General features: G+C 56.2%; 113 protein-coding genes, 1 tRNA gene and 7 pseudogenes (1 of these 121 running past the window's edge). 68 read left to right on the top strand and 53 right to left on the bottom strand.

Annotated elements, in window-relative coordinates; genetic code table 11:
• The 7 genes from CBE74_RS23125 to CBE74_RS23095 form a co-directional block, all read left to right on the top strand.
• On the top strand, window positions 1–191 hold the 3' portion of the coding sequence (locus tag CBE74_RS23125; RefSeq protein WP_225870150.1) for an LPXTG cell wall anchor domain-containing protein. The gene continues 64 nt to the left of window position 1, outside the view; 191 of the gene's 255 nt are visible here — the last part of the coding sequence; the start codon falls outside the window, past its left edge; it ends in the stop codon at window positions 189–191.
• A 115-nt stretch (window positions 192–306) separates the two neighbouring features.
• Entirely contained in the window at window positions 307–621 is a 315-nt protein-coding gene (locus CBE74_RS23120; protein WP_087454605.1) for a PadR family transcriptional regulator, read from the top strand.
• Entirely contained in the window at window positions 618–1184 is a 567-nt protein-coding gene (locus CBE74_RS23115; protein ID WP_087454604.1) for a DUF5808 domain-containing protein, read from the top strand. The genes CBE74_RS23120 and CBE74_RS23115 overlap by 4 nt, the downstream gene beginning before the upstream one ends.
• Entirely contained in the window at window positions 1177–1449 is a 273-nt protein-coding gene (locus CBE74_RS23110) for a PLDc N-terminal domain-containing protein (protein ID WP_087454603.1), read from the top strand. The genes CBE74_RS23115 and CBE74_RS23110 overlap by 8 nt, the downstream gene beginning before the upstream one ends.
• On the top strand, window positions 1446–2261 hold the full coding sequence (locus CBE74_RS23105) for an ABC transporter ATP-binding protein (protein ID WP_087454602.1): 816 nt from the start codon (window positions 1446–1448) through the stop codon (window positions 2259–2261). Before CBE74_RS23110 ends, CBE74_RS23105 begins: the two co-directional genes overlap by 4 nt.
• A gap of 55 nt (window positions 2262–2316) precedes the next feature.
• A complete protein-coding gene (locus CBE74_RS23100; RefSeq protein ID WP_087454947.1) occupies window positions 2317–2916 on the top strand; it encodes an ABC transporter permease in 600 nt (199 codons plus the stop codon).
• Window positions 2917–2981: 65 nt separating this feature from the next.
• The gene (locus tag CBE74_RS23095) at window positions 2982–4106 is read left to right on the top strand and encodes an FUSC family protein (protein WP_166741044.1); all 1125 of its coding nucleotides are present in this window, start codon (window positions 2982–2984) and stop codon (window positions 4104–4106) included.
• Window positions 4107–4119: 13 nt separating this feature from the next.
• On the opposite strand, the gene CBE74_RS23090 is transcribed toward CBE74_RS23095, so the two are convergent.
• Window positions 4120–5217: a chymotrypsin family serine protease gene (locus CBE74_RS23090; protein ID WP_087454600.1), complete on the bottom strand. Its 1098-nt coding sequence runs from the start codon at window positions 5215–5217 to the stop codon at window positions 4120–4122.
• 133 nt (window positions 5218–5350) lie between these two features.
• On the opposite strand from CBE74_RS23090, the gene CBE74_RS23085 reads away from it, so the two are divergent.
• A complete protein-coding gene (locus CBE74_RS23085) occupies window positions 5351–6451 on the top strand; it encodes an FUSC family protein (protein ID WP_087454599.1) in 1101 nt (366 codons plus the stop codon).
• Here the strand turns inward: CBE74_RS23085 and CBE74_RS23080 are convergent, their stop codons facing one another.
• Window positions 6452–7306 carry a hypothetical protein gene (locus CBE74_RS23080; protein WP_087454598.1) on the bottom strand — a complete coding sequence of 285 codons (855 nt, stop codon included), beginning with the start codon at window positions 7304–7306 and terminating at the stop codon, window positions 6452–6454.
• An 80-nt stretch (window positions 7307–7386) separates the two neighbouring features.
• On the opposite strand from CBE74_RS23080, the gene CBE74_RS23075 reads away from it, so the two are divergent.
• Window positions 7387–8673 (top strand): adenylosuccinate synthase, encoded by a 1287-nt coding sequence (locus CBE74_RS23075; RefSeq protein WP_087454597.1) that lies wholly within the window; start codon window positions 7387–7389, stop codon window positions 8671–8673.
• A 42-nt stretch (window positions 8674–8715) separates the two neighbouring features.
• On the opposite strand, the gene CBE74_RS23070 is transcribed toward CBE74_RS23075, so the two are convergent.
• The 6 genes from CBE74_RS23070 to CBE74_RS23045 form a co-directional block, all read right to left on the bottom strand.
• Entirely contained in the window at window positions 8716–8964 is a 249-nt protein-coding gene (locus tag CBE74_RS23070; protein ID WP_087454596.1) for a hypothetical protein, read from the bottom strand.
• A gap of 13 nt (window positions 8965–8977) precedes the next feature.
• Window positions 8978–9226: a hypothetical protein gene (locus CBE74_RS23065; protein ID WP_087454595.1), complete on the bottom strand. Its 249-nt coding sequence runs from the start codon at window positions 9224–9226 to the stop codon at window positions 8978–8980.
• A gap of 2 nt (window positions 9227–9228) precedes the next feature.
• A complete protein-coding gene (locus tag CBE74_RS23060; RefSeq protein WP_087454594.1) occupies window positions 9229–9495 on the bottom strand; it encodes a hypothetical protein in 267 nt (88 codons plus the stop codon).
• 181 nt (window positions 9496–9676) lie between these two features.
• On the bottom strand, window positions 9677–9931 hold the full coding sequence (locus tag CBE74_RS23055) for a hypothetical protein (RefSeq protein WP_087454593.1): 255 nt from the start codon (window positions 9929–9931) through the stop codon (window positions 9677–9679).
• 21 nt (window positions 9932–9952) lie between these two features.
• Complete coding sequence (locus tag CBE74_RS23050; RefSeq protein ID WP_087454592.1) at window positions 9953–10210, bottom strand: hypothetical protein; 258 nt, start codon at window positions 10208–10210, stop codon at window positions 9953–9955.
• A complete protein-coding gene (locus CBE74_RS23045) occupies window positions 10210–10521 on the bottom strand; it encodes a hypothetical protein (protein WP_087454946.1) in 312 nt (103 codons plus the stop codon). Before CBE74_RS23045 ends, CBE74_RS23050 begins: the two co-directional genes overlap by 1 nt.
• A gap of 297 nt (window positions 10522–10818) precedes the next feature.
• Between CBE74_RS23045 and CBE74_RS23040 the strand changes: the two genes are divergently transcribed.
• The 5 genes from CBE74_RS23040 to CBE74_RS23020 all read left to right on the top strand — a co-directional run bounded on the left by CBE74_RS23040 (window position 10819) and on the right by CBE74_RS23020 (window position 14050).
• The gene (locus CBE74_RS23040) at window positions 10819–11235 is read left to right on the top strand and encodes a hypothetical protein (protein WP_225870146.1); all 417 of its coding nucleotides are present in this window, start codon (window positions 10819–10821) and stop codon (window positions 11233–11235) included.
• A 278-nt stretch (window positions 11236–11513) separates the two neighbouring features.
• Window positions 11514–11900, top strand: coding sequence for a PrsW family glutamic-type intramembrane protease (locus tag CBE74_RS23035; RefSeq protein ID WP_225870145.1), 387 nt, complete (start codon window positions 11514–11516; stop codon window positions 11898–11900).
• Window positions 11851–12288 (top strand): PrsW family glutamic-type intramembrane protease, encoded by a 438-nt coding sequence (locus CBE74_RS23030; RefSeq protein WP_225870144.1) that lies wholly within the window; start codon window positions 11851–11853, stop codon window positions 12286–12288. Before CBE74_RS23035 ends, CBE74_RS23030 begins: the two co-directional genes overlap by 50 nt.
• A gap of 103 nt (window positions 12289–12391) precedes the next feature.
• On the top strand, window positions 12392–12559 hold the full coding sequence (locus tag CBE74_RS23025) for a hypothetical protein (RefSeq protein ID WP_013912414.1): 168 nt from the start codon (window positions 12392–12394) through the stop codon (window positions 12557–12559).
• Window positions 12560–14050 carry a disulfide bond formation protein B gene (locus CBE74_RS23020; protein WP_134316204.1) on the top strand — a complete coding sequence of 497 codons (1491 nt, stop codon included), beginning with the start codon at window positions 12560–12562 and terminating at the stop codon, window positions 14048–14050.
• A 37-nt stretch (window positions 14051–14087) separates the two neighbouring features.
• Here the strand turns inward: CBE74_RS23020 and CBE74_RS23015 are convergent, their stop codons facing one another.
• Complete coding sequence (locus CBE74_RS23015; RefSeq protein WP_087454591.1) at window positions 14088–14591, bottom strand: phosphoribosyltransferase; 504 nt, start codon at window positions 14589–14591, stop codon at window positions 14088–14090.
• Between the two features lie 58 nt (window positions 14592–14649).
• Between CBE74_RS23015 and CBE74_RS23010 the strand changes: the two genes are divergently transcribed.
• Window positions 14650–15705 (top strand): ATP-grasp domain-containing protein, encoded by a 1056-nt coding sequence (locus tag CBE74_RS23010; protein WP_087454590.1) that lies wholly within the window; start codon window positions 14650–14652, stop codon window positions 15703–15705.
• Here the strand turns inward: CBE74_RS23010 and CBE74_RS23005 are convergent.
• From CBE74_RS23005 to CBE74_RS22995, 3 genes are all read right to left on the bottom strand, one after another.
• Window positions 15650–16810, bottom strand: a complete 1161-nt coding sequence (locus CBE74_RS23005) for an HNH endonuclease signature motif containing protein (RefSeq protein WP_087454589.1) — start codon at window positions 16808–16810, stop codon at window positions 15650–15652. The two genes, CBE74_RS23010 and CBE74_RS23005, sit on opposite strands and share 56 nt — an antisense overlap.
• Before the next feature lie 121 nt (window positions 16811–16931).
• Window positions 16932–17402, bottom strand: coding sequence for a GNAT family N-acetyltransferase (locus CBE74_RS23000; protein WP_087454588.1), 471 nt, complete (start codon window positions 17400–17402; stop codon window positions 16932–16934).
• Window position 17403: 1 nt separating this feature from the next.
• Window positions 17404–18756, bottom strand: coding sequence for an FAD-dependent oxidoreductase (locus CBE74_RS22995; RefSeq protein WP_087454587.1), 1353 nt, complete (start codon window positions 18754–18756; stop codon window positions 17404–17406).
• A 248-nt stretch (window positions 18757–19004) separates the two neighbouring features.
• Here CBE74_RS22995 and pta point away from each other — a divergent pair, with 248 nt between their 5' ends.
• Together pta and CBE74_RS22985 are read left to right on the top strand one after the other, a co-directional pair.
• Window positions 19005–20393, top strand: a complete 1389-nt coding sequence (gene pta, locus CBE74_RS22990) for a phosphate acetyltransferase (RefSeq protein WP_087454585.1) — start codon at window positions 19005–19007, stop codon at window positions 20391–20393.
• Between the two features lie 3 nt (window positions 20394–20396).
• On the top strand, window positions 20397–21599 hold the full coding sequence (locus tag CBE74_RS22985) for an acetate kinase (RefSeq protein WP_087454584.1): 1203 nt from the start codon (window positions 20397–20399) through the stop codon (window positions 21597–21599).
• Here the strand turns inward: CBE74_RS22985 and CBE74_RS22980 are convergent.
• The 3 genes from CBE74_RS22980 to CBE74_RS22970 are packed head-to-tail and all read right to left on the bottom strand — an operon-like array spanning window position 21596 to window position 26225.
• On the bottom strand, window positions 21596–23842 hold the full coding sequence (locus CBE74_RS22980) for a serine/threonine protein kinase (RefSeq protein ID WP_087454583.1): 2247 nt from the start codon (window positions 23840–23842) through the stop codon (window positions 21596–21598). The two genes, CBE74_RS22985 and CBE74_RS22980, sit on opposite strands and share 4 nt — an antisense overlap.
• Window positions 23839–24798 (bottom strand): glutamate ABC transporter substrate-binding protein, encoded by a 960-nt coding sequence (locus CBE74_RS22975; protein WP_087454582.1) that lies wholly within the window; start codon window positions 24796–24798, stop codon window positions 23839–23841. Before CBE74_RS22975 ends, CBE74_RS22980 begins: the two co-directional genes overlap by 4 nt.
• Window positions 24798–26225 carry an MCP four helix bundle domain-containing protein gene (locus CBE74_RS22970; protein ID WP_166741043.1) on the bottom strand — a complete coding sequence of 476 codons (1428 nt, stop codon included), beginning with the start codon at window positions 26223–26225 and terminating at the stop codon, window positions 24798–24800. The genes CBE74_RS22975 and CBE74_RS22970 overlap by 1 nt, the downstream gene beginning before the upstream one ends.
• On the opposite strand from CBE74_RS22970, the pseudogene CBE74_RS22965 reads away from it, so the two are divergent.
• The 3 genes and pseudogenes from CBE74_RS22965 (at window position 26203) to CBE74_RS22955 (ending at window position 28487) form a co-directional block, all read left to right on the top strand.
• Window positions 26203–26782: pseudogene (locus CBE74_RS22965) on the top strand (NUDIX domain-containing protein). The gene CBE74_RS22970 and the pseudogene CBE74_RS22965 overlap by 23 nt on opposite strands.
• 13 nt (window positions 26783–26795) lie before the next feature.
• On the top strand, window positions 26796–27725 hold the full coding sequence (locus CBE74_RS22960; RefSeq protein WP_087454580.1) for an ABC transporter ATP-binding protein: 930 nt from the start codon (window positions 26796–26798) through the stop codon (window positions 27723–27725).
• On the top strand, window positions 27726–28487 hold the full coding sequence (locus CBE74_RS22955; protein WP_087454579.1) for a multidrug ABC transporter permease: 762 nt from the start codon (window positions 27726–27728) through the stop codon (window positions 28485–28487).
• A gap of 7 nt (window positions 28488–28494) precedes the next feature.
• Here the strand turns inward: CBE74_RS22955 and cls are convergent, their stop codons facing one another.
• The 4 genes from cls to CBE74_RS22935 are packed head-to-tail and all read right to left on the bottom strand — an operon-like array spanning window position 28495 to window position 32318.
• Window positions 28495–29988, bottom strand: a complete 1494-nt coding sequence (gene cls, locus CBE74_RS22950) for a cardiolipin synthase (protein WP_087454578.1) — start codon at window positions 29986–29988, stop codon at window positions 28495–28497.
• On the bottom strand, window positions 29985–30752 hold the full coding sequence (locus CBE74_RS22945) for an exodeoxyribonuclease III (RefSeq protein ID WP_087454577.1): 768 nt from the start codon (window positions 30750–30752) through the stop codon (window positions 29985–29987). Before CBE74_RS22945 ends, cls begins: the two co-directional genes overlap by 4 nt.
• A 3-nt stretch (window positions 30753–30755) precedes the next feature.
• Window positions 30756–31718 carry an N-acetylglutamate synthase, CG3035 family gene (locus tag CBE74_RS22940; RefSeq protein ID WP_087454576.1) on the bottom strand — a complete coding sequence of 321 codons (963 nt, stop codon included), beginning with the start codon at window positions 31716–31718 and terminating at the stop codon, window positions 30756–30758.
• A gap of 6 nt (window positions 31719–31724) precedes the next feature.
• A complete protein-coding gene (locus CBE74_RS22935) occupies window positions 31725–32318 on the bottom strand; it encodes a peptide deformylase (RefSeq protein WP_087454575.1) in 594 nt (197 codons plus the stop codon).
• Here CBE74_RS22935 and CBE74_RS22930 point away from each other — a divergent pair.
• From CBE74_RS22930 to CBE74_RS22920, 3 genes are read left to right on the top strand one after another with little or no spacing between them, the layout of a single operon-like run.
• A complete protein-coding gene (locus tag CBE74_RS22930; RefSeq protein WP_087454574.1) occupies window positions 32317–32595 on the top strand; it encodes a DUF3263 domain-containing protein in 279 nt (92 codons plus the stop codon). The genes CBE74_RS22935 and CBE74_RS22930 overlap by 2 nt on opposite strands.
• A 10-nt stretch (window positions 32596–32605) precedes the next feature.
• The gene (locus tag CBE74_RS22925; protein WP_087454573.1) at window positions 32606–33154 is read left to right on the top strand and encodes a LytR C-terminal domain-containing protein; all 549 of its coding nucleotides are present in this window, start codon (window positions 32606–32608) and stop codon (window positions 33152–33154) included.
• 19 nt (window positions 33155–33173) lie between these two features.
• Window positions 33174–34298, top strand: coding sequence for a glutamate--cysteine ligase (locus tag CBE74_RS22920; RefSeq protein WP_087454572.1), 1125 nt, complete (start codon window positions 33174–33176; stop codon window positions 34296–34298).
• Here the strand turns inward: CBE74_RS22920 and CBE74_RS22915 are convergent.
• From CBE74_RS22915 to CBE74_RS22880, 8 genes are all read right to left on the bottom strand, one after another.
• Window positions 34226–35488 carry a glycosyltransferase 87 family protein gene (locus CBE74_RS22915; protein ID WP_087454571.1) on the bottom strand — a complete coding sequence of 421 codons (1263 nt, stop codon included), beginning with the start codon at window positions 35486–35488 and terminating at the stop codon, window positions 34226–34228. The genes CBE74_RS22920 and CBE74_RS22915 overlap by 73 nt on opposite strands.
• A 20-nt stretch (window positions 35489–35508) precedes the next feature.
• Window positions 35509–35862 (bottom strand): monovalent cation/H(+) antiporter subunit G, encoded by a 354-nt coding sequence (locus tag CBE74_RS22910; RefSeq protein ID WP_087454570.1) that lies wholly within the window; start codon window positions 35860–35862, stop codon window positions 35509–35511.
• Window positions 35862–36134 carry a monovalent cation/H+ antiporter complex subunit F gene (locus CBE74_RS22905; protein ID WP_023636346.1) on the bottom strand — a complete coding sequence of 91 codons (273 nt, stop codon included), beginning with the start codon at window positions 36132–36134 and terminating at the stop codon, window positions 35862–35864. The genes CBE74_RS22910 and CBE74_RS22905 overlap by 1 nt, the downstream gene beginning before the upstream one ends.
• Window positions 36131–36646 (bottom strand): Na+/H+ antiporter subunit E, encoded by a 516-nt coding sequence (locus CBE74_RS22900; protein ID WP_087454569.1) that lies wholly within the window; start codon window positions 36644–36646, stop codon window positions 36131–36133. The genes CBE74_RS22905 and CBE74_RS22900 overlap by 4 nt, the downstream gene beginning before the upstream one ends.
• A complete protein-coding gene (locus tag CBE74_RS22895; protein WP_166741041.1) occupies window positions 36643–38313 on the bottom strand; it encodes a Na+/H+ antiporter subunit D in 1671 nt (556 codons plus the stop codon). Before CBE74_RS22895 ends, CBE74_RS22900 begins: the two co-directional genes overlap by 4 nt.
• Window positions 38310–38804: a Na(+)/H(+) antiporter subunit C gene (locus tag CBE74_RS22890; protein ID WP_087454568.1), complete on the bottom strand. Its 495-nt coding sequence runs from the start codon at window positions 38802–38804 to the stop codon at window positions 38310–38312. The genes CBE74_RS22895 and CBE74_RS22890 overlap by 4 nt, the downstream gene beginning before the upstream one ends.
• A complete protein-coding gene (locus tag CBE74_RS22885) occupies window positions 38805–41663 on the bottom strand; it encodes a Na+/H+ antiporter subunit A (protein WP_087454567.1) in 2859 nt (952 codons plus the stop codon). It lies immediately after the preceding gene.
• A 133-nt stretch (window positions 41664–41796) separates the two neighbouring features.
• Window positions 41797–42354: an acetyl-CoA acetyltransferase gene (locus tag CBE74_RS22880; RefSeq protein WP_087454566.1), complete on the bottom strand. Its 558-nt coding sequence runs from the start codon at window positions 42352–42354 to the stop codon at window positions 41797–41799.
• Window positions 42355–42738: 384 nt separating this feature from the next.
• Here CBE74_RS22880 and CBE74_RS22875 point away from each other — a divergent pair.
• Window positions 42739–43716, top strand: a pseudogene (locus tag CBE74_RS22875) (Abi family protein).
• Window positions 43717–43902: 186 nt separating this feature from the next.
• Here the strand turns inward: CBE74_RS22875 and CBE74_RS22870 are convergent.
• Window positions 43903–45264 (bottom strand): dipeptidase, encoded by a 1362-nt coding sequence (locus CBE74_RS22870; protein ID WP_087454944.1) that lies wholly within the window; start codon window positions 45262–45264, stop codon window positions 43903–43905.
• Between the two features lie 211 nt (window positions 45265–45475).
• Between CBE74_RS22870 and groL the strand changes: the two genes are divergently transcribed.
• The 5 genes from groL to ppk2 all read left to right on the top strand — a co-directional run bounded on the left by groL (window position 45476) and on the right by ppk2 (window position 50113).
• Window positions 45476–47116 (top strand): chaperonin GroEL, encoded by a 1641-nt coding sequence (gene groL, locus CBE74_RS22865; protein ID WP_087454563.1) that lies wholly within the window; start codon window positions 45476–45478, stop codon window positions 47114–47116.
• Between the two features lie 405 nt (window positions 47117–47521).
• The gene (locus CBE74_RS22860) at window positions 47522–47713 is read left to right on the top strand and encodes a hypothetical protein (RefSeq protein ID WP_087454562.1); all 192 of its coding nucleotides are present in this window, start codon (window positions 47522–47524) and stop codon (window positions 47711–47713) included.
• Between the two features lie 917 nt (window positions 47714–48630).
• Complete coding sequence (locus CBE74_RS22855) at window positions 48631–48780, top strand: hypothetical protein (protein ID WP_013912377.1); 150 nt, start codon at window positions 48631–48633, stop codon at window positions 48778–48780.
• A gap of 51 nt (window positions 48781–48831) precedes the next feature.
• Entirely contained in the window at window positions 48832–49014 is a 183-nt protein-coding gene (locus tag CBE74_RS22850; RefSeq protein WP_013912376.1) for a hypothetical protein, read from the top strand.
• 193 nt (window positions 49015–49207) lie between these two features.
• Complete coding sequence (ppk2, locus tag CBE74_RS22845; RefSeq protein ID WP_087454561.1) at window positions 49208–50113, top strand: polyphosphate kinase 2; 906 nt, start codon at window positions 49208–49210, stop codon at window positions 50111–50113.
• A 511-nt stretch (window positions 50114–50624) separates the two neighbouring features.
• Here ppk2 and CBE74_RS22840 read toward each other — a convergent pair.
• From CBE74_RS22840 to CBE74_RS22820, 5 genes and pseudogenes are all read right to left on the bottom strand, one after another.
• Complete coding sequence (locus CBE74_RS22840) at window positions 50625–50765, bottom strand: hypothetical protein (protein ID WP_166741050.1); 141 nt, start codon at window positions 50763–50765, stop codon at window positions 50625–50627.
• A gap of 187 nt (window positions 50766–50952) precedes the next feature.
• A complete protein-coding gene (locus CBE74_RS22835; protein ID WP_166741051.1) occupies window positions 50953–51117 on the bottom strand; it encodes a hypothetical protein in 165 nt (54 codons plus the stop codon).
• Window positions 51118–51551: 434 nt separating this feature from the next.
• Window positions 51552–55388 (bottom strand): annotated as a pseudogene (locus CBE74_RS22830) (Pls/PosA family non-ribosomal peptide synthetase).
• The gene (locus CBE74_RS22825) at window positions 55389–55829 is read right to left on the bottom strand and encodes a MarR family winged helix-turn-helix transcriptional regulator (protein WP_087454560.1); all 441 of its coding nucleotides are present in this window, start codon (window positions 55827–55829) and stop codon (window positions 55389–55391) included. It lies immediately after the preceding pseudogene.
• A 21-nt stretch (window positions 55830–55850) separates the two neighbouring features.
• Entirely contained in the window at window positions 55851–57098 is a 1248-nt protein-coding gene (locus CBE74_RS22820) for a lipase family protein (protein ID WP_087454943.1), read from the bottom strand.
• A gap of 268 nt (window positions 57099–57366) precedes the next feature.
• On the opposite strand from CBE74_RS22820, the gene CBE74_RS22815 reads away from it, so the two are divergent.
• Window positions 57367–58809, top strand: a complete 1443-nt coding sequence (locus CBE74_RS22815) for a cation:dicarboxylate symporter family transporter (protein ID WP_087454558.1) — start codon at window positions 57367–57369, stop codon at window positions 58807–58809.
• Window positions 58810–58843: 34 nt separating this feature from the next.
• Here the strand turns inward: CBE74_RS22815 and CBE74_RS22810 are convergent, their stop codons facing one another.
• Together CBE74_RS22810 and CBE74_RS22805 are read right to left on the bottom strand one after the other, a co-directional pair.
• Window positions 58844–59128 carry a rhodanese-like domain-containing protein gene (locus tag CBE74_RS22810; RefSeq protein ID WP_087454557.1) on the bottom strand — a complete coding sequence of 95 codons (285 nt, stop codon included), beginning with the start codon at window positions 59126–59128 and terminating at the stop codon, window positions 58844–58846.
• A gap of 1 nt (window position 59129) precedes the next feature.
• Window positions 59130–59606 (bottom strand): inorganic diphosphatase, encoded by a 477-nt coding sequence (locus tag CBE74_RS22805; RefSeq protein WP_013242650.1) that lies wholly within the window; start codon window positions 59604–59606, stop codon window positions 59130–59132.
• 49 nt (window positions 59607–59655) lie between these two features.
• On the opposite strand from CBE74_RS22805, the gene dacB reads away from it, so the two are divergent.
• From dacB to CBE74_RS22745, 12 genes and pseudogenes are all read left to right on the top strand, one after another.
• On the top strand, window positions 59656–60840 hold the full coding sequence (gene dacB, locus CBE74_RS22800) for a D-alanyl-D-alanine carboxypeptidase/D-alanyl-D-alanine endopeptidase (protein ID WP_087454556.1): 1185 nt from the start codon (window positions 59656–59658) through the stop codon (window positions 60838–60840).
• 30 nt (window positions 60841–60870) lie between these two features.
• Window positions 60871–61713 (top strand): tRNA lysidine(34) synthetase TilS, encoded by an 843-nt coding sequence (gene tilS, locus CBE74_RS22795; RefSeq protein ID WP_087454942.1) that lies wholly within the window; start codon window positions 60871–60873, stop codon window positions 61711–61713.
• A gap of 3 nt (window positions 61714–61716) precedes the next feature.
• Entirely contained in the window at window positions 61717–62298 is a 582-nt protein-coding gene (gene hpt, locus CBE74_RS22790; RefSeq protein ID WP_087454555.1) for a hypoxanthine phosphoribosyltransferase, read from the top strand.
• Entirely contained in the window at window positions 62295–64301 is a 2007-nt protein-coding gene (ftsH, locus tag CBE74_RS22785; RefSeq protein ID WP_180709360.1) for an ATP-dependent zinc metalloprotease FtsH, read from the top strand. Before hpt ends, ftsH begins: the two co-directional genes overlap by 4 nt.
• Window positions 64294–64857 (top strand): GTP cyclohydrolase I FolE, encoded by a 564-nt coding sequence (gene folE, locus CBE74_RS22780; protein ID WP_087454940.1) that lies wholly within the window; start codon window positions 64294–64296, stop codon window positions 64855–64857. The genes ftsH and folE overlap by 8 nt, the downstream gene beginning before the upstream one ends.
• A gap of 1 nt (window position 64858) precedes the next feature.
• Window positions 64859–65641, top strand: a complete 783-nt coding sequence (folP, locus tag CBE74_RS22775) for a dihydropteroate synthase (protein WP_087454554.1) — start codon at window positions 64859–64861, stop codon at window positions 65639–65641.
• Complete coding sequence (folB, locus tag CBE74_RS22770; protein WP_087454553.1) at window positions 65628–65969, top strand: dihydroneopterin aldolase; 342 nt, start codon at window positions 65628–65630, stop codon at window positions 65967–65969. The genes folP and folB overlap by 14 nt, the downstream gene beginning before the upstream one ends.
• Before the next feature lies 1 nt (window position 65970).
• Window positions 65971–66426, top strand: coding sequence for a 2-amino-4-hydroxy-6-hydroxymethyldihydropteridine diphosphokinase (folK, locus tag CBE74_RS22765; protein WP_087454552.1), 456 nt, complete (start codon window positions 65971–65973; stop codon window positions 66424–66426).
• Window positions 66423–66869, top strand: a complete 447-nt coding sequence (locus CBE74_RS22760; protein ID WP_087454551.1) for a DUF3180 domain-containing protein — start codon at window positions 66423–66425, stop codon at window positions 66867–66869. The genes folK and CBE74_RS22760 overlap by 4 nt, the downstream gene beginning before the upstream one ends.
• A 10-nt stretch (window positions 66870–66879) precedes the next feature.
• On the top strand, window positions 66880–67395 hold the full coding sequence (locus CBE74_RS22755; RefSeq protein ID WP_087454939.1) for a DUF6779 domain-containing protein: 516 nt from the start codon (window positions 66880–66882) through the stop codon (window positions 67393–67395).
• Window positions 67392–67780: pseudogene (locus CBE74_RS22750) on the top strand (hypothetical protein). Before CBE74_RS22755 ends, CBE74_RS22750 begins: the two are co-directional and overlap by 4 nt.
• A gap of 7 nt (window positions 67781–67787) precedes the next feature.
• On the top strand, window positions 67788–68456 hold the full coding sequence (locus tag CBE74_RS22745) for a pantoate--beta-alanine ligase (RefSeq protein WP_087454550.1): 669 nt from the start codon (window positions 67788–67790) through the stop codon (window positions 68454–68456).
• On the opposite strand, the pseudogene betA reads toward CBE74_RS22745, so the two are convergent.
• Window positions 68434–70190, bottom strand: a pseudogene (betA, locus tag CBE74_RS22740) (choline dehydrogenase). The gene CBE74_RS22745 and the pseudogene betA sit on opposite strands and share 23 nt — an antisense overlap.
• A gap of 205 nt (window positions 70191–70395) precedes the next feature.
• On the opposite strand from betA, the gene betT reads away from it, so the two are divergent.
• Complete coding sequence (gene betT / locus CBE74_RS22735; protein ID WP_087454549.1) at window positions 70396–72543, top strand: choline BCCT transporter BetT; 2148 nt, start codon at window positions 70396–70398, stop codon at window positions 72541–72543.
• Window positions 72544–72552: 9 nt separating this feature from the next.
• Window positions 72553–74058 (top strand): aldehyde dehydrogenase family protein, encoded by a 1506-nt coding sequence (locus CBE74_RS22730; protein ID WP_087454548.1) that lies wholly within the window; start codon window positions 72553–72555, stop codon window positions 74056–74058.
• Here the strand turns inward: CBE74_RS22730 and CBE74_RS22725 are convergent.
• From CBE74_RS22725 to CBE74_RS22715, 3 genes are all read right to left on the bottom strand, one after another.
• On the bottom strand, window positions 74055–75344 hold the full coding sequence (locus tag CBE74_RS22725) for a dicarboxylate/amino acid:cation symporter (protein WP_087454547.1): 1290 nt from the start codon (window positions 75342–75344) through the stop codon (window positions 74055–74057). The genes CBE74_RS22730 and CBE74_RS22725 overlap by 4 nt on opposite strands.
• A 144-nt stretch (window positions 75345–75488) precedes the next feature.
• The gene (locus CBE74_RS22720; protein ID WP_087454546.1) at window positions 75489–75701 is read right to left on the bottom strand and encodes a type II toxin-antitoxin system antitoxin; all 213 of its coding nucleotides are present in this window, start codon (window positions 75699–75701) and stop codon (window positions 75489–75491) included.
• Entirely contained in the window at window positions 75702–76646 is a 945-nt protein-coding gene (locus CBE74_RS22715; protein WP_087454545.1) for an SPFH domain-containing protein, read from the bottom strand. It abuts the gene before it with no gap.
• 114 nt (window positions 76647–76760) lie between these two features.
• Here CBE74_RS22715 and lysS point away from each other — a divergent pair, with 114 nt between their 5' ends.
• Window positions 76761–78317, top strand: coding sequence for a lysine--tRNA ligase (lysS, locus tag CBE74_RS22710; RefSeq protein ID WP_087454544.1), 1557 nt, complete (start codon window positions 76761–76763; stop codon window positions 78315–78317).
• A 110-nt stretch (window positions 78318–78427) separates the two neighbouring features.
• Here lysS and CBE74_RS22705 read toward each other — a convergent pair whose 3' ends face one another.
• A complete protein-coding gene (locus CBE74_RS22705; RefSeq protein WP_087454938.1) occupies window positions 78428–79228 on the bottom strand; it encodes an alpha/beta fold hydrolase in 801 nt (266 codons plus the stop codon).
• A gap of 196 nt (window positions 79229–79424) precedes the next feature.
• Here CBE74_RS22705 and CBE74_RS22700 point away from each other — a divergent pair, with 196 nt between their 5' ends.
• Window positions 79425–80417, top strand: coding sequence for a nucleoside hydrolase (locus tag CBE74_RS22700; protein ID WP_087454543.1), 993 nt, complete (start codon window positions 79425–79427; stop codon window positions 80415–80417).
• Window positions 80418–80453: 36 nt separating this feature from the next.
• A pseudogene (locus CBE74_RS22695) lies at window positions 80454–81857 on the top strand (MFS transporter).
• Between the two features lie 73 nt (window positions 81858–81930).
• On the opposite strand, the gene CBE74_RS22690 reads toward CBE74_RS22695, so the two are convergent.
• Window positions 81931–82572, bottom strand: coding sequence for a Pr6Pr family membrane protein (locus tag CBE74_RS22690; RefSeq protein ID WP_087454542.1), 642 nt, complete (start codon window positions 82570–82572; stop codon window positions 81931–81933).
• A 232-nt stretch (window positions 82573–82804) separates the two neighbouring features.
• On the opposite strand from CBE74_RS22690, the gene CBE74_RS22685 reads away from it, so the two are divergent.
• The 3 genes from CBE74_RS22685 (at window position 82805) to CBE74_RS22675 (ending at window position 86963) form a co-directional block, all read left to right on the top strand.
• Window positions 82805–85462 (top strand): ATP-dependent Clp protease ATP-binding subunit, encoded by a 2658-nt coding sequence (locus tag CBE74_RS22685; protein ID WP_087454541.1) that lies wholly within the window; start codon window positions 82805–82807, stop codon window positions 85460–85462.
• Between the two features lie 2 nt (window positions 85463–85464).
• Entirely contained in the window at window positions 85465–85635 is a 171-nt protein-coding gene (locus CBE74_RS22680) for a DUF4236 domain-containing protein (RefSeq protein WP_087454540.1), read from the top strand.
• Window positions 85636–85706: 71 nt separating this feature from the next.
• Window positions 85707–86963, top strand: coding sequence for a threonine/serine exporter family protein (locus CBE74_RS22675; RefSeq protein WP_087454539.1), 1257 nt, complete (start codon window positions 85707–85709; stop codon window positions 86961–86963).
• A 3-nt stretch (window positions 86964–86966) separates the two neighbouring features.
• On the opposite strand, the gene CBE74_RS22670 is transcribed toward CBE74_RS22675, so the two are convergent.
• Window positions 86967–87854 carry an HhH-GPD family protein gene (locus tag CBE74_RS22670; RefSeq protein ID WP_087454538.1) on the bottom strand — a complete coding sequence of 296 codons (888 nt, stop codon included), beginning with the start codon at window positions 87852–87854 and terminating at the stop codon, window positions 86967–86969.
• 78 nt (window positions 87855–87932) lie between these two features.
• Here CBE74_RS22670 and CBE74_RS22665 point away from each other — a divergent pair, with 78 nt between their 5' ends.
• On the top strand, window positions 87933–88562 hold the full coding sequence (locus CBE74_RS22665; RefSeq protein ID WP_087454537.1) for a carbonic anhydrase: 630 nt from the start codon (window positions 87933–87935) through the stop codon (window positions 88560–88562).
• Window positions 88563–88629: 67 nt separating this feature from the next.
• Entirely contained in the window at window positions 88630–89340 is a 711-nt protein-coding gene (locus CBE74_RS22660; protein ID WP_087454536.1) for a hypothetical protein, read from the top strand.
• 9 nt (window positions 89341–89349) lie between these two features.
• On the opposite strand, the gene radA is transcribed toward CBE74_RS22660, so the two are convergent.
• On the bottom strand, window positions 89350–90729 hold the full coding sequence (radA, locus tag CBE74_RS22655; protein WP_087454535.1) for a DNA repair protein RadA: 1380 nt from the start codon (window positions 90727–90729) through the stop codon (window positions 89350–89352).
• A 461-nt stretch (window positions 90730–91190) separates the two neighbouring features.
• Here radA and CBE74_RS22650 point away from each other — a divergent pair, with 461 nt between their 5' ends.
• Window positions 91191–92582 (top strand): Ig-like domain-containing protein, encoded by a 1392-nt coding sequence (locus CBE74_RS22650; RefSeq protein ID WP_225870142.1) that lies wholly within the window; start codon window positions 91191–91193, stop codon window positions 92580–92582.
• Between the two features lie 62 nt (window positions 92583–92644).
• Here the strand turns inward: CBE74_RS22650 and CBE74_RS22645 are convergent, their stop codons facing one another.
• Window positions 92645–93217 carry a hypothetical protein gene (locus tag CBE74_RS22645; RefSeq protein WP_087454534.1) on the bottom strand — a complete coding sequence of 191 codons (573 nt, stop codon included), beginning with the start codon at window positions 93215–93217 and terminating at the stop codon, window positions 92645–92647.
• Window positions 93218–93547: 330 nt separating this feature from the next.
• On the opposite strand from CBE74_RS22645, the gene CBE74_RS22640 reads away from it, so the two are divergent.
• From CBE74_RS22640 to rlmB, 5 genes are read left to right on the top strand one after another with little or no spacing between them, the layout of a single operon-like run.
• Complete coding sequence (locus tag CBE74_RS22640; RefSeq protein ID WP_087454533.1) at window positions 93548–94129, top strand: CarD family transcriptional regulator; 582 nt, start codon at window positions 93548–93550, stop codon at window positions 94127–94129.
• Between the two features lie 7 nt (window positions 94130–94136).
• Complete coding sequence (ispD, locus tag CBE74_RS22635) at window positions 94137–94874, top strand: 2-C-methyl-D-erythritol 4-phosphate cytidylyltransferase (RefSeq protein WP_087454532.1); 738 nt, start codon at window positions 94137–94139, stop codon at window positions 94872–94874.
• A complete protein-coding gene (ispF, locus tag CBE74_RS22630) occupies window positions 94867–95346 on the top strand; it encodes a 2-C-methyl-D-erythritol 2,4-cyclodiphosphate synthase (RefSeq protein WP_087454531.1) in 480 nt (159 codons plus the stop codon). Before ispD ends, ispF begins: the two co-directional genes overlap by 8 nt.
• A gap of 60 nt (window positions 95347–95406) precedes the next feature.
• Entirely contained in the window at window positions 95407–96804 is a 1398-nt protein-coding gene (gene cysS, locus CBE74_RS22625; protein WP_087454530.1) for a cysteine--tRNA ligase, read from the top strand.
• A 21-nt stretch (window positions 96805–96825) separates the two neighbouring features.
• On the top strand, window positions 96826–97767 hold the full coding sequence (gene rlmB, locus CBE74_RS22620) for a 23S rRNA (guanosine(2251)-2'-O)-methyltransferase RlmB (protein WP_087454529.1): 942 nt from the start codon (window positions 96826–96828) through the stop codon (window positions 97765–97767).
• Here rlmB and CBE74_RS24780 read toward each other — a convergent pair.
• Window positions 97703–98535, bottom strand: a pseudogene (locus tag CBE74_RS24780) (CE1 family esterase). The gene rlmB and the pseudogene CBE74_RS24780 overlap by 65 nt on opposite strands.
• 41 nt (window positions 98536–98576) lie before the next feature.
• Here CBE74_RS24780 and CBE74_RS22610 point away from each other — a divergent pair.
• Window positions 98577–99668, top strand: coding sequence for a LacI family DNA-binding transcriptional regulator (locus tag CBE74_RS22610; protein WP_087454528.1), 1092 nt, complete (start codon window positions 98577–98579; stop codon window positions 99666–99668).
• On the opposite strand, the gene otsB is transcribed toward CBE74_RS22610, so the two are convergent.
• The 5 genes from otsB to thrE all read right to left on the bottom strand — a co-directional run bounded on the left by otsB (window position 99665) and on the right by thrE (window position 104309).
• Entirely contained in the window at window positions 99665–100390 is a 726-nt protein-coding gene (otsB, locus tag CBE74_RS22605) for a trehalose-phosphatase (protein WP_087454527.1), read from the bottom strand. The two genes, CBE74_RS22610 and otsB, sit on opposite strands and share 4 nt — an antisense overlap.
• 9 nt (window positions 100391–100399) lie before the next feature.
• Window positions 100400–100879: a hypothetical protein gene (locus tag CBE74_RS22600; protein ID WP_087454526.1), complete on the bottom strand. Its 480-nt coding sequence runs from the start codon at window positions 100877–100879 to the stop codon at window positions 100400–100402.
• The gene (locus CBE74_RS22595; protein ID WP_087454525.1) at window positions 100876–102351 is read right to left on the bottom strand and encodes an alpha,alpha-trehalose-phosphate synthase (UDP-forming); all 1476 of its coding nucleotides are present in this window, start codon (window positions 102349–102351) and stop codon (window positions 100876–100878) included. The genes CBE74_RS22600 and CBE74_RS22595 overlap by 4 nt, the downstream gene beginning before the upstream one ends.
• Before the next feature lie 8 nt (window positions 102352–102359).
• Entirely contained in the window at window positions 102360–102692 is a 333-nt protein-coding gene (locus tag CBE74_RS22590; protein WP_087454524.1) for a hypothetical protein, read from the bottom strand.
• A gap of 72 nt (window positions 102693–102764) precedes the next feature.
• Window positions 102765–104309: a threonine/serine exporter ThrE gene (gene thrE / locus CBE74_RS22585; protein WP_087454936.1), complete on the bottom strand. Its 1545-nt coding sequence runs from the start codon at window positions 104307–104309 to the stop codon at window positions 102765–102767.
• Between the two features lie 192 nt (window positions 104310–104501).
• Here thrE and CBE74_RS22580 point away from each other — a divergent pair.
• Window positions 104502–104574, top strand: a tRNA-Thr gene (locus CBE74_RS22580).
• A 46-nt stretch (window positions 104575–104620) separates the two neighbouring features.
• Here the strand turns inward: CBE74_RS22580 and CBE74_RS22575 are convergent.
• The 3 genes from CBE74_RS22575 to CBE74_RS22565 all read right to left on the bottom strand — a co-directional run bounded on the left by CBE74_RS22575 (window position 104621) and on the right by CBE74_RS22565 (window position 106759).
• The gene (locus tag CBE74_RS22575; RefSeq protein WP_171483268.1) at window positions 104621–105019 is read right to left on the bottom strand and encodes a site-specific integrase; all 399 of its coding nucleotides are present in this window, start codon (window positions 105017–105019) and stop codon (window positions 104621–104623) included.
• Between the two features lie 16 nt (window positions 105020–105035).
• Window positions 105036–105404, bottom strand: coding sequence for a tyrosine-type recombinase/integrase (locus tag CBE74_RS22570; RefSeq protein WP_167552603.1), 369 nt, complete (start codon window positions 105402–105404; stop codon window positions 105036–105038).
• A 437-nt stretch (window positions 105405–105841) separates the two neighbouring features.
• Entirely contained in the window at window positions 105842–106759 is a 918-nt protein-coding gene (locus tag CBE74_RS22565; protein WP_087454523.1) for a hypothetical protein, read from the bottom strand.
• A 44-nt stretch (window positions 106760–106803) separates the two neighbouring features.
• Between CBE74_RS22565 and CBE74_RS22560 the strand changes: the two genes are divergently transcribed.
• From CBE74_RS22560 to CBE74_RS22525, 8 genes are all read left to right on the top strand, one after another.
• Window positions 106804–107355, top strand: coding sequence for a hypothetical protein (locus CBE74_RS22560; protein ID WP_134316183.1), 552 nt, complete (start codon window positions 106804–106806; stop codon window positions 107353–107355).
• A 192-nt stretch (window positions 107356–107547) separates the two neighbouring features.
• Window positions 107548–108876 (top strand): phage portal protein family protein, encoded by a 1329-nt coding sequence (locus CBE74_RS22555; RefSeq protein WP_259493871.1) that lies wholly within the window; start codon window positions 107548–107550, stop codon window positions 108874–108876.
• On the top strand, window positions 108876–109043 hold the full coding sequence (locus CBE74_RS22550; RefSeq protein ID WP_166741453.1) for a hypothetical protein: 168 nt from the start codon (window positions 108876–108878) through the stop codon (window positions 109041–109043). Before CBE74_RS22555 ends, CBE74_RS22550 begins: the two co-directional genes overlap by 1 nt.
• Window positions 109040–110356 (top strand): head maturation protease, ClpP-related, encoded by a 1317-nt coding sequence (locus CBE74_RS22545; RefSeq protein ID WP_134316180.1) that lies wholly within the window; start codon window positions 109040–109042, stop codon window positions 110354–110356. Before CBE74_RS22550 ends, CBE74_RS22545 begins: the two co-directional genes overlap by 4 nt.
• A gap of 15 nt (window positions 110357–110371) precedes the next feature.
• Window positions 110372–110770, top strand: a complete 399-nt coding sequence (locus CBE74_RS22540; RefSeq protein WP_087454519.1) for a hypothetical protein — start codon at window positions 110372–110374, stop codon at window positions 110768–110770.
• 30 nt (window positions 110771–110800) lie between these two features.
• A complete protein-coding gene (locus CBE74_RS22535; protein WP_087454518.1) occupies window positions 110801–111721 on the top strand; it encodes a phage major capsid protein in 921 nt (306 codons plus the stop codon).
• A 12-nt stretch (window positions 111722–111733) separates the two neighbouring features.
• Window positions 111734–112042: a hypothetical protein gene (locus tag CBE74_RS22530; protein WP_087454517.1), complete on the top strand. Its 309-nt coding sequence runs from the start codon at window positions 111734–111736 to the stop codon at window positions 112040–112042.
• 59 nt (window positions 112043–112101) lie between these two features.
• Window positions 112102–112230, top strand: a complete 129-nt coding sequence (locus CBE74_RS22525) for a hypothetical protein (RefSeq protein ID WP_259484264.1) — start codon at window positions 112102–112104, stop codon at window positions 112228–112230.
• Window positions 112231–112342: the final 112 nt, after the last annotated feature.

Genomic DNA, 112342 nt, shown 5'->3' with positions numbered 1-112342 from the left:
CCACCGCACCTAAACCAGCTGAGCCGAAGGCTGAGTCGAAGGTCGAGCCGACAAAGGTGACACCAAAGGCAGAGGCAAAGAAGTCTCCGATGCTGGCTACCACTGGTGCAAGTGTTATGGGGCTGCTCGTAGCGGCACTAGTGCTTGTCCTTGCAGGCGCTGCACTCGTTGCGCGTCGTAAGAATAAGTAATAATCCATAGAACTAAGGGCGGTACATCTCATTGCGAGGTGTACCGCCCTTGTGCATGTCTGCACAACCTGTCTACTATGTATTGCATAGTAATAGGCGACACATAGAAGGTGAGATGGCGGAATCACAATTAAGAAAAGGCGTACTGGAACTGATCGTTTTGGCGGCCTTGGAAAAGGAACCCACCTATGGTGGTGCGCTCATTGAGCATCTGGGGATGGAGGTCTCTTCGGGAACTCTTTACCCACTGCTAACCCGAATGAAAAAGCACGCGTGGATCGGTAGCCATTGGGAGGAATCGCCTTCGGGGCCACCTCGCAAGATCTATTCGGTCACAGAGAAGGGGAGCCAGCGCATAACAGAACTGGCGCAGGAATGGCGCGCACTGTCCGTATTTGTCAACGAACACCTGGAAGGGATTGGGAAATGACCAGCTTTTATGAACGAAAACAAGACGGAACCATAAAGATTTTTGGCGTCGCAGTGCATTCTCCGCAGACGCAATTTAAAATCTTCGAGCCAGAGAACCCGGCTCTTTTTGTGCCGCGATCATTGGGAATTGGATGGGATCTCAATGTAGGGGCGCTTGCCGTCAAGTTGGGGCTAGTGCGACCGGATGATTCGCTGCCGGATTTGCAGGAGTATGTGCCGTCGCAAACGCTCAAAGCCCTGAAGTACATGCCCTTTATCGGCACCGGCGTTGTGGCGCTGACGGCTTGCGTCGCCAGTAAACAAAAACTTGTGCCTTATACCGCGCTGAGTGGGGCAATGGCGTTGTGGAGCGCCGATAAAGACGTGACCGTAAAAGCGCAAACCCTGGGGGTGCAAACTATGGCGTTCCTAGACATATGTGCGATCAAAGCTGATTCGCGGCCGCTTTCCACGATCGCTGTTCTGAGCTTTCCCGTGGTCACTACCGCCGTGGTAGTGACCACCGTCAAATCCGCGCTGCTCAACCTGGATGCAACGTTGAGGGCAAAGGACAATGAGTGAGTTCGCACCTTTGTGGTGGTTGATCGCGCTGCAAGGAGCTCTGACAGTAACGGCGCTTTTATATGTTGTGCGGCTCGGGGATCGGCGATTAGCTGAACAGCCCCGGTGGGTATGGATAGTAGCGATCTTGGTGGGACAAACGGTGGGAAGCATTGTGTTTTTGGTCGTGTATTTCCGGGACCGGAAGCATCGCGATCAACCGGAACGAACGCAGCCCACTAAAGGCGCAAAAACGATTGAACAGCTTTATGGGGATGCTCTATGACCGTGTTAGCTGTGCAAACGCAGAATCTGAGCAAGCGTTATGGCGATGTAGTCGTTGTGGATAATCTTTCCATGAACGTTCCTGAAGGCTCTATATATGGGTTTATCGGCTCGAATGGTGCGGGAAAGACCACAACTATCAGGATTCTGCTGGGCTTTGCTGCTGCTACCTCGGGAAGTGCAACAGTACTCGGACTGCCTCGAGGGACATTGCCACCAGAGCCCAGTAATCAGATAGCTTATTTGCCAGATGTTCCCCGCTTTGCCGCGTGGATGAAACCCATAGATGCGCTCATATATTTAGGCCGGGTGTCTGGAGTGGAATCAGATCAGGTGGCTGATCGAGCACACGATCTGTTAGACCTTGTTGGGCTGGCAGGGGCCAGAAGCACCGTGGGAGGTTTTTCGCGAGGAATGGTGCAGCGTCTGGGCATCGCTGCCAGCCTGATAGGCGCACCGCGATTACTCGTGTTGGACGAGCCCACGAGCGCGCTCGACCCACTAGGGCGTGCTGATGTTTTAGCTATCATCAAGCAACTGCGCGGGCAGACCACAGTCCTTTTTACTTCGCACTTGCTTGCCGACGTCCAAAACGTGTGCGACCACGTAGGCCTGCTGCATAAGGGAAAACTTGTGCTTGAGGGGGAGATACAAGATGTGTTAGCAGCACACCGGTCTGCCAACACATACCTCCGACTCCCCGGAGACGAGGCCTTGCGTGCTGCCTTGCAAGCCCAATGGGGAGTACCAGTGACAATCGAAACATCTACCTTGCAGGATGTTTATGAGGCGGTGTGCCTTGAACGGCAATAAAGTCTTATGGGCCTACGAACTGCGAAGAATAATGTCGATTCCTAGCAGCCACATTGTGTTAGGGCTGGGACTCTTTCTTGCTGTAGCTTCTCCAGTCACTGCATGGTTTATGCCCGACATAATTCAGAGCTTGTCGATGCCTGAGCCCACGTGGCGGGACTCGTATGCGCAATGGGAGAAAAACTTACACCAAGTCATCAGCATCACTATTATTATCGTGTCCGCTCACGGAATAAGCGGAGGCCTTAGCGGTGGGGAAGCCGTCCTTGTGCTGAGCCGGAATGTGTCGCGTCGTGCATACATTAGCTCCAAGGTATTCAGTTATTATGCGCTTTCGGTGGGCGTCGTAACGCTAGGAACGTTGATAGTGTGGGTCGCAACCAACCTGATTTTTGGGGAAGCCGCATTGTCTGCAAGCAGAAGCAGCGAATGGTTTATGCAGATGACGCTTGTGCTTGCGGTGATTACCGGTGCGGCTGTGATCTGGCAGCGAATGGTTGCTGCAGCCGGTGTAGGATGCGCAGTTTTTCTCTTGATACAGCTCACCGCAATCTGGGAATCTGCACCGCCAGCATGGGTCAGCGTGCCCCTTGCGTGTGTGGTTCTTTATGCGGCGATGCGGCTGTACGACCGCATAGAAATTCAGGGCGACTAAGATTTACTCAGGTAACAGAGTAGATTGAGGAACTTATGGCACCTACGTGGTCACAGACACAACGGATGAACAGATTCCATCAGGGGCTGATGCGGCTGCGCTCTAATTGGATTTATGTGATCCAGGCGGGGCTTGCGGCGGGGTTATCCTACTGGGTGGGTCTGCACCTTTTTGGCCATGAACAGCCCTTTTTCGCTCCGATGGCCACGGTGATTGTGCTGAGCACAACAGGCGGAGAACGATTCCGCCGTTCCTTTGAACTCGTCCTGGGGGTGAGCATCGGCGTGGGGCTTGGCGACGTCCTCATCGCCCTTGTCGGTTCTGGGGTCTGGCAGATCTCGGTCGCAGTGGCTCTTTCCATTGTGCTGGGCACTGTCGCGGACAAGGGGGTGCTGGTGGCTAATCAGGCGTCGTTCGCAGCAGTCCTGATTGCAACGATTCTCCCGCCGGGTACCTCGGGAGGCACTGACCGCATGCTCGACGCGCTGGTGGGCGGCCTGGTGGGGATCGCGGTTATAGCGCTCATTCCGGACTCTCCCTTACGCTCGGGCAGGCGGGAAATCGCAAATATTCTTGGCGTGGTGGCTGTTGTCCAGCGCAAGGTTGCCAGTGCGCTGCGCATGGGCGACGCTGACGCTATCGCTGATGCCCTTATCCTAGCGCGTGGCACCCAAGGGCAGATCAACCAGATGATCGCCGCTGCCAACATGGGCAAGGAGACAATCCAGGCGTCGCCACTGCTCTGGGCGCAACGCCGCCGGATCCGTTCGATGATGAGGATTCTCAACCCCGTGGACAACGCGATGCGCAATACGCGTGTGCTCGCGCGCCGGGCGCTGGTGATCTGCGAAGACCAAGATGAGGTGTCCGCGCAACAGATCGATCTGATAGAGACCCTGGCTTGTGTGTCTGAACGGCTCTCGAATCTCTACTTTGGAAACACGGAAGTCTCTGAAAACGCAGAAGTGCCCAAGCTGGTCGGCATCCTCAAGGACGCCGGCGCACGCTCGGGCTTAGATGTGGCCGAGGGGAGAGTGCTCTCCGCTCAGGCCGTGTTGGCACAGACCCGATCATTGACCGTGGATCTGCTCCAAATATGTGGCCAGTCCAGGCGCTCCGCGGTAGAAGTTCTCGCCCCTACCTCGGAACACCCAGCCACAGTGAGGAAAATCTGGAACGATGGTGAATGATTCTCGGCTGCTTCTAGCGACGGAAGAACTTGAAGAATCCGCCGGAAGAGCCCTGAGAATCTGCGTTGTTGGTGGAACGCTGCTTCTCGGTGCGCTCTAGCGCTTCCTTCTGCTCCTTCAGCACGTCGCGCGTAGCCTTAGCATTCTCCAGGTCACGCTCTAGCTCCTCGCGGCGCTCACGGTTGGACTCGCCGTTTACCTCATTCTCCAACTCGTTGGTGCGGTGCTCAAGCGTGCGCTCGTCTTCACGTGCACGGCCTAGACGCGAATCCAGATCGCCCATCATCGCACGTGCAACGCGGTCGCGCTCGGCGCGGTCGCGCTCTGCCTTTTCGCGGAGGATCTGATCGCTGTTCCCCGTGGTGGTTACCTCTGGGTGGCGGAGGCGGTCAAAGTCTAGGTCGTAGTACGGCAGCTGCTGGCGCAAGTCGAGGGGATTGCGCAGGTCATTGGTGCCGATCTTGCGGAAAACGGTGGTGGTTACTTCACCCTTGTCCGAGCGCCAGACGTGGTCTGCTCCGAGAAGCTGGCCGATGTAGCCCTTGCCCTCTACCCATGCAGGTCCGCCCGAATCGCCGTGGTCGGATCCGATGTTACCGGTGATGACCACCGGTCCGCTGATATTGGTGATGGGGGAGCACGCAATGCGCTGGGTGCGGCTGCCGTAGGCGCAAAGGACGTCGCCGACCTCTGGCTCAGCAACTGCGTCCTGGGAGAAGTAGTTCTTTCCGAGGACGTTAGGATCGGAAATCTCCACGTAAGCCAGGTCAGATGCGCGGCTATTGACGCTCCACTGCATGTCTGTGTTGTTGCTCAGTGTTGCCCACTCGTTTGGGTAGACATGGCGCAGGGTGCCGATGGTCTGCTGGTATTCGTCATATACCTCGGCGCCATCGTTGCCGCAGTGAGCATCGGTCCACACGCGATTGTTCTCGGTGTCTACGTAGCCCACAGTGCATACGCCAAGCATGTTGGCGGTTTTTTGAATCAGTAGCCGGTCTCCCTGATCAACAGCTGCGGGAACTGAGGGAGAGTCTTGGGCGCTTGCCACGGGGAGAGGCAAGAGGGCTGCGACTACAAGCACCGTCGCTAATTTGCGTTTGAGGTGCATCGGTTTCCTTCCGGTTGATTGCAAATTGCATTATGAATTTATTTTGGGTTGGAAGGTAGATGAGTTTTTTCCCTCAGGTGGGGGCGGAAGATAATAAATACTTATGCAATGAGAATCAACTAAGCTGGCAAACATGCTGGATATCAAGGAGAGGGTGCTAAGGCTCAGACGAAGTTTCCTATCTATTGTTCAGATGTCGCTCGCGGCAGGCATCGCTTTTTGGATCGCCCGCAACCTTATTGGGCATGACAAACCTTTCTTCGCACCGATGGCAGCTATCATCATCCTTGGCCTGACCAGCGGAAACAGAATTAAAAAGGCGATAGAACTCTCCATTGGCTGTTCCATCGGCGTGGGGCTTGGCGATCTCCTCATCATGGGAATTGGCGTGGGACACTGGCAGATGCCGCTCGAGATCTTTGTCTCGCTGTTTGTGGCCACCTTCCTGTCCAAGAGCCAACTCTTGATCAATCAGGTAGCCATTGGCTCGATTCTGATCGCCACAATCATGCCTCCGGGGACCTCTGCGGGGCCGGATCGCATGATCGACGCTTTCCTCGGCTGTATCACGGGCATCGTCGTTATGGCGCTGCTGCCGCACTCCCCGCTCGCGGAGGGACGTCGTGAAGTCTCCGCGGTGCTCCGGCTCGCCAGCACGGTCCTCAAGCATGTCGCCGTGGGCCTTAAGACCGCAGACCCCGACATCATCCGGGAAGAGCTGGAGCGGGCTAGGGGATCGCAAGTCTCTATCAACGCGATGCTCGAAGCCGCCAAGTCTGGTCAGGAGGAAAGCACCGTGTCTCCGCTGCTCTGGGCCTCGCGGCATCGTGTCCGATCCTTTGTCCGCATCCTTGCACCGGTGGATAACGCCATCCGTAACACCCGAGTGCTCGCGCGCCGTGCGCAGATCCTGGTGGAAGACCACGACACTGTCACCGCAGAACAGCTTACGATCATCGAAGAACTGGCGGACATTGTGGAGGGCATAGCCAGCTCCAACGACAACCCAGCCGAGATTCCCGAGCTCGTCCGACGCTTGCGCTTTCTCGGCGGCCGCTGCACTCCCGACATAGCCGACTCCGGGGTGCTCTCCGCCCAGGTGGTCCTCGCGCAATCGCGTTCTATCATCGTGGATTTGCTGCAGGTCTGCGGGTTGTCCCGTGAATCTGCCGTCGCCGTCCTCGCCCCGACATCATCCACCCCGGCATACCCGCCCGAGCTGTGGGAAGAATGATTAGGGGCGCACCGACTGCAGATCCCGCAGATGTCGATAAAACGTCACCCGATCTACCGGCCGCTTCCGCGAAACCCCATCGACCTCAACCCGGAAATCGATGCCGCCGCCCTGCAAGGCTCGTCCCAGCCAGGTGTCTTCGTCGATAAGCCCGAACTCGCGCTTTCCTAGCTTTGCGACGAAACTACTGACCTCCGGCTCTCGCAGCGGAGTCACGATCACGTTCCCTTGCGCGCCGGGAGCATCCAACGTAGAGGTGAGTTGTGCCCCGAAGACGCCTCGGCGGGGTGCTTTTCGCTTGCCTTGGTGGTGAATCAGCACGTGGTCATCCACGATGATCTCCCCGGTAATCTCTCCCGCGTCCCACGCAGTGACCGTGGCGATGCCTGCGACGACGATGCCGGCGTCGTCACGCAAGAGTGGCTTGGGGCGAACTGCGCCCGAAAGCGCGAAGGCCAAGGGATCAGAGGGGAGCTGCCAGAGGTGCGCCACACGCGAGTCCTGTTCGGTGGGGACAAAGGCGACCTCGACCCACAGGGTGTCGGCGCGCATCAGGCGCGTGATGACGGCGGAGAGGGCGGCGTCGGAACCCATCACCACCACGCGTAACGGGCGATCCACCTGTTGCGGCGCATACTGAGGAGACCCCAAATGCGGGACATCGGGCATGGCCGCTATCTCAGCGAGGGAAGGCGTGGGGTCTTCCGGCAGGATCGCAGCGGCTTCTTGGTCGAGAAAGCGCAGCTCCTTACGGGTAGGGATAGCCGAAAGCTGTTCTATTCGGTCGGCGGAAATGCTCGGGGGCGGAGTGCCGCAGCAGGCGATAATAATTCTGGGAAGTGTGTGATCTGTCATGGTGAGGAGGGCAGAAAACGAGCTTGTATGTACAATGATGAAACGTCTGTGAGCATTCTAAAGTCAAGGACGTGTAAATCATGGCAGCAATCGTGATCGTCGGTGCCCAATGGGGCGACGAAGGCAAAGGCAAAGCAACCGACATCCTGGGCGGCCAGGTTGACTACGTGGTCAAGCCCAACGGCGGCAACAACGCAGGTCACACAGTGGTAGTCGGTGGAGAAAAGTACGAGCTTAAGCTCCTGCCCGCTGGTGTTCTCTCGGAAAACGCCACCCCCATTCTGGGAAACGGCGTGGTGATCAATCTTGAAGCGCTTTTCGACGAAATCGACGGGCTTGAATCTCGCGGTGCCAACGCATCACGACTCAAAGTTTCCGCCAATGCTCACCTTGTGGCCCCCTACCACCAGGTTCTCGACCGGGTTCAGGAGCGATTCCTGGGCAAGCGTGCCATCGGCACCACTGGTCGCGGTATCGGGCCGGCCTATGCGGATAAAGTCTCACGCATAGGCATCCGCGTGCAAGATGTCTTTGACGAGTCCATCTTGCGCCAGAAGATCGAGTCCGCACTCGACGTAAAGAACCAGACCCTGGTCAAGATGTACAACCGCAAGGCCATCGTCGCAGAAGAAATAGTTCAGTACTTCCTGGGCTACGCAGAAAGACTGCGCCCCATGGTCATCGAGTCTGAACTCGTACTCAACGAGGCTCTCGACGCAGGCAAGAACGTCCTCATGGAGGGTGGCCAGGCCACCATGCTGGACGTCGACCACGGCACGTATCCGTTTGTTACCTCTTCCAACCCCACCGCGGGTGGCGCATGTGTAGGTGCAGGCATCGGGCCCACCAAGATCACCAGCTCCCTGGGCATCATCAAGGCGTACACCACCCGTGTGGGTGCCGGACCATTCCCCACAGAGCTGTTTGATAAATGGGGCGAGTTCCTGCAGACCACAGGCGGCGAAGTCGGAGTGAACACCGGCCGGAAGCGCCGTTGTGGCTGGTACGATTCCGTGATTGCACGCTATGCATCTCGCGTGAACGGTTTCACCGATCTCTTCCTGACCAAGCTGGACGTGCTAACCGGCATCGGAGAAATTCCTATTTGCGTTGCTTACGACGTTGACGGGGAGCGCCACGATGAAATGCCGATGACGCAATCCAAGTTCCACCACGCAGTACCGATTTATGAGACCATGCCGGCGTGGGACGAAGACATCACCGGCTGCACCACGTTCGAGGAGCTGCCAGAAAAGGCGCAGTCATATGTGCGCCGGCTGGAAGAGCTATCTGGCTGCCGTATTTCCTACATCGGAGTCGGGCCAGGACGCGACCAGACGATTGTTTGCCACGACGTTATGGCATAAAGATATGGGGCGAGCTTCTGACTGAAGCCGCCCCATATGTCATTACACCTTTGGCTTGGGTGCTGGAGCAGAAGATCCAGTGGTGAGCCAGGTGTGGAAAGTGCGGAAAACCGAGGAGAAGCCCTTGGCATTCTTTTCATCCGCAATGGAAGACCCAAAACCACGGGCGATGAATTCATTAACCACCGCGAGGTTCTTAAAGACAATCTCAAAGAACTTATAAAAGCCCTGTTTTACTTCTGTTGCTGCGCTGGCGGCGGCTTCGGCGGCGACGATAGCTGTGTTACTCATAAAAAGAATTCCTTTATTGTTTCGTGTCTGCTTGCTTGGTGTAGGAAAGGCCGTGGACTCCCGAGCCGAGCCCCTCTGTCGACGCGGAATCTAAGTTAAATACGGCCTGGAAGAAAGCCCTGGCGCGGGTGAATCCCTCGCCGAAAAAACTTGCCAGCAGATTGATCGCACGGCTGAGCAATCCCGTGCCCTTGCCGTGGAGAAAATTGATCAGCTCTTGGTCTGCACCCACGTTGAGCAGGAAAGTTTCAAGAGAGCCCACGGTTATCCCTTTACCTTTGGTGCCGACGAGCTGCTTGAGCCCCAATCAGGGGTTGTAGAACCTAAGCCTTGTGATGAGGCAGCGTCCAAAGCCAGGACTGCCTTGAAAAACTCAGGGATGTGCCCCAGGGCCTTTTTAACTGTGGGGCCCACAAACCAGTCGTTGGTCTTACCCGTGAGGAGTTCTACCAGGTTGGTTTTGGTGAGGAAGGAGACTGAAAATTCCTTGAACCAGCCCGCTTGGTGCAATAAAAAGTCAATAGATCCCATATGTGTCCTTAAAACGAGAGAGAGTGTCGCAATAATAATAATCGGGCACTTTTTTGTTTTAGCGTTAAAACTATAACAGTATTTTAAGGAAATTCTACGATTGAATTTTTTCTCACAGTGGGGTGGTGTTGGAGAACTAAAAAGGCACCCCGAGGGGGTGCCTTTGGCGGATGCTTAAAAATTAAGCGGCCTTGGGGGTTTCCGCTGGCTTGGTGGGAGCGGAGGAACCCTGGGTTAGCCACTCATGGAAAAGGTGGAAGATGGACTGGAAGCCCTTGCCTTTTTCTACATCTTTATCGCCGGCCATCGAGGAGCCCATGCCACGTGCAATAAAGTCATTGACGGTAGCGAGGTTCTTGAAGACGATATCGAAGAACTTGTAGAAGCCCTGGTCCTGGGTAGCGGTTTCTGCTGCAGCTAGGATTGCGTTGTGCATGATTACTTCCTTATTTAAGAACTAGTTTTTTGCTGGAGGGGTCTGACTTTTATCTGAGGAGAGATTAATTCCGCTAGAGCCCAGGCCCTCAGTAGAGGCGGAATCCAGGTTTAGGATCGCTCCGAAGAACTCTCGCACAGACTCAAAGCCCTTGCCGAAGAAAGGGGTGATGAGGTTTAGGAAGCTACCGATGAGGCCACTGCCTTTACGGTCATGCAAGTAATCAACAACGGTCTGGCTGACCCCAACGTTGGTCAAGAAGCTTTCAACGGAACCCATTAGTTTGCCTCCTTGACGGGGGTAGGGGTGCTGGCAGATGATCCGGATGAGGACCAATCCGGGTTAGAAGAGCCGAGTCCCTCCGACGAAGCTCCATCGAGGTTCAGTAGCGCCTGGAAGAACTTGGGGATGTGGGTGCCGATAGCGAGGTCGCGACCGCCACCAATGACTCCGCCAGTAGTTCCGTTGAAAATATCAACCAGGGAGTGCTTAACCGGGGTTACCAACCAGCTGATCCAGCCACTACCTGGCTGCTCAATGGCCTTGTCAAACCAACCAGCTTGCTGCAATAAATATTCGATAGAGCCCAAGAGGGGACCTTTCTGCTCTTTCTGAGTCAATTCCTACAGATGTTCTAGAGATGCCTGAACACCCTATCTCACTAATATGTTTTCGGGTGGAAAATGATACACATTTGGCCATTTTTATTCTCAGCAAGCCATTTTTCCTGGATTTGGCGCACTTTACTGAAATTGTGACAGCCTTAATGTGGTTAAAATTTAGCTCTCAGATAGAATTTTCAAAGAAATTGCAACAACTACATAGGCCGTTTGAAACAAGGCGGCGGAATGGCTCAAATATGCTGTGTTATTCGCGGGTGGGTTCTGGTGAAAATTAGGGATCTGCGCCAATCAATTGTGATTATTGTACTGTTCGCCGCCATGTGGATAGTTCCCGTTGCGGTGGAAAAGCTCGCGGAGCCGGAGTACTTCGCACCAGTCCAAGGGGGAAAGGTCACGCTGGAGGCCGGGGAGTCTAGGGTGGAGCTCAGGGTTTCTGATGGATTTAATCAAGTCATTTCGTCGAGGGACTCGCGAGCTTCTTTGGTCAAGGGCGATAGCCGTCTGTCTTTTCATCTGGCTTCTGGCGCCGAGAATCAAGAGCGATCCATTGAACGTGCTCTAGTGCTCGTGAAGCGGCAGTATGGCCCCGCGAAGTGGCGCGAAGACATCAGAGTTGCCGGTGTCGTGAATGATTCGGGGACCCGGCATGACCTCGTGGGGAAGAGCTGCGAGATTGAATAGGACACTCCGCAGAAGTGTGCTGTCGTAGGCGCAGGAAAATTCATTCTCACGGTTGTTTCCTCTGACACTCAGATCGATGCCGTTGATCTGGTCAAGACGGCGCGCGGCGCTATCTCTAAGGACGGAAAATTTGATTTAGGTGATGGAGCGCAGCAGAAGTGACAACACGAGAAATTAAAAGCGCTAGGCGTACCTCTGCCTTATGGTGGCTCTTGTGCGGGTTGAGCCTTCTCTCTCTGATCTATCTGGCAAAAGCTCTCTCACGGGAACTAAAAGCCATGCCGTTAACATCCCTCTATATTTTTTTGATCTGTGCTGCTGGTGGCGTCATTGTGTTCGGCGTACTTGTGGTCGTGGATAGAACACGGTTGAGGGGTGATGAAAACAACCGAATCATCTGGCTCAATTCCCTGGTGTTTGGCGGATTGGTCGGCCCTTTGGTTACTGTGAAGGCAAACGGGGAGATCGGTAAGGTCTTCCCGGCTGTGATTGACCTCGACTTTTATAAGCGATGGGGTGAAGCCACCTTTGGCCCTGTATCCGAAGAATGGATCAAACTGGCTGTTACGTTGGCCGTCGTTTTGCTTTATAGAAAATGGATTGTGCGCCCGGCGCATGCCTTTTTTTGTTGGGGCTTTTGTGGGCCTGGGGTTCCAGCTAACTGAGGACTTCTGGTTCGCGGTGGGGGCAGCTTTTGAGGATGTGAACAGCGATCTTTCGGGTGGCATTACGCTATCTACTTTTCGGGTGCTGCTTGGCGTGATATCACACTGGACATATACCGGTATCGCTGCCATAGGGCTGTGCTATCTGCTGGGGATCGGCAAGGTTCCGGAAAAGCGTTCTGCCCGCATTCTTACTGCGTGCTGGTTCTTCTTCCTGTCTTTAAGCCTGCACGGCTTGTGGAATTCTCCGATCAATTTTGGTGTGGACGACATTATTGCGCCAGTGATCAAGTTGCTTATCGCGATAGCCGTCTTTTTCGTGCTGGCTAGATGGCTGTGCAGGAATGAAAAAGCTGCTGTGATGAGACATAGCGGTGACTTTTCTTAAATGTGTTCTTTCTAACAAAACTCTTTCCTAAATTCGGTGCACCATACGTTTAGCTTTATCATTTGTAAGTCATAGTTTTCCCTCAACTAGGAAAGGCTCTCTCGTGGAGTTTGTTTTCTACAGTTTGTGTGCCGCGGCACTCATTCTGGTATTCCTCAAACCAGAAAAAGAAAAGCTGGCGTTTGGATTGTTAGTCGGATCATTCGCATTTTCTGTGCTGATGTTCTTCATGGCTTCCGCCACCTCGATCGTCCCGGCGGTGAACCTCTAAATGTTTAACGCAAAAGTTTTCCGTTTCATTCTGGCCGCAGCAGTCTTTATTATCATGGCGTTCCCGGTGGGCGTGGCCAACATCTACCTCGGCTTTATCAACGGCGAATCCCCGTGCATTCTCTGTGGTAACGAGCGTTTTGGCATGGTTTTGATCGGTGCCTTGGGCGTCTTTATCCTGCGCTACGGCGCTCGCATGCGCTATGTGGTTACGCTCCTTTTGGTCGCTTTCTACTACCTGTACACAACGGTGCGACACTGGGGTGGCCGCGCGAATGCTGACCTAGGACAGGGCTTTGGCGACGCCGTGCTCGGCGTGCACACGTACACCTGGGGCATTCTGGTGTACTGGGTTGTTATTGGTGTTCTCGCCGTTGGCTTGATCTTCATCGGCAAGGACAAAATGCTCCAGCAGGAGTTCATTTCTTCCGAGGTAGAGGTGAAGAAATTCTCACCTGCTACCAAGTTTGTTGCGATCGTAGCCATCGTTATCACCTGCGCTAACTGCGTCCAGTTCCTTATCGGTAACGGCATCCCCCCTTACGCAGGCGCCGGCGACCCAGCTCGCTTCACCTTCAACATCGCTCAGACTGCAAAGTACTGGGATAAAGAGCACCAGTATGAGTCCCTCAGCGACATCCGTTTGCACAAGTTCAATGCTCCCGATCCTTACAAGGGCGTGGAGTTTGACACCACTCCGGTAGCAGGCAAGAAGACCCTTGAGCTTGCTGGTACCCATGAGATCGGCTTCGACGTCACGGGCTTCCGCGGAAAGGGCCGTGCCGCAGGTATCGCTTATGATTCCGAGAACCAGAAGTTCGGCCTGGTTTCTACCAAGGGCGGCTTCTACTACACCGACAAGAACTTCAAGGAGCACTCCTCCTTCGCGCGTGTCGACGTCCCCAACGGCTCCGATATCCACAGCACCGTGGATGCGGCCTTCTTCAAGCCTGGTGGTCTGGTGGCCATCGCCCAGAACAAGACCGTCTATGGTGCTGTGATCCAGGACGAGGTCGACGAGAAGATCGCTTGGAAGGATTTCACCGAAACCTCCGGTGACATCATGCCGATCTTTGACTCCAAGGGACGCCCTGAGCTACGTACTATTCGTGCTCGCATGGCTTACACGCTGACCGTGGCGTCGGAAAGCAAAGCCGATACCTTTGTCACCCTCAGCGTTCCTCATAAGCGCTCCAAGCAGGTTGTTATTTCTGAGTTCTCCAAGGAAGACAACAAGCTGGTTCGCGAGGGCGTGCTCGATGCCGAGGGCGTTTACCCAGTCGGCGCAGACCTTCACGACGGCACCCTGTATGTCCTATCCAAGGAACACAACAGCCTGCTGACCATCGACATGAAGGACTTCAGCGTCAAGGAGACCCGTAACCTCCCTGAGCTTAACGACGTCCGCGACGTCGCCATTGCCGGAAAGAGCGCCTTTGTGCTCGCCCACGACGGTGACCGTGACGTAGTGCACGAGCTCAAGCTTTCCTAAAGACCTATGAAAAAAGCGCCCCCCGGGGCGCTTTTTCTTATGCCTGCTTGGTTACCGGTGGCTCAGCTGACCATGGGAAGACGATCCACTCGTCGGTGTGCTTCCACACATACGTGGGGGATACGACAGAGCGACTCTTCGCGTAGATCACCGCGGAGCGGACCTCAGCGCCATGCGACTCAAGGAGTTTGAGTACGAGCTGGAGTGTGCGTCCAGAATCGGCGACATCATCGACCACGAGGACCCTATGGCCTTTGATCGAGTTGGTGTCCAGGAGCGGCTCAAGCAGCACAGGATCCGGCAGGGTCTCGTTGACGTCGGTGTAAAACTCGACGTTGATGGCGTCGGAAAGCTTTACTCCCATGGAGTAGGACAGCGCGCCGGCGGGGACGAGTCCGCCACGTGCGACAGCCACAATGATTTCTGGGTCGTAGCCGTCATCGACGATCTGCTGGGCGAGTTCACGATTCGCGTTGCCGAACCCATCCCAAGTCAGGACTTCTTTGTTCTCAAGATCTGCTGAGTCTGCGTGGTATGTCATAAGCGAACTTTAGCGCGTTAGGCGCTCTTCGTGGTAGCCGCCTTGTAGCATAAATGACATGTTTATCCCCGAGTACATTGTTTCACCCGACCCAACCCGAGTTCTGGTTCTTGGCAACACCGACCTGGGGAAAAGGCTCGCCTTGGCTTTTGCCGATCTTGGCGCCGAGGTCACGGTGCTAGCGGATGCAACGCTCGCGGATATTGAACAACACCAGCCGGACTATGTGGTCCCTGTGACCAAAAACATTCCTGCCGGCATCGGCGACCTCCTCGTGCCCTCGCCCTGCGCGTATGACCGCGAGGGAATCCGCCGAATCGCCACCGAGAAACTTGGCCTGCCCATGAGCAAATTTCTGTTTGCCTCCTCTGAGCACGAGCTTCTCGACGTCGCCAACGAACTCGGATACCCCTGCGTGGCCAAGTCCGCCAACTCGCTCCACCTTCTGACCTCCGCCGAGGATTGCGCGACGGCATGGGAAGGTGGCCGCATGGTTGTCGAACGATACGTCGAGTTTGACTATGAGATCACCCTGCTAGCCGTACGCTCTTTAGACCCCGAGACCGGGAAGCTCGCCACATGGTTCTGTGAGCCGATCGTCCACATACGCCAAGACGGAGTCCTTATCGGGGCAGCGCAGCCAGTCGAATTGAACTCTATCGCTTTGGACAACGCTCGCAGCGTGGCAGCGCGTATCACTAACGCCGTAGGAGGCCGCGGGATTTTCGGTGTGAAGCTCTTTGTGATCGGCGAGGACGTCTACTTCTCCGAACTCTCGCCCTACCCATTCCGCAGCGGTGCCGTCACCTGCGCAACACAGCGCTTTGACCAATTCACGCTCCATGCCCGCGCTGTGCTGGGTCTGCCCATTGACGCAACCTTGGTCACCCCAGGAGCAATCGCCTTTTCTAATGACGTCAGGCCAGTTACCCGTGCGTCTGTTGTCCAAGCGCTGAACATGCCGGAAATCCATGTGGCGATTACGCAGCGCGGGGCCGTGGCACTATCTACGGCGGATACCACGGTCGAAGCAGTTGACCGAGCAATGCTGGCCATCTCTAGAATGGCGGGGCATCAACCACATACTCACGAGTCCTTTGACGGCGCTTCTTAATCCGCTTGGCCGCACGTTGGATAAATGACTGACCAAACATACGTTGTCCGCTGATAATGACCTCGGGCACTGTGGTGACGCGAAGATCATTATCCAGTAACCAGGTCACCTCGCCGTCTTCTCCGGCAACGCAATCCACTGCTTTAGAGGTCTTGAGATTGTGGTGCTTGCGGCATAGACATTGGGCGTTGTCGGCTTTAGTAGGGCCGTTGAGGTCATACTCTTGAATATGGTCAATGTCGCAGCGCCAGGCGGCAACATTGCAGCCCGGGAACTGGCAGGTTCCGTCGCGAGCTTGGATCCAGCGGCGTAGGTCGCCAGTAAATTTGTATTGGGCGAGCGTGGTGTCTTTATAGGGATCAATGTCTCGCCATGTTGCGGCAGCCGTGATTGCCTCGCTGGTGGAGGCATCAAAGGAGGAGCCGTCAATGGTCTCGATTACGTTGCTGCCTTTTGCTGAATAGAGGTGCACCGTCGGAGCTTGCCTTGCGGCTAAGAAGAAAAGAGCCTCCGCATCGGTGCACTCATGTTCACGCGAAAGCTGGGACAGGCGTTCTTTCAGCACATGTGCTGTGCCATTATCCACCACAGCCTCGATCACCGTTTTCCCTCGGTAGGTCTCAAAGAAGCTAACGCGCGGTTCAAGTTTCTGCTCGGGTTCTTCAATAGCTTCATGGAGGGACTCCAGGAGTTTGTGCAGGAAACGCCGAATGGCTTGGGTTCCTGGCACCTTCTGGTTCGGGCGCTTGGGATGCAGGTGGTGGGCGAGTGTCTGGTCGATGACGTCAAAGAGATCGGGCTCAACTCCGTATAAAGATTGGGCAATGGCGATGAGCCGCGAGAAATCAAGATGCCACAGGCTGAGCTCCAGCTGGTGCAGTAGCGGTAAGGCCTTGAGCGTCTGCACGGCATCAATGCGGAGTTCCACATAGCGTGGACCCTTGTTGATTCTTTCTCCGATGGAAACGCAGTATTCCTCTATATCGGTGTCTTTGCTCGGGATGAGCTGTGACCACCTGTGGTATTCAAATTGCAGCGCCAGCCGCTCGCTTACGCAGAGAGGGTCTTCCATGTCGCATCCACGATACGTCCCCCAAGTTTTCATGATTCCCCCTATGAGGTCCCCGCAGTCCTAATAGCAAAACCAACCCTAGCACAAACGTTCTAACCCGTAAAGACCTCAAAAAGAAAACCCACAGCTTATATACTGTGGGTTTCTGGTCGATCTAGAATAAATGAGCGAGTTTTTCTGCGCTGAGGGTCATGGGAAGGTGCGGTATTCCGTCTTCCTCAAACTGCGAGCCTGATCGGATAAAACCATAGGCTGCGTAGTAGCCTTCCAATGCTGATTGGGTATGTATAAAGGTTTCTCGCCCGGGATATTGCTCATGGATAAGGCGCAACGTTTGGAACAACAACTCGCGCCCCAGGCCAGTCCCGCGCTGTTCCTTGGCCACTACGAACCTGCCCAGGCGAACCACGGAGCCTTCGGGGAAGACCCGAGCTACGCCCAGGATCTCTCGCTGCGGCGACCAGGCTTGGACGTGCAGCGTGGTGTCTTGGGCGTCGATCTCGTCGATTTCTTTGTAGGGTGCTCGCTGCTCATGGACAAAGACATCCACTCGGAGCTTGTAGATCTTATGAACCTCAAGAGGTGAAAGATCTTTCAGCGCGGACACCGCAAAGATGGCGTTCATCTCATTCGGATGCTGCATGAGAGACCATCTCATCCCACTCCACGATCTTCTTGCGTTCCCGGCCTTCGGCCTCGCCGAGTGTGCGCTCTGCGGCGTCGAGAATGTGCCAGCCGTCCCAGGTGGTTACGGCGATGCCTCGGGTTTTGAGGAAGTCGACGATGGCGGCGTCGTCACGCTCTGCAGCTGCGGTGAGCTTTCCATCTTTCCAGTCCGTGACCAGCATTTCTGTGGTCTCCTTGGCGTCGGACTTGGTGTTGCCGATGAGTCCCACGGGGCCGCGCTTGATCCATCCGGTGGTGTAGAGGCCGGGAACGATGGCGCCCTCATGGAGGACATGTCCGCCGTCATTGGGGATGACGTGGTTGGTGGGGTCAAAAGGCACGTCGCTGATGGCCTCTGAGCGGTAACCTACGGCGCGGTAGACAGCCTGAACTGGCCAATCGGTGAACGTGCCGGTGTTGCGGACCCCGCCCTGGCCGTCGTATTCGGTGCGCTCGGTGCGCAGGCCCACCACTTGTCCATCCTCGCCGAGGATCTCGACGGGAGACTCAAAGAGGTGGATGAAAAGCTTGTGAGGTGCGCCCTTGGGGTCGCGCATCGCGTAGTTCTCCAGGGTTTGGCAGACCAGATCCTGGGACTTGGACGCGTGGCGAGCCTCGATGGAGGCCTCGTCGTAATCGATGTCCTCGGGATTAACCACAACCTCGATGGTGGGAGAGTGGTCGAGCTCTTTCAACTCCATCGGGGAGAACTTAACCTGTGCAGGTCCCCGGCGTCCAAAGACGTGGACTTCCTCGGCCTGATTGTTCTTCAGGGCCTCGTAGACGTTGTCGGGGATCTCGGTGACCAGGAGCTCGTCGCCGGTCTTGGCGAGGATGCGCGACACGTCGAGGCCCACGTTGCCCACGCCGATAACTGCGACCTGCTTGGCTGAGAGATCCCAGCTGCGCTCGAAGTCGGGGTTGCCGTCGTAGAAGCCCACGAACTCGCCTGCGCCATAAGAGCCCTTGAGATCCGAGCCGGGGATCTCAAGGTAACGGTCGGCTACAGCGCCGGTGGAGAAAATGATGGCGTCATAATACTGGCGTAGCTCATCGATGGTGATGTCCTTGCCTACGTCAATGTTTCCCAGCAGACGAATCTCAGGTTTATCTAGGACATTGTGAAGGGATTTGATGATGCCCTTGATGCGCGGATGGTCCGGTGCTACTCCATAACGGATCAATCCGAAGGGTGCGGGCATGCGCTCAAAGAGATCGATCTTTACGTCTACCTCTGATTTTACTAGTAGGTCAGAAGCATAAATCCCGGCTGGGCCCGCGCCTATGATGGCTACACGCATTGGTTCAGTCATTAATGTCACAATTCCTATACTGAGCGAGAGTTTTGAATGTTAAAAATTTTAAAACAAGCCGGTTAGGGGGCCTATTTAGGGGTGATTGTTCTAGTTTACGCTGCGGGCTGCCAGTGTAAGCAACCTTCAGGTTTGTATAAAACGAGAGCAGTTTCACGGTAAACTCGCTTGCGAAGCATACCGAGTATGCGTTGAGCCCTTCAATCATGGTGTCAACGCATTCTTTTGGCCATGAAAGGATCGCGTAAGTGACTGAAATTCAGCACGCATCAGTCCTGCTCACCCGCGCAGGACGCAACTTTGACGGGTTTGCCGTCGACACTTTTGCAGATCGCCTCGGACTTCCGGTTCAGCAGCTCGTCGAAAAGCAGGCTGACCTCGCAGCAATTCTGGCGTCTAAGCCGCTAGAAAACCGCCCCGGATTGTTCATCGGCTCTGGAAACGTCAACTTTGATGCCCGAGCAGCCTCCGCTTTGGGCATTCCCCTCCTTCTGCTTATCGACGCCCCCGGCCTGCACATCGACCTCGCCGCAGAGGAATGCGCCGAGCTAGGTGCCGTCCTAGCCGCTACGTTCACCGCCGAAGAAGCAGAGACCGAAGCCGGCATGGAGAAGATTCGCGCGGGCTTGAACGTTGAGTCCCCCGTTATTATGAGCGCTCCTGTTTTTGAATCATGGCTGCTCGACCAGGCTAAAGCACAGCAATCCCACATCGTTCTGCCGGAAAGCGACGATGACCGCATTCTTGAGGCAGCACACCAGTTGCTTGCTCAAGACATCTGTGAGCTGACCATTCTGGGTAACCCGGAGACCATCACCGCTCGCGCGGCAGAGCTGGGTTTTGACCTCTCTAAGGCTCACCTCCAGGATCCGGCCACCGACCCTAATGCGGAGAAGTTCGCCGCTGACTTTGCTGAGTTGCGCAAAAAGAAGGGCGTGACCATCGAAGAGGCTCGGGAGACCATGAAGGACATCTCCTACTACGCCACCATGATGATCCACGAGGGGCTTGCCGACGGCATGGTGTCCGGTGCTGCACACACCACCGCGCACACCATCAAGCCAAGCTTCCAGATCATCAAGACCGCGCCGGGCACCTCCGTTGTCTCGTCGATCTTCCTGATGGTGATGCGAGGTCGCCTCTGGGCATTCGGCGACTGCGCTGTGAATCCCAACCCCACCGCTGAGCAGCTGGCAGAAATCGCAGTGGTTTCTGCTCGCACAGCAGCGCAGTTTGGTATTGATCCACGCGTCGCCCTGTTGTCTTACTCCACCGGTAGCTCCGGAGCTGGCCCCGATGTGGACCGTTCTGTTGCGGCAGTGGCCAAGGCTCATGAGCTAGATCCCGAGCTCAAGCTCGATGGCCCATTGCAGTTCGACGCTGCTTGTGACCCAGGTGTTGCGGCTAAGAAGATGCCCAACTCTGAGGTTGCAGGCCATGCAAACGTCTTTATCTTCCCGGACCTTGAGGCCGGAAACATCGGATACAAGACTGCACAGCGCACCGGCCACGCGCTGGCCGTAGGCCCGATCCTACAGGGCCTGAATAAGCCGGTTAATGATTTGTCTCGCGGTGCGACGGTTGCCGATATTGTGAACACCGTTGCCATCACCGCTATCCAAGCAGGAGGAAAATAGCACATGGCGCTGGTCCTAGTTCTCAATTCGGGCTCTTCATCGATCAAGTTCCAACTTGTCGATCCCACTCAGCAAGCAACTGACGCACCCTTTGCCTCTGGTCTCGTCGAACAAATCGGTGAGCCAAACGGCAAAATCACGCTGAAGCACGGCGGAGAGAAGTACGTCGTGGAGGCCCCAATTGCCGACCATACCGCAGGCCTCGACCTGGCCTTCAAACTCATGGGCGAGCATGGCTGCGGCCCCAAGGACGTTGAGCTGGAAGCCGTCGGTCACCGCGTCGTGCACGGCGGTCAGGTCTTCTCCCAGCCTGAGCTGATCACTGATGAGGTCGTGGACTGGATCCGCGGACTCATTCCGCTGGCTCCTTTGCACAACCCAGCGAATATCTCCGGCATCGAGGTCGCTCGCGAGCTGCTGCCTGAGATCCCACACGTTGCTGTGTTTGACACCGGCTTCTTCCACGCAATGCCCCCGGCTGCTGCGCTGTACGCAATCGAAAATGAGACCGCTGCGAAAAACGGTGTGCGTCGATACGGCTTCCACGGCACCAGCCACGAGTACATCTCGCAGCAGGTTCCTGATCTCCTGGGCAAGGACCCTGAGAGCGTTAACCAGATCACCCTGCACCTGGGCAACGGCGCTTCTGCCGCTGCCATCCGCCACGGTAAGCCGATTGACACCTCCATGGGTATGACCCCGCTGGCTGGTTTGGCAATGGGCACCCGCTCCGGCGACATCGATCCAGGCATCATCTTCCACCTGTACCGCACCGCAGGCATGAGCATCGACGAGATCGATGATCTGCTGAACAAGCGTTCCGGTGTGAAGGGCATCTCGGGCGTTAATGACTTCCGCGAGCTGCACCAGCTGATCGCCGAGGGCAATGAAGACGCTCGCCTTGCCTACAACGTCTACATCCACCAGCTGCGCCGCTTCATCGGCTCCTACATGGTGGCTCTGGGACGCATCGACGCCATCACCTTCACCGCAGGCGTAGGCGAAAATGATGACGCCGTGCGTGCCGACGCTCTCGCAGACCTTGAGAACTTTGGTATCAAGATCGATCGAGGGATCAACGCAGTGCGTGCCGACGGCGCCCGCGAAATCTCCACCCCTGATTCCACGGTGAAGGTCTTTGTGGTTCCTACCAACGAGGAACTTGCTATCGCTCGCTACGCAAAGACCATCGCGGAATCCGTCTAAAACCAGGTCATCGGCCGGACCTGATTGGCCATATCCACCAGCGTATATCGGTGGTGGGCGTTGGGGGCGCTGCGCGCTAAAAGCCGGAGAGAATCATAAAGGCCGGTGCGCAGCCCCTCTTGCGTGAAGTGATAGTCAAAGAGATCGTTGTCCGATGCGGCAGCCTCTAGATGTGCTTCGCGCAGCCACGTTAAAGCAGCGTTCATGATCGCGATCTTGATCTGCAAGAAGCGCGGCTCATTAGTAGGAATGCCTTCGAGCCTGCGCGCGGCACGCCTGATACGCGACTCGCTAAGGTCACCGTTGATCAGATGCAAAATGGCGGTAAGTTCAGCCATGCGCCTGTGCGTAGAGTTCTGCGGGACTTGATCCAACGTGGAGACTGCTAGATCGACCTGATTCTCGGCCACCAATTGCCGAGCTAACCCAAATGCCGAGGACACTGTGGTGGGATTTGTCTGCCACACCAAAGCATAGAGATACAGGGCCTTGAAACGTAGAGTTTCAGGGTCCTTAGTCAGTTCACTCCACATACCAATGGTGTTGCCCTTGAGCTCGGCAGCCGAGACAGCGGTGGCCGGAGACAAGAGCTGTGACGAGTCCATCCCCATGTCCTGGAGCAACATCTCACAAACAGCAGCACGCGCCAGTTTGGGGGCAGCCTCACCAGGAAGAATGCTGTAGACCTCGTTGAAATGACGCTGAGCAGTCACGTAATCGTCCAGGAACAGTGAGGTCACCCCGGAATACCACTGGTGGCGCCAATCGTCGCCTAGCTTGGCATCCAGGGTATCCAACCACGAGCGAGCCTCATCGGTAAATCCCAGGTCAAGGAGGGTACGCACCACACCGAGGGGAATCTCCTTGGAATCGGCGAATTCTTCTTGAGCCATTGCGTCGCGTAGCGTCTGCAGCGTTTGTGAAGGCTCGGCATAGGACGCCCCGGAAATCAGAATTGCTCCGGGATCGGTGCGGTCTAAAAGCGGGACGGGCAGCGCAGCGTTGACTTCCTCGGACGTGATGCGCACGTTGCGCTCGATGCCGTCGATAAGCTGATCTGTGCGAAACACCATGTGCTTGGTGCCAAAGGTGGAACGCTGAGGAGAGTAGAGCGAATGCTGGGCAGGGAATTGCCGGCCCTCGGTGAGCGCAAGATACTCGCGCAGAATTCCAAAAAGCTGGGTCTCTAGCTCGCGTATAGAGGCAAAGCGCTTAGCAGGATCGCTACTGATACAACGGCGCAGCAGACGATAAAAAGAGAGGTTCTGTGCAAAGAGGTTTTCCTCGTCGGGGGAGGGGATACCAGGCAGATAAACCCCATCGGCGGAGGGGAGATCCACCGTCAAGGCGGCAAGGGTCCGGCCAATTGTGTAAATGTCGCTTGCAATCGAGGGGCCGTCGGTGGCCACCTCGGGGGCCTGGAAGCCCTTTGTGCCATAGATATATCCAAAGGCCCCGATGCCGGACACCGCACCCAGATCAATCAGTTTGACCTGGTCCTCGGCGACAATGATGTTATCGGGTTTGAGATCGTTATAGACCACGCCGCGTGAGTGCAGATAATCGAGCGCGGGAAGAATCTCCAGGATGTAGGCGATAGCAATATCTATGGAGAACAACCCCCCGGGCTGCTCTTTACGTCGATCCGCTAACGACGGCCCCGGGACGTACTCCATGACAATAAAGCCGCCCTCAACGCGAGGATCGTCAATAAAGTTATAAGATTTCACGATCCCCGGATGCGTAATGTCTGCGAGGAATTCGCGTTCCGCCACCGCAGCGCCGTAATCATGCGGATTAGCCTTGTCCCGCATGTCCTTGAGCACGACGACGCGCTCAGAAACATTGCGGTCACTAGCCAGGTAGATCCAGCCCATACCGCCATGAGCGATTACCCCCTGGACCTCATACTGATTAGCTAGGATATCGCCGCGATGCAGAATCGGCTTTTCCAGCCCCTTCTGTGCAATGTACTCATCGTCTTTGAGCACGTCTTCCACAGCGGAGACGCGGATGAACGGCAAAGCGACCATGCCGTTGGCCACGGTGCGGTCATCGCGGTTGGTGCCGCGCCGGGAGCGGAATGTGGAAATCGCTTTTTCTCGGCAACGCGTGCCAGCATCGGTGTCCTGCTGGATAGTGGTGAGATCGTTGAGAAGCCCGGCTAGGTCCTCGTCCTCATCATCGTCCGCGAAGGGATCAAAGGGGACGGCCTCGGTGCCACGACTCAGCGGGTCATTCATGGTTTCTCCTCACGATAGTTCAGCGCAGGGGGATTCTGAGGTGGAAGATACGCGCCGAACCACTTGGCATAAGACCTTTGCCAGGTTCCGTCCCTAAAGATGCGTTCGATGGTGGCGTTAACCTGACGGATAATCCCTTCAGAATCGTGTCTTGGACCGGGCTTGGCAAAAGCGATGCCATAGTGTTCCTCCGCCAACGCATTACCCACTATTTCCGTGAAAGGATCCTGTGCGAGCATGCCTGAGAGAATCGTATCGTCCGAGATCACGGCGTCGGTATGCCCCTGCTGCAACGCAAGCAAGCAGTCCGCCGAGCTACTCACCACAAGCAGCTTGGCGCGGGGGGCTACGTACCTGGTTCTTTGAGCGCCGGTGGATTCCGCGGTGGCGCACACAGTTTTTCCGGGGAGATCGTCCACGGAGCTAATGCCGGAGTTCTTTTGGGTGAGGAGCTTTGTCTTGCCAGAGAAATAGGGGGTGGAAAAGAAGACCTGATGTTGACGGCCTCGGGTGATTGAGATTGATCGGATGACTAGGTCAACGTCGTTATTTTCTAACGCCTTGATCCATGTGCCTGCGTCGACGTAGCGGAAGTCGATCTTGGTGGGGTCGCCAAAAATATCGCGGGATATTTCCTTAGCCAGGTCAACCTCAAAGCCCTGCAACTCGCCGGTGGCGGTGTTGCGGAAGCTCAGGAGGTTTTGCGATTGGTCGATGCCCACGACCAGACGGCCGCGTTCGCGGATTCTTCGGACGCCCTCGGGGTCGTTGTTGGGACGCAGTGAACCCAACAAGTTAGTGGTATCTACATCGGGTAATGCGGAATCGGCGTGAGGCTTTGCAACCGAGGACTGGGTGCGGCTGGGCGAAGTAATCACCGGGGTCTCGGGTTCTGAGCAGGCCGCGGTGAAGAACACAAGCGTGGACAGGAAAGCAAGAAGAGAGCGGCGCGACATCAGAGGTACTCCTGGAGCCGAGGGCGGATGCCGAGCCAGAGGGAGAGCACAGAGACAAGAGTGAGCGCGAGAACCATGATGCTCACCAAATCGGATGCGTTAGCCCCGCGAGCGATATAGCCGCGTGCGGTTTGGCGGGCGTCGTCGATAAGCTTGGCTAGGGAAGAATCCAAACCGTTGAAGGCGGAAGGCGTTGCAGCGGAAGCGTCGTTGTAAAGGGTTAGGGCCAGGGCTTCCTCGTAATCGCCGGAGTTGAGCGCCTTGGCGAGTTTCTCGTGGGAAGTGCGCCAGGCCTTTGCCGCCTTGACGGCTTGGTTCAGGTGGTCGCGGTTGTTGGAATTCTCCACCAGCTTAGAGTTTTCGTAGTTCTCTAGTGCCTTGTCTACGGTGGTCATGGTGGCGCTGAAGTTGGTGTTGGAGTTTTCCAGGGACTGGCGCCACACCAAGGCAAGCGTTTCGCTGGTGCGGGCCTGTTGGGCGCGGATGCGGGCGTCTGTGAGCGACTGTAGTGGAGCTGATGCTGTTTGGTATGCAGTCGAGCTGGCGCTCCACGTGAGGAAATTGGCGGTGGATACCCAGGAAGTGGCGATCACCATTAGGAGAGTAGCCAGCACAAACCACCCGTTGAGTCGGCGGCGAGTGACGTGCGCGAGCCACAGCTGTCCGAGCAGCAACATAACAAGAGCGACAAAGAGACCCCCGAGCGGAACCCAGAGGGGGCGGGCAAGCTGCTGCTGCTCGTTGCTCACGTTATTGCTGGTCAGTGTGTAGAGCTCGGCGGCGGCAGGCAGGATCTCCTCGCGCATCAGCGTGGAGGCCTGAGACATATAAGCCACGCCCACGGGGTTGCCCTGCCTATTGTTGGCCCACGCGGTTTCCACGAGGCCGGTGTAGACGGGAATCTGCTGAGAGATATGGGTGAGCAGTTCTAGGTGCCGGCCGGAATTATCGCTGAGGCCCCCGGCCGTCTGTGCGGCGGCGCGCGATGCATTTTGGATTGCTTGCTCGTATCGCTGCCGGTTTTCGCTGGTATCCACCCCAGCGCGCACAAAGCTTACCGACGCCGTGGTGTTGGCCAGGGACAGTGAAGAATAAAGATTCTGCGCGAGGTAAGAGACGGGTTCCGTGTTGTCTATCAGCGTTTTGAGGTCGGCGCGCCTGTCGGCGGCCGTCTGAGACATGGAGACGCCGGCGGATAGGAGAGTGACGCTCAGGACGATCACTAGTGTGGTCATACGCCCGGGTGTGGTGGAGAGGAATTGCAGTAGTTTCTTGGTCCACAGGATGGGGTACGTGATGGATTCGTGCCAGAAGGCGTGGAAACGGGAGCGCTGTCGTTCGCGGCGTTCGCTGATTCGGTCGAGCCAAGAATCTTCAACGTCGGGTGACAGTGAGGTATGCGCGATGTCCCCCACGGTAAACCTCATCTCCGTTACTGACGATACAGATGTTGCAGAAATTGTAATCTACCCTAGAATTATACCGGCGGCTAGAGTGGAGCACATGCCTACAACATCCGGAGACGGTTGGGTCGAGGGGCCCAATGGTACGCAGCTGTGGGGAAAATACGGCGCCGCAGGCCTCCTTCTTACTGCTGCACGCACTGAATCAGTATTGATGCAACACAGGGCGACGTGGACTAACCAAGGTGGCACCTGGGCGCTACCCGGCTGGGCGCGCGACCTCATTGAAACCGCGGAGGAAGCCGCCGCGCGCGAGGCATATGAAGAGACCGGAATCTCTTTTGACCACTATGTTTTTTGTCCAGTCGATGGTGACTGCCGGGCCATATCATTCAGGTTGGACATACACTACGGTGCTGGCCTTGGCACAAGAGGAGCTGGATACGGTGGCTAATGCGGAGTCGGAAGAGCTGCGCTGGGTGCCTATATCTGAGGTGGATAAGCTCGATTTATTGCCTGCTTTTGCAGCTACGTGGACAAGCCTTAAACCTCGCGTTGAGAAGATGCTAAGAGAAATGTGACAGACTAGAGCGCATGATTGAAGTGCGCGGCTTAACCAAGCAATACGGGCAGGTGCGGGCGGTCGATGATCTGACCTTCACCGTTAAACCCGGCATCGTTACTGGATTCCTCGGCCCCAATGGCGCTGGCAAATCCACGACGATGCGTATGATCCTCGGCCTCGATTCCCCTACCTCGGGGACTGCGACCATCGACGGCATCGCTTATTCCAAGCTAAAAAAGCCGTTGACCAAGGTCGGCGCGCTTCTCGACGCCAAGGCCATCCACCCCAACAGGTCTGCCGCAAACCACCTCAAGTGGGTGGCCCAGTCCAACGGCCTCTCTACTAAGCGTGTCGACGAAGTCCTGGGGCTCGTTGGCCTTAGCAACGTCGCATCCAAAAAAGCTGGAAGCTTCTCATTAGGCATGAGCCAACGCCTGGGACTTGCCGGCGCTTTGCTGGGAGATCCCGAGATTCTTATTCTCGATGAGCCGGTCAACGGCCTCGACCCCGAGGGTATCCGGTGGGTCCGCGAGTTTTTGCGCTCGCTGGCTAACCAAGGCCGCACCATCTTGGTGAGCTCGCACCTGCTGTCCGAGATGTCCCAGACCGCCGATCACCTTGTGGTCATTGGCAAGGGAAAGCTCGTGGCGGACACATCCACGTATGAGTTCATTCGTGATAACTCCGCGTCCAGCGTGATAGTGAGGTCGCCGTATCTCAAGGAGCTGGCCGAGCTGCTTGGAGAATACGACATTGTCCCTGAGTGGGGTACCGATGAAGAAGACCGTGACTACCTCAGCATCGCTGGACGCAGCACCGATGAGATCGGCGCCATGGCCCACTCTGGTGGCGTTCCATTGTCGCAGCTTTCCCTCAAACGAGCATCGCTGGAAGACGCTTTTATGGAAATGACCAACGACGCCGTTCAGTATCACGCGCAGATAAAGGAGAATCACTAAATGTTCCTCAACTCAATCCGCGCTGAGTGGACCAAACTGCGCACCACCAAGGCGTTTTGGTGGACCACGGCCCTCTTTGCTTTCTTTGGCATTGGCTTTGCGGCCCTTAACTCCCGTGAGGTAGCGCCAGGTCCGCTGGCTATTCCTATCCTTAGCCCCGCGAGCACCGTGCTTGCGATACAGGCACTGGGCTTCCTCATCGTGACAATTCAAGCGATCATGGTGGTCACCGCGGAATACCGACACAATTATCAGTCGGTGACTTTCCTTGCCACTCCGAACCGCACACTAGTCGCGGTGAGCAAATGGCTGCTCTATGCCGTTATCGCCGCAGCTCTGACCTTTATCGTGGTTGTGCTGTGCTTCTACACGGCTAAATTTGTTGCGGGCTCTGAGGCTAGCAAGACCCTTAACGTGTGGAACAACGAGAACGCTCTACGCATCATGTGGGTCTTTCCCCTGATCTCGGCCCTCTTGGTCACCTTCTCCCATGGCGTGGCGTATCTGCTCAGGCAGACTGCGGGTGCCACCACGTTGATGCTGATCTGGGTGCTCGCGCTGGAGACCCTGCTTGGCTTCCTCCCCAAGGTCGGAACGTGGATCGTTAAGTATGGCCCGATGAATAACATGAACGCGTTCCTAGGAAAAGCAGCGATCAAAGATGTCCCGTGGGGTTATGAGGGAAGCGGCGCATACTTTGCCGCGTGGGCCTGTGCGCTTCTGGTGGTGGGCATCATCGTGCTCAACAAGCGTGATGCCTAACCCGCACTTATTGCAGCGCCGAGGTTAAACGCATGATGTTATCCACATATCTGCGGATTAATCCGCGCTTGTTCCATTCCTCAAGCGTGAGTTCTACGGAATTTTTCTTATAGTCATTCGCCAGCTGATCTAGCTGGCGAATCATGTTTCCACGGGCCATCATCAAAGAGACCTCGTAATTTAAGCCAAAGCTGCGCATATCCATGTTGGAAGAGCCGATGACTCCCACCGAGAGGGTGTCATCGAGCTGGGGATCAGCAATCAAGAACTTGGAATGCAGCACTGCCGGCTTGCGGTAGCGGTAGATGTGAACCCCGGCTTCCAAGAGCGCTTGATAGTAGCTGGATTGCGCATGGTCGACCATAAACTGGTCGGCTTGCTCGCTGACCAGCAACTCAACCGTGACCCCGCGATAGCATGCCGACGTCACCGCTTCAAGCATGGACTCATCGGGAATAAAATAGGGGCTACACATGACCAGGCGATGCTTGGCGTGGTGAATGATCTGATTGAACAGACGCAAGTTGGGCTCGGTGCTATACCCGGGGCCAGAAGGCACCAGCTGCAGAAGGCTCACATCAGTTTCATCCTGGTCAGGGATTTCTGGGTTCACCATGTGGTCGTCGATGGGCGGGAGATCGTCGGCTTCCTGGAACCAGTCCACTGCAAAAACCATGTTCATAGACGCGACGACTGGGCCCGAGAGCTCGACCATAACGTCTACCCAGCGCCGTCCGCTGGCGTGGTTTTTCTTGTTTAAGTAGCCCGCTTCGATCATGTTTTGTGAGCCGATGAAGCCATGCTCGCCGTCGATAATGAGCATCTTGCGGTGATTGCGCAGGTCCGGGCGGCGGAAACGCCAGCGGAAAGGCTGCAGCGGCAACATGATTCGCCACTGCACACCTATCTCCGAGAGGCGCTTTCCCAGCTTCAAATACCCTGGGTACTTCCAGCTTCCCACCTGGTCAAACAGGAGACACACTTTCACCCCGCGCTGCACTGCGCGGGCGAGCGACTGGAAGAAAACATCGGTGGTGTTATCCCATGCCATGATGTAGATCTGCACATGAACATATTTTTGTGCTTGATCCACGGCATCAGCCATGGTCTGAATGGATGCCTCATAGTCGGAATGCACACCGAGGTTATAGCCCGTAGTGGCAGGCAGCGATGTGAGTCGCCGGTTCATCTTAATCATGGAGACGAGCTCGTCCCCGATTGCTGAACCCTCGGGGTAATCAGGCACCTTGGCCTGAACATTCTCAATGTCCTTGTTCGCCTTACGCTGCAGGTCGTGTCGCCTCTTGTTGATGTAGGGGCTGCCCATGGTCAAAAACAAGGGCAGGCCCAGGAAAGGAATCAACAAAATGGCGAGGAGCCATGCGGTAGAGGAGCTCGGGCGGCGACCTTCTGGCACAAAGCCAATGGCAATGAGCTTGATGGAGTAATCAATAATCAGGCCTACGGTCTGCCACGTGCTCAGGTCGATCTGCCAGCTCATATCGAATAATCCACGATAACCGGAGCGTGATCGGAGGCACCTTTACCCGAACGCTCGTCGACGTCGATAAAGCTTTTCTCTACGATCAGATCCGGTGTGGCGAGCTGGAAGTCGATAAGCATTCCCTGGTTTTTTAGGAATCTGCCCGCCTGATAATCCCAATAACTAAAGCCTTCCAACGGGGAGGCGATGTACAGGCCGGAGGAGGTCAAAGACTCAAAGGCCTGGCGCTCTGGTTCAGTGACATGGGTTTTGCCCTCAAAGAAGGACATGTCCCAGACATCCTGGTCACGGGGCGCAATATTGAAGTCGCCCAGAAACACCGTGGGCTCTGTGACGTCCTGCGCGTGGATCTGCAACGCAAAGAGCCACCGCAGCTTGTAGTCATAATGCGGATCCGCAATCTCGCGGCCGTTAGGGACATAGAGACTCCACACGCGAACGCCTCCGCAGAGGGCGCCGATCGCGCGAGCTTCCAGCGCCTGGTCTTTCTGCGGGTCTTTATGAAAGCCCGGCTGACCTGGGAAGTGGGTCTGAACATCCTCAAGACCCACTCGAGAAATAATGGCAACGCCGTTCCACTGGTTGAGCCCATAGTGGGCTACCTGGTAGCCGATGTCATGGAAGCGCTCATAGGGGAACTGGTCATCCTTGCATTTGGTCTCCTGAACCGCGAGGACATCCACGTTATGGCGCTGCAAAAAATCGACCATCCGGTCTACTCGGGTGCGAGCGGAATTCACGTTCCAGTTGACAATGCGCATGGATTAAAGATTAGCCGCTTCCGCGTATCGATGCCGGTGATGCTCAACAAAACCGAGTTTCTCGTAGAGCCCAATGCCAGCAGCATTGGCGGCGATCACTTGGAGGTAGGCCCGTGTAGCGCCCTCCCGGGCACCCCAGTGCAGCATATGCTTGCCCAGCTCGGTGCCTAGGCCGCGGCGTCGATACGCTTGCGCCACCTCGACGGCTGAGTATCCGAGGTAATCATCGGTGATGGTGCCACGGGTAATAGCGACGGTTTCTCCTTCGGGGGTAATCAACCGGCCAAAACCCATCGTCCCGTCGATTTCCCCACGGAGCAGATCGAGCGCGTGCTCAGGGAGCGGTTCGCCACGGAAATTATAGAGCGACAACCAATCCTGATCCGGCTGGTCGTCGACGCGAAACTCCCAGTCAGACGTGGTAGCGGGGAGATTATCCAGGTCGCGCGTCATCACGATGATCTCGGGGCCTAAAGTCCACCCGGGCTGCGCCACGAGCTTTTCCGCCATCGCGCCGATGCGCTCAGGGATAAGGACACGCGTGGGCAGATTATGCCGCCTATAAAACGCATGGATTTCTTCCAGTGGGATAGGGGTAAACATGGCGGTGTGCCCTAGCGGGGCCGCGCTGTTAGAACGCTCGGTGATGCCGTCGCCAGAGCGCATGAGCCACTGACCACACCACGTGTGCTCGATACCGGGGAAGGCTTTGGCCGTGGCGGTCTCGATTGCGCGAATATCCGAATTCCGGACAGTGCGCGGGCTCAGCTTTTTCATGATGATGATGTCCGCGCGCGGGATAGACAACGCCGGAACCTCAGACGGAAAACCGCCTACTTTTTGTGGCCGCACCACGAGGGTTTCCTCGTCGATGCTGAGCACGTGACCAATAATGTCGTTAGCTTTACGACGCACCACGATGCGATCACCTGGGGCCACTGCGTCAGAACGGAAAATCCGTGACATCCCGGCTTATTCCTCGGTGTCCCAGCCGAAGGGATCTTCATCTTCACCCGGCATCCAGGTAAGCCCAGCTTCCGTCCAGCCATTGCGCTTAATGGCCTTCTTGGCCTGGCGCTTATAACGACCGACCAGGGTATCTGTATAGAGGAACCCGTCTAGGTGACCGACCTCGTGCTGGAAGCATCGAGCAAGGAAGCCTGTTCCCTCATAAGACACGGGGTTGCCGTGCTCGTCCAGTCCTGTGACCTTGGCCCAGGTGGCGCGGCCTGTGGGGAAGCCCTCGCCGGGGACAGAGAGGCAGCCTTCATCGTCGGTGCCGTCGTCGGAAGGCATCGTCTGCGGGATCTCCGTGGTTTCCAGAACCGGATTGATCACGCATCCGCGATGCATATGGCCCTCATCATCGGGGCAATCGAAGACGAAAAGGCGCTTGCCCACGCCGATTTGGTTCGCGGCTAAACCGACGCCATGGGCGACCGCCATGGTCTCGTACATGTCTGCGATGAGCTCTTGTAACTCGGGGGAACTAATCGGCTCGGTGACCTCGGCCGTGGGATTATGTAAAACGGGATCGCCGTGGATCACGATGGGTCGAACTGTCATGCCCTACAGTGTAGGCATGTCTGATGCCAATAACCTTACTCGACTGGAAAAACAGTTGGCATTGTTAGCTTTTGAAGATCGCGCGCCTCGCAGCCTGGGGGCAAAGGAAGAGGCAATTCGGGAAGAACTGGGAATATCTCCCGTGAGATACTTCCAATCCCTCAACCGAGCCATTGATGTTCCCGAAGTGATGTCCGAGTATCCGGTGCTCACGGCGCGTCTGCGCAGGATCCGGGATCAAAGAGCCGATCGTCGGGCGCAAGCACAAAAACGATAGAATAGCTCAGGTGACTACAGAACCCTCCCCAAACAACGAACAACGCCTTCCGCTGCGCGGTATGGCCATGATCCTTATTGCCGTCGCTGTGCTCCTCGCGGCGTGGGGCGTGTACTCGATGACCCGCGAAAAGGCATCAGACACCACCGTCACCGCTGAGAGCACCACGACTCAGATGCCACGGCCGCAACAGCCAACCACCACCACAGCGGCACAGCCACCGCAGACAGTGCAACAAACAACAGCGGCTCCGGCCCCACATGCTGAAGTGAAGAAGGTTCACGTTCTTAACAACTCCACTATTCAGGGTCTTGCTGCTGGGGTAGCGGACAAGCTGAAGCACGAGGGGTGGGATTTAGGCGAGGTAGGTAACTTCCCGGATGGTGCGGTGCCCCAAAATACTGTTTACTTCACCCCAGAAAATGCTGCTGCGGAGCATGCTGCGCGTAAACTAGCAGAACGCGTCGGCGGAGTAGCAGTGCCGCGGGCAGAGAATCTGCCTGGCGGAACTGAGGATCCCAATACTGTGGTCCTCGTGCTGGCCGAGGAAGTCAACTAGCTTTGAAAGGTGGCCTACCATGGCCGAAAACTTCAATGCCTCACCTCGTCCGACTCTAGGAGTTGAATGGGAAGTGGCCCTCGCTGACCCGCAGACGAGAGATCTGGTTCCCCGCGCAGCCGAGGTGATTGACCTTGTGGCTTCCAGATATCCCGAGGTGCATCTGGAGAAGGAGTTCTTGGCCAACACGGTTGAGCTGGTTACCTCCGTGTGCGAGACCACCCCGCAGGCCGTGGAGGAATTGGGCGTTGCGCTTTCGGCAGTGCGCGAGGTAGCGGAGGAACTCGGCCTTAAAATCTGGGGTTCCGGTTCACATCCGTTTTCCGACTTCCGTCAACAGCCGGTGAGCGAAAAAGGCCACTACAACGAGATCATCGCGCGCACCCAGTACTGGGGAAACCAGATGCTGATCTGGGGTATCCATGTGCATGTGGGTATATCGAGCAAAGATCGTGTCTGGCCGATCATCAACGCAATGCTCACCATGTATCCGCATCTGCTGGCGTTAACGGCCTCTTCGCCCGGGTGGGACGGATTAGACACCGGCTATGCCTCTAATCGGACGATGCTGTACCAGCAGCTTCCTACCGCCGGTCTGCCTTATCAATTCCGCGATTGGGCGGAATGGGAATCCTATATGGAAGACCAGGGTAAGTCTGGGGTGATCAACCACACCGGCTCGATGCACTTTGACATCCGGCCGGCAGGCAAGTGGGGCACGATCGAAGTGCGCATTTGCGACGCCACCAGTAACCTCACCGAGCTTTCCGCCGCCGTAGCCCTTACCCACTGCCTGGTGGTCTATTTTGATCGGATGCTGGACCGGGGAGAGGAACTGCCAATTCTGCAGGATTGGCATATCGCGGAGAACAAATGGCGCGCTGCCCGCTACGGCATGAATGCGATCATCATTACGTCACGGGACACAGAGGAACGGCTTGTGACCGATGAACTGCGCCGGTGGGTTGGAGTGCTCACCCCCATAGCCCAAGAGCTAGGGTGTGAGAAAGAGCTGCACCGCGTTTTCAGCGTTTGTCATCGCGGCGCAGGCTATCAGCGTCAGCGAGCGATCTATGAGGCTACTGGCTCATGGGAATCGGTTGTGGATTCCACCATCGCAGAGATGGACGCTATGATTCCATAGCCCACGATGACCAGGATCCCCGCCCCGCAGAAGAGTAGGTTGCCCAGGTCCTGGGGGTGCTCGTTACGCTTGAAAAACGCCATGTCGCTCCAGATGATCGAGCTGACCTGCGGGGCCGTGACCAGCACGACGATGCCAGTAGCTACGAGTGCGCCGGCCTGGTTGAGCAACCATCCGGCCCACCCTAGTGAGCGTTTGGCATTGAACTCGTTGATTGCATCATCAACAGCGAGGTAGATGCAGACCACAACAGGAACCATCCAGACCCAGTGGTGGTACCAGCTAAAGGGGGACACCAGGCATGCCGTGATGCCGCCCATCGCCATCGCCATGGGCATGTTATCGCGCTTAATGGCCAGCCTGATCGAGTAGGCAGCCAGCGCAATCACCACGATAATTGCCAGTATCCATAGCAGTCCTCCCTGAATACCAAGGACACGATCCATGACGGAGCGCAGCGATTGGGCACCAGCGTTGGTATGGACTCCAACGCGGGAAGAATCTGAGATGGCAGAGGCCCAGAACTTAGTGGCGTCTGGGACTACGATCTGACCGACGAGTACGGTGGCCCCGAACGTCGCGGCAGAAAGAAACACAGCACCCCAGTGGCGTTCTAGAAGGAACACAAAGCCAAAGAACGCAGGAGTCAGCTTTAGCCCTGCTGCTAGTCCTACTCCGATGCCGGCAAAGCGACGGTTATTAGGGAGGAAGTCCAACGCGACGAGCAGCATCAGAATCAGGTTGATCTGCCCGTAGAAGAAGCCACCGCGGATGGCCTCGAGCCCCAGCGAAGCGACGGCCAATCCCACAGCCACGAATGCGGTGGTCACGGTGACGCGGCGCTCGCCGCGAGCCAAGATAAGCAGAATCACCCCGATGAGCGCCAGAAAATTGGCGCTTTGCCAGATTACGGTGAGCCAGTCGTCGCTAAAAAGCGCAAGGTATTTAAAAAGGGCACCGGAAAATGGTGGATAAGTAAACGGCAGATCCCATACAAAAGAGTCACTGTAGAGCTTCCCGCCGGATTGCAGGTGTCTCCCCGCAAGGGTGTACACGTGCAGGTCCACAGGCATCCATTGGGTGAGCTTGTGTTTTTTGAGGATTGAATCCTCTTGCAACAGATCCCAGGGGATGAAGAAGGCCAAAATCACAAGGATTGTGGGGGCTCCTCTGAGGTTGCGTGCCTTCATGCTGTCCTCCTGCTCAGCGGCTACTTTCCATCGCGAACTTTATCACGGTGTACGGTGCAGGTGTCGTCGTAAAGGCCTTCCCTGCGCGCAATGCGGCCCACCCTTTGTCCCGTAACCGGGGACGTAATGAGCGCAAAGAGCACGAGAAGGACCAGAACGCCGAGGTCACCAGTGGAAGAGTCCGTTCCCATCACCCGAATAATCGCACCAATGATGGTAAGAATCAGGCCCACAGCCTGCGGTTTAGTAATCGCGTGTACCCGCGCCAGGGGGGATCGGAACCTGATGAGCCCGATGGATGCGGAGAGAACAAAGAAAGCGCCCGCGAGAAGGAACACCAAGGAGGCGACATCTGCGACGATATGGGACGGCATTAGTCATCCTTCTTTCTAAAACGAGTGATAGCCACCGTGGAGATGAATCCCAAAAGTGCGATCACGAGCATCGCATTAGACACGGTGGTGTCTAAGCTCCAGCAGATATAAGCAGCCAGCGCGCATTGCAGCATGGCGACCACGCCGTCGAGACCCAACAGGCGGTCAATGGAGTTGGGGCCGGCGATGATCCGGTAGGACGTAAGGATGAACGATAGGGCGAAAATGCACGCTACGAAGAACAGCACGAGGTTGTAGACGTCTTGGTTCATGCGTTGTTCCTTTCAAACGCCCGCTTGAGTCGCTGCTCGTATTGTTCGATGGCTGCGATTTCCGCATCGACCTTGTCCGTAGAACTTGCGTCCAAGATATGAACAGTCCAGAGGCGGTTTGCCACATCAATATCCGTGACTGTTCCACCCGGTTGCAGGTTATACAGGGTGGTAGCAAGGCTGAGTACGAGCTCACTATCGACGCGCATCGGAACCGTCACAATCGCAGACCTCGGCGGCTCGGCCCTCCTTATGGAAAGCCAGGCTACGCGAACGGAACCGCTAAACAGATATAAAGTCCAGCGGGAAATAAGTTCGAGAAAGGGAAGAATGTTGATGGTGAGTCCCTCCACGGGCAGCGAGGGAAGCGGCAACGCGATACTCACGATGAGGCCCACGAGGAGACCTGCGACGAGGTTCCCCACGGATAGCTCTCCCATGAGCATCACCCACATCACTGTGGCTACCAAGACAAAGAGGGGCCGGAATCGACGTCGGGCGCCTGCGATCATTGTTGTGCTCCTCTCGTGTCCTTGCCTTCGTCGAGACGCTCTTGCTCTAGGGTTCTCCCCGGCTCTTTCCGTGCGGTACCGAGCACTGCTGTGCGGTAGATACTGGTATCTTGCGCAGACTCAGCGGCACGGGAGGTCACGTTGCTCACCGGGCCGGCGACGAGGCTCAGTCCCAGGGACACAGACACCAACGTGGCAGTGGACATGAGCATTCCTGCTGGAATCCGGCCGACGTCGTTTCGCTCAGAAAAATCGATCTTGTCTGTGACATCAGAGAGCAAAGCCGGTCGGGCATAGGCAGTTCCCCCGTCGGGTGCATCTTTGCGATCGCGCCAGAACGCTTTAGACCACACCAAAACCATGGTGTAAAGGGTGAGCAGGCTGGTCACAATTGCGCCGCCGATGAGCAGCCAGGGGAGTGGGCCGCCCTCGTTAGCGCCTGCCTCCACGAGGATTACCTTGCCCAGGAATCCGGAAAAAGGTGGTATTCCGCCCAGGTTGAGTGCCGGGATGATGTAGAGGACGGCAAGGATGGGCGTGGCTTTGGCCAGGGAGCCCAGTTGGCGCAATGAGGAGGAACCGGCTTGGCGCTCGATTAGTCCGACCACCAAGAAGAGTGCGGTCTGAACCAAAATATGGTGCACAGCATAGAAGATTGCCCCAGAAAGGCCCTGCTCTGTTCCTAATCCCACGCCCATGATCATGTAGCCGATATGGCTGACCAGGGTGAAACTGAGGAGTCGTTTGATGTCATTCTGCGCCATCGCGCCCAAGATGCCCACCAGCATGGTGGCCAACCCGACCCACATCAATAACGTATCCAAAGACCCCGACGTGAAAACCGCAGAACGCATTCGGATGATCGAATACACGCCGACCTTGGTAAGCAGACCCGCGAAGACGGCCGTGACCAGCGAGGGCGCGGTGGGATAGGAGTCCGGCAACCAAGAATCAAGCGGGAATACTGCGGCCTTGATGCCAAAGGCGATGAGGAGCACCGCAAAGATCGCGGTTTGGGTGCCGCTGGGCACCGACTCCATGCGCTCCGAAATATGCGCCATATTAAGCGTGCCGACGGACGCATACACCAACGCAAGCCCGATAAGGAACACAAGCGAACTCAGCATGGAGACCATGACATAACCCACGCCTGCGCGCACGCGTGCAGGAGAAGCCCCCAAGGTCAGAAGCACATAAGACGCGACGAGGAAGACCTCGAAGCCGACGTAGAGGTTAAAGAGGTCTCCGGCGAGAAACGACATGTTTACGCCCATGCTGAGCAGAAGATACGTGGGCAAGAAGACCGCCACTGGCTCGTCTTCCTCCCCGTCGCGAACTCCCTGGCCAATCGCGTACCACATCACGCAGAACAACACGATGGAAGAAACCATCAGCATCAGGGTAGAAAGACGATCCGCCACGAGGGTAATGCCCACGGGCCCATCCCAACCACCGATCTGAATGGTCTGAATCCCTTCCTGGTCCACCACAAACAGCATGGTGACAGCCAAAGAGATGAGTGCAAAGAGGGTAAGAGCCGCGACTATACGCTGGACACGCAGATGCTTCGCTGCTGCTAATGCTATGCCTGCACCCACAGCAGGAATCACGATGGGAAGCGGGAGAAGAACTGGCATCGCGTCAAGGAGGCTTTGGAAAGGAATCACTGGTCCTCCTGGGAATCGGTCAATGGGGCCTCGAAACAACGGGGGCCGAATTCGTCGCCAAGCTTGGTGATGCGCCCGGTCGCGGGGTCGTCGGAAAGATCATGGTCGGGTGCCGCTGAAGGAAGCGGTGGACGAGCCGCCACTGCTGCATCCTCCACGTCGTCTTCCACCACGTCCTGAGTACGGTAACGATACTGCCGATACGCAAGCGTAAGGATGAACGCAGTAAGCGCCATGGAGATCACGATTGCTGTAAGAATCATGGCCTGGGCCAACGGATCCGCGACCGTATCACCATAGAGGACAGATTCTCGTCCCTTGATCGGCGGCGAACCCGGCGCGCCACCAGCCATGAGCACGAGGATGTTAACGCCGTTGCCCATAAGCAACAGCCCCATCATCATCTTGGTCATAGCCCTGTCCAACACCAGATACGCACCGGCTGACACAAGCACGCCTGCGGCAAGGAGTAATGAGAGATTGACCAGCATTTACTTCTCCTTTCCTACGCGAGCCTTGAGCTTTTTCACTCGTTCCCGTGCGCGCTGTTTACGCAATTCCTCATCCAGATCGAGTTGGCTGCCCAAAGATGTGAGGATGTGCAACACCAATCCGATAACTATTAGGTAGACGCCGGTGTCGAAAAGCAAAGCGCTGACCACATGTATGTCCCCGATGCCTGGAATATGCAGATCCCACGCATAGGACGTCAGCGGTGGCGCGCCGAGGAAGACTGGCCAGATAACGGCAGCAGCGGTAAGCAACACGCCGACTCCCAAGACGCGGGAAGGGTCGATGGGGAAAGTCTGCTCCAATTCCTCGCGGCCGCCCGCAAGGTAACGCAAAGCAAGCGCGAGGGCTGCGACAAGCCCGCCCGCGAATCCGCCGCCAGGAGCATTATGGCCTGCGAAGAAGAAATAGACGGAAAGCACCATCATGATGGGGAACAACAGTCGGGTGGACACATCGACCATCAAAGAGCGGTTACGCGCTGCCTCTGAGGAAAGCCAGCCGCCAGAATCATGCAACGTGGGACGGCGCGAATCTCGCTGGAAGCTTTTGGTGCGATAGATCAGGGAGGAAACACCAATCGCCGCGATGATAAGGACAGTACTTTCGCCGAAGGTATCCCAGGCACGAATGTCCACCAGCAACACGTTGACGGCATTCGCCCCATGGCCGATGTCCTTGGCCAAATCGGGGATAACAGCGCTTACGGGGGCTTCCGTGCGAGCGTTGATGGCAAACACAGTGAGGATGACGGCGGTGAAACCTACTGCTGCAGCAAGCCACGCGCGTAGCCGATTAGCGCGATGGGAAGGCTGCCACTGGGTGCGCGCCGGGAAACGGCGAAGAACCAGCATGAACACCACCACCGTGATGGTTTCCACCAGCATCTGAGTAAGAGCAAGATCGGGTGCGCCGTGCAGCGCAAAAATCATGGCCGCGCCGTACCCAGTCATCCCCACCATAATCAGAGCAGAGAGCCGATTGGATTGGACAGCTGCGCCAATAGCCATCACGATCATGATTCCGGCGATGATCGCTTGTAGCGGCGTATCCCAGAGGATCATGTGGACGTCGCTACGCTCCCCGCCCAGCAGCGCGATGAGCGGGACAAGGACAAGGACCGCAAAGATAGAACCCGAGTTAATAACGAGCGAACCTCGCTGGGTGGAGGCAGTTAAACGCAGCGAGGACGTCCGGAGAAGATCCAAGACGCGGTCATATGCCGCGCTAGCGTTGCCCAGGGCCGGCTCGGTGAAATGCAACTTGGCTATCGACGCACGCTGCCAGTGCATAATCGCTCCGATTCCCACGATTGCGGCGCTCAACGCGAGCGGAAGATTAAACCCGTGCCACAGCGCCAGGTGTGCTTCCTCACCGAAAACCGAGGTTGTGTGGGCGCTGAGAAGAGTGCCCAACAGCTGGGGGCTTGCTCCAGTGAGTACCGTCAGCACCATTAATATTGTTGGGGGAATCCATAGCAGCGGGCCGATAGGGTGCATCGTGAGCACAGGTTCGGAGACCTGACCGCCCTTAGTGGAGAACGCCCCGAAGAGAAACCGCAGGCTGTACGCCATAGTGAGAATCGAACCTGCCACTATCCCCACGAGCGTTACCTGCCCTGGCAACCCCACAAGAGCATGCTCATGCAGCACAGCCTCAAGGGCCGCCTCTTTAGCCACAAAACCAAACAACGGAGGAATGCCCGCCATCGACGCAGCAGCAAGCGTGGCGACGCCCATCAAGATCGGTTGCTTGCGCCCCAACCCGTAGAGCTTGCGTATATCTCGGGTCCCCGTCGTATGGTCAATCGCCCCTACGACCATAAAAAGCGTCGCTTTAAACATGGAGTGCGCAAACGTTAACGCAAGGCCCGCCACCATAGCCGCATGCGAACCAATCCCCACGAGCACAGTGATAAAGCCCAGCTGACTGACGGTGCCATACGCCAAAATCAACTTAAGATCTGTTTGCCGTAAGGACATCCAGCCGCCCAAAAGCATAGTGAAAATCCCTAGAGCGATCACCACCAAATACCAGACACGCGAGAACGCAAAGTCAGGAGCCAACCGAGCAACAAGATAAATTCCCGCTTTGACCATCGCCGCAGAATGCAGATAGGCAGACACCGGGGTCGGCGCAGCCATCGCCCCAGGCAACCAAAAGTGCGTTGGGGCGATGGCTGACTTGGATAACGCGCCTGCCAGGATGAGCACTACGGCATAAGAAATATGATGGGTTCCCTCCAAACTGGCGTTGGCAAGGCCGGACAACTCCCATATGCCCGTCTGCCGACCCAGCAAGATAATGCCCACGAGCATTGACAATCCGCCCAAAGTGGTGATCATCAGCGCCTGTATCGCAGCATGGCGTGACGACGCTCGCTCGCCGTAGTAGCCCACCAACAAGAAGCTGAGCACCGAGGTAATCTCCCAGAAAACATAGAGCAGCAGCATGTTATCGGAGATCACGAGCCCGTACATGGCCATCGCAAAGCCAGATAGCTGCCCCGCAAAGGGCCGTAACCGGCGAGGAACGGAATCAAAGTAATTCCAGCAATACAGCAAGACCAAGCCACCGATGCCCAAGATGACCAAGCTAAACAGTGCGGAAAGCGAATCGAGCCGGAATGTCAGATCTAAATGCGCGCTGCTCATCCACCCGTAATGCGCGGTGAGGGCTTTGCCCGAAGAAAAATCACCGTTGACCAACTTGCCAAGAATCCACACAAACCCGGCGAAGGGCGTAATGGAAAGAAGACCGAACGCCGGTCTTCCGCAAGTCTTAACTGCAATTGGGGCGACGGTGGCAGTCACCGCGAGAGATAACAGCAATACGAGCACAGGGCGAAATAATCCTTTGGCTGTCGTGGACGTACAAGGCGAAGTGAAAGTGCGCGCAATGTAGTAACGCAGCCGGACTGGTATTGAGGTGTAGTTTTTGCGTCATGCATCGGCGCAGCTCACTCTCGTTATCTTAGCGCAAAGTCCCAAACAGCAGCTCAGACGCAGAGCTCATTGCAGTAGCTGCCGAGTGTTCACGACTACCACCGAAACCTACTGCCCAGTGTTGGCGACGATTGTGTGAAGCGAGCAGAAACGTCACGGTGGATTCGAATATCTCGAATTGGTGGAAAGAAAGAATTTCTACACGACGCCCTGCATTAGCCAAGACTTGGGTGCACGCAGCGATGGGACCCGAGGCCACGATTGAATGGGTTTCAGTGATTCTTCCGCCAGTTGTGTTCCGCTGGAGTTCGATGTCATAGGAGTTGTGATTGCCACGCAGTTTGTGCGTGCCGGTGATGTGGACGCGGATTGCGGAAGTTGGTGCGTAGATAGCGATGAACGTTCGCCATTGCATACCGCGTGCTTCTTCCCTTAAACCGCTGGGTAATTTGTGTCCGAAGCGTGCCCGGAAAGGGTCATCGGCAAACACCCGTGTCGTGCTGGGTATCGGAGAATGTGGGGTGTAGGTTTTCGTCGGCAGTGAACGGCGAGAAAGGAAAGTAAGCGATGAGGTGAAAGAAGACATTGATTTCGGTCCTTGTGTGAAAACGGATAAAGGGTATGGACCGACTCTGGATGTTGTGGGTTTAACGGCTGCTCCCCGAATGTGGGAGTCAGTCCTCCTATCCCACAGACGGGCACATGGCTGTAGCAGCCTTGAGCACTCGGGCCGCTACCGGGGCCACGAGCACTAGCTGTGCGCGCTGAGAGAAATCAATGATGTGGATCACACCTGCGATGCTAACGGGGATGTGGTTGAGCCGCAAGGGTTTTCTGTATCCGGGGGTGGCAAGGATTAATAAACGAGGCTGTTTTGGTGTAGTCTTAATCCCATAAACACAGCCTCCGCCTCATGCATCAGCAAGATCATGCATGACGGGGCTGTTTTCTTTTATACAAGGAATAAAATATGTATAACAAACCGCATCTGTCTTATATGAAGCAGCTAGACACGCTTGTAAGTCGCGGAATGGAAATCAGTAACAGGGATATACACGTGGGGGAACTAAAAAGGATCGGTTACTACAGGCTTTCTGCATATTCTTATCCTTTCCGCGTATTCTTGCCCAAAGAAAAACGTGAAAGTCCGACTAATTATCGAGCCGAAGAATTTCTGAGTGGTACAAGCTTTGATACAGTGGTCCAACTTGCAGATTTTGACTCTGAATTACGTCGGCTTATTTTTGAAGCTATTGAGCAAATAGAAGTCGTACTATGTACGCGGGTCGCCTACAGGGCAGGTCGGGTGGATCCGTTTATACATCTGAATAAAAAATCTCTTGATCTGCAACGGTGTGATTCAAAGATTCCTGGAAGAAAGAAGCAAAATACCCGTTGAGAAGCATGGCAGACGAAATTTGAGAAACTCTGTCGTCAGGCCGGGAGCGAAGACTTTTGTAAACATTTTAAAGAAAAATACGATGGCCATATGCCTATTTGGGTGGCTATCGAGTTTATCGATTTTGGTGGATTAACCCGCTTTTTCTACCTTTTGCCATCGAAGATACAGAGTCAGATAGCTAAAGAGTTTGGGGTAAGTTCTGGGGCGACATTTAGTAAATGGATTGTTGGGTTGAACTATCTTAGAAATAAAGTAGCTCATCATAATCGGTTATGGAACCGTACTATGACGTATGGATTGCAGGCTCCAAAACTTAATGAAGTGAATGATGATTTGGTCCATTTGCAATACGAGAAAAATAACCTCACGTCCACGTGTGCATATTTAGCCGTTATTGCATATTTAATGAAGCAGATACGGCCGAGCATTGGTTGGCACCACAAAGTGGTTGAATTGATGGATCAATTTCCCACATCTGATTATGTGTCTCCGGAGAAAGATATGAAATTTCCCAAAAATTGGAGATCCCTTACTCTCTGGAATTAGCGGAACACCGCGTACATCGCACTGAAAATGTCGTTTTTGAGAACGCTAAAAAACGCCACCTGGGGTTTTTATGCCGCGCGGTTGCTAGCGTTCTCAAAAACGACAAAAAACATCGGGAGGCGTTGTCCTTCACGCAGAAAACCCGCAGGCAATGACCGATATTTCCTGCGGGTTACCTCGTTAAGGCTATTTCCCGTATGTCAGTAGGAAAGAGGCTTCCGCGACTGCAATATCGCGGATTTCGTTGGGGTCTACGGATTCATTGGGGGAGTGGATCGTGGATTGTGGCTCTTCTACGCCAAAAAGTGCCAGCTCTGCGTGCGGCATGATCCCTAGGAGCTCAGAGCATAGTGGGATGGAGCCACCCGAGCCGATATGCACGGTGTCTTCTTTGCCGTAGGCGTTGGCTAGGCAAGCGTTGAAGTGGGACATTGCCGGGCCGTCGATTTTGGCTTCAAATGGTTCATTCGCGTCGTCGTAGCTGGCTTCAATATGTGCGCCCCACGGAACATGGGCTTTGAGGTGTGCGATAAGGGCTTCTGCAACGTCGGTGGCTTTGAGTCCTGGTGGTACGCGGAGGTTGAGTCGTGCGCTGGCCACGGGTGGGACCGCGTTGACTGCTTTGTCTACCGGGGTGGAGGTGAAGCCTGTGATGGAGATTGCCGGGCGTGCCCAGACCATGTCTGCAGGGTTATCTTCGTCGGTTCCCATGATCTGGGTGCCGTCAAGCATGGTGGAATCAGCGCGGAAACTTTCGCGGTCGTAGGTTCCTCCTGGCCATCGTGTGGAGCAATCTACGCCGTCTATGACGGTGCGTCCATGCTCGTCCTTGAGGGAGTCCAGCAGTCGGATAAGTGCTGCGGCTGCGTCGGGGGCGGCACCTCCGAAACTGCCGGAATGGACTGCTGCGTTCAAGGTTTTGAGCGTAACCGTGATTTGTGCGCCGCCACGAAGGGTGGTAGTGAGCGTCGGCACGCCTACTTCCTGGTTGCCGGAATCTGCGATGAGAATGACATCGGATTGGAAGAGCTCGGGTTGGGAGTGGATAAGCGAGCTGAGTTCCGCGCCGCCTTGTTCCTCTGAGCCTTCTACGAGGAATGTGATGCCTAGGTCGGTGCCACCGAGTTCTTGTATCGCGCGCAGCACGGCGAGGTGCATCACGAGGTTGCCTTTGCAGTCGGCGGCGCCGCGGGCGTACCAGCGTCCGTTGCGTTCGGTAAGCGTAAAGGCGTCGCTGATCCAGTCGGCGGGGTCGCCGGCGGGCACGACGTCATAGTGCGAATACAGCAGCACGGTCGGGGCGTCTCCGACGGCTTTCTTGGTGCCCAACACGGTGGTGGCTCCGCCGTCGTAGGGGTATTCGGTTACCTCTAGCCCGGCTTTGGTCAGCGCATTCACGACCCATGCACATGCGGCGGCATGGTCGTCGGCGCATTCTGGGGTGGAGTGTACAGAGTTGTAGGACGTGATCTCGCTGAGATCCTTGAATATGGCGTCCCTTTGCTTCTCGACGAGCGGACGTACCTTATTAACGATGTCTGCAATCATGGTGCCTAGTGTAGAACGATCTTGCACTCGCATGGGGAGACTGCTAAAACGGTTGTTAGCACTTTGATCATTAGAGTGCTAGATAAATCGAAACTTTCGAGACATATCAGCGGGTGAGGTTGGTTTACACTCGGCCCACCGTGCCGTCGCGGGCGCCTGCTGGAACGTCGAGACGTGAGTGTCGTCCTATATATAAGGAGCACAGACTTTCATGGCAAAGATCATTGCCTTTGATGAGGAAGCACGCCGGGGCCTTGAAAAGGGCCTGAATACCTTGGCTGATGCAGTTAAGGTCACGCTCGGACCTAAGGGTCGTAACGTTGTTCTAGAGAAGAGCTGGGGCGCCCCGACCATCACCAACGACGGCGTCTCTATCGCTCGCGAAATTGAGCTTGAGGACCCGTACGAGAAGATCGGCGCTGAGCTGGTCAAGGAAGTCGCTAAGAAGACTGACGACGTCGCTGGCGACGGCACCACCACCGCTACCGTTCTGGCTCAGGCACTTGTCCGCGAGGGCCTGCGCAACGTCGCTGCGGGCTCCAACCCAATGGGCATCAAGCGCGGCATCGAGCAGGCTGTGGCTAAGGTGACCGAAAACCTTCTGCAGAACGCTAAAGAAGTAGAGACCGAGGAGCAGATCGCTGCGACCGCTGGTATCTCTGCTGCTGATCCGGCAATCGGCGCTCAGATCGCCAAGGCCATGTACGCAGTGGGCAACGGAACCCTGAACAAGGAATCCGTCATCACCGTCGAGGAATCCAACACCTTTGGTGTTGACCTTGAGGTCACTGAGGGTATGCGCTTTGATAAGGGCTACATCTCGGGCTACTTTGCTACCGACATGGAGCGCCTTGAGGCAGTCCTGGAAGACCCCTACATCCTCCTGGTTTCCGGCAAGATCTCCAACATCAAGGATCTTTTGCCGCTGCTGGAAAAGGTCATGCAGGCCGGCAAGCCGCTGCTGATTATCGCCGAAGACGTTGAGGGCGAAGCACTCTCCACTCTGGTTGTGAACAAGATCCGTGGCACCTTCAAGTCTGTTGCTGTGAAAGCACCGGGCTTTGGTGATCGTCGTAAAGCACAGCTGCAGGATATGGCGATCCTTACCGGCGGACAGGTCATCTCTGAAGAAGTCGGCCTTTCCCTGGAGACCGCTGACATTCCGCTGCTGGGCCGCGCACGCAAGGTCGTGGTGACAAAGGACGAGACCACCATCGTTGAGGGCGCAGGATCGCCTGAGCAGATCGAGGGGCGCGTAAACCAGATCCGCGCTGAGATTGAAAACTCGGATTCTGAGTACGACAGCGAGAAGCTGCAGGAGCGCCTTGCAAAGCTCGCCGGCGGCGTTGCCGTGATCAAGGTTGGCGCAGCTACCGAGGTTGAGCTCACCGAGCGTAAGCACCGCATTGAAGACGCAGTGCGCAATGCTAAGGCAGCTGTTGAAGAAGGCATCGTTGCCGGCGGCGGCGTTGCTTTGCTGCAGGCTGCACACGTTCTCGACGGCGATCTGGACCTCACCGGTGACGAGGCTACCGGCGTGAAGATCGTCCGCGAGGCACTGTCTGCGCCGCTGAAGCAGATCGCTCTCAACGCTGGCCTAGAGCCCGGCGTTGTAGCTAACAACGTTTCCAACCTCCCTGCAGGCGAAGGCCTCAACGCAGCTACCGGAGAGTACGTTGACCTGATGGCTGCTGGCATCAATGACCCGGTGAAGGTCACCCGCTCTGCACTGCAGAACGCTGCGTCCATCGCAGCTCTGTTCCTCACCACCGAGGCTGTTGTTGCCGACAAGCCGGAGCCTGCTGCTCCTGCAATGCCTGGCGCTGACGAGATGGGTGGGATGGGCTTCTAATATAGCCTGAACGTTTTTAGAACCCGGGTCCTCAATGGAGGGCTCGGGTTCCCCCATTTTTGGGGTAAAAAAGGCCTAGTGTTTCATTTTTGCAATGTTGCGTAGATCAAGTTTTTGTATTGGGTACGAAAGTCGATTTGTCACCTAGCGCACACCAATAGGGAAATATTTACCGGAAACCTTTTTTAAAAATGAAATTAGCGGACTTTAAGACTATTTTTTCTAACTTTTTGCACAGTTCGATGGAACTGTTAGCTAATTCTGTGTTGTATGCCGCAAAAGGCATTGGTGGCCCAGCTTGAATGTGCGCAACTTTGTGACACAATTGCTATCCGAGACGTCTGATGACGTTACTTACTAATTCCTGTCGGTACGAGTACCGACCTCTCTCAGAGGAGATATTTCATGGATATGACGGTTATGGCAGAGCACCTGGGCAAATTCAAGGATGGCATGGAAGCAATTTCCGGCCTGTTCCAGGGTATCCCAACAATTCTGATGAAGCTGGCTACATGGATAGACGGTGGAATGTCCAGCGCTGCGGAAACCACCAAGAAGATCTTTACGGAAGACCAGATCGTTAAGCCTGCACCCTAAGGGTATCTTCCTTAACGCTTAAGACACGTACACAAATCTGAAAGAGGAAAATAATGGAGCACATGAACGACTGGGTTCAGCTTTCCACCACCGGCGTTGTTAAAGAAATCTTGGACTTCATGGTGTCGCTTGCCAAGCTTGGTGGCAACGTTGCATCGATGATCAAGATCTTCAAATAATACTTGACATTTTATAAATACGATTTACTCCCCGTTAGTTGGACTGAAAACCGACTAGCGGGGAGTAAATCTACATAGCTGAAAATTTCCGATGCTTCGATTGCGGCAATGGAGAACGGGTTAGTGGAAAACAAAGCTGCAAGTTTATTGTGTGGCTAGGTGTCGTCGGCAGTTACAAAATTACTATGTGCTGGGGCGAGAGGCGTGGGAAAACAGGGCTTGAATTCGGGGCGGCTTTTAGATTGATTCACTTTTAGCTTTTCATAAAGCATGGGGGGGATTGAAAGTCAATACTTGCTGGCAATTGGTGAAAAATGTACGCAAAAGTCAGAGGGGGAATGGGTGTTTTGCATGTAAAACGCTCAAGTGCCAGTTCAGTGTCTAGGCAGTTTATGGAAAAAGCCCCTAGATAGGGGTATTTCTTGAAGAAGTTTACTTAGGTTTGATTTACTCCTATGTGGGGCTGGTTTGGATTGTCTGGGCTATAGCCTTATAGGACTTCCCCTATCTTCACCTAGGCAAACGTTATCTTTGCTGGTTTGATGGAAGTGTTACATAAGCGAAATTGCCGCTTGAGCTGCGATTAAAAACTTTCTAAGGGTTTGTGACTTTGCTAGCGCCACCCATACTTCGGTGTTATCGTTCATAATGAGCCATCAGAGGCTAGTGTTGCAGCCAAGTCTCGGTGGGAAAGTTTTCCACCCCGGATTCCCTCCGGGATTACTTTTAGGAGTACATATGTCTTCTGAATTGATTTCTCTCTCTTCGGATATTTTTAAAACTTTCAAGGGCTTCGACTTTGAAAATGTCGCTAAGGCAGTGAAGGCTGTTGTAGAGACCGCTCTTGAGTGGGCTCGCCTGAACCCAATCGACAAAGTTTTCAAGTAAACAGCAGATCGTTAAAGTACTAAATTCTTCTTATCCTGGTAGGAGCTAATAATGGATATTGTTCAAATGGCTAACGATTTCGTACTCGGCCTGCAGCGTCTCGGTGATTTCTTCAAGGGCTATGATGCACTTGTGAACCTTGGCAAGTTTGTTGTTAATGGCCAATTCGCAGATAAACTCGATGTATGGACCGGCCAGCTTTCCGGTGCATTCTCTTCTTCTAGCCAGAGCTAATTAAAGCTTCTACGCTAATAAAAATCCCGTTGGTTGGCCTGGAAAGGTCTGACTGGCGGGATTTTTATGTGTGTTGGTCGTTCTTGTTTGTTTCCTTGAAGCTGATGGTGTGTTGTTTCAACTGCTAATTATTCAAGAATCTGAATGATTATTTATCCCTATAGCCGGGTTTCTGAGATGGAGGAGCGGTATCATGATGAGTATGAATGCATCAGAGAAAGAGCTGCCAACCATAGACCTTGCGGCAATCGAGGGCTATATAGTTGATGACTCTGATGAAGATGATCCCATTCTTTTGGCCCCGGATGGCAGTCCAGTGGACACATGGAAAGAATCTTATCCTTACCCTGAACGTATGTCGCGGGAAGAATACGAGCATACGAAGCGTGCCCTGCAGATTGAGCTATTGAAGTGGCAGAATTGGACAAAGGATACTGGGCAGCGCCATATTATCTTGTTTGAAGGCCGTGATGCCGCAGGTAAGGGTGGCACTATTAAGCGTTTTAATGAGCACCTTAACCCTCGCGGGGCGAGGACAGTAGCGTTAGAAAAACCCTCGCCACGAGAATCCACTTCATGGTACTTCCAACGTTATATTGAGCATTTCCCGTGTGCCGGTGAAATCGTTTTCTTTGATCGCTCATGGTACAACCGCTCAGGCGTAGAACGTGTTATGGGTTTTTGTACCGAATCGCAGCATGCGGAGTTTCTTAGAGAAGTGCCGATGCTAGAAAATATGATTTTGGGTTCCGGTATAGCGCTTACAAAATTTTGGTTCTCGGTAACTCAGAAAGAACAGAGGACACGGTTCGCGATTAGGCAGGTTGATCCTGTGCGGCAGTGGAAGCTTTCTCCTATGGATCTTGCTTCTTTGGATAAATGGGATGACTATACGCGAGCTAAAGAAGAACAGTTCCGGTACACGGATACAGATGAATCCCCTTGGATTGCGATTCGTTCAAATGATAAGAAACGTGCTCGCATCAACGCGATGAGATACATCTTGAGCAAGTTTGAATATACAAACAAAGACCACAGCGTTGTGGGGCTTCCTGACCCGAATATTGTCATGCGAGGGAGGGACCGAATAGGGGATTAGTGGATTTTAATTTTTAGATCCGTAACCCGATTTAGAAAATTAAGAGGAAGGCTAGGGGATGCTGCGGTTGAAGATATACAGCGATAAAAATTCTAAAAGAAAGTGTGACCTTGCGCATTAGCATGCAAGGTCACACTTTAGCCTGAACCTCTATGATGAAGCGAGGAAGCGGCTAAAAGCGTTAAAGATTCCTTTGATCGCTATCCATCCGTTGTGAAAGTAAGCCTTTGGGGCAGAGGAAAGAGCTTCGAAATTTAATATGTTGAAGAAAAAATCGTAGATGACATTAGGCATAGATATTCCTTTTTGTTGGGAAGCCTGGGAAAGCTCTGGCTTTAGTGACTTATCTGATCATTATACTGATAAAAATTTAGTAAATGCACATTTTTAAGAATTTTTTATTGGGTAGAAGGATTGCGATGGCGGCTGTATAGCGATGAATATGTATAAAAGAGGATGTGCCCTGCAGATTAATCTGCAGGGCACATCCTCTTAATATTGTCTATTCCTATTAGGAAGAGATGCCGTCCTTGACTGCGTCAAAGATGTCTACGAAGGAGTCCCAAGCACCGAGGAAGTAGTCCTTTGGCTGCGAGGAGAGGAAGTCGAGATCGAGGATGTCAGAGAAGAAGTTGTAAATAGCGGTGAACATGAGTTGTTCCTTTCGGTTGAGGATTCTGCAGAAAAGCTGTGAACTTTCCCATTGTCTAATGGGTGCTTACCGAATCGGCTGGAAAGGAAACCTTTATTAAGGCCGAAGTCTCGCGGGCAGGCGCGGTGAGGGGGGCTTCTAAAATTAAATAAAGTGATAGCTTCCTATCACTTTATTTAGCTCACCTCTACTTGGAGGAGAGGGTGTCCTTGAAATCGAGGAAATAGTCTTCCATTACCGAGAAGATCTGCTTGAAAGCTCCCCAGGCGTCTGAGAAGTAGTACCCGGGTTCGGAGGAGAGGAAGTCGAGGTCGAAGACGTTGGCCAGGAATTCATGGATGGCGCTGAACATAAAGCATTCCTTTCAGTCGAGGGGCTACAAGGAAGAGTCATGGACTTTTCCCTGTTCAACAGGCAACTTTACCGATCTTTTTGGTGCTGGTGGCCGCTCCTGGAATTTTTTGGCAAAAGTTTAGGAAAAACCTCTATCGTATGCTGAAAATATCGCGGGTGGCAACCATAAAGGAGTAAAGTCACTCTAATAATAAAAGGTGCAATTTCCACCCGAAAGAGGGGAATTCTGCACCCTTTTTAAGGCAATTATAATGAGGGTTATTACATTTGCCCTGTTGGGTGAAGGTATAGGCAGGGAAATGGGTACCCCTAACTCGTTTGAAACGTCACTGGATGTGGCGCTTTAGGCCTTACATGGTGAGTATCGGATGGCTCGTTGGCACCGTTACGCAAAGTTGCAAAAAATTTGGTGACGTGTGAACAAAACCCGGTTTAGCTGGGGTTCCATGGTTCAATTGGATTTCCCTGCCAACGGGTGTGAGATGGAACTTGGTCACCGCGCATGACGAGTGAGCCAGGGCCGATGGTGGTGGCGTCGGCAAGCTTGGAAGCCGGAAGCGCGACAGAATGTGCCGCTAGGGTCGCCCCCGGTGCGATGGTGACGTCGCCTAGGCTCATCACGCGATCTTGGAAGAGGTGGGTCTGTACCACCACACCAGGGCCGACCGTAGCCCCAGTGCCGATCTGGCAGAGGTCTGTTTCAGGCAGCCAGTACGTCTCAATCCACGCGCCTTTGCCTATTTTCGCGCCAAGAAGGCGTAACCCGATATTGAGGGATCCAGTGCCGAGCGTGTGGTTAAAGAACCAGGGGGCGGCGACCACCTCCACAAAGGTGTCTTGCAGCTCGTTGAGCCATACAAACCAACTCCACAAGGGGTGGTCTCCTGCGCGGTGGCGTCCAACACACAGCCACTTCATGGTGACCGTGATCAGTAGCGCAAGGGCACCGGCGGCTATAAGAACCACGCCGCCGAGCAGGATCGTCACCCCAAGCCCTAGATTGAGCAGCAACACCTGCAGAGTGGCTAGCACCGCGGTGGCAAGAACACCGCTAGTGATGGGGGCGAGCAATCGGAGGGTTTCTATAGCACCGCGGAGAATCCGCATCCGGAGACGTGGCCTATAGGTGCTGCTTTCCGACGCATCGGTGGTCACGGTGACGCGGCGCATGCGTTCTGGCGGCGAGCCCCACCAATTAGACCCGGCTTTGGACTTCTTTGGGGTGGAGGAGAGCACCGCTACGAGAGAATTTTTGGCCAGTTTGCGTTGTGGTCCAGCGATGCCAGAGTTTCCCACAAAAGAGCGCTTGCCGATCTTGGTTGCCCCGGCGAGCATCCAACCTCCGCCGAGTTCGTAGCCGCCGACGAGGGTGTCGTCGGCAAGGAAAGAGCCGTCGCGAATAGTGACAAATGCTGGCACCATCACAGAGGTGGAGATTTCTACGTCTTTGCCTACCGTTGCGCCGAGGCTGCGGAACCACAAAGGGGTGAGCTGTGCGGCATAGAGCGGGAAAAGATATGTGCGAGCATCGTCCATGAGGCGTTGGATAAACCACACCCGCCAACCCGTAGCAGAGCGCACTGGAGCAACACCTGGGGTGAGCCGCAGGCTCAGTAGTCGGATGAGCGCCCAAATACACACGCCGTAAGCAGCAAAAGCTATGAGAGTCCCTGCGGGGGCGGCAGCTAGCATGCCCAGGAAAGGATGAATGTCGATGGCCTGGACAAAAGCGATCATACTGGCGCCGCCCATAGCCACTGCGCACAAAGGGAGAAGCGCGAGGAACAGTGAGGAGAGGCCGTACCCAAGAACCCACTGGGGGCGTCGAGGTGGAGGCGTATCCGGGAAGCGGTGCTTGGAACGCCCCACTTTTTGTGCCGGCGACCCAGACCACCGGGCGTTGGCTTTGACAGGTGTGCTTCCGGTGACTGTGGAGCCGGCTTCCACATGTGCGTTATCGCCTATGACTGTCCCCGGCATGAGTACTGAGCGGGCACCGATGCGGGCGTTCTTCCCCACATGGATTGTGCCTATATGAATATGTCGGGCATCTACCCAATAGCCTGATAAATCTACTTCCGGCTCCACTGAGCAGTGATCTTCCAAGTTAAGAAGCCCCGTGACCGGCGGGATTGTGTGCAGATTCACGCCGTCTCCTACTCGTGCGCCGAGCGCACGCGCATAGTAATTCATCCAGGTGGCATCCGCAATAGATCGGTACCCGGAGGCGTTAGCAATGCGTTCTGCTGCCCAGACTCGTAGGTATATTCGCCCGGCGCGTGGATAGGATCCCGGCGCGATGCCCTTAGTCAGAAGTCGCGCGGCATAACCGCCAACCACCAATCTGCCCAGGGGAGTGACAAAGATAAGGAGAGCAGTGACTATCAACCATGGGGTATGTCGTGCCCAGCTGATGCCGGCGCTGGCCGCTATGTTGTTGATGAGTGCTAGGGCAGCTACCCATTGCAGGGAGCTCAGTGTTACTGCCACTAATTGAACGAACCCCTGGATAACGCGGGCTTGAGCGGAGACTGGCTGCGCGGGGGCTTCTTGAGCAGAAGGAGCGACGTGGATGCTCTCTACGTGCTCGGCAAGTGCGCCGAGGCGTGGGTGGTCATAAAGGTCGCGTACGGCGATGGTGGGAACCCGTTCGCGGATGCGTCCTATCAGTGTGGCGGCGGCCAGGGAGGTTCCTCCCAGGGAGAAAAATCTGCGTCAGCGTCGGAAATATCCATTCCCAGCACGTCCACCCAGAGTTCGGCCAACCACTGTTCGGTGTCGCTGAGGTCCACTGCTGTGACGTCGGTATGGATTGGCCAGGGCAGTGCGCGTTTATCTACTTTTCCGGAGGTCGTGGTGGGAAGCTCCGCAAGTACACAGAGTCGCGGGACAAGTGCCGCCGGCATTGAGTTGCTGAGAATGGTCCGGGCCTGGTCGTGATCGAATTCTAGGGACTCATCGGTGAGCGAAAGATAGCCGACCAAAACGCTGTCTCCTGCGCCGGTCTTTTGTACAACCACCGTGGATTGGCGCACGTTGGGAAGGGCAGCTAGGTGTGCATCGACTTCGCCGAGTTCAATGCGGCGTCCCCCGATCTTCACCTGGTCGTCGACACGCCCAACAAAAAGTAGGCCGTCTTCCGTGAGCTTGACGTGATCGCCGGAACGATAAGCGCGCGACCACCCTAGCTCCGGGGCGTATTTTTCCGCGTCCTTCTGGGGATCCAGATACCACGCCAGGCCCACCCCTCCGATAATTAGTTCGCCGACCTCGCCGATTTCTACCGGTTCTCCCTGCTCATCCACCACGGCTAAGTCCCAGCCAGCTAGTGGAAATCCGATCGATACCGGGTGATTCGGCCGCAACAGCGCCGCACAAGCGACCACGGTGGCCTCGGTGGGGCCGTAGGTATTGGTATTCCATACTTCCCGTTCCGGAGCCGATAGCTTCTCGACGAGCTCCGCCGAACAGGCTTCTCCTCCCAAGAGGAGAAGCCTGATGTTGTCGAGCGCCTCCGTAGGCCAGAGCCCCGCCAACGTGGGCACGGTAGAAACGACGGTGATGTCTCGGCGAATGAGCCACGGGCCAAGATCCATCCCGGAGCGCACCAGAGAACGCGGGGCCGGAACCAAACAGGCGCCGTGTGCCCATGCCAGCCACATCTCTTCGCAGGAAGCATCGAATGCAACAGAAAGCCCCGCCAGCACCCGATCCGTCGGGGCCGATGGGGGCATCCTGCAAGAAGAGCTGCGATTCTGCGTCAACAAAGGCGGCGGCGCTGCGGTGGGAGACTGCCACGCCTTTTGGTTTTCCGGTAGAACCAGACGTGAAGATGATCCATGCCGTGTCCTCTAATGCGGGGACGGCTGGCGCAACCGGGGTGCTGTCTTGGTGGGGGTGAAAGCCGTTGTCGTCGTAGAAGCCCTGGATGGCAGCCTCGCTAAAGACAAGTTCTGCGCGTTCGTCGGGGTCATCGGCGTCCACAGGGACATAGGCCGCGCCGGCTGCCAGGATGGACAAAATGGCGATGTAGAGGTCGCTGTGCCCTGATGCCATTCGGACACCAATGCGGCTTCCGGGCCTCACTCCCGCAGCATGGAGTTGGTGGGCACCTGCCTGAACGCGTTCCAGGAGCTCGCGATATGTGATGATGCTGCCGTCGTCGATAGCTGCAGCCTCGGGGAACGCGGTTGCCGTGTGGGTGAAGATGTCGTAAAGCGTTCGTGGAGAAGGGGCCTCGCTAGAGCGGAGGTAAGCAGAAGAGATCAACTAATCCTCGTTTGCAGTGATGATTGCTGCCGCTAGTTTACGTAGGTGTCTGAGTTGTTTTGCCGTCGAATCGTCGAGTGCGGCATCCTCTGCTTGGGTGACAACTTCCGCGAGGTGTGGATGCGCGGATTTGCCAGCCTTAGTGGCTTTGACGATCTGGCGACGACGATCCTGGGGGTCGCGTTCTCTCGTGGTCCAGGATTTGGCCTCTAGGGAGTCGATAAGTCGAACCATGTCGGAGGCATCTATCCCAAGGGCATCGCACAGTGTAGCTTGGGTGGGTACATCGCCAGAAACAAGGCACGTGAGTACCCAATATTCCCGCAGGGTTATTCCTTCATGCGACAGTGCTTCCTCTACGCAGTCGCGTGTGCGGCGGCGCAGATGCTCTAGTTGGAAGGATGGCGATTGGAGAAGTGCAGCGGGAATATCGGCAACCATATAGTTAGGTCTATCACATTCTTAGGGAGTTGGCTGCCCTAACGTGGCTAAACGTTGCTCGGCCCACTCAACTGCGGGGAGGAACGACGATCCCAACACGTGCGCGTGGCCTAAAAGCTTATCCAGTGCGGGCGCTGGATCCTCCCAATATGTCACGTCGGCGCCGCGGGTGCGCCAGCCGTTGACCATGTCGCGGGCTTGTTCCGCCGGGATGATGCCGTCGTGAAGCCCCTGTGCAACAAAGACGGGGACGTCGGGGGCTATGAGCCCGATTTGTTGTTCAGAAATGGCGCGCTGAAAGACCTCGTCGGAGATGAGGCTGGTCAAGCGCTGTCCAGATACGGTGAGGATGCTGGTATCTGGAAGAGGCATAGTAAGAATGCTCTCGGGGAGGCAATCGCGGCTTGTCTGGTCGAGCCAGAGCTGGCCTCGTGCGTTGAGCAGGTTGTTGATGGGCTCGCGCACCTCGGGGTAAATCTCGTACATTCCGGTGATCACATACCCCAGCGCCCCGGTAAGGGCGGTGCCCTCCAAAGAGCTAGAGACGGAGAGGAGGTTGGCGGGAACTCCGCCGGCATAGGCTAAAGCGACGTTCACGTCAGGGGCGTAGGAACGATGCATTTCGGCTGCGGCTGCTGATGCCCCGCCGCCTTGGGAGTAGCCCCATGGAATAAGGGGGGTGTGGCTATGGACATCCGGCAATCCCAGGGCGGTGATGGCTCGCCCCAAATCCAGCAGCGCAGCGCCTTGGGCTTTCCTATTCATATAGGAGTGGTTGCCCGGGGTGCCCAGCCCCTGATAGTCGGTTAAGGCCACGGTCCAGCCGCGGCTCAACAGTGCAGCGGCGGAAAACATCTCATATTCCCCGCCCATGGTGAGCAGCTTGGAAGGGGCACAGGAGTCCCCAGCTCCTTGAGTCCCCGGTGCTAGGAGTGCCACCGGACGGGGGCCGGGGCCATGCCATGGCGCAGTAGGCGTGAGCACGGCTCCGGTTACGGGGGTGGAAAAGCCATTGGGGTGAGTGGACGTGTAGGCGATGCGCTTCATCCGTACCAACATGTCCAAGACCGGCGGGGAGACGTCGCGTTGGCTTAAGACGGTGCCCGGTGCGGTGTTCTCCGCCGGTGGGATGGACGCGTAAAAACCGTCTGGATCGGTGTAAGGAATGACCTGTGCGGTGGCTGGAGTAAAACCTGTACAGAGGGTTGCCATAACGATTGTTACTAGGGTTTTGCGAAATGCGCCCTGAAAGCGAGAGGAAAAGAGCATAGACACGACCACTTCTAGATAGTTTTGCTAGTAAAAGTAATGGATCTTTGAATCCTAGGCGCTAGCAAAGGCTCGCTTTGGAGAGACACGCGGCAAATGTGGGGGTATCGGATTGTTTGAGTGAAAAGCAATGTTCTTCTATCGCGGTTGTCGGGCGTATGTTCTAGCCTATAGGGATACGTGAGACGAATCGCATCGATAGGCAACGTTGCTTAATTCGTAGAAGTGCGTATTTCCGTTACTGTCGCATAATCGAATCGAGGTCATCGTGGCTGAACCACATTTAGGGGAAAGCAGCCCCCTCCTGCCAGCGAGGGAGCCACAAATTGCTGAATCGAAGACGCCCAAGGACAGGACGCACTGGCTCTATATCGCAGTGATTATTGCGGTTGTCGCAGGTATCGCTTTTGGCCTTATCGCCCCAGATATTGCCAAGAGCTTCAAAGTTATTGGCACGATGTTTGTGTTCTTGATCAAGATGATGATCTCGCCGGTGATTTTCTGCACAATCGTGTTGGGCATCGGCTCTGTGCGCGCCGCTGCCTCAGTGGGCAAAGCAGGCGGATTGGCCTTGACGTACTTCATCATCATGTCCACGTTTGCTCTTGCCGTAGGACTGCTGGTGGGCAACCTCATTGAGCCTGGTAGCGGTTTGGATATTGAAGCTACCGCGGGCGAAGGTGCCGCCTTTGCCGATAAAGCCGAACACGGAACAGGACTGGTTGGCTTTATCCAGTCGATCATCCCGGAAACAGCCTTTTCTTCTTTGACCTCAGGGTCTGTGCTGCAAACGCTCTTTGTTGCCTTGCTTGCAGGCTTTGCTGTCCAGGGAATGGGTAAAGCTGGTGAGCCCATCTTGCGCGGCATCGCCCACCTGCAAAAACTGGTGTTCAAGATGCTTACCATGATTCTGTGGGTGGCGCCGATCGGCGCATTCGGCGCTATCGCCGGCGTGGTGGGTGCAACAGGGTTCGAAGCCGTCAAACAGCTCGCGATCTTGATGCTAGCTTTCTACATCACATGCCTGCTGTTCATCTTTGTGGTGCTGGGGGCCATCCTGCGCATCGGCGCCGGGTTCAACATATGGAAGCTCTTGAAGTATCTGGGCCGAGAATTACTGCTCATCGTGGCCACATCATCGTCGGAGTCTGCGCTGCCAAACCTGATGCGCAAGATGGAGCACGTGGGTGTGGACAAATCCACGGTAGGAATCGTGGTCCCCACCGGCTATTCCTTTAACCTCGACGGCACGGCTATTTATCTCACCATGTCCGCCATCTTTATCTCGGATGCAATGAACAAGCCGCTGACTCTTGGGGAACAGATCGGCCTCTTGGTCTTCATGATTATTGCGTCTAAAGGAGCAGCCGGAGTGTCCGGCGCTGGTATCGCCACGCTCGCCGCAGGGTTGCACTCGCATCGCCCGGAGCTTCTCGACGGCGTCGGCGTCATCGTAGGCATCGATCGCTTCATGTCCGAGGCCCGCGCTCTGACCAACTTCAGTGGCAACGCTGTGGCCACGATTCTGGTGGGACGCTGGACTAGCACTCTCGACGTACAACGTGCGCACGACGTGCTCAACGGCAAGATCCCATATGTGGAATCCGCCGACGATAGCGACGTGCACTTGAGCAACCCCACGGTGACTAACCCAGCGCATGCGACGCTACAACCTACCCCGCAGGTAGACCTCACGCATTACCAGAAATAAATAAAGGCTAGGCCCTAGGGCCTAGCCTTTGGTGTTATTCGGTGGGCAGTCCTGCGTCCACCCAGCCGTCGGTGCCTCCGGCAACGTTGATGGCTTTGATGTCGCGGGCCGCGAGGTATTCCACCACGCGAGAGCTACGTCCACCGGACTTGCAAAGCACGTACACGTCTTGTTCTGTGTCTACCTCGTTGAGGCGCACGGTGAATTCGCTCATCGGAATGTTGACCGCGCCTAGCGCATGAACCTCGGCGTACTCGTCAGCCTCGCGGACGTCGATAAGCTGGGCGCCTTGTGGGATATCGCGTACAGATACTTCCATGTTAAGCCTTGAATCGCTCGATAGCTTCGGCATGGATCTTTTCTGCCTCAGCCTTGTCGCCCCAGCCGGAGCCGGTGACTTCCTTGTTTGGCTCAAGATCCTTGTAGTGTACAAAGAAGTGCTCGATCTCGTTGCGCAGGAACTCAGAGACGTCGGTGATGTCCTGAATGTGATCCCAGCGAACGTCGTCGATGACGCAGAGCAACTTGTCGTCGCCGCCTGCCTCATCGGTCATCTTGAACACGCCAACCGGGCGTGCCTTAACGATCACACCGGGGAAGACTGGCTCAGGAAGGATGACTAGAGCATCCAAAGGATCGCCGTCCTCGCCAAGGGTGTGGTCGATGAAGCCGTAGTCCAGCGGATACGCCATGGGGGTGAACAGGTAGCGGTCGAGGTAAACCTTGCCGGTTTCATGATCGACCTCGTACTTGTTACGGGAACCCTTAGGGATCTCGATGGTGACTTCCATGGTCATGCGATGCTCCTTAATAAAATCGGAATACTACCGTACTAGGATAGCGGCAATGAAGAAGTGGTGGATGTCAACAGTGGTAGTAATGGCCGCAGTCATAGCGACGGTGGTGTTCGCTGTTGCTAATGTGCTGGTCCATGATCCGGTACAGGTGGATAAACCCGAACGCGGTATCACCGCCCTGGAACCTAGAGGTGTGGATAATACTGGGTTGAAGGCCACCTTGAGCGCGATGGCGCAAGATAAACGCTTAGGCAACTTTGGGGCGATGATCACAGACATCACCACAGGTGAAGTTGTCCTTTCCCAGAACGCTGAGACCGCCTTAACTCCGGCCTCGGCGACAAAACTACTCACGGCGGCAGCCGCCCTCTACGAGCTCGGCCCGGAGGACCGCATAGTCACAGAGGTGCGGAAGAAAGACCGGACGGTAGTAATCAAAGGCTCCGGGGACGTGTGGCTGACCCACGAGCAGATGGACTCCTTAGCGGCACAGATCGGCACGGGGGTAGATACCGTGCTTGTCGACGTCACCGCGTGGAAAGACAAGCTCCTCCCCGGATGGGACCCCGCCGACGTGGACGCCGGATTCGTAGCTCCCTTGGAACCCGTGATGCTCTATGGAGGACGGCTGGGAGCAACCTCGGGCGATGTTCCTAGGAGCCATCGACCGGCCTTTGACGTAGCAGAAGCCCTGGCCAAGCGCTTGGGTGCGGGAACCGTCGGCTATACAGATTCCGCAGAGGGCGAGGTCGTGGCTCACACTGAGTCGCCGACGCTGCAAAAACGCATCTCCATGATGATGGAAGACTCAGACAACGTGATGGCTGAGGCCATTGGCAGGGAGCTCTCTGCAGAACACCCCGTGGAGGCAACCCTCGACGTGCTTCGGAAAAACGGCGTAGACGTGGGCGGTTCAACGGTCGTGGACAACTCTGGACTGAGCTTGGGCAACCAGATCACCCCGAAGCTGCTGAACCAGGTGGCCGCTGCCTCAGTATTGGCGCTACCAGTAGCCGGCGGAACGGGAACGCTGGAGAACCGGTTTAACAACACACCAGGCGCTGGGTGGGTTCGCGCCAAAACCGGCACGCTGACCGGGGTTTCTGCCCTGGCTGGGGTTGTGCCGTCGAAGAGCGGGCACGTGTATAGCTTTGCCATGATTTCTAATGGCTCCGAGATCAAACAGGCCCGCGCAGCCCTCGACGCTATTGCAAATGCGGTGCGTGAGGCGTAGATGTTCTGGCCACGAAAAAGCCCACGCTTCATGGCCTGCCGAGTCGCGGTCCGGGCGGTAACCGACCGCGACGTGGTGGTAGGGCTTTCGGGCGGCCCGGATTCTCTAGCGCTGGTCGCCGCGCTGGTCGCCGAGAACTACCGGGTGCTAGCCGTGTGCGTGGATCATGGCTTGCAGCAGGGATCGGATCGCGTGGCGAAACGAGCCACGGAGGCCGTGCGGGCACTGGGCGCTGAGGCAGCTGTGGTTCGGGTAGACGTGGAGAAAACCGGAAGCCTGGAGGCGAATGCGCGCCGGGCGCGCTACGAGGCGCTGCGAGGATTTGGAAAACCTGTCGTGGTGGGTCATACCGCGGACGATCAGGCTGAGACGCTGTTGCTGGGAGCGCTGCGGGGAAAGGCCGCTGGCATGCTGGTTCAGGGAACCGTGTGGCGGCCTTTCTTGACGGTGCGCCGCGCAGATACCGTGGGTGCATGTGCGGAATTGGGGTTAGAGCCGTGGCACGATCCGCATAATGACCAACGGGAGTTTCGGCGCGTGGCTATCCGCCAACAGGTGCTCCCGCTGCTCTCTGACATCATCGGCGGCGACCCCGTCCCAGCATTGGCGCGGGCAGCCACGAACATTGCGCACGACGATGAAGCCTTGCAGGTCAGCGATGCAACTCTGGACGAGTTACGGGTAGCGCATCCAGCTTTTCGACGTCGCTACCTCGCCGCTTTCCTCCGGGAAAACGGTGCCCCTGTCACAGGCGCTAACATCGACGCAGTAGAACGCCTGGTCACCGATTGGCATGGCCAAGGCGGCGTAGCGGTTGGCAACAGGTTGGAAGTAATCCGCAAAGATGGCAAACTTTTGTCGAAAGAAAGGTGACAGATGCACGACAAGAAGGATTATCAAGTGCCCGTCAACTCCTACGGAGATGACGTTGAGGCCGTCCTCGTGAGCGAAGAAGAGCTCCAGACCCGCATCAAGGAGATGGCGGCGCTGGTGTCGGATAAGTACCGCGACGAAGAGGACGATCTCGTCTTGATCTGTGTGCTCAAGGGCGCGGTATTCTTCCTTACCGACTTTGCGCGGGCTCTCGACATCCCCTGCCAGATGGAATTCATGGCGGTGAGCTCCTACGGCAACTCCGCCACGTCTTCTGGCATGGTGCGGATTCTGAAGGACCTGGATCGCAACATCCAGGGCTGCAACGTAGTGATTATCGAGGACATCATTGACTCCGGCCTCACTCTCAAGTGGCTGATTCGTAACCTCAATGGGCGCAAGCCAAAGTCCTTGGAAATCGTTGCGTTGCTGCGTAAACCTGAGGCAGTGAAGACGGATATAGACTGCCTTGACATCGGTTTTGATATTCCCAATGAATTTGTGATCGGTTACGGTCTAGACTTCGCAGAGAAGTACCGCGACTTGCCGTTTGTCGCTTCGCTGCACCCTAAGGTTTACAAGTGAACAAAAAAATCCTGCAGTATTCGGTGATTGCCGCCATCGTCTTGATGGCCATCTACGTTTTTACTTTGCTAGGCAACGACGCCCGTGGCTATAAGCAAGTAGACACGTCGGTTGCTATCGCCCAGTTGGACAAGAAAAACGCCAAAGAAGTCCAAATCGACGATCGCGAACAACGCATCCGCATCAAGCTCAAGAACGCCCTCGACCACGAGGGTCGTGAGGTTTCGGAGATCCTGGCCAGGTATCCCGCGCGCACGTCCCCGGAGATCTTTAGCAAGGTAGAGAAGTCCGAGGCAGAGAAGTACACCACGAACGTGAACAAGGAGAACTTCCTTGTTTCCATGCTCGGATACATCCTGCCGATGCTGATCGTTTTTGGCCTCATCATGTGGATGTTCTCCCGGATGCAGGGGAACAGCAGGTTCGGCTTTGGTGGTTCTCGCGCTAAGGAACTGAACAAGGACATGCCTACCAACACGTTTGCAGACGTGGCTGGTGCAGAAGAGGCCGTGGACGAGCTCCACGAAATCAAAGACTTCCTTGAAGACCCATCCAGGTATGAACAACTGGGCGCAAAGATCCCACGTGGCGTTCTGCTGTACGGACCTCCCGGCACGGGTAAGACCCTCTTGGCTAGGGCCGTCGCTGGAGAAGCCGGTGTGCCGTTCTACTCAATCTCTGGTTCTGACTTCGTAGAGATGTTTGTTGGTGTGGGTGCTTCCCGCGTGCGCGATCTCTTCAAACAAGCCCGCGAGAACAGCCCCTGCATCATCTTCATCGACGAGATCGACGCCGTGGGCCGGCAGCGTGGCTCCGGCATGGGCGGCGGACACGACGAGCGCGAGCAGACCCTTAACCAGATGCTGGTGGAAATGGACGGCTTTGGCGACCGTGAAGGCGTGATCATCATGGCTGCCACGAACCGACCAGACATTCTGGATCCAGCGTTGCTGCGCCCTGGCCGGTTTGACCGCCAGATCCCGGTGAGCAACCCCGACCTCAAGGGGCGCGAACAAATTCTCCGCGTCCATGCCAAAGGCAAGCCCTTTGCCCCAGATGCAGACATAGAGTCGCTGGCTCGTCGTACTGCCGGCATGTCCGGCGCAGACCTAGCCAACGTGCTCAACGAGGCCGCGTTGCTCACAGCGCGCATTGGCAAGACCGTGATCACCGCTGATGCGCTGGAAGAAGCCACAGACCGAGTAGTCGGCGGACCGCGCCGTTCCAAGGTGATTTCTGAGAAGGAAAAGAAGGTCACCGCGTATCACGAGGGTGGCCACACGCTGGCTGCCTGGGCGCTGAAAAACATTGAGCGGGTCTACAAGGTCACCATCCTGGCGCGCGGTCGTACCGGCGGGCACGCCATGACCGCGCAAGAAGACGACAAGGGCATGTACAACCGCGATGAGCTGTACGCACGCCTCGTCTTTGCCATGGGTGGACGCGCAGCTGAGGAACTGGTGTTTGGCGAGCCCACCACCGGTGCCTCCGCCGATATTGAGCAGGCAACCAAGATTGCCAAGGCTATGATCACCGAGTACGGCATGTCGCCGACCCTCGGCATGGTCAAATACGGCGAAGAGCAAGGCGATCCCTTTGCCCGTGGCGGCAGTGGTGGAGTGCTGGAGTACTCGCCAGAGGTCGCGGCGCAGATTGACCGCGAGATGCAGTATCTGCTCGATCGCGCGCATACCGAGGCGTATATGATCCTCGCCGAGTACCGCGACTATCTGGATCGTTTGGCAGAAAAGCTCTTGGAGAAGGAGACCCTGCGTCGCCCCGAGCTGGAGGAGCTCTTCAACGGCATCGTTCCGCGTGAGGTGGGGGATGTCTTCCCGGATGAAGACGCCCGTTTCCCACGCCAAGCCGGCAGCGAGCCAGTAAAGACCCCCACAGAGTTGGCCATCGAGCGCGGCGAAGAACCCCCGAAGCCGTTCACGCTTCTCGACGCCTCCAAGGCAGAGCGTGCGCGTCGTCAAAGCGAAAGGGCAGATCGTGTTTGATCGCGATCGCGCGGAAACAGCAGTCCGGGAACTCCTCATTGCGGTGGGCGAGGACCCGGATCGTGAAGGACTCAAGGAAACGCCGGCGCGCGTGGCAAAGGCATATGCAGAGGTCTTTGCTGGCCTGCACACGGACCCCACGGAGGTCTTGAACAAGACCTTCAGCGAGGAGCACCGTGAGCTAGTACTGGTTCGAGACATTCCGATCTACTCAACGTGCGAGCATCACCTGGTGCCGTTTTTTGGCACGGCGCACATCGGATACATTCCGGGGCAGTCCGGGAAAGTGACGGGCTTGTCCAAGCTGGCGCGTTTGGTGGATCTGTATGCCAAGCGTCCCCAGGTGCAGGAGCGGTTAACCTCCCAGGTAGCCGATGCCCTGGTAGAAAAGCTGGAAGCTCAGGCCGTGATTGTGGTGATCGAATGTGAGCACCTGTGCATGGCAATGCGCGGCATACGTAAGCCAGGAGCCACCACCACCACGTCTGCGGTTCGAGGCGGTTTCCAAACCAACGCGGCCTCCCGTGCGGAGGTTTTGAGCCTTATTCGGAGCTGACATGACGCAAGTAATGGGAATCGTCAACGTGACCACCGATTCCTTTTCTGACGGCGGAAAATACCTCGATCTCGATTCCGCGGTGGCGCACGCCAAGCAACTCGTGGCAGAAGGAGCGGACATCATCGACGTGGGCGGAGAGTCCACTCGCCCAGGCGCCACTCGCGTGAGCAAGCAGGTTGAGCTCGCCCACGTCGTCCCCGTGATTAAAGCCCTGCATGCTGAGGGTATCAAGACGTCAGTGGACACCATGCGCGCCTCGGTCGCGGCCGCCGCCGCAGCAGCCGGGGTAGATGTGCTTAACGACGTCTCCGGCGGCCTCGCAGACAAGAACATGTACTCGGTGATGGCCGATACACAGCTTCCCGTGTGCCTAATGCATTGGAAAACGGCGACCTTTGGGGATGCCGCAGGCGCGCACCACACCGATGTGGTGCGCGATGTTCATGAGGGCCTGGACAAACTCGTGGATAATGCCCTTGCCGCGGGTATCGACGAGAAAGCTATTGTCCTCGACCCAGGACTCGGGTTTGCTAAAACCGCAGAGGACAACTGGGCTTTATTGAACGCTCTTCCAGAATTTATGAGCGAGTATCCGGTGCTCGTGGGGGCGTCGAGAAAGCGCTTTTTAGCTAGCCTAGGCTCAGACGTGGACGCGGCGACCGCCGCAGTCACAGCAATCGCGGCCCATCAGGGCGTGTGGTGTGTCCGGGTGCACAACGTGGCGCTATCCCGTGCCGCTGTGGACGTTGCGGCGAAATGGAGGAAGCATGGATCGCATTGAACTTAAAGGCCTCAAGGGCTACGCCTATCACGGCGTCTTTGAACACGAGAAACGCGAGGGGCAGGAGTTCCTCGTCGACATCACCTGTTGGCTCACCTTTCCCACCCAGGATGATCTGACCCAGACGGTGCATTATGGCGAGCTGGCGCAGCTGGCGTATGGAATTCTTACCGGCGAGCCACGCGACCTGATTGAGACAGTCGCATCGGAAATCGCCGATACCGCAATGAAGACTTTCCCGCTTTCGAGCATTGAAGTAACGGTGCATAAACCGCATGCGCCCATCCCTCTCGAATTTGCCGACGTAGCCGTGGTGGCAAGGAGATAACATGAGAGCAGTTCTATCCATCGGGTCTAACATGGACGATCGCTATGCCCTCTTAAGGTCGGCGTACGAGGAGTTCCTACCTGATCTCGTTGCCTCATCGAGTATTTATGCCACCCCGCCGTGGGGCGTAGAAGACCAGGATGAGTTCCTTAACGCTGTGCTCATCGTGGATGTGGATGAGACACCGATGGAACTGCTCAAACGCGGTCAGGCTTTAGAACAAGCCGCGGAGCGCAAGCGGATTCGGCATTGGGGCCCCCGCACCCTCGACGTAGATATTGTGTGCATTGAGGGCGTGACCTCGGATGATCCCGAGCTAACACTGCCGCACCCCTATGCGCACGAGCGCAATTTCGTCCTGGTCCCGTGGCTTGAGGCGGACCCTCACGCAACCCTGAACGGGCATCCGTTATCGGAGCTGATCACCGGAACCTTCCCGATTGTGGGGACTCTATGAAACAAACCTCCATCCTTGGGCTGCTAGGGGTTTTCCTCTTCTGCGCTCTTGCGTCCTTTATTTTGGTGATGCGATTTTATGGCGTGATGCCCTCGGTCCCTTTGGGGGTGGCGATATGCCTGTGGGGGATGGCGGTGTTGTGCGTGCTCTTAGCCGTTCGGGTGCGGGCACGCATTAAAGATGACCAGATCGGACAAGATCGCTCACAATTGAACCCGGTGACAGCTGCGCAGTTCCTTGTGATAGGCAAAGCCTCTGCATGGACAGGGGCTATTTTTGGCGGGGGCTATGTGGGCCTGGGAATCTTTGTGCTCACATCGCATATTTCTGCGCAAGATCTGCCCATCGTGATTGCCTCTGCGCTCGGCGGGGTGGCGATGTCTGCGGCAGGATATTGGTTAGAAAAATCGTGTACGGTGCCGCCCGTGGATGCAGTGCGGTAGTTTGGATGGCATGAAGGACAACGGGCAGAAGTTACTCATTGCGCTTGTCGTGCTGTCTTTGGTGGCAAGCATAATCATGCTGTTCACTGGTAACGAGGGAGTACTCAAGCTGGCGTTGCTTGCGGCGCTCTGGGCAGCCGTGCTCGGATTCTTTCTGGTGGGCCGCTACCGGGCACAGGCAGAAGCCCTGGAGCAGCGGGTGGAAGAGCAGGAAACCTTGGCACAGATTAGGGAGCAAGTGGCGCAAGTACGGACTCAACTGGAAACCCTCACGGGACAGGTATTCGTTGAGCCGACGATGATCCAGGCACAGGCCACCCGGATCCCCGAAATCGAGCAGGCTAGCGATCAGGAAAAAGCCGAAGAGCTGCGTGCGGCAGCGTTTAGGAACGCTGTCGCTGCTGAGACCAATAGTTTTGCCAAGGTGGATTGGGTTCCCACCGAGCCTGAACCGCATGGCCGGCGTCGACGTGAAGAGCGCTCAGATTCGGTCTCCGTCGCTGACTTGTTAAAGCGCAACCGGTGAGGCCGGTTCTTTCGATCAGTGGGAACAACGAGCTTGTTACTCGGCTGGTCGCAGTGGGGCACCGCCGTGCGTTTAAGCACGCGGAACTCTAGCATTTGATGAGCCCGCTTGGGATGGCCTCGTGGGGCGCTTATCCGGTATGTCCTTTGTCCTTAAAGAATTAAAACCGGATATTTATGCTGTGAGCGCCACAAACGACGTCGCTGCGACCATCGCTGAGCTTTTGCTCGCGGAGATCGGGGCATATGCTATTCATGTATCGCAAGATAAGTGGCCAGAGCTACTCGCTGGGCTAGTACAGATACAGCAGCTAGAACAGATGCGTGATTCGGCGCGTGCACTGCTTCAGCCCATGCTGGGCGATATTACTGAGGAATTGTTGTAAGGGAATTATGTTTCACTTTGGCCAGGCGCAGGTTTTTGACGATATTGCGATGGTAAGTCGTGCTTTTAGAAAGCAAGGCAAGCCCGTTGTGCTGGTCTCTATTGGCACACAGGTGCACGCGGGACACGTGGCGTTGATCCGCACGGCAAAGCGATTCCCGGGGGCCGTGGTTGTTGTGGCAGCGCGTGAGAACCAGCCGGTTTTTGCCGAGGAGCGAGTCGATGCCGTCTATATTGATCACAGCGAGCCAGAACGCACGCTTATCGACGCCTCCCCTCGGCTGACGCGTCGGATAGCACTGCTGAATCTGGTCGGTCCTACGGACGTCATCTACGGCGAGGACGATTATGCATTCTTGCTGCATACGCAGCGTGCGATTACCGACCTACATATACCGGTAAAGGTGCATTCGGTGCCCACGGTGCGGATGCCAGACGGAATAGCCATTTCCTCCCATAATGCCCTGATCCCCGCGGAGGATCGAGAGAAAGCATTGGCGCTTTCTGCTGCTGTCACCGCGGGGGCGCTGAGAGGCGTTGACGCTGCGAAACAAGTACTTGTTGCAGCTGGGGTAGAACCGGACTACGTCCGCTGTGAAGATAACCGCGTGTATGTGGCGGCTACCTTCGGCGGAGTTCAATTGATCGATAGTGCTAGTGATCTGAACCAGGAATAACAGTGGTGTGGTCGCGGGGTTCCTCGACGTAGAGCGGCATGTCCTTCTTAGCCTGGTAGAAAGGCTCGTTGATGAGGGCCAGCGGTTCCACACCCTTGATCAGGTCAGCGGCTTTTTCTGCCATCATGACCACGGGGGCGTAGATATTTCCGTTAGTGATAATCGGCATGACGGAAGCATCGCAAACGTAGAGTCCTTCAACGCCGTGAACCTGCATCGTGTCGGGGTCTACCACCGCGTATTCGTCGTCAGCAGAACCCATTTTTGCAGTACATGATGGGTGCAGGGCTGTTTCTGCGTCGTTACGCACCCATTCCAGAATCTCCTCGTCGGTCTGCACCTGCGGGCCGGGGGAGATTTCTCCGTCTGTGAACTCCTTCATCGCAGGGGTGTCCAGCAGCTTGCGGGAGGTTCGGACGGCTTCAACCCACTCGCGTCGATCTTGGTCGGTAGCCAGGTAATTGAAGATAATTTCTGGCTTTTCTTGGGATCTGGCGAGGTGATGTGAACGTGGCCGAGGGTATCGGAATACATCGGACCGACGTGGAATTGGAAGCCGTGCTCGCCCTCTGGCTGGGAGCCGTCGTAGCGGATCGCCATCGGCAGGAAGTGGAACATGAGGTTGGGGTAGTCCTCGTTGTCGTTGGAACGAGCAAATCCGCCTGCCTCAAAGTGGGAGGACGCCACGGGCCCCTTCTTGGTGAGCAACCACTGTAGACCAATCTTGGGACGATTGATCATCTTGTAATAGGGCTGCGAGCTCACCGGTTGGGTGCAGTTGTACTGCACATAGACCTCAAGGTGGTCCTGGAGGTTGGCACCGACTCCGGGAAGGTGCTTACGGACTTCCACGCCAGCCTTTTCCAGGACCTCGCGGTCGCCGATTCCGCTCACCTGCAGCAGCTGCGGAGTATTGAATGCGCCACCACAGAGAATCACCTTGTCCGCGTGGACTCGACGAGTCTTCCCCTTCCACTCGTATTCCACACCGGTGGCTTTGTCGCCGGTGAAAAGGATGCGGGTGGTGAATGCGCGGGTGCGCACGTCAAGGTTCTTGCGGGATTTGACTGGGTGGAGATACGCGCGGGCTGCAGAGAGACGCTTGCCCTTGAAGATGTTGCGGTCAAAGGGGGCAAAGCCCTCTTGGCGGTATCCGTTGACGTCGTTAGTTAGCTTGTATCCAGCTTCCTGCACGGAGCGGAAAAACGCTTGGAAGAGCGGATTCGTGGCGGGACCACGGGTGAGCTTGAGAGGCCCATCATGGCCGCGACGAGGGTCGTCGGGGTCGGCTGCCAGTGCGGTTTCCATCTTGTTGAAGTAGGGCAGCACGTGGGCGTAGTCCCAGTTCTGCATGCCGGGCAGCTTTCCCCATTTCTCATAGTCCATGGGATTTCCGCGTTGGAAGATCATGCCGTTGACGGAACTGGAGCCGCCGAGCACTTTGCCGCGTGCGTGGTAGATGCGGCGCCCGTTCATTTCCGGCTCTGGCTCGGATTCGTAGGCCCAGTCGTAGTACTTGTTGCCAATCGGGAACGAGAATGCCGCGGGCATGTGAATGAAAAGATCCCAGAGGGAGTCGGAGCGCCCGGCTTCTAACACCATGACCGAGGAACCATCTTCGCTGAGGCGGTTAGCCAAGACAGAGCCTGCGGAGCCGCCACCCACGATCACCACATCGCGGTGTCGATCCTCAACTGTTTCTCCAACCGTGTCATAAGAGTCATAAGAAAACAAGTGATGTCCTTTCTGAATCGTTTCCGTCCAGTGTGCCAGCGTCCCGATGTCCCGGCCACGGGTCTGTGTATTCTCGGGTCAGGTTCCCCCTTCGGAGAATGTGCAGTTCAACGCAATATTTCGGGTGGGGAAACTATCGGATAGTGGCAGGTCATGCGGTGTGGTTCCTGTCGATCGGAAGAAATTATTGAGGAGTTATCCAGTAATGCCGAACACAGCATTGGGGGATGAGAGCGGAAACGACTCTCCACCCGTAAATGGGGGTAAAGTCCTTGTTGGTTCTTACAACGTAGGAACGAGCGGGGTGCCTCCCGCCCGGACTAATTGGCCCGTCTTTCTCGCCTCGGCGGCGGGCATCCTCGCCGTGACGCTGTGGGCATTTATTGGACGAGAATCCGCGGAAAAGGCACTTGGGAGCATTACCACGTGGATCGCCACCAATTTTGGATGGTTCTATATCCTGACCGCCACAGTAGTGATCGTGTTTATTTTGGGGGTGGCCTTCTCGGGTGCCGGGAAGATCCGACTAGGCCCGGATCACTCCCGCCCTCAGTTCAAATTGTTCTCATGGTCGGCGATGCTCTTTGCCGCCGGCATCGGCGTGGACCTCATGTTCTTCTCTGTGGCGGAACCGGTGGCCCAGTACTACGGGCCGCCCGTGGGGAGCGGGGAAAGTCGTGAGGCTGCGAAGGAAGCAGTCGTCTGGGCGCTCTTCCACTACGGCTTTACCGGGTGGGCCATGTACTCGCTCATGGGAATGGCATTTGGCTATTACGCGTACCGATTGAACATGCCGCTTGCTATTCGCTCGGCGCTGTATCCGCTCGTCGGCAAGCGTATCCACGGCCCGATCGGGGACTCCGTCGACGTGTCAGCCATGCTGGGAACCGTGTTCGGTATTGCGGCGTCGTTGGGTATTGGCGTGGTGCAGCTGAACTACGGCATCAAAGTGCTCTTTGGGGTGGAAGAGGGCGCGACGTGGCAGATCATCCTGGTGGTTGTCTCCGTGGCTATCGCGACGTTGTCTGCGGTATCTGGTGTGGATAAGGGCATCAAAATGCTCAGTGAGATCAACGTGCTTCTGGCCATTGCGCTGATGGTGTACGTTGTGGTGGCAGGAAAGACGGCTTTCCTCCTCGACGGGCTCGTGATGAACATCGGCGACTACGTGGCTTCGCTGCCCGGGATGACGATGGACACCTATGCCTTCACGGATGATCCCGAGCATACAAAAGCCTGGCTCGGGGCTTGGACGCTGTTCTTCTGGGCGTGGTGGGTGGCCTGGGCACCTTTTGTTGGTTTGTTCCTTGCCCGCATCTCTCGGGGCCGCACCTTGCGTCAGTTTGTTTTTGGAACGTTGAGCGTGCCCTTCCTCTTCATCCTGCTGTGGATGAGCTTCTTTGGTAATTCCGCGCTCGATATTGTCCGGGGTGGTAATGACGAGTTTGGCCATGCCGCAGCCGAGGAACCTCAGCGCGGATTCTATGACCTGCTGGCCACGTATCCTGGGGCGACCGCGATTATCGCCCTGGCCACCTTGATCGGTCTGCTGCTGTATATCACCTCCGCGGACTCGGGTGCATTGGTGATGAGTAACTTCACCTCCACCACAACGCATTCAAGCCAGGACGGGCCAGTGTGGTCGCGCATCTTCTGGGCGGTACTAGTGGGCGCGCTTACCGTGGTGTTGCTGCAAATCGACGGCGTGAGCACCGTGCAGTCTGCGACAGTGGTGATGAGACTGCCGTTCACGGTGGTGATGTATCTGATCATGCTGGGGTTGGTGCGGTCCTTTAGGTTGGAGCGTGCCCAAGTGGATGCACGGACAATCTCCATGCACGGGGCGATGTCTGGCCGCAGCTCGGACGGCAGCACGTGGCGTCGTAGGCTGAGCCGCGCTAACACCTGGCCTAGCACTGCAAAGACGCAACGGTTCCTGGAGGAGATGGCCACTCCCGCGCTCAAGCAGGTGGCTCAGGAGCTGTGCGATCGTGGCCTTGATGCCTCGCTTGTTGCTACCGACGTGCCGGAATCACCGGTGGGAAGCCTCGATCTCACAGTTGATCTGGGCGACGAGCAAAACTTCCGCTACCAGCTATTTGCGGTGTCTAATCCCGTGCCATCTTTTACCAAGAACCCAGGAAAAGAACACTACTACCGCATTGAGGTTTTCGACCTCACAGGCTCTCTTGGATATGACGTTTTTGGGTACACAGGTGAACAACTCATTGATAATGTGCTCGATCTCTACGAGCGTCACCTGGATTTCCTCCACATGCAAAAAGACTTGCCAGGCAGCTCTGATCTCAGCGACGGCGCTCAGCCGGTACGCTTCTGGCGCGAAGACCACTAAGGAGAATTTATGCTTTTTGATCCAACCACATCCCCCTTGCTCGCAGACGCATGCGCTCACGGCCCCGCGACGCTGTTTATCGACGGCCAGTGGGTCCCAGCTCTCGATGGCGAGACCCGCGTGATTACTAATCCGGCGGATCGCAGCGTTGTGGGCACCGTCTCTGAGGCATCCGAAGCGGATATGGAAAAGGCGATTAAAGCCGCGCGACGGGCCTTTGATGCTGGGGAATGGGCACCGGCAGTAGAGCGCGGCAAGATTCTGCTGAAAGTGGCAGACGCTATCCGGGAGAACAAGGATCAGCTTGCGCGCGCGGAGTCCGCGGACACCGGCAAGCGACTCGTTGAGTCTGAGCTCGACATAGACGACATTGCGAATGCCTTTGAGTACTTTGGCACCCTGGCGCAGCATTCGGCGGGGCGAGTGGTCGACCCCGGAGACCCCAACGTGCGCTCGCGTATCGACGCCGAGCCCATAGGCGTATGCGGTCTTATTACCCCGTGGAACTATCCGCTGCTTCAGGTTGCGTGGAAGGTTGCCCCTGCGCTGGCAGCCGGCAACACTTTTGTGTTAAAACAGGCCGAGCTCACCCCTCACACCGCCATGATGCTCATGACTATCCTGAGCCAGGCGGGCGTTCCTGCGGGCGTGGCCAACCTGATCACTGGTGCTGGTGGACGCTGCGGAAATCCTTTATCCGTGAGCCCAGACGTGGATATGGTTTCCTTTACGGGCGGTCTTGAGACCGGAAAAATTATCGCGCGCAATGCCGCTGAGAGGGTCAAACGAGTGGCGTTAGAACTCGGTGGTAAGAACCCTAACGTGATCTTTGCCGACGCTGATTTTGATGCCGCAGTGGATAACGCTCTCAACGCGGCCTTTGTTCACTCGGGACAAGTGTGCTCCGCGGGCTTGCGGCTTGTTGTGGAAGAGTCGATTCACGATGCATTTGTTGCGGAGCTGGTCAAACGTGCGGAAAAGATTCGTCTAGGCGGGCCGCTAGATGAAAACGCAGAGACCGGACCGCTCATCTCTGCGGAACACCGTGACAAGGTGCACGCGTACGTCGAACGTGCCAAGGAACAGGGCGCGCAGGTGCTTACCGGTGGGCTTCCAGAAGAGATGGGAGGGGAGTTTTATCTCCCCACCGTTATCGACGGCTGCACCCGCGAGATGGATTGCGTGCACGATGAGGCATTTGGCCCCACCGTGACCGTGGAGACCTTCCAGACGGAAGAGGAAGCCGTAGAAATAGCCAACGATACAACGTACGGCTTGGCCGGTGCCGTGTGGACTCGCGACGCGGGTAAAGCGGAGCGCATGGCTCGTGCGATGCGGCATGGGACTATCTGGATAAACGATTTCCACCCCTACCTGCCGCAAGCGGAGTGGGGTGGAATGAAACAATCAGGAAATGGCCGGGAGCTTGGTCCTACGGGCTTGGCCGAGTACCAAGAGCTCAAGCACGTGTATCACAACATCGCGCCGGGTGTCACCGGCTGGTTTGCCGGTTAGACGGAGACTTTTTCCTCGGCGATGGTGCGCTTTGCGTTGAACTGGACGGAGTCGAGAAGCTTTTCTTGCTTTGCGACGATAGCCGGGACGAGTACCTGGCCCGTCACGTTCACTGCGGTGCGGCCCATGTCGATGATCGGCTCGATGGCGAGCAGTAGGCCAATGCCTTCCAGTGGGAGCCCCAAGGTGGACAGCGTGAGTGTGAGCATCACGGTAGCGCCTGTGGTTCCGGCAGTGGCTGCGGAGCCGAGGACGGAAACGATAACGATCAAAACGTAATCGGTGAAGTTGAACGGTACGCCGTAGAACTGGGACACAAATATCGCAGCTACTGCCGGGTAGACCGCAGCGCAGCCGTCCATCTTGGTGGTTGCGCCCAGCGGTACGGCGAAGGAAGCGTAGTGCTTGGGAACGCCGATTGCCTCAGCAGTCTGCTCGGTGACGGGCATAACGCCCATGGAGGAACGGGTGACAAAGCCCAAGGAGGTTACCGGCCAGACGCGGCGGTAGAACTGGGTGACATTAAGGCCATGCAGCTTCAAGGTCACTGGGTAGATCACGAGTAGGACGATGGCGAGGCCGACATAGACGGTAAGAACAAACTTGCCCAGGGCGCCCATGGCATCAAAGCCGTAGGTAGCCACAGCCTTGCCGATAAGAGCGGCGGTGCCGATGGGGGCGAGCCTAATAATCCACCACAGCACCTTCTGGATGATCTCCAGCAGTGAGCGGTTGAAGTTGATAAAAGGCTCGGCTTTCTCGCCGACCTTCACTGCCGCGATTCCTAGGGCGATGGCTACTACCAGCAGCTGAAGCACGTTGAAGCTCAGCCCGGTGGAGGCCACACCATCAACGACCTTGGTGCGTGCCTCTAGACCCACGATATTGGTGGGGACGATTCCTTCAAGGAACGCCCACCACGATCCAACGGACGACGGCGCTGCGGAGGTGTCCTGCAGCCCCGAGGTCTCGCCGGGCTTAAAAATCAGGCCAACGCCTATGCCTGCAAGTACTGAGAAGAACGCGGTAATGGCAAACCAGATGAGGGTTTTTACAGCCAGTCGTGCGGCATTGGTAACCTGACGCAGGTTGGCAATGGACGTAATAACGGCTGTCATCATCAGAGGTGGGATCAAGACCTTCAGGAGCGTGACATAATCGCTGCCCACGGTGGTGAGCGCGGTGGTAAGCCAGTTCCCGTCTGGCATTGAGCTGGCGATAAGGCCGAGGATAATTCCGGCGATAAGGCCGTAGATCACCTGAGCTCCAAAGCTATTCCACTTCATGATTCCCCTTTGGGTTGTGTTTGTTTCGTCTGGCACAACGCTAGTACAGGAATGTCTATTCCCAAAAGACAGGTTGGTCTATAAAATTAAAGGGAAAACCCCAGAAATTGATCCTTGCGCTGGTATAACGCGATTCTGTACAGATCAGTCTGGGGTTAGATCGGGGTTAATTTTTTGCGGCCTGCCGGGTTTGGGGATTTCCCCGACATTTTTAGGCAATCGCCCTGCTTTGCGGAGCTGGTCGCGCAGCATCACCTCGATCTGTGCGTTGACGCTGCGCGCCTCGTCGTGCGCCCAGCGGGCGATGGCCTCGGCGACCGCCGGGTCAATGCGAAGGGGGATGCTTTTTCTGGGCATTTAGGTGTACAAACTGCCTGTATTGATCATGGGTTGTGCGTTGTTGTCGGAACAGAGGACGACGAGCAGGTTGGAGACCATAGCTGCGCGACGCTCCGGGTCGAGTTCCACAATATCGCGTGATTCTAGCTGAGCAAGCGCACTTTCTACCATGGAGACGGCGCCCTCGACGATGGTCTCGCGAGCATCGACAATCGCGTTTGCCTGCTGGCGTTGCAACATGGCCTGGGCGATCTCCGGTGCGTACGACAGGTTGGAAATTCGTGCTTCGACGATCTCTAATCCGGCGACGGCGACCCGTGCGGCGACTTCGTCGGCAAGCTCTTTGGACACGAGCTCGGTGGAGCCGGACAGTGACGGGAGATTTGCGGTTCCACCGTCGTAGGGATGGGTGGTAGCTACGTGACGCAACGCGGACTCCGCCTGGGAATGGATGAACTCGTCCATATCTTCCACGGCAAAAGTCGCCTTGGCGGTATCGGCTACCTGCCACACGATGATTGCGCCAATGTTCACGGGATTGCCGTTGAGGTCGTTGACCTTGATCTCGTTGGTCTCAAAGTTGCGCACGCGAACCGAAACTTTGGCGGAGTTGCTCAGTGGCGGGTTAAGGGAGAGGCCGGTTGTTCGGTTTGTGCCGAGGTAGCGGCCAAAGAATTGCACCACCAGGGTGTGGCCGGGGGAGATGACCTTGATCATTCCGGCGAGGATGGAGAAGGCGACGAGGAGCACGATGCCGCATATGAGTGGTAGCGCGCCAGTGTTGCTGCCTTTATCCAAGAGGTAGATGCCAAAGGCCGCGAGTGCGATCGCGCCGGGAAGTCCAATAATCACCGCAAGGGCGGCGATGCCAGCGAGGCCGCTACCTCCAATCCACGGGGTCTTTTCTGTGACGTCAACTTGGGCGCCTTCATGACCCACGGGGCGATCGGTGACTGTTGTCATAGTACTTCCTTTCATCGAGGGAAAAGTGATATCAGATTAAATAATGTGATATCACTTTGTCAAAGGGGAGGAGGGGTTGGTCAGGTTACTGCACGTGGACTACCCTCATACCCCGTGAGCGAGCAGAAAAATTCCCCAGACGTGCCAGAACAGCTACGTATTCGTCGCGATAAGCGCCAGAAGCTTATCGACGCCGGCGTAGACGCCTACCCGGTGATTGTTGATAGGACCACCTCAATCACCGATCTGCGCAAGAAATACCAGGTCCTTGGGGAAGGCGATGCTGGCGGGGAAGAGGGCGTTACCTACCTCACCGCCGGCGATGAAACCCACGATGAGGTTGCTATTGCAGGTCGTGTCCTTTTTGTTCGCAATACCGGCAAACTGTGCTTTGCGGCTCTGCAAGAGGGCAACGGCGAGCATATTCAGGCAATGCTCTCTCTGGCTGAAGTCGGTGCAGAGGCCCTGGCTGCATGGAAGAGTGACGTAGACCTAGGCGACATCGTCTCTATCCGCGGATGCGTTATCGCCTCTAAGCGCGGCGAGCTTTCGGTGATGGCCAAGAGCTGGCAGATGGCGTCCAAATCGCTGAGGCCGCTGCCTGTCGCTTTTGCCGACATGAGCGAGGACACCCGCATCCGTCACCGCTACACCGATCTGATCATGCGGGAACAGGCCCGCACCAACGCCCTGACCCGTATTAAGGTGATGCGCTCTCTGCGTAACTTCCTGGAATCGCGCGACTTCCTGGAGGTGGAGACCCCTATGCTCCAGACCCTGCACGGTGGCGCTGCAGCGCGTCCGTTTGAGACCCACTCCAATGCCCTGGACATTGACCTTTACCTGCGCATCGCTCCCGAGCTCTACCTCAAGCGTTGCGTAGTAGGCGGAATTGAGAGGGTCTTTGAAGTGAACCGCAATTTCCGCAACGAGGGCGTGGACTCCTCCCACAGCCCGGAGTTCTCCATGCTGGAGACCTACCAGGCGTATGGAACGTACGATGATGGCGCAAAGCTGCACCAGGACATGATCCAGTACATCACCAAAGATGTATTCGGTTCCACCACCGTCACACTTGCAGACGGCACGGAGTATGACCTCGGCGGCGAATGGCCTTCCATCGAGATGTATCCGTCCCTTAACGAGGCACTTGCGCGCAAGTTCCCAGGGCAGTCAGAGGTTACCATCCACTCCACCGTGGACGAGCTGAAGGCGATTGCCAAAGCCATTGGGGTAGAACCTGGCAAGGGCTGGGGCCACGGAAAGTTTGTGGAGGAAATCTGGGAATTCCTGTGCGAGGATCAGCTGACCGGGCCGATCTTTGTGCGTGACTTCCCCGTAGAGACCTCCCCGCTCACCCGCGATCACCGCTCCAAAGAAGGTGTGACCGAAAAGTGGGACCTCTACGTTCGTGGCTTTGAGTTGGCTACCGGCTACTCCGAGCTTGTCGATCCGGTTATTCAGCGCGAGCGCTTTGAAGATCAGGCACGCCTGGCCGCCGGTGGCGACGACGAGGCTATGGTCTTGGATGAAGACTTCCTTGCTGCAATGGAGCAGGGCATGCCGCCGACCTCCGGCACCGGAATGGGCATCGACCGTCTCCTGATGGCGCTCACTGGTTTGGGTATTCGCGAGACCGTTCTCTTCCCGATGGTGAAGCCAGAACGCTAAAAAGAATAATTCCCTCTCGTGAAACTGTTTAGTGAACAGAATTTTACGGGAGGGAATTTTGTATTGTTGCTCTTTTATTTCGATAAACTCTGCAACGTACAAACCTGAAGCTATGTTGCTTTAGTTTCCTGCTGTTGCTCCAGCCAATTAATCATTGTTGTTCTAAGTTCTGGAGCCTCGGGTTCGTTGAATATTTCATGGAAAGCACCATCAACTGTGATGAGCCGTGTGCGGGCTAAGGCTGCTAAAGCTTCTGATCCGCGAATGTCTGCGAGTTTGTCTGCAGTTCCATGTGCGATAAAAAGTGGCACGTGTGCCGGCCAGGGGAAATTGAGCACGCGTGCCCCTGCGAGAGCCATCGAAATGGCGGTTAGTAGCGGGACTGGCCCGCGATAATTAAGAGGGTCGGAATCATAGTCAGAGATAACGGCGGGATCGTGGGAGATGTCGGCACTGGAAAGCTTGACCGTGGGGAGGTTAGGAATAGCCGTGGCGAGTACGCGCAGTGCCTTTGCTAGGGGTAAGGGGACAGCGGGGAATTGGCGCAGTGCCGGGGCAGAAAGCATGACCGCAGAAACTCCTGCGGGATTCTTCTGTAAAGAACCTGCTGTGATTACTCCGCCCATGGAGTGGCCGAAAAACGCGAGGCTATGAGTGCGCATGTTCTGGGTGACGGTTGCGCGGACGGCGAGGTGATCGTCGATAAGCTGTGCAACGTCGACGCATGCTTGCGGGCGTGTCGGGTCGTAGGCTGTGCCGTGCTGCCGTAGGTCGTAGGAAGCGACATCGTAGCCTGCGTCGAGAAAAGCTTGAATGAGCGGTTGGTACCTGCCAGAATGCTCAGCATAGCCGTGCGTGAGCAGGACGGTCATTCGTGGCGAGAGGGATGTGTGCTGGTAGTGGATGTTCATAAGTAAAAGTATGGCAGCATAGCGCGCGGGGTGACGCATATCATCCGCTTGTGCAATAAAAGCGCAAACGATTTCCTCCACGTTAAAGGGGGTGGTGGAGTGGCAACCTTCACAGGTGTCGTCTTATGGATATAACCAGTGACACGCTAGTGTGTGGTGCAGCGAACATTGCTAGATCACGTACTAGGGAGTCACCTTGAAAAAGATCATCCTTGACTGCGATCCGGGGCATGATGATGCCATTGCGATCCTGCTTGCTTGGGGAAGTCCCGATATTGACCTACTTGCGGTTACTACCGTGGCTGGAAACCAAACGCTGGAAAAGGTAACCACAAACGCTCGTGCGATGGCGCGAGTTGCGGGAATCACAGGGGTGCCCTTTGCTGCCGGCGCAGCTAGGCCACTGCTGGGACCGCAGCTCATCCCCGAAGAAATCCATGGTGATTCGGGGCTCGACGGCCCGCAGCTTCCGGTTCCCGGCGTGGAACTCGACTCGCGCCACGCTGTGAACCTGATTGCGGACGTTGTCAAAGAACACGAGCCAGGCAGTATCACTCTGGTTCCCACGGGAGCACTCACCAACATTGCTTTGTTTGCTCGCATGTATCCGGAGCTAGTTGAACGGGTAGCTGGAGTAACCCTCATGGGTGGTGGACACCACACCGGAAACATGACTCCGGCAGCTGAATTCAACATTCTTGCGGATCCAGAAGCAGCACGGATTGTTTTTGAAGCTGGCTGGAAAGTAACCATGGTGGGCCTGGACGTTACGCACAAAGTGCTGGCAGTGCCCGAGCGGTTGCAACAGCTTGTCGACGTCAATACCGACGTCTCTGCTTTTGTCGCGGAATTGATCGACTTCTTTGGTGCTTCCTACAAACGTGAGCGTCGCTACCCTGGCCCGCCGATGCACGACCCTCTTGCCGTTGCTGCGGTGGCCAATCCCTCAGTTATCCGTACTGTTGCAGCCCCAATCTACGTGGAAACCCAAGGCGACTACGCCCGTGGGCAAACCATCGTGGACCTGCGTAGAACATGGACAAACTCAGACCCATCCACGCTGGCCCAGCGTGATGATTTTGAGGAAACCCCACAGCATCACGTTGCAGTCGACGCTGACTGCGACCTGTTCTGGACAATGCTGACGCAGGCACTTGCCAACATCGGAAACACGAATTTTGCGGATTAAGCGGACTAATCCGTTCCTTATTACACAGGTAACTTTATGACTCTTCATGACCCAGTAGACACCCGCAAGGGCGGCATCGCCCTTCTTATGACGGTTCTGCTTACCGCAGCAATAGCCTTCCAACTCAACGCCTCAATGCTCTCCCCAGTGCTTGCCACCATGGCACGGGAACTAGGGACTGACGAGGCAACTGTTGGCCTCACTCAAACGGCCTTCTTTACCGGCGGGGCTATGTGCGGTCTCTTCCTCCCCAGGCTCTCGGATATCGTGGGGCGCCGCAAAATTCTTGTGATCATGCTTGCCGTTATGTCGATTGGTGGCCTCATGGCGGCACTCGCCCCCAATATCACGGTGCTGGCTATCGCTCGTGCGTTGCAGGGTAGCTCTGGACCCACCATCCCCATGACCCTGATCATCCTGCGCAGCCAAGTGCGTGACCAGGTGCGTCTGTGAACACTCATGGGCATCATTGCAGCCGTCAATGGTGGTATCGCAGGTATCGACGTTATCGCCTCGGGATGGATGGCAGAGCACCTCGGCTTCCGCTCGGTCTTTTGGTTTATCGCCATCGTCGGTGTCATCGCCACCGTGGTCGTTGCTCTTTGGGCGCCGGAATCTAAGCCATCTGACAACGTGAAGATGGACTGGGTGGGAGCGGCAATCCTGGTGATTTCTGTCTTCAGCATCACCATGGCCGCCAATGAGGCAGGCAAAGCTGCGGCTGCCAACTGGGCACTCGTTGCTGGCCTCATTCTTTTCGGACTTGTTGTGTTTGCAGGGTTCTGGAAATGGGAGAACAAGCACGACCAACCTATGGTTGCGCCCAAATACCTGGCGCGTCGGCAAACCTGGGGCTTGCTGCTGACCACTGTGCTCACCATGACGGGTGTGTTCGCCGCAGTGAACGGCGTAGCTATTTCACTCGCGCAGAATCCTGATGCTGGTTTTGGGCTTCCGGCTGACCTTGCCAGCCTGATGCTGCTTACCCCTTACGCTCTCATCAGCTGGCTGGTAGGGCCTTTCGCAGGACGTTGGGCGCCACGCATCGGCTACAGCCGGTTGCTCCGGATCGGTAATGCCTCCTCCGCAGCGCTCCTTCTCGTCTTGGTACTGGCCGGAAGTACATCCAAGGTGGTCCTCATTGCCTCGGTAGTCCTCCTAGGTATTACGTACGCCGGAATTGGCAATATCGTGCTGAACAACCTGGGCGTGGTGAACTCACCTGCAGATAACGAGGGATTCCTCCCAGGCATGAACTCTGCTGCCTTTAACCTTGGCGCCGGAATCTCCTTCGCGGTACTCCCGGTCTTCATGGTTGCGGGCTCACCGGCAGGATCGGACTCGGCGGCCGGATACACGACGGCGTTTATCGTGGGAGCCATAATTCTTGGCTTGTCCGTGGCCACGAGCTTCTTTATTCCGAAGCACGTCGAGGTGTAAAAACACTGTGTGCCCCAGCGTCATGCGATGCTGGGGCACATTTTTATGCAGTGAGTAGAGAATTAGGGGTGTACTAGAGCGAGGAGGCTGCGATGGTGGCGGCAGTTTTGGAACTGCGCTTTAACCACAGAATCAAACGCTCAAGCAGGCCCAGGACTAGGGCGAGGATAAAGAATCCGAGATAAACGCCGGCCATGTTGCGCAGCGCAATAGGGAGTCCCAAATCGGTGACATTGATAAAGAAGTATGGGTACCAGCCGGTGGTAGCGCCGCGATAGAGGGTCAGTGCCGACCAGACCACCGGGATTCTCAGAGCACCAATGATGGAGCTGAGCTGGAATGTGGGGCGGCCACGGATGGTCAGTAGCCAGTAGAGGGGAACCGCTATGGGCATAAAGGTGTGCTGGATTGGGCTGCTAATTGTCCAGAGCCCGTGCAGCTCGCCGCCGAGAAGCGTGTTGTAAACGACTCCGGTGACCACCAGCATGGCTACTGCGTCGACAGTGAACCAGCGGGGAGTGCGGCCCGCACGCAAGAGGTATATGGTGCCCACGATGTTGGACCACATTGTGAAGAAAGAGAACTCAGCGAGGAGGGCTTTGGCTGGGGTATCAAACGCAGGCCAGTCGGTAAAAGGTTCTGTTGCAGTTTGATAAGCCGCAAGGATGATACCGATAAGGCCAACGAGACCGAGAAGACGTCCGAGTATGTTCACTGGCGAAACTATACGCTTTGTAAGTGCTAATTCAAGTGAACACGTTGGGCAAGGCGTTAAATGCCATGACTGTGTTTGTTCGCTACCGGCGTACACCTATAAAAGTGCAGGTTATACGGCTTATCACGGGGGTATGGTGAGCTGTCTTGCTCGCTAGTGCAAGGAAATGTCAAAGCACAGCGTTACAGTGGGTGACATTAGCGGGGCAAACTAGTGAAAAAGAGGTGCAACCATGTTCGAGCGGTTTACCGATCGTGCACGTCGCGTGATCGTCCTGGCCCAGGAAGAGGCGCGCGGCCTTAACCACAATTACATCGGCACTGAGCACATCCTGCTCGGACTTATCCATGAGGGTGAGGGCGTTGCTGCAAAGGCCCTCGAATCCATGGGCATCTCCCTGGAAGCGGTTCGCCAAGAAGTAGAAGAAATTATCGGACACGGCTCCGAGCCGCCAGTCGGGCATATTCCTTTTACCCCGCGCGCCAAGAAGGTGCTTGAGCTTTCCCTCCGCGAGGGGCTGCAGATGGGACACAAGTACATCGGTACCGAGTTCCTGTTGCTGGGCCTAATCCGCGAAGGCGAAGGTATTGCAGCTCAGGTGCTGGTCAAACTCGGGGCAGACCTGCCTCGTGTGCGTCAGCAGGTTATCCAGCTGCTTTCCGGTTATGAAGGCGGAGAGAGCCCAGAGAATAACGAATCCGGCGGTGAAGCCGTGGGTGCGGGCACAGGCGCAGCACGCGCAGGTCGCGGCAGCGGCGCGGGTGAGCGTTCCAACTCCTTGGTGCTGGATCAATTCGGCCGAAACCTGACGCAGGCAGCCAAAGATGGCAAGCTGGACCCGGTTGTGGGGCGTGAGAAAGAAATCGAGCGCATTATGCAGGTTCTTTCTCGTCGTACCAAGAACAACCCTGTGTTGATCGGCGAGCCCGGTGTGGGTAAGACCGCCGTGGTTGAGGGCTTGGCTCTAGACATCGTCAACGGCAAGGTGCCCGAGACCCTTAAAGACAAGCAGCTGTACTCCTTAGATCTGGGTTCCTTGGTCGCAGGATCGCGTTATCGCGGCGACTTTGAGGAACGCCTGAAGAAGGTCCTCAAAGAGATCAATCAGCGCGGCGACATCATCTTGTTTATCGACGAGATCCACACCCTGGTGGGTGCCGGCGCAGCTGAAGGTGCTATCGACGCCGCCAGCCTGCTGAAGCCAAAGCTTGCCCGCGGCGAGCTGCAGACCATAGGCGCAACGACTCTCGACGAGTACCGTAAGCACATTGAAAAGGACGCCGCTCTTGAGCGCCGCTTCCAGCCAGTCAACGTGCCGGAACCAAGCGTGGAGATGACCATTGAGATCCTCAAGGGCCTGCGCGACCGCTACGAGGCACACCACCGCGTGTCCATCACGGACGGCGCGCTAGCAGCCGCGGCACAGTTGTCGGATCGCTACATCAACGACCGCTTCTTGCCAGATAAAGCAGTCGACCTTATCGACGAAGCCGGAGCACGCATGCGCATTCAGCGCATGACCGCTCCCGAGTCGATCCGCAAGGTCGATGATCGCATCGCAGAGGTACGCCGGGAAAAGGAAGCCGCGATTGATGCGCAGGACTTTGAAAAGGCCGCTGGCTTGCGCGATACCGAGCGGAAGCTGAACGAGGAACGCGCAGAGAAAGAAAAGCAATGGCGTTCCGGCGATCTGGAAGAAATCGCTGAGGTCGGCGAGGAGCAGATCGCGGAGGTCCTGGGCAACTGGACGGGCATCCCAGTGTTCAAGCTGACGGAAGAGGAGTCCTCTCGTCTGTTGCGCATGGAAGATGAGCTGCACAAGCGCATCATCGGCCAAGAGGACGCAGTCAAGGCTGTATCCCGTGCGATTCGCCGTACCCGCGCCGGGCTGAAGGACCCACGCCGTCCTTCCGGTTCCTTCATCTTCGCGGGGCCATCCGGTGTGGGTAAGACCGAGCTTTCCAAGGCACTGGCTAACTTCCTCTTCGGTGATGATGACGCGTTGATTCAGATCGATATGGGCGAGTTCCATGATCGTTTCACTGCTTCACGCCTGTTCGGTGCTCCTCCCGGATACGTTGGTTACGAGGAAGGTGGCCAGCTCACGGAGAAGGTACGCCGCAAGCCTTTCAGCGTTGTGCTTTTCGACGAAATCGAGAAGGCACACAAAGAGATCTACAACACGCTGCTGCAGGTGCTGGAAGACGGACGGCTTACCGACGGCCAAGGGCGCGTGGTGGACTTCAAGAACACCGTTTTGATCTTCACGTCAAACCTCGGCACGCAGGACATCTCTAAGGCCGTGGGCATGGGCTTTAGCTCTGTCGGCGAGCATGACGCGGATGGCCAGTACACCCGGATGAAGCAGAAGGTTAACGATGAGCTGAAGAAGCACTTCCGCCCTGAGTTCCTTAACCGCATCGACGAGGTCGTGGTCTTCCATCAGCTCACTCAAGACCAGATCGTTCAGATGGTGGACCTGCTGGTTGGTCGTGTGGCAAAGGCTTTGGCACAGAAGGACATGGGCATCGAGCTCACCGAGAAGGCAAAGAGCCTCTTGGCACGCAGGGGATTCGATCCAGTGCTGGGCGCACGTCCATTGCGCCGTACGATTCAGCGCGAGATCGAGGACGCGCTCTCCGAGAAGATTCTCTTTGGTGAGGTCGGCGCTGGCGAGATCGTCACGGTAGATGTTGAGGGATGGGATGGCGAGTCCAAGGAGACGGACAAGGCCTCATTTACCTTCGCACCGCGCCCGAAGCCACTGATGGATTTTGCCACGGAATCTCCTGAGGTCGTCGAGGCACAGCAAGCTGTGGTCGATGCAGCAGATGATCCTGAGATGGTTCCCGAAGCTGATTTTGATGTAGAAGAAGCTAAGGAACAGTAATCATGAGTATCACTTACCGCAAGCGCAAAAAGATCGGCAAGAACAGCTGGCTGAATCTCTCGGGCTCGGGAGCATCAGCGAGCACCAAGATCGGTCCGGTAACGCTGAATAGCCGTGGTGGCGTGTATGTGAAGTTGCCAGGCGGGCTTAGCTTTAGAGGTCGCTGGAAGTAGAAGAAGATGTAGCGTCAGCCTGGTGGGGCTGGCGCTACTATCGTTATGTGGATAATCGCGATCAGTACCGAATGGGAGTGGAGGCGGATGCTGTCATCCGCTTAGGCATGTTGCTGATGGGGGCGGGCACGAGTGGCTATCGGGTAATCCGAGCGATGAAGCGGGCCGCTCGGGCCTTGGGATTTGATCGGATTGATGCGGTGGTGGGGGTCACGCAGATTACGTCGACTTTTCACCGGGGCGATAGCATCCGGACGATCGTCGCGCGCTCGCAGAGCCCGGCTGTGGACGCCTCGCGGATTGAGGCATTAGAGACTTTGTCGCATAGCTTGCACCATGAGATTACTGCAGAAGACCTCAATGCAGCGCTGGACAAAATTGTTTATCACGTGCGCAAGCGCTGGAGTCTGTTGGTGGTCTCTGCGGCCGCTGCGCTAGCGTGCGCCAGTTTTGCGGTCTTGAATCACTTTGCCATCGTGGAGATCGCTCTCGTGGCGGTGTCTGCAGGTCTAGGACAGGCGGTTCGGACGCATCTTCATCACAAGCACATGCATCAGCTTGGGTGCGTTGTCGCGGCAGGGACAGTCGCATGCCTGACATTTTTTGCTCTTGCGCACATCCTCATCCGCTTAGATGTGGGAGAAACCCAGAATTTTACTGCCGGCTATGTGGCCGCGGTGCTCTTTTTGGTCCCGGGATTCCCGCTGTTCTCTGCGATGATTGACCTTGGTCACTTTGACTTTGACGCGGGTGTTTCCCGGCTGGTCTATGCGGTGACGGTCATCTTAACCGCGACTTTTTCAGTGGCCATGATCAGCTGGGCCACCGGGCTTAACCCGGAACCAGTGCTCGTTGAACCAGGTGGCGGCTGGTATGTGATAGCAGGTCTGGCTAGCTTCGTGGGCATTGGTGGCTTTGCTTTTCTCTTTAATAGCTCACGACGCATGGCTCTGGTGGCGGCCACGGTGGGAACGACAGCAAACGTGATAAGGCTGCTCCTGGAGGCTCATGGCTCTACCGGCTATTTCGCGGTGTTTATTGGGGGACTGATTATCGGGCTGTTCGGGGCGGTGGCGTCGAAAAGCGTGAACTTGCCCCGCATCACAACCACCGTGCCGGCTGCTGTGATCTTGATGCCAGGTACCGCGATGTTCAGGGCTGTGTATTACCTCAACAGGGGAGATATGGATCAGGCTCTGGTGAACGCTGCCACCGCCATGATGGTGGTGTTCTCGATCTCGGCGGGGCTGGTGTTGGCGCGGCTTCTTACGGATAAGTCATGGACATACGGCAAGCTCATTGAGTTCGACAAGCTGGGGCACGACTAGCGCTTACCTGGGGAGGTGGAAGAGCCCGTCTGCGTTCTGCTCAGCGAGGCCGTCGTCAAGCAACGAAAAAAGTGCGCGGGAGCGTTGCGACGCGTCCGGCCATAGGATGTCGATACTGCTGAGGGGGACCGGGGCGTCAGCGGAGCGCAAGAGCGCCATGATAAGGCCACGAACCTGCCGATCCGTACCCACAAACTTTTGTACGCGCTTCTTTTTAGCTACCAGTTCTTCCTCGCTGGGGCGGGGCTCGCCGGCAGCGATCCACGCACAGTGGGAGCGCACGGGGCATGCTTCGCATGCAGGCGTGGTGGTGCAGACGAGCGCACCGAGTTCCATAAGCGCCACAGAAAACTCAGGCGCATCGTGTTCCGGCAACAGGTCCTGTACCTCCGCGATCTCCTTTTTGGAAGGGTTTCCCGCGAGGTAACGTCCAAGGTAAAGCCGGTGGTAAACGCGCCTGACATTGGTGTCTACCACCGCTACTCGCTGGCCAAAGGAAAACGCTGCTACCGCGCGGGCGGTGTAGTCGCCAATACCCGGCAGCGCGAGGAGTTTCTCTACGTCTGCTGGGACTTCTCCGCCGTGGAGCGCGACTATCTGCTGGGCGCATTGGTGCAGCCGCAGCGCGCGGCGCGGATACCCGAGGCTGCCCCATGCCCGAAGAAACTCATCTTTGGGTGCTTGCGCAAAGTCCCGAGGGGTAGGCCATCTTTCCATCCACTGCGTCCATATCGGCTCAACGCGTGCCACGGGAGTCTGCTGACTCATGACTTCGCTGAGAAGGATCCCCCACGGGGAGGTTTCGGGGGTACGCCAAATGATTGCACGGGCGTTAGCACGATACCAGCGTAAAAGGGCCGTGATGATGTTGTTTTTCTCTGATGCATTCATATTCGTGGGTACCCAGTGTAACCCCCTACCTGAGTGCAATGTCACATTTATGAGGCTAGGGGTGCAAGAATATATGGCATGTCGTACGGATATAACTCTCATTCCCCTCGTGATCCTGAACAAGCGTGGGCACTGCTTCTTGAGGGCAATGCGCGATTTGCCTCGGGAAATCCCCAGCGTCCCAACCAGGACGTGGCGCGTCGTGATGAATTAAAAAAAGGCCAGGCCCCGCGGACGTGCGTTTTTACGTGCTGTGACTCGCGTGTTCCAGCGGAAATGCTTTTCGACGCCGGCTTTGGTGACATCTTCGTTATCCGCACAGCAGGAGAAGTGATAGATACCGGCGTATTAGCCTCGCTTGAATTTGCCGTCGCCGGCCTGGGGGTGGAAGTAGTCGTGGTCTTAGGCCATGAATCGTGCGGTGCGGTGGCTGCTACTGCAAAAGTTATCGAGGGCGACGGTGCACCGGCTGGCTTCCAGCGCACGCTGGTCGAGCAGATCGCACCCAGCATTCTAGAGTCTAAAAACGCAGGTAGCAGTGATCATGCGGACTTTGAGCGCCACCACGCCACAGCCACGGTCACACGGATTTTGCAGACTTCTCCGGCTATTTGCAAAGCGGTGGAAGAACACCGCACGGCCTTGGTTTCCGCCCGGTATCGGTTATCCGACGGCAAGGTGGAAACCCTCCACACGATCGGGTTTTAAGAAAGACTCGTGAAGACACGCCACGATGTTCCCCCAGACGACCATGGAAAACACTTAGTCTGAGTACGTGGATCGACGAAGCGAACAACATGAGAACCGGCGGCTGCCCGAGGTCTACTACCAGCGGCGCCGAGCAGCCGCCGTGGTGGCGCTCGTGGTTGTGGTTCTCCTCATTGTGTGGGTTCTTTCAACCATTGGTGGGGGAGACGCCGAGAGCACTAACGTGGCAGACTCCGGGGCATCGGCCGCGGAGACGACAACGAGCTCTGCACGGGCTTCTGAAACTTCTGGGCGTAGCACAGAAAAGAGCACCGAGTCTGAGAAGGCGTCTGACTCACAAAAATCATCTTCCGAGCCGACTTCCAGCGTTGCCGCTGATGCGAAGACGACGTGTGCGGTGGAAGACCTTGTTGTTTCTGCCGCGAGTGACCAGGCGAATTACGACGCCAAAGCACAGCCAAAGTTCTTTATGACGGTAAAGAACCCCACCAAAGCGGACTGCGAGATTAACGCTGACGAGAATCCGCTGCGGTTTGAGGTTTATAACCTTGCAACAAACCAGCGAATCTGGTCGGACATAGACTGCAACCAGGCTGTCGCTAAAGGAAAGACCGTGTTCAAAGCTGGCGAAGAACGCTACTTTGAGGCCATCTGGTCTAGGACCGGCAGCGCACCAAAGCAATGTTCGGGTCGCCAACCAGTGCCTGCCGGAAGCTACTATCTCCACACTGTTATCGGTGGCAACCCCTCGCCGGCCTACACCTTTAACCTTCAATAGCGTCGATCTTTAAAACGCGGCATCCAGGGCTTCTTGGATGTCGCGTACTTTTTTAACGGCTATCCCCTTTGCCGTGGTGGTGCCATCCGGGATGATGGCGGCGGTGTATCCGAGTCGTTGTGCCTCTGCAAGCCGGCGATCAATGTTGGGCACCCGCCTGATTTCCCCGGCAAGCCCTACTTCCCCTAAGACAATTGTTTTAGGCGGCAAGGGGGTACGCATCAGCGCGCTAGCGGTGGCAAGCGCGATAGCAAGATCCGTAGCAGGTTCTCCCACTTTCATGCCACCTACGGTGGCCACATAGACCTCACTGCTATGTGTTCTTTTGCCAGCTCTGGCGGCAAGGACTGCAAGAACCATGGGGACTCTCGTAGGATCAAGGCCGGTGACTGCGCGGCGCGGGTTTTTAGCTTCAGTGGGCACTACGAGTGACTGCACCTCAGCAACAATGGGGCGCACTCCATCCATAGCCACTGTGACGGCTGTGCCGTCGGGCGTGGCGCCGTGATGTGAAAGAAAGAGCCCAGAGGGATCGGGGACCGCATGGATGCCGTCGGACTGTTGCTCAAAACAGCCGACTTCATCAGTAGCCCCAAAACGGTTTTTGATGCCACGCAGCATTCGGAGGCTGGAGTGTCTGTCGCCTTCAAAGTTAAGGACTACGTCCACAAGATGCTCCAAGACGCGGGGACCCGCTACATTTCCGTCTTTGGTTACGTGTCCCACCAGGAGGATAGGGATGCCGGTGGTCTTTGCGAGACTTGTTAACGCGGCAGTCACCGCGCGTGACTGCGCCACACCTCCTGCGACGCCTTCTACGCCTGCGGCTTGCATAGTTTGTACGGAATCCACGATAAGCAGACTTGGTTTTAACTGCTCTACATGGCCAAAGACAATATCCAGGTGTGACTCTGCGGCAAGGTATAGGGTGTCCTGCAGCGCTCCGGTGCGTTCGGCTCGCATGCGCACCTGTCCAGCAGATTCTTCCGCCGTGACATAGAGTGCGATTCGGGTGGAATCGCCGTCGGGCTGTTGTGCCCACTTACTTGCCACTTCTAAGAGGAGAGTTGATTTACCCACACCCGGCTCGCCTGCAAGCAGTACTACTGAGCCTGGAACGATGCCTGTGCCCAGAACCCGATCAAGTTCGCTGATGCCTGTTGAGCGTGTAACCGATGTATGTGCATTAATGCTAGTGATCGACACAGCGGGTGACGTTGGTGTGAGACCTAGGGGCCTCGATGAGACGCTTGGGGCACTTGTCGGAGCGCTCACGCGCTGTTCCTCCATGGTTCCCCAAGACCCGCATTCGGGGCAGCGTCCCAACCATTTGGGGGAGGAATATCCGCATTCTTTGCACGTGTGAATGCTGCGCGCTTTCTTTGCCATGAGAACACCATAGGACACGCCCATGACATCGGTGCCCCCCGGATGTTCGAATGCTGCGGACTACATGAAAATGTCTTGAAATAATGGGTAAAAATGCATAATTACTGGTAGTTGCACCGGTGCAGATATTAAAAAAATAAAGGTGCCTATTTTCCTGAAGTAAAAATTATAATTACCTAAAGTCTTAATTGATGAAAGGTTGCACTACCGGCTGGTCCTTGGGGGTTATGTGTCCTGAGTAAGGGGGTTATTGGTTTGCGGAAAAATGTGGGAAAAGTTGTTGCTGTTTGGGAAATTCAACTACTATGACAGGAGTAAATTAAAAATAGGCTTAGGGAAAAGCTTAGATTTCATTCGGCTCGGCGTGGGTGCTCCGCGAAGCTGAATTTAGGTAGGTATACATGGGTGCAAGAAAAGTGCGAGATGTTGCAAGGGTGGGCTTTGCCAGCTCGTTTACTTGCATGGCGGTCGCATTTTCTGCCCCAGCTATGGCACATGGTGCCTCTGAGATTGTAAGTGTCTCTTCGGCTACAATCGGACCTTCTCAGACATTGGGACGACCTGTTGCGGGGGCGCCTCGGGACTTAAGCGCTTCGATCGTGGATGTGAAAGTTTCTCCGGTGGGTGGGCACGCTGGCCGGGAATTTCACATAGAGGAGGGGCAGCGCGTTAGCGTCGCTATCGCGTGGAAAGATGCGGTGGGAATTGGTGCGGGGGACACGATTCGGTACCAACTGCCCAAGCAACTGGATATTGGGGGACCGCTTACTTTTGAGATTCCTGATCGCGCGTTAAAGAGGGTGATCGCGCACGGTGTTATTGATGTAAACAACCAGTTAAGCGTCACTTTTAATAAAGAAATAGCAGGCCAGACTTCCTCGGGGAGCGTCACTGTGAATGCCACAGTGCTTCAGACAGGCCCCGGTCCGGTCACCTTTGATTTGGATCGTTTTGGTCGGGCAGTGATACACGTGGATCCTAAGTCTCAAGAGATGTCTGATTTATCGCTTCAAAAGTCTTATTTCTCAGACATGGAAGAGAATTGGTTTCCGAGCGCTGAGAAGCCTAGTGACGGCCCACCCATGGCCGACAGCTTTTCAGACGAGCCTTTTAAAGACGTGACTGGTCCTCATGAGGAACAGTCAGAAGCGCCGCAAGATTTTGTGGATGCTCCGTTGGACGTGCTGGATCTAGATGCTCCGCCGATGGTTGTCAGTGAGCCGTGGGGATTTGAAGATTTCGAGAATCCTCCCCGCTTTGTGGCTAACGAGGGCAAGCCATTGCCTATGGCCCCGCAGAAGAAAGAGCCGCAGGTACCTGCTGAGCTGAAAGCAGAAAAGAAGCCCACAAAATCCGATGTTGACGTGTCGGGCTTAGCCTCCTTGCTGGATCTTCTGGGGGAAGGAGTCGCAGAGGAAACGCGTGCGGAGCGTGTGCTTGTTCCGACTATTCCTAGGGTGCGGAGGCACGACAGCGAGCGCGGGCAGCACCCGGAGACGCAGGAGCGTCGAGAAGCCCCTGCCCAAGAGCCGCATGCGGTTCCTGCGCCTCAAGAGGAAACAGGGGGACAGCCGCGGCATAGCGACGTGAGCGTGCAGGTGAACGCGGGCAGAGATAAGAGCGGGAAGCCGACTAAAGAGGTCAAAGTTGTGGATAAAGAACCACAGCATACCGCTATGGCTGAGCCCCAGCCGATGGCCAAAGGCCCGTGGGTTTTCCCCGGTGAAATGCACAGTATGCACGAGGCTCAAGGTGAATTTATGGGAGGAATGCTTCCTACGGCTTTAGCATTCAATGCGATTGGTTTCTTGGCTATCGCTGGCGGTATCGCGGTACTGCGCAAAGTTAAATAAAAACGACTAAAGGCTCCTCTGTAAGTATTTATGGAGGAGCCTTTGAAGCTTATGGCTAATGATTAATGGGCGGCGTGGCCGCCGACCTCGCGATCCTGGGTGCCGGATTCAACAACCGGAGTGGAGATTGTTGCGGTGGTGGTGATGGTGCCGGAATCGAAGGAGAAGACAACCTCCTTGTTACCGCCAACAGCTAGGCCGGTGTTAGCAATCGTGGTGGAAACATGCTCGATGCAGATGTTCTTTGGCTTGGTGAGCTTGGCCAGCTCAGAAGGGACATCGCCAACGAGGGAACAGTCCGAGTTGATTGTGGTCTCCCCGGTGATCACTGCTTTTTCTCCGCGAACGGTGATGGACTTCAGCGTGTGGCGCGCGTTGCTGTTGTGCTGGTTGATAGCAGTGAATTTTACGCCTGCTTCGCCCTTGTCGGTGAGGTGAACGGTGACGTCGCGGATTGCGATGGTGCCGTTCTCGGTGTCGGCCTGGGTTCCGTCCACAGCTGCGACCTGTGAAGAGGTCTGAGTGATCTGTCCTGCGCTGCAGGCTGCCAGAGCAATTGTGGACACTGCAGCGACGGAGATCAAAGCGCCACGACGGGCGACAGACTTCATGGACTTCACTTGTTGGTCCTCCATAGGGGTGAGACTGTAGGGGCGTGACGAGTGTGAGCAGAGTTTCGTCACATTTTTCGTTCTTCACTCTAGTATCTAGTGCTGCTGTTCACACAGTTATTTGTGTAGCAGTGAAGCCAAACAGGGGGAAACTTTAGAACCATGGGAACTTTTTGCCTTGCGGTGGGGATCAGTCGAGTATTTTGCATATCTCGCCATGCATTTTTCTGGAACAAAAATCTTTTATCGTCCGGTTCAGATGTGAATAGTGTGGGAATAGTGCACTCGGCTAAAAGTGCTGGTTGGAGTCGTGGTAGAATACGGCGGTTAAACCCGAACGCTCAAGGAGTTTAGATGGAATTCAAGGTCGGCGATACCGTCGTCTATCCGCATCATGGTGCCGCAGTCATCGAGGCGATCGAACAGCGTGAAATGAACGGTGAGACCTTGGAATTCTTGGTCCTCCAAATCAACCAATCGGATCTCGTGGTTCGCGTTCCCTCCAAGAACGCGGAGCTGGTGGGCGTGCGTGACGTCGTCGATGATGAAGGCCTGCAAAAGGTCTTTGGGTTCTTGAGGGAAATCGACGTGGAGGAAGCCGGTAACTGGTCTCGTCGTTTCAAAGCAAACCAGGAGCGTCTTGCTTCCGGTGACGTGAACAAGGTCGCTGAGGTAGTTCGTGACCTGTGGCGTCGCGATCAGGGCCGAGGCCTGTCCGCTGGCGAAAAGCGCATGCTCGCCAAGGCACGTCAGGTGCTCGTCGGTGAGCTGGCACTGGCAGAGAACATCGATGAAAAGAAGGCAGATGAGCTGCTTGCACAGGTAGACGCGACCGTTGAGCGTCATCGCGCTGCCGGCATTGACCTCCCTGAGGTCAACAAAGTTGAGGAGTCAGACATCGATCTGGATGACCTCAGCTTTGATGACGAGGACTAGAACTACGATGTCTAGGCGCGTCGTAGCCATCGTTGCGGCAGCGGGCAAAGGTAAGCGCCTGGGGGCTGAGTTACCTAAAGCCTATGTGCCGCTTCGGGGCACAGCGCTCTTGGTTAGATCTGTCCAGGCCATGATCACCTCCGGCATCGTTGATGAGGTGATCGTGATCATTAGCCCAGAGATGCAGGACTACGCTGAGCGCATTTTAGACCAGGCAGGGCTGCTTTCCTCCCCAGAAATTCCCGTGCGGCTAGTACACGGCGGGGTAGAAAGGGCTGATTCGGTCTGGTGTGGTTTGCAGTCTTTACCTGATGAAGACGCGGTAGTACTGATCCACGATTCTGCCCGTGCTTTGACCCCGCCGGGGATGATTGCGCGAGTCGCCCGTGCGGTTTTGGAAGGGACGGAGGCCGTTATTCCGGTCCTGCCCGTGGCAGACACAATCAAAGAAGTCGACGACACGACGGTGCTGCGTACCCCCGTGCGCTCGTCGTTACGCGCGGTTCAGACCCCGCAGGGCTTCGACCTGGCTCAATTGCGTGCCGCGAATCTTGCTTATTTCGAGCAACAACCTGAATTTATCGCTACTGATGATGCCAGCCTTATGGAATGGTTCGGCGCGAACGTTCAGTGCGTGCAGGGGGACCCTATGGCCTTCAAAGTAACCACACCATTGGATTATGCGCTGGCCAAGGCAGTGACCGACGAAGCCGAACCTACGATCTTTGAGGTGCCCAGTGACTAACCCGATCATCCCACGCGTGGGGATTGCCACCGACGCCCACCAAATCGAGGCAGGCAAGCCCTGCTGGATCGCCTGCCTGCTCTTTCCCGGCCAAGATGGCTGCGAGGGACACTCCGATGGAGACGTGGTCGCGCATTCGCTTGTCGACGCCCTCCTGTCCGCAGCAAACCTCGGCGATCTAGGTTCCTTTGTGGGAGTGGGAAGAAAAGAATACGACGGGGTTTCCGGTGCCCGCTTACTGCAAGGATGCCGAGCTTTGCTGGAAGAGCATGGATTCACCATCGGAAACGGTGCCGTGCAACTGGTGGGGCAAAGCCCTAAGATGGGACCACGCCGTGAAGAAGCCGAACGTGTGATGAGCGAGATCCTTGGTGCACCCGTTTCCGTATCGGCCACCACGACTGATCATCTCGGTTTTACGGGGCGCAGCGAGGGGCGGGCCGCCGTGGCCACGGCGGTGGTATGGAAGTAACCGCTGGGCGTGGATTAAGCAAATGAAGCAAATGCTTCCACGTCCGATAGACTAGTTTTTGTGACTCTACGCATCTTTGACACAGGAACACGCTCGCTTCGAGATTTCACGCCTTTGCGTGAAGGACACGCATCGATCTACCTGTGTGGGGCAACTCCTCAAGCACAGCCGCATATTGGGCATGTTCGCTCGGGAGTCGCTTTTGATATCCTGCGCCGATGGCTGCTTGCTAAAGGCCTCGATGTTGCGTTTGTTCGTAACGTCACGGATATTGATGACAAGATTCTTCGCAAAGCAGAAGAGCATGGCCGCCCCTGGTGGGAATGGGTATCCACCTATGAACGAGAGTTCACGTGGGCATACGATCAGCTCGGGGTTCTCCCGCCCTCCGTTGAGCCTCGTGCCACCGGTCACGTCACTCAAATGATCGACTATATGCAGCGCCTCATAGATAACGGTTATGCCTATGAAGCCGAAGGCTCCGTCTACTTTGATGTTTCTGCCTGGACTGCGGCGCAGGGCTCAGACTACGGAAGCCTCTCTGGCAATAAAGTCGAAGAGATGGAACAAGGCGAGACAGAAAATCACGGCAAGCGTGGCGCGCACGATTTTGCGCTGTGGAAGGCCGCCAAACCAGGCGAACCATCCTGGCCCACTCCTTGGGGAGACGGTCGCCCCGGCTGGCATCTTGAGTGCTCCGCGATGGCCACGTGGTATCTCGGCGGTGAATTCGATATTCACTGCGGCGGCCTTGACTTACAATTCCCGCATCACGAGAACGAAATTGCGCAATCGCATGCCGCAGGTGATGGGTTTGCTCAGTATTGGATGCACAATCACTGGGTGACCATGAGCGGGGAAAAGATGTCAAAATCACTGGGCAACGTTCTTTCTGTTCCCAATATTTTGGAGAAAGTACGCCCGGTAGAGCTTCGTTATTACCTTGGCTCAGCCCACTATCGTTCCATGCTCGAATATTCCGATAATGCTCTCTTAGAGGCAGCCGCTGGCTATCGTCGTATTGAGGCATTCCTGGCAAAAGTCGGCCCGGTGGGTAGCGGAACCTGGACACCAGAATTTGCAGCGGCTTTGGACGATGACCTTGCCGTTCCCAAGGCGCTTGCAGAGATTCATGGCCTAGTTCGCGCTGGTAATACCGCGTTGTCTTCGGGCGATATCGCAGAGGCGCAGCGTCTTGCTTCCTCGATACGAGCCATGACTGCGGTGCTGGGAGTCGACCCACAATCAGAGCATTGGAGTACAGAGTCCGATACTTCTGAGGACGCGATGGCCGCCCTCGACGTCCTCGTACGCGCAGAGCTGGAACGACGCACCACAGCACGAGAAGCCAAAGACTGGGCAACAGCAGATCAGGTCCGCGACCGCCTCGCTGCTGCCGGCATCACAGTCACAGACACCGCCGATGGCCCCACCTGGGCGCTCAACGACAATCAATAAATAGACCAAGAAAGACAGTCAATGTCAGGAAAAGAGACCAATCGCCCCGGCGTCCGCAAGACCAACAAAAAGGGCGCTACCAAAGGATCCGGTGCCGTTCGGCGGCGCGGATTAAAAGGCAAAGGCCCTACGCCAAAGGCCGAAGACCGCGTGTACCATGCGGCGCATAAGCGCAAGCTGGAAAAGCAGCGTCGTGATCAGGGGCGCCACAAGAAAGAAGAGACAGCTGAGCTCGTTGTTGGCCGTAACCCAGTAGTGGAATGCCTGCACGCCAAGGTGCCTGCCACGAGTCTCTACATCGCGGAAGGCACAAAAAATGATGCCCGACTCAGCGAAGCCGTACAGATGGCTCATGGCCGTGGCATCCCCCTGATTGAGGTCGCGCGGCATGAGCTTGATCGTATGACGGGCAATGGCATGCACCAAGGCATTGGCCTACAGATCCCGCCATACAAGTACGTTGAGGTCTATGACCTGATTACTCAGGCCAAGGACTCCGGTGAACCCGGCATGATCGTGGTGCTGGACAACATCACCGACCCACGCAACTTGGGCGCTGTTATTCGTTCGGTGGCTGCCTTTGGCGGACACGGCGTGGTGATCCCGGAGCGTCGTTCTGCTTCGGTGACCGCTGTGGCTTGGCGCACCTCGGCTGGCACCGCGGCGCGACTCCCAGTGGCCAAGGCAACAAATATCACGCGTGCGCTCAAAGAGTTCCAACAAAACGGTTACCAGATCGTTGGCCTCGATGCTGGCGGCGATGCAACGTTGGACACGTACGACGGTAAGGGCCCCGTTGTTATCGTTGTTGGTTCCGAAGGCAAAGGTATTTCCCGCCTGGTGCGGGAGACATGTGACTCCATCATGTCTATTCCGATGGCACGATGGGTGGAATCCCTCAACGCGTCGGTGGCTGCGGGCGTAGTGCTGAGCGAGTTCGCTCGCCAGCGCAGAACTCAGTAGCTTCTGAGTACGGCAACTCGAAGAACCTCGCGATTGCCGTAGCCGCCACAAAATCGGTTGACGTGGGACCCAAGAATGCGGAGGTCACGGGGTGCCGAGTGGGGACCACGTGACCGATGCCCGTGAGCGACCATGCTTCGACGGGGTGCTCGCCAGGCCACGATGCCACCCTAAAGCCCTGGGCCGTGCTTTCTGTTGAATGGTCTAGGACATTGAGCTGGGCATAGTAGGCGGCGGTGTCGTGGAAAGAGAGGACTTCCCCGCGGGCGGCGTCGATAAGGCCCCCGTGATAGGGGGAAATGGGGTCTTCAGTGCCGTGCATGGTGAGAACCTTGGTCGGGCGCCAGTGCTCCGAGGTGCTGAGGAAGTTGGAGGGGCGGGCTGATTTGCCGCGATGAGGGCTGCGCCGGCGAGGGTGCCGGGTGAATCGTGAAGCAACCGAATCAACATATGGGCGCCGTTGGAGAATCCCACGCCAAAGAACTGGGAATACGGGGCTGCGAGGGCGGTGGGGAAGGCGACGTCATCGGTGCCTAGCAGCCGAGTCTGTTCTGTGAAGTTGCGACGTGCGTCGTTCCAGTGGTGCGAGATGCCTTCCGGGTAGATGACCGTGGTGCCGTGCTCTGCGAAGCGGTCGAAAGTTCGATCGGTGAAGTTTCGGGACACGCTTGCTGTTTGTCTAGATCCATGCAGGTACATGAGAAGCGAGCCGTTGGGAACAGCGGGATCGATCCGAATATAAGTTCTTTCGCCGAGTTTGTGCCTCATAGTGGCCCAGTATATTTACCGCATGCGGTAGGTTGGTGCCTATGGTTTCCCGTCAGAAGCAGCGAACGAGTTTGGCGTCCTTGGCACAGGAGTTAGGTGTTTCCCGGACCACGGTGTCCAATGCCTACAATCATCCGGAGCAGCTATCCACTCAATTGCGTGAACAAATTCTGGCTACGGCAGAGCGCCTGGGCTATCCGGGGCCGGACCCAACGGCAAGGTCGTTGCGCACCCGACGCGTGGGTTCTGTGGGGGTGCTGTTCACTGATCACTTGAGCTATGCCTTTGAGGACTTAGCTTCCGTGGATTTTCTGGCGGGGATGGCCGAGGCATCGGCTGGGTCGCAGACCTCGATGACGTTGGTGCCGGTGGGGCCGCACTCTTTGGACCCGGTTGCCACGCGGCAGTTGGTGAACTCCGCTGTGGTAGACGGGTTTGTGGTGTATTCGGTGGCGCAAGGCGACCCGTTCCTGGAGGCAGTGCATACCCGCGGCCTCCCCACGGTGGTGTGCGACCAACCCGCCGACGACACTCGCATGTCCTTTGTCGGGATAGATGATCATGCTGCGATTGCCCCGGCCGCGCAGGCGCTTATCGACGCCGGCCACCGCCGCATCGGGATACTGTGCATTCGCCTGGATTCGGTTCCTAACAATGGGCCGGTGACGGCGGAAAGGCTCAGCTCGGCGCGTCATCACGTGCAAAGAGCGCGGGTTCAGGGGGCGCTAGAAGTGTTCGACGCTGCGGGGATTCCGCAAGGTGCAGTTCCGATTGTGGAACGGCACATCAATGACCCCGCCAACAACATCGACGCGGCGCGCGAGCTGCTTACGGAGCACCCCGATCTCACTGCGGTGCTGTGCACCACGGATACGATGGCTTTTGGCGTTATCGAATATGCCAAGCGAGTAGGGCTGGTTGTTCCTGAGGACATGTCGGTGACCGGTTTTGACGGCATCGCACCGGCACTGAACAGTGAGTTAACGACAGTCCTGCAACCTAACAAGATCAAAGGCGAGTGCGCAGGGCGGATGCTGTACCGGCTCATTGAACAAGATACGACCGGGACAGAACGTGAGATTCTCACGACTACCTTGCACCCAGGAAAGACTGTGGTGGCTCCTAGAGATTAGGCGCGGAGGTCTGCAAGCTGCGTGAGCAGATCTGCCACGCCTTTGAGGTCTGCCACACGATGCGTAGCGGCGGTTTCCCCGGGGCCGACTTTCACCCCGAGGTCTGCAGGTCCTAGGACTCGGAAAGCGTCTTCATCCGTGGTGTCGTCGCCGAGGAAGATGGTGACGTCGGCACGCGTGCGCTGGTGGGCGAGCCATGTCCCCTTGTTGGTATCGATCACGCCGGCTTCAGCGATCCACTTGCCCTCTTTGGGCGTTACCCCAGGTATGTTGATGGCAAGGGCCTCATCGAGGGCATTACGCGCGATATCGTGATCAGCTACTCGGATAACGTGCAGTACGCGATGGAATGGCTTGTATTCCACAAAAGCCCCCTCAACGCGCTGCGCGATGGCCTCGTAGGCGGCGGTGACAGCCGTCAGAGCAGTGCGTTGTTCTTCGGTGAGTGGTGGGGCGCCGGTAGAGGATTCGGTTCCATGCGATCCGATGAGCGCGATGGGGTCTGTGAGACCGCTGACTTGACGAAGCTCCGCAAGGCCGCGGCCAGAGAGAACCGCCACGTCCGTGTGGGGGAGCGCAGCTAGACGACGCAGCGCGTCCAACGATCGGTGCTCGATGGGGACGACTTGTGCGTTAGTGCTAAAACCAGCGAGAGTGCCGTCGAAATCAGAGACGATAAGCAGACGTGGTGCGCGAGCGAGGTGCGACAACTCGGGGGTCATTTTTCTACCTTACTGCTTTACTACAAGCCTTATCGCTGGCGAGTCGACTGATTCTCCGCTGCGCAGAAGCGTTATCACTCCGGGGCCGTCGTGCCGTACGTCAAAGGATGCACCAACGATGATGTCGACGAGAGAACCATGGATATAACGCGTGCGCCCTTCGCAGGTTGCGTCGTCGATAGGCTGGAACTTTACGGCTTTCACAGTAAGCCGATCCGCATCCTGCGGGGCAACGTTTTGCTTTTCCTGTGCGCTAAAGGAAATCTTGCCTTGGAATGGGGCGCAACCGGTGAAGCCGGTCATGGAAGAACCACCGAAGCTCATCACCGCGGCCCCTGCTATAGCATCGGGGACCTCATGGGGAAACTCCGGTGTGGTGTAGACGTCGGTCACTTGCCACTGCGAGCCTGCGACCTGCTGTTTTTGCTGCCCACACCCGGCCAAAGAGATGGCGAGCAGGCATAATACTGCGGTGGCCTTGGCTTTCACTCTTCCACTCCGTTTTCATGAAGCCGGTGGAGATCCTCCAGGAACGACGCGGCCCAGAGGTTCACGTCATGCTTCACAACCTGTCGGTGCAACGCCATCATCCGCTCCTTGGCGGCATCTGGTGTGAACTTTAACGAGGTAACTGCTGCAACGACCTGCTTCTTAATTGACTCCGTATCAAAGGGGTTGCACAGGAAGGCCTGCTCAAGCTCATAGGCTGCACCCGCGAACTCGCTGAGTACCAAGGCGCCCGTTCCATCCCCATGGCACGCCACGTACTCCTTGGCCACCAGATTCATCCCATCTTTAAAGGGGGTGACCAGCATGATGTCGGCCGCAGCATAGAGCGAGGCAAGTTCGGTCTTGGCTAAAGAACGGTGGTGATAATGGACTGCCGAATGCCCAATGGAACCAAAACGGCCATTGATACGGCCCACGGCTTCCTCAACCTCGGAGCGAGTTTGCTTATAGTGTTCGATGCGCTCGCGGGAGGGGGTGGCGACCTGAACCAGGACAGTATCGTCGGCATCCAAAGCGCCGCTTTCTAGCAGCTCTTCAAAGGCCAGCAGCCGCTGGAGAATCCCCTTGGTGTAATCAAGCCTATCGACGCCCAGGATAATGGTTTTAGGATTCCCAAACTCGGCGCGGGTGGCCTCGGCGTCTGTCTCCATATCCGTCAACTGAGTGACATCGATAGAAATGGGATAGGCTGCCACGCCAACTTCTCTGCCATCGCTTGCCTGCAGGGAGGCCTCCACAGAGCGCACAGCAGCGGTTCCCTGAACCACTAAAGTATCTGGCTGGCCGGTGTGAGAGCCAGTAGTGCCGGTTACCTGCCGCGCCAATTCCAGGAAGTTGTTTGCGCTGGCTGGCAAATGGAAGCCGATGAGGTCTGCTCCCAGAAGTCCGCGTACCACTTCCTCCCGCCATGGGAGTTGGCGGAAGAGATCCGGGCTGGGGAACGGGATATGAAGGAAGAACCCAATAGTTAAATCGGGGCGCGTCTGCCGCAAAATGCCAGGGACCAGCTGCAACTGATAATCCTGCACCCACACTATGGCATCTTGTGCGGCCACCTCTGCCACCGCGTTAGCAAACTTGAGGTTTACTTCCCGATACGCCGACCACCAGTCCCGGTTGTAGATGGGATGGACAATGAGGTCGTGATAAAGCGGCCACAAGGTGGCATTGGAAAATCCCTCATAAAATCCCTCAAAGTCATAATCAGTGAGGGCTACGGGGTGAAGAAGAATGCCGTCTTCAGTCTTAAAAGGCTCAGGCGCGTGCCCGTCCGTGGTGCCGGGCCACCCCACCCAGCAACCGCTGTGCTGGGACAAAATGGGGCTGAGTGCTGTGACAAGTCCGCCGGGGCTAGCTACCCATTGGGAGGTACCATCAGAATTAACGGTTAAATCAACAGGCAGGCGATTAGCTACTACGACAAAGTCGTTGTCGCCGAACTCATCACTCACAGTTAGCCTCAGGCTTTCTTAGTGGTTTTCTTTGTCGTTTTCTTGGTGGTTTTCTTAGTAGCCTTTTTCGCGGCCTTCTTAGTGGTCTTCTTGGCAGCTTTTTTGGTGGTCTTCTTAGCGCGAGTCTTCTTTGAAGCGTTAGCTTCCTCGTGCTCGGCAGCAACCTTGCGATACGACAAGCCCTCTGGCTCTACACCCAGCATGCACATCAAGGTCACGCCATCAAAGAAATCTTTGGCATAACCAGCTACGATGCGGCGTGCGGCAGCGGCTGTCTCCGCTTCGACGGCGTGAAGAGACTCGGCCGAATTAGTACGGGTGTCAGTGACCTTGGGTGGCAAGGATCCTCCTCAAAATAGTGAAGACGACGGAAGCGCGGCTCATGAAAAGCAATGCAAAACCAACATTCTACTCTATAAACCGCGGCGTCGCTTGGTCGCCGTGTACTTAGGCGTATGTCCCTTAGACATGCGCCTACGCAGCGCCAGTTTTTCCTGCTCTTCCTGCTCCGCACGTTTCTCCGCAGCGGCCTGAGCTTGGCGGAAGGAATAACGGCGCGTGCGTCGAAAAGCTTTGTAAGGATTGAAGCGCTGCGGCCGGCGTACTCGGCGTGCAACCCATTCTCCCAACACCACTCCGGCTGCCAAACCACAACAAATAGAAAGCGCAAGGGCGACGTTGGTGAATCCCAACAACACCTGCTCGTTGAGGGCCGCGTACATTCCTCGGTAAATGGAAAGGCCCGGGAGCATAGGCGTGATGCCCGCAATGGCCGTAATAAGCGGCGGAATCAAGAACCTGCGGGCAAGTAAACCACCGGCAAGACCAATAAAAGTTGCGGCAATAGCAATGGACACCACGGGGCCGATACCCAACGGGATAAGCACGTAATAGAAGACAAAAGAACCCGCTGCCGCAGTAAGACCCGACACCGCAACGGCAGAGAGCTCGGCAAAACATCCCACTGCAAAAGCTGCCGACGCCACGGCCCCGGCGATCACTTTAGAAGCGGAAGACTTAGCCGCCAACGAGACTGCTGCCTCTAACGGCGGAAGCGTAATGCCCATCAACTGCGCGGCCTGAATCCCGGCGCCCACGCCTGCCACAATCGCACCAGTGAGCAGCAGGGTCTCAAAGAAGCGAGCACTAGCAGTGACCGGAGCGCCTGTAATGCCATCCTGCAACGACTGGACCATTGCAAGATTGGACATCATGACGACAATCCCCGCCGCGACAATATGGCTTGGCGATACGTGCATCCCATAATGGCTGGCCACCGAATAAGCGACAGCAGCGGGAACCGTCGCCATAAAACCGCCAAATATATATTGGAAGAATAATGGCAGGGAGTTGCGATCAAGCCACACGCTTCCGCCCATGATGACTAGCGACACGACGAAAGAGATCGCTGCGACCAAAAAAGTGCCACCAAGCAGCATCGACACAGCGGCACCCAGAAAGCCCCAACCGAAAACCGCGGTACGGAAACGGTACTTAGCACGCGTCTGCGATAGCTCGTTGAGGATTTTCTCCGCCACATCCGGTGGCGTAGCACCTGCCTGAATCGAACGAATCAAGCGGTCCACCTCAGTCAACTTGGAAAAATCCGTAGTGAGAGAGCGAACGACACGAAACACACTGACCGGAGTCTTCTTTGTGATGCCGATCGTAGTAAACACCGTGATTGTGTTCAGCGTGATGTCAACATGACAGAAGAGCAAACCATAAGCAGCGGTCACCGCGTGAACCTGCGCACGCGTATCGCGATTGGACGTGCCAGCAGAGAGCAGAATGTCGCCGATCCGAGCAGCGAGATCCATAACCGCAGCAACCTGAGCGGGATCGGTGAGATCAATTGGCGCAAGGGGTGAGGGAGGCGGCGCAGCTTTGACCGTATCGATCGTGGCCAGACGGCCGGAACTGCTATTCCAGCTCCGAAGCTTATCCAGCAAACTCACCACGAGCCCCCTGATCCTTGGGTTGTCTTTGCATCCTACAGTTTAGGAAGTTACTCAAACATTAGCTTTTACGTGGGGGAGGGGTATAGCTCATGCTCACGGTCCTGCTTGGCTGAAAGCCCACTCGTGTTGTACGATTCATTATCGTGCGAAAGGGTGCTCACTAAACTCAGTGAGCTGTCTTGAGCGTGTGCTGGAGTGGCGCAATTGGTAGCGCAACGGTCTTGTAAACCGTAGGTTGTGGGTTCAAGTCCCATCTCCAGCTCAACAAGCCCCTGACTAAAGATAAAGGTCAGGGGCATTTTTCATACCTAAACCACGTGCAACTTCCCCTCATTCCACGACAATCCCACGACACCCGACAAAATCTCACCAAGCGCACTACCCACAGAATCCAAATCATCATCAAAAAGAGCAGCGTACGTATCCAAAGTCATAGCCGCCGACGCATGCGTCAACTGCTTCTGAACCACCTTCACATTCGCACCATCCGACACCAGAAGACCCGCAGCCACATGCCGAAGCCCATGCGGGGTAACTGTAGGAAACTTTGAATCATCAGCCTTAGCAGCCTCCACAGCAGCCTGAAACAACCCATCAGACGAATTCACAGACCTCAGCGGGAGTCCATTGTCGCGCTCAAAAACCCACGCCCCCTGAGCCTTCCCCTCACACTGCCGCCTGAGCATCCGACACACAGGAAGAGACATTGATACCTCACGCCGCTCATGTGTCTTCGGTGCAGACTCCACAGGCTCTGCCCCCCCCCACATACGTCACCGACCGCCTGACCATAATCCGCGCCCGCTCAAAATCAATATCCTCTACCTTCAGCCCCGCCAGCTCACCCCAACGCAGCCCCACAGTGCCCAATACCCACACAATGATGGCATGATCACCCGTCTCATCACCGGTGGCTTTTGCCAGAGCAGCCAGCTGTGCAGGGGTAAGAAAAACCTTCACCGGCGCGTTCCTGCGGGGAAGGCGCACCCCACGGGCAGGATTCGACACTATAAGTCCATCGGTCACCGCAACCTCAAGAATTTGCAAAAGAACGCTATGGGCGTGCCGGACCGTGGACCCAGATTTCCCCATTCCTGATACCCACGCCTGCACTGCTGATTTTTTTATGCTCCCGACCGGCCGGGCGCCCCAATACTCTAGAACTTGAACCTTTCTGTAGCCGTCGGCTTTAAGCGTCGACGCTTTGAGGTGCTGCCGACCCTCCCACCACGTTTCTGTCAGGTCGCGGATGAGAGTCTTTCCAGCATTCGGGTCGATCCACGCCCCTTCTGCGATTGTGGTGGCGTTTTGTCGGCCCAGTGCTGCGCTTCCGCCTTTGTGCGGAACCCTTGTTTGGTGCGTGATCGCCCATCAGGGCTACGGTATTGGACACGCCAGGCGGTGCCTTTGGCTGTGTTGTATTTTTTTGATGGATGCCATTGGGTAGACTTCTCCTCAGGTCGGTTAATTTGCTGAATTGGCGGCCCCCTCCACCTTTCGTTTGGCGACTGCAGGTGGAGGGTATTTATTTATCTTTTCTTGTTAAAAGGCGGTTGCAGTTTACTCCGGGTCCAGAAGTAGAACACCAAGAAACCTAATGAAGCGAGAAACACTAGAGGTCCTACTGTGGGGATAAATGAAAATAGGAGGACTAAAAGTGTTATCGCCATTACTAGCACCCACCACAGCGTCATGGAGTTACGTCCTTGGGTGGTAAGTGGTGTGATTGATTCGCCCAAATATCTTAGCACCATTTCACACTGGCCAACTGTGATGTAATCAATGCGTGGAGCTTTGCCATCAGTGATGTACTTGTTGGCGATTCCTCGAACGTAACCACGTTGGAATGGCGTTGCCCGACGGGTTCCGTCTTGGACTAAAAGCTCCCCCCAAGGGATAGGGTCAAGGATCGATGGAACTGCGGGGGCAGTCTCAACTAGGGGTGCCGGCGCAGCCCAAGCCGTAGGAGGAGTGGCTGTGGGGGTACGGGGGCTGTCCGTCTCCGTTTTTGTTTCCGGTTTTTTAGATGACGCTGGGAGCGGTTCTCCAGCGTATCTAGCTGGGGCGTCGTACTCTAACGGGTTGGCTTCAAAGGGGACTGAACTTGGGTAGGAAGAAAAGCCCGTAGGGTTTAGTTCTTCTTCTGTCAGCTCATGGGCTTTTTTCGCGTATAGAGTGACTTCTGCAGCTACCGATGATCCTTTGATCTTCGCCATACACCCACAGGTAAGCCCCAGCCCTTCTAGATGTTTGACGGCTGTAATGAATTTCTCTGAGGAGCCTTTTGTTAGTTCTCCAATTGGTGCCCCGTCAAGCTCAACAATGATCGCTTCCAGCTTTGTCCGTACACCAACGGTGTCTATATGTAGAGTGACGAATATGAGCCCCTCGCCACTTACTGGGACATAGTCGAGCAGATGTTCGTAGTGGTCTGATTCTTTCGTCACCTGTACTGCATTCCCTGTAGGGTGTAATCGCTAACGCTAAGAAGATGAAGAACATCATGCGACGCATGAACACCGAGTCCGGCAGGATCAACTTTGGTGTTGAAGCGCTGGGCTGGGGTTTGTGGTTCGACGATGAGGTCGTGGATGAGTTCAAACCGATCTTCACGGATGAGCAACTTGATGCCGCGTTCACAACTGATCATGTTGCTTTGTTGCACACTGTGTTGGCGGTTGACGCTACCCCTGACCGTGAGTGGTGCTCTATCGCTGCGGGTGGTCGAACGAACTCCGGTGGGGTTCACGGGGTCGTGGGTTATCACGGTCCGTTGAATATTCAGGCAGCAACTGCCGCTGTGCTGCAGGCTGTGCGCGACGCTGATCCTGTGGCGATCATCATTGACCCGAAGTCTGCGGCGTGGGTGATCGCGGATGCTATCCGTGATGCGGGTTTTGATGTCGCGGAGATGAAGTTCTCGCACGTGAAAGCGGCTGCATCGAAACTACTGCACGGCGTCGATGAACGCACGTGGACTTTCGGTGAATCGAAAGAGCTGCGTGAGTCGTTCGCTGTTGCTGAGCTGCAGGAGGACAAGTAAGGCGGGGTCAGGTTGACGAGGTCTTCTGGTGTGATTTCTCCGCTGGTGGCGTTGGACTTCGCTATGTGGGGTGTCCATGAATACGCGCCGCTACCGAAGGCTGTCGCACCGGACAGCAGTGGGGTGAAGATGCGGGTGGTGAAGTCCAGTCATGAATCGTTTGCATTCTAGGCATGGTGAGGAGGTGGCCGTATGGCTGGAGAGCTAGGGCATGCGCAGGCTCGTCGTTTGTCCCCGCTGGCGGAGGATAATTGGGCGTTGAAGTGGCCTCAGTCGGTGCGCGAGTTCTCGAAGATGCTGCGTGAGGATTCACAGGCTAAATCTGTGGAGCGGGCGGTAACTTTGCCTATTCTCCGAACGCCTTGGTACATCGAGCCGAACGGCGCTTCTGATGAGATCGTGCAGATGATCGCGGAGGATTTGAATCTTCCGGTTAAAGGTGATTCTGGTGCTGATCCGCTGGCGCAGTCCGTGGGCAGGGTGTCGTGGCAGGAGACGCTTCCGTGGATTTTGAAGTATCTGCGCTATGGCCATGCGTACTTCGAGAAGGTGTACTCGGATGAGATACGCGGACCACAGCGTCTGGTAAAGCTTGCCCCGCGTCTTCCTGACACTATCGAGAAGATCAATATCGCTCTCGACGGTGGCATCGAGTCGATCGTGCAACGCGCAGCCGTCGATGCGAGCGGTAAGCGCTTGGACAGGGTCGAGCTTGAAGTCTCAAGGCTGTTGTTTTTCATCTACGGCGAAGAGCAGAAAGACGGCTTGGGGACGTCGATGTTCCGGCCCGCGTATAAGTATTGGAAGCTTAAAGATGAGTTTTTGAAGCTTGAGCGTCTGGTGCTTGAGCGTAACGGCATGGGAGTTCCAGTATTTGAGTCGTACTCGGAGACGGATCAGCAGGATATTGACCGTGGTCAGGATCTCGTCGAGGGGCTGCGCAGTGGCGCACAAGCGGGTGCGTCGATTAAGCGCGGGTCGAAGCTGACGATCCAAGGCGTGTCTGGGCAGCTGGTCTCTCCGCGTGCAGCGATCGAGTACCACGATGCGCAGATCGCCCGTACGGCGTTGGCCCATGCGCTGAACCTCGAAGGCAAGGGCGGATCGTATGCCTTGGCTGATGTTCAGATGTCGATGTTCATCCAGTCGCTGCAGTCAATCGCCGAATACATCGCGACGATTGCAAATAAGTATTTGGTTGTCGACATGGTCGAAAAGTACACGGGTGAGGGCGTCGGCTCGTTCCCGCGTATCGCGTTCGACACGATCGGATCCAAGACTGGCTACAGCCCGCAGGATCTTGTGGCGTTGAAGAACGCCGGTCTGGTCACCGGCGACGGGACTCTGGAAGAGTACGTGCGTCGTCGTGGTGAGCTCCCTCCGTTGACGCCGTTTAAGGAGGCGTTGGAGAAGAAGGCGGAGCGCCGTCAATTAGAACAGGAACTCGGGGTCACACTGTCATCCACCCCAGTAGAACCAGCTAATACGACACCAGACGCTCAGACGATGGGGGGGGGGTAATGCAACAGCAGCAACATAGCTCTGATGATCTGCAAAAGCTCACTTCCGCAGCCGGAACGCTGATCAGATCCGGCTTTGATCCGGCAGCTGCGCTTGAAGCCGTCGGGCTTGATCCGATCAAACATACCGGGCTTTTGCCAGTGACGGTGAAAGAAGGAGAAGCATGAGAAAGAAGCTAGAAATCAAGAACCTCGGAGAATCCCACTTCGAGGTTATTTTGTATGGAGATATCGGAGGTTGGGATGGCTTCACCGCCGCGAATATCCGTAGCCTCCTCGACGAGGCCAACGCCTCGTCCATCACACTGCGCATCCACTCCTACGGCGGTGACACACTCGAGGGCCTGGCAATCATGAACATTCTTCGTGAACACCCAGCCACTATCCACGCAGTTGTAGACGGGGTTTGCGCATCGGCGGCCACAGTCATCGCGATAGGCGGCGCGGAACGCCTATCGATGGCTGAATCAGCAGAGCTCATGATCCACAGCCCGTGGGTATTCACAGACGGCGATTCCACGGATCTGCGAAAAGCTGCGGATCGATTGGATCAGGTTGCAGTGAATTACGCGCGAATCTATGCAGCAAAGTCGGGGATCTCTGCTGACGAATGGCTCGGGGTGCTCACGGATGAAACGTGGTACTCGGCTTCCGAAGCGGTGAACGTCGGCCTAGCCGATGAGGTGACAGCAGTAACACCGAAGACAGTCGACCCAGTGGTCGCTGGTGTGCAGTCTCGGGTGTTTGCGAAGTGCAAATACTCGGGGCGTCGATCCGCACCAGACCCCGTTATCAACAACGCCCAGAGAGGGCGGGGAGGAAAGAAGAATATGGATTTCTTGGCTTCGATTGCCCAGCGATTGGGCGTTGACGGTAAATCCGATGAAGCGACCGTTCTAGCAGCCCTCGATGAGGCGCTGGCAGAGCAAGCTAGCAACGAGGAACAGCCAGAACCAGTCGGGACAGCAACAGTGAAGATCGAGCCGGATCTTTCTGCACTCACCAAAGTGAATGTGGAGCAGATGCTCAAGGATCTCGCCGATGCCGTAGACACTCCGTCTGTCAGCAGCCCAGTAGCTGAAAACACGGAGACGAAAGAACAAACCTCTGAAGAACCAGCAGACGGTGTTATCAGCCTTGACAAGGACGTCTACGATGACCTGCTCCGACGCGCTGCCATCGGCGACCAAGCCAGTGAAGACAACAAGCACCGAGAAGCAGAAGAGCTCGTCGCCGCAGCAATCAAAGCCGGCAAGGTTCTAGCTGTAAAACACGACCAGCTCGTAGCCGCAACCGTCGAAGACTACGACGGTATGAAGGCGTACTTCGCGCATCTCGCGCCGGGTCTAATCCCAACAGTGGAAAAGGGTCGAGGTGGATCTGATGAAGCGCGCGGAATTGGAATCGGTGCGTCCGCTGCCCACTCGGAGAAGAACCAGCAGGCAGATCGAGGCCGAATCTTCCAGCGCCCAACTATCTAAAAGGAGACTTTCGCAATGTCTAACCCAACTTTTGAAACCGGCTACCTCACCCGCGAAGCAGGCAAGGCGGCCAGTAAGTTCCGCTTGGTCAAGTCCGTCGAAGGAAAGATCGAGCACGCCGGAGCCAACGCGCTTCCATTCGGCGCCGTCACCGAAGCAGCAGCACCAGCACCCAGTGATCGAGACAACGACCTGACCCACGGACTACCAAAGCACGTCCGCGTTCACACGGGCCGTGTTGTCGTTCCGATTGAGACCGCGGAAAAGAACCTGACCGTTGATACCAAGGTGTATGCAGCAGCTGATGGAAAGGTCGCAAAGTCCGGCACCGTAGGTGTCGGTATCGCCGTTTCTGATGTGAAGAACGGCCTCGTCAAGGTTTCCCTGTTTCACCCAGCTGGACTCGGTGCCTAACCTAACTCAACTACTTTCCTAGGAGGGAAAATGCCGACTTTGCTTAATAGCGCGTACTCCGGCGAAGCAATCACCGTTGACTCCATCATCAAGGACCCAACGTGGCGGCAGGAGCGCACCTACGAGAACCTTGATGGTGCTGACCTTGTCAAGGCTATCTTCCGTGACGGTGGCACTAACGATGGTGTCGTCGCCTACCGTGAGGCAGCAGCACCATATTTGAACGATGACGCTGAGATCGTCGCTGAGTTCGCGGAGATCCCTACTTCTGACGTCAATCTTGGCAAGGTCAAGAAGATCGTTTCTGAGCGCACCGCCATCGGTGCTCGCATCTCTCGGGACATGGTCCGCAAGAACAAGATTGATCAGGTTGGTTTGCAGGTCACTGCTCTGCAGAACACGATGGTTAAGAATGGTGTCGAGGGTGCTCTGCGAGCATTCAAAGCAGCAGACATTCAGACCCTCGGTGCAACAACCAAGTGGGATCAGACCGCGGCGAAGCCACTGCGCGACATCCGCAACGCTAAGCGCATGATCAGCACTGCTAAGGCACCTAACCGAGACGATGCGCTCATGGGGTATCGTCCTGACACTCTTCTTTTGAACGAGGCGTCCTTGGACCTGATCCTGTTCAACGAGGAAGCGCAGCGCTACTACAACGGCAGCTCCCCAGTTGATAACCCTGTGTACTCCGGTGTCACGCCAGGTGTGCTCGCTGGTCTGCGCGTCTTCGTCTCCGCATGGCTTCCAGACAACGAGATTTATGTTCTGCAATCCGGTGTCGTCGGTTTTGAATCCGTTGTGGATCCGCTGACAATCACTCCGCTGTATTCCGAGCATGGCGAGAACGGATACGGCGGTTCCAACCAGTCTTGGCGCATGGATGCATTCCGTGAGCGTGTTCTGGCTGTGGACAACCCACAGGCTGCAATCAAGATCACCGGCATCTAAGGAGGTCGAGTAATGACAGTAGTCATCATCCTTGTTACACGCTGGTATCAGCAGCTGTCCGACTGTATCGTGCTTCGCCAGAAGGGCGAGCGCGTGAGCGTGGACGACGAACTAATCGCGTGGCTTGAAGAAGGCGGTATCGCCAAGCGCGCCATGGGCGACGAACCAGCAGAGGCTCACACTGAAGATCATGTACCCGAGGAGCGTGAGGCTAGCGAATCGGACGACGAGCGCGAGGCAGAACCAGAGGCTTCCAGTCCGACCGTTGAATGCTGCGAACCGTGCAACGTGGGACGCTTACGCCCGTGCCCGTGGCGTTGACCTATCACAGTACAAGAGCAAGGACGAGCTGATCGCTGCTCTTCCATAAGGAGGTGCGCATGTCACTCGTTACTATCAACGATCTGATCCTGCCTAGGGAACTCTCGGATTTTGAGGAGCTCCTCGCACCACGACTCCTGAAGGAAGCAGAGATGATCGTCAGAGCGGACTTCGCCCGTGGTCCATAAGGACTTCCCAACCGAGGGAGACGAGTGGGGATTGTTCACCGTCAAGCGGGTCATTAAAGAGATGGTGACATCCGCAATCCTTGTTGGTGCGTCTCGTGGGATGCGGTCGGTG

The organism is Corynebacterium silvaticum, assembly GCF_002162115.2.
Lineage (GTDB): Bacteria > Actinomycetota > Actinomycetes > Mycobacteriales > Mycobacteriaceae > Corynebacterium > Corynebacterium silvaticum.
This window is presented reverse-complemented; position numbering and strand designations above follow the sequence as displayed.

What these genes read in the sequence shown, in the direction of transcription:
- CBE74_RS23120 (WP_087454605.1), top strand. Translation starts at nt 307, where the DNA reads ATGGCGGAATCACAATTAAGAAAAGGCGTACTGGAACTGATCGTTTTG.
- CBE74_RS23115 (WP_087454604.1), top strand. Translation starts at nt 618, where the DNA reads ATGACCAGCTTTTATGAACGAAAACAAGACGGAACCATAAAGATTTTT.
- CBE74_RS23110 (WP_087454603.1), top strand. Translation starts at nt 1,177, where the DNA reads ATGAGTGAGTTCGCACCTTTGTGGTGGTTGATCGCGCTGCAAGGAGCT.
- CBE74_RS23105 (WP_087454602.1), top strand. Translation starts at nt 1,446, where the DNA reads ATGACCGTGTTAGCTGTGCAAACGCAGAATCTGAGCAAGCGTTATGGC.
- CBE74_RS23095 (WP_166741044.1), top strand. Translation starts at nt 2,982, where the DNA reads ATGAACAGATTCCATCAGGGGCTGATGCGGCTGCGCTCTAATTGGATT.
- CBE74_RS23090 (WP_087454600.1), bottom strand. Translation starts at nt 5,217, where the DNA reads ATGCACCTCAAACGCAAATTAGCGACGGTGCTTGTAGTCGCAGCCCTC.
- CBE74_RS23085 (WP_087454599.1), top strand. Translation starts at nt 5,351, where the DNA reads ATGCTGGATATCAAGGAGAGGGTGCTAAGGCTCAGACGAAGTTTCCTA.
- CBE74_RS23080 (WP_087454598.1), bottom strand. Translation starts at nt 7,306, where the DNA reads ATGACAGATCACACACTTCCCAGAATTATTATCGCCTGCTGCGGCACT.
- CBE74_RS23075 (WP_087454597.1), top strand. Translation starts at nt 7,387, where the DNA reads ATGGCAGCAATCGTGATCGTCGGTGCCCAATGGGGCGACGAAGGCAAA.
- CBE74_RS23070 (WP_087454596.1), bottom strand. Translation starts at nt 8,964, where the DNA reads ATGAGTAACACAGCTATCGTCGCCGCCGAAGCCGCCGCCAGCGCAGCA.
- CBE74_RS23060 (WP_087454594.1), bottom strand. Translation starts at nt 9,495, where the DNA reads ATGGGATCTATTGACTTTTTATTGCACCAAGCGGGCTGGTTCAAGGAA.
- CBE74_RS23055 (WP_087454593.1), bottom strand. Translation starts at nt 9,931, where the DNA reads ATGCACAACGCAATCCTAGCTGCAGCAGAAACCGCTACCCAGGACCAG.
- CBE74_RS23050 (WP_087454592.1), bottom strand. Translation starts at nt 10,210, where the DNA reads ATGGGTTCCGTTGAAAGCTTCTTGACCAACGTTGGGGTCAGCCAGACC.
- CBE74_RS23035 (WP_225870145.1), top strand. Translation starts at nt 11,514, where the DNA reads ATGCCGTTAACATCCCTCTATATTTTTTTGATCTGTGCTGCTGGTGGC.
- CBE74_RS23030 (WP_225870144.1), top strand. Translation starts at nt 11,851, where the DNA reads ATGCCTTTTTTTGTTGGGGCTTTTGTGGGCCTGGGGTTCCAGCTAACT.
- CBE74_RS23020 (WP_134316204.1), top strand. Translation starts at nt 12,560, where the DNA reads ATGTTTAACGCAAAAGTTTTCCGTTTCATTCTGGCCGCAGCAGTCTTT.
- CBE74_RS23015 (WP_087454591.1), bottom strand. Translation starts at nt 14,591, where the DNA reads ATGACATACCACGCAGACTCAGCAGATCTTGAGAACAAAGAAGTCCTG.
- CBE74_RS23010 (WP_087454590.1), top strand. Translation starts at nt 14,650, where the DNA reads ATGTTTATCCCCGAGTACATTGTTTCACCCGACCCAACCCGAGTTCTG.
- CBE74_RS23005 (WP_087454589.1), bottom strand. Translation starts at nt 16,810, where the DNA reads ATGAAAACTTGGGGGACGTATCGTGGATGCGACATGGAAGACCCTCTC.
- CBE74_RS23000 (WP_087454588.1), bottom strand. Translation starts at nt 17,402, where the DNA reads ATGAACGCCATCTTTGCGGTGTCCGCGCTGAAAGATCTTTCACCTCTT.
- CBE74_RS22995 (WP_087454587.1), bottom strand. Translation starts at nt 18,756, where the DNA reads ATGACTGAACCAATGCGTGTAGCCATCATAGGCGCGGGCCCAGCCGGG.
- CBE74_RS22985 (WP_087454584.1), top strand. Translation starts at nt 20,397, where the DNA reads ATGGCGCTGGTCCTAGTTCTCAATTCGGGCTCTTCATCGATCAAGTTC.
- CBE74_RS22980 (WP_087454583.1), bottom strand. Translation starts at nt 23,842, where the DNA reads ATGAATGACCCGCTGAGTCGTGGCACCGAGGCCGTCCCCTTTGATCCC.
- CBE74_RS22975 (WP_087454582.1), bottom strand. Translation starts at nt 24,798, where the DNA reads ATGTCGCGCCGCTCTCTTCTTGCTTTCCTGTCCACGCTTGTGTTCTTC.
- CBE74_RS22970 (WP_166741043.1), bottom strand. Translation starts at nt 26,225, where the DNA reads ATGAGGTTTACCGTGGGGGACATCGCGCATACCTCACTGTCACCCGAC.
- CBE74_RS22960 (WP_087454580.1), top strand. Translation starts at nt 26,796, where the DNA reads ATGATTGAAGTGCGCGGCTTAACCAAGCAATACGGGCAGGTGCGGGCG.
- CBE74_RS22955 (WP_087454579.1), top strand. Translation starts at nt 27,726, where the DNA reads ATGTTCCTCAACTCAATCCGCGCTGAGTGGACCAAACTGCGCACCACC.
- cls (WP_087454578.1), bottom strand. Translation starts at nt 29,988, where the DNA reads ATGAGCTGGCAGATCGACCTGAGCACGTGGCAGACCGTAGGCCTGATT.
- CBE74_RS22945 (WP_087454577.1), bottom strand. Translation starts at nt 30,752, where the DNA reads ATGCGCATTGTCAACTGGAACGTGAATTCCGCTCGCACCCGAGTAGAC.
- CBE74_RS22940 (WP_087454576.1), bottom strand. Translation starts at nt 31,718, where the DNA reads ATGTCACGGATTTTCCGTTCTGACGCAGTGGCCCCAGGTGATCGCATC.
- CBE74_RS22930 (WP_087454574.1), top strand. Translation starts at nt 32,317, where the DNA reads ATGCCCTACAGTGTAGGCATGTCTGATGCCAATAACCTTACTCGACTG.
- CBE74_RS22935 (WP_087454575.1), bottom strand. Translation starts at nt 32,318, where the DNA reads ATGACAGTTCGACCCATCGTGATCCACGGCGATCCCGTTTTACATAAT.
- CBE74_RS22920 (WP_087454572.1), top strand. Translation starts at nt 33,174, where the DNA reads ATGGCCGAAAACTTCAATGCCTCACCTCGTCCGACTCTAGGAGTTGAA.
- CBE74_RS22915 (WP_087454571.1), bottom strand. Translation starts at nt 35,488, where the DNA reads ATGAAGGCACGCAACCTCAGAGGAGCCCCCACAATCCTTGTGATTTTG.
- CBE74_RS22910 (WP_087454570.1), bottom strand. Translation starts at nt 35,862, where the DNA reads ATGCCGTCCCATATCGTCGCAGATGTCGCCTCCTTGGTGTTCCTTCTC.
- CBE74_RS22905 (WP_023636346.1), bottom strand. Translation starts at nt 36,134, where the DNA reads ATGAACCAAGACGTCTACAACCTCGTGCTGTTCTTCGTAGCGTGCATT.
- CBE74_RS22900 (WP_087454569.1), bottom strand. Translation starts at nt 36,646, where the DNA reads ATGATCGCAGGCGCCCGACGTCGATTCCGGCCCCTCTTTGTCTTGGTA.
- CBE74_RS22890 (WP_087454568.1), bottom strand. Translation starts at nt 38,804, where the DNA reads ATGCTGGTCAATCTCTCATTACTCCTTGCCGCAGGCGTGCTTGTGTCA.
- CBE74_RS22880 (WP_087454566.1), bottom strand. Translation starts at nt 42,354, where the DNA reads ATGTCTTCTTTCACCTCATCGCTTACTTTCCTTTCTCGCCGTTCACTG.
- CBE74_RS22870 (WP_087454944.1), bottom strand. Translation starts at nt 45,264, where the DNA reads ATGATTGCAGACATCGTTAATAAGGTACGTCCGCTCGTCGAGAAGCAA.
- groL (WP_087454563.1), top strand. Translation starts at nt 45,476, where the DNA reads ATGGCAAAGATCATTGCCTTTGATGAGGAAGCACGCCGGGGCCTTGAA.
- CBE74_RS22860 (WP_087454562.1), top strand. Translation starts at nt 47,522, where the DNA reads ATGGATATGACGGTTATGGCAGAGCACCTGGGCAAATTCAAGGATGGC.
- CBE74_RS22855 (WP_013912377.1), top strand. Translation starts at nt 48,631, where the DNA reads ATGTCTTCTGAATTGATTTCTCTCTCTTCGGATATTTTTAAAACTTTC.
- CBE74_RS22850 (WP_013912376.1), top strand. Translation starts at nt 48,832, where the DNA reads ATGGATATTGTTCAAATGGCTAACGATTTCGTACTCGGCCTGCAGCGT.
- ppk2 (WP_087454561.1), top strand. Translation starts at nt 49,208, where the DNA reads ATGATGAGTATGAATGCATCAGAGAAAGAGCTGCCAACCATAGACCTT.
- CBE74_RS22840 (WP_166741050.1), bottom strand. Translation starts at nt 50,765, where the DNA reads ATGTTCACCGCTATTTACAACTTCTTCTCTGACATCCTCGATCTCGAC.
- CBE74_RS22835 (WP_166741051.1), bottom strand. Translation starts at nt 51,117, where the DNA reads ATGTTCAGCGCCATCCATGAATTCCTGGCCAACGTCTTCGACCTCGAC.
- CBE74_RS22825 (WP_087454560.1), bottom strand. Translation starts at nt 55,829, where the DNA reads ATGGTTGCCGATATTCCCGCTGCACTTCTCCAATCGCCATCCTTCCAA.
- CBE74_RS22820 (WP_087454943.1), bottom strand. Translation starts at nt 57,098, where the DNA reads ATGCTCTTTTCCTCTCGCTTTCAGGGCGCATTTCGCAAAACCCTAGTA.
- CBE74_RS22810 (WP_087454557.1), bottom strand. Translation starts at nt 59,128, where the DNA reads ATGGAAGTATCTGTACGCGATATCCCACAAGGCGCCCAGCTTATCGAC.
- CBE74_RS22805 (WP_013242650.1), bottom strand. Translation starts at nt 59,606, where the DNA reads ATGACCATGGAAGTCACCATCGAGATCCCTAAGGGTTCCCGTAACAAG.
- dacB (WP_087454556.1), top strand. Translation starts at nt 59,656, where the DNA reads ATGAAGAAGTGGTGGATGTCAACAGTGGTAGTAATGGCCGCAGTCATA.
- tilS (WP_087454942.1), top strand. Translation starts at nt 60,871, where the DNA reads ATGGCCTGCCGAGTCGCGGTCCGGGCGGTAACCGACCGCGACGTGGTG.
- hpt (WP_087454555.1), top strand. Translation starts at nt 61,717, where the DNA reads ATGCACGACAAGAAGGATTATCAAGTGCCCGTCAACTCCTACGGAGAT.
- folP (WP_087454554.1), top strand. Translation starts at nt 64,859, where the DNA reads ATGACGCAAGTAATGGGAATCGTCAACGTGACCACCGATTCCTTTTCT.
- folB (WP_087454553.1), top strand. Translation starts at nt 65,628, where the DNA reads ATGGATCGCATTGAACTTAAAGGCCTCAAGGGCTACGCCTATCACGGC.
- folK (WP_087454552.1), top strand. Translation starts at nt 65,971, where the DNA reads ATGAGAGCAGTTCTATCCATCGGGTCTAACATGGACGATCGCTATGCC.
- CBE74_RS22760 (WP_087454551.1), top strand. Translation starts at nt 66,423, where the DNA reads ATGAAACAAACCTCCATCCTTGGGCTGCTAGGGGTTTTCCTCTTCTGC.
- CBE74_RS22755 (WP_087454939.1), top strand. Translation starts at nt 66,880, where the DNA reads ATGAAGGACAACGGGCAGAAGTTACTCATTGCGCTTGTCGTGCTGTCT.
- CBE74_RS22745 (WP_087454550.1), top strand. Translation starts at nt 67,788, where the DNA reads ATGTTTCACTTTGGCCAGGCGCAGGTTTTTGACGATATTGCGATGGTA.
- betT (WP_087454549.1), top strand. Translation starts at nt 70,396, where the DNA reads ATGCCGAACACAGCATTGGGGGATGAGAGCGGAAACGACTCTCCACCC.
- CBE74_RS22730 (WP_087454548.1), top strand. Translation starts at nt 72,553, where the DNA reads ATGCTTTTTGATCCAACCACATCCCCCTTGCTCGCAGACGCATGCGCT.
- CBE74_RS22725 (WP_087454547.1), bottom strand. Translation starts at nt 75,344, where the DNA reads ATGAAGTGGAATAGCTTTGGAGCTCAGGTGATCTACGGCCTTATCGCC.
- CBE74_RS22720 (WP_087454546.1), bottom strand. Translation starts at nt 75,701, where the DNA reads ATGCCCAGAAAAAGCATCCCCCTTCGCATTGACCCGGCGGTCGCCGAG.
- CBE74_RS22715 (WP_087454545.1), bottom strand. Translation starts at nt 76,646, where the DNA reads ATGACAACAGTCACCGATCGCCCCGTGGGTCATGAAGGCGCCCAAGTT.
- CBE74_RS22705 (WP_087454938.1), bottom strand. Translation starts at nt 79,228, where the DNA reads ATGAACATCCACTACCAGCACACATCCCTCTCGCCACGAATGACCGTC.
- CBE74_RS22685 (WP_087454541.1), top strand. Translation starts at nt 82,805, where the DNA reads ATGTTCGAGCGGTTTACCGATCGTGCACGTCGCGTGATCGTCCTGGCC.
- CBE74_RS22680 (WP_087454540.1), top strand. Translation starts at nt 85,465, where the DNA reads ATGAGTATCACTTACCGCAAGCGCAAAAAGATCGGCAAGAACAGCTGG.
- CBE74_RS22675 (WP_087454539.1), top strand. Translation starts at nt 85,707, where the DNA reads ATGGGAGTGGAGGCGGATGCTGTCATCCGCTTAGGCATGTTGCTGATG.
- CBE74_RS22670 (WP_087454538.1), bottom strand. Translation starts at nt 87,854, where the DNA reads ATGAATGCATCAGAGAAAAACAACATCATCACGGCCCTTTTACGCTGG.
- CBE74_RS22665 (WP_087454537.1), top strand. Translation starts at nt 87,933, where the DNA reads ATGTCGTACGGATATAACTCTCATTCCCCTCGTGATCCTGAACAAGCG.
- radA (WP_087454535.1), bottom strand. Translation starts at nt 90,729, where the DNA reads ATGGCAAAGAAAGCGCGCAGCATTCACACGTGCAAAGAATGCGGATAT.
- CBE74_RS22650 (WP_225870142.1), top strand. Translation starts at nt 91,191, where the DNA reads ATGGCGGTCGCATTTTCTGCCCCAGCTATGGCACATGGTGCCTCTGAG.
- CBE74_RS22645 (WP_087454534.1), bottom strand. Translation starts at nt 93,217, where the DNA reads ATGGAGGACCAACAAGTGAAGTCCATGAAGTCTGTCGCCCGTCGTGGC.
- CBE74_RS22640 (WP_087454533.1), top strand. Translation starts at nt 93,548, where the DNA reads ATGGAATTCAAGGTCGGCGATACCGTCGTCTATCCGCATCATGGTGCC.
- ispD (WP_087454532.1), top strand. Translation starts at nt 94,137, where the DNA reads ATGTCTAGGCGCGTCGTAGCCATCGTTGCGGCAGCGGGCAAAGGTAAG.
- rlmB (WP_087454529.1), top strand. Translation starts at nt 96,826, where the DNA reads ATGTCAGGAAAAGAGACCAATCGCCCCGGCGTCCGCAAGACCAACAAA.
- CBE74_RS22610 (WP_087454528.1), top strand. Translation starts at nt 98,577, where the DNA reads ATGGTTTCCCGTCAGAAGCAGCGAACGAGTTTGGCGTCCTTGGCACAG.
- otsB (WP_087454527.1), bottom strand. Translation starts at nt 100,390, where the DNA reads ATGACCCCCGAGTTGTCGCACCTCGCTCGCGCACCACGTCTGCTTATC.
- CBE74_RS22575 (WP_171483268.1), bottom strand. Translation starts at nt 105,019, where the DNA reads ATGTCTCTTCCTGTGTGTCGGATGCTCAGGCGGCAGTGTGAGGGGAAG.
- CBE74_RS22570 (WP_167552603.1), bottom strand. Translation starts at nt 105,404, where the DNA reads ATGGGGAAATCTGGGTCCACGGTCCGGCACGCCCATAGCGTTCTTTTG.
- CBE74_RS22560 (WP_134316183.1), top strand. Translation starts at nt 106,804, where the DNA reads ATGAAGAACATCATGCGACGCATGAACACCGAGTCCGGCAGGATCAAC.
- CBE74_RS22555 (WP_259493871.1), top strand. Translation starts at nt 107,548, where the DNA reads ATGGCTGGAGAGCTAGGGCATGCGCAGGCTCGTCGTTTGTCCCCGCTG.
- CBE74_RS22550 (WP_166741453.1), top strand. Translation starts at nt 108,876, where the DNA reads ATGCAACAGCAGCAACATAGCTCTGATGATCTGCAAAAGCTCACTTCC.
- CBE74_RS22545 (WP_134316180.1), top strand. Translation starts at nt 109,040, where the DNA reads ATGAGAAAGAAGCTAGAAATCAAGAACCTCGGAGAATCCCACTTCGAG.
- CBE74_RS22540 (WP_087454519.1), top strand. Translation starts at nt 110,372, where the DNA reads ATGTCTAACCCAACTTTTGAAACCGGCTACCTCACCCGCGAAGCAGGC.
- CBE74_RS22535 (WP_087454518.1), top strand. Translation starts at nt 110,801, where the DNA reads ATGCCGACTTTGCTTAATAGCGCGTACTCCGGCGAAGCAATCACCGTT.
- CBE74_RS22530 (WP_087454517.1), top strand. Translation starts at nt 111,734, where the DNA reads ATGACAGTAGTCATCATCCTTGTTACACGCTGGTATCAGCAGCTGTCC.
- CBE74_RS22525 (WP_259484264.1), top strand. Translation starts at nt 112,102, where the DNA reads ATGTCACTCGTTACTATCAACGATCTGATCCTGCCTAGGGAACTCTCG.